The 109859-nt window shown below is 67.6% G+C and carries 119 protein-coding genes and 1 pseudogene (1 of these 120 running past the window's edge); 67 read left to right on the top strand and 53 right to left on the bottom strand.

Going from position 1 to position 109859, the window contains the following annotated elements:
• Window positions 1-664, top strand: partial view of an NmrA family NAD(P)-binding protein gene (locus AB0M59_RS05320; protein ID WP_364609015.1) — the 3' portion only. 185 nt of this gene lie to the left of the window's left edge; the window shows 664 of its 849 coding nt (coding positions 186-849); the start codon falls outside the window, past its left edge; it ends in the stop codon at window positions 662-664.
• A 46-nt stretch (window positions 665-710) separates the two neighbouring features.
• Here AB0M59_RS05320 and AB0M59_RS05315 read toward each other — a convergent pair whose 3' ends face one another.
• Complete coding sequence (locus tag AB0M59_RS05315; RefSeq protein WP_364609012.1) at window positions 711-1559, bottom strand: NADP-dependent oxidoreductase; 849 nt, start codon at window positions 1557-1559, stop codon at window positions 711-713.
• A gap of 241 nt (window positions 1560-1800) precedes the next feature.
• Here AB0M59_RS05315 and AB0M59_RS05310 point away from each other — a divergent pair, with 241 nt between their 5' ends.
• Genes AB0M59_RS05310 through AB0M59_RS05300 form a run of 3 tightly spaced genes read left to right on the top strand, consistent with a single transcriptional unit; the run spans window position 1801 to window position 4743 of the window.
• On the top strand, window positions 1801-2763 hold the full coding sequence (locus AB0M59_RS05310) for an amidohydrolase family protein (RefSeq protein WP_364609009.1): 963 nt from the start codon (window positions 1801-1803) through the stop codon (window positions 2761-2763).
• Between the two features lie 35 nt (window positions 2764-2798).
• A complete protein-coding gene (locus tag AB0M59_RS05305; protein ID WP_364609006.1) occupies window positions 2799-3254 on the top strand; it encodes a MarR family transcriptional regulator in 456 nt (151 codons plus the stop codon).
• 13 nt (window positions 3255-3267) lie between these two features.
• The gene (locus AB0M59_RS05300) at window positions 3268-4743 is read left to right on the top strand and encodes an aldehyde dehydrogenase family protein (RefSeq protein ID WP_364609003.1); all 1476 of its coding nucleotides are present in this window, start codon (window positions 3268-3270) and stop codon (window positions 4741-4743) included.
• Window positions 4744-4994: 251 nt separating this feature from the next.
• On the opposite strand, the gene AB0M59_RS05295 is transcribed toward AB0M59_RS05300, so the two are convergent.
• Both AB0M59_RS05295 and AB0M59_RS05290 read right to left on the bottom strand, forming a co-directional pair.
• Entirely contained in the window at window positions 4995-5780 is a 786-nt protein-coding gene (locus AB0M59_RS05295) for an enoyl-CoA hydratase-related protein (RefSeq protein WP_364609000.1), read from the bottom strand.
• Entirely contained in the window at window positions 5777-6838 is a 1062-nt protein-coding gene (locus AB0M59_RS05290; RefSeq protein ID WP_364608997.1) for a phosphotransferase family protein, read from the bottom strand. The genes AB0M59_RS05295 and AB0M59_RS05290 overlap by 4 nt, the downstream gene beginning before the upstream one ends.
• 156 nt (window positions 6839-6994) lie before the next feature.
• Here AB0M59_RS05290 and AB0M59_RS05285 point away from each other — a divergent pair, with 156 nt between their 5' ends.
• The 11 genes from AB0M59_RS05285 to AB0M59_RS05235 all read left to right on the top strand — a co-directional run bounded on the left by AB0M59_RS05285 (window position 6995) and on the right by AB0M59_RS05235 (window position 17577).
• Window positions 6995-7786, top strand: a complete 792-nt coding sequence (locus tag AB0M59_RS05285) for a TetR family transcriptional regulator (RefSeq protein WP_364608995.1) — start codon at window positions 6995-6997, stop codon at window positions 7784-7786.
• Window positions 7787-7906: 120 nt separating this feature from the next.
• Window positions 7907-9076 (top strand): acyl-CoA dehydrogenase family protein, encoded by a 1170-nt coding sequence (locus tag AB0M59_RS05280; protein WP_364608992.1) that lies wholly within the window; start codon window positions 7907-7909, stop codon window positions 9074-9076.
• Window positions 9077-9138: 62 nt separating this feature from the next.
• Window positions 9139-9834: a FadR/GntR family transcriptional regulator gene (locus AB0M59_RS05275; protein ID WP_364608989.1), complete on the top strand. Its 696-nt coding sequence runs from the start codon at window positions 9139-9141 to the stop codon at window positions 9832-9834.
• Between the two features lie 115 nt (window positions 9835-9949).
• A complete protein-coding gene (locus tag AB0M59_RS05270) occupies window positions 9950-10948 on the top strand; it encodes a 3-keto-5-aminohexanoate cleavage protein (RefSeq protein WP_364608986.1) in 999 nt (332 codons plus the stop codon).
• Between the two features lie 197 nt (window positions 10949-11145).
• Window positions 11146-11994, top strand: coding sequence for a hypothetical protein (locus tag AB0M59_RS05265; RefSeq protein WP_364608983.1), 849 nt, complete (start codon window positions 11146-11148; stop codon window positions 11992-11994).
• 52 nt (window positions 11995-12046) lie between these two features.
• Window positions 12047-14017 (top strand): acetoacetate--CoA ligase, encoded by a 1971-nt coding sequence (locus tag AB0M59_RS05260; RefSeq protein ID WP_364608980.1) that lies wholly within the window; start codon window positions 12047-12049, stop codon window positions 14015-14017.
• 46 nt (window positions 14018-14063) lie between these two features.
• On the top strand, window positions 14064-14462 hold the full coding sequence (locus AB0M59_RS05255) for a nuclear transport factor 2 family protein (RefSeq protein WP_364608977.1): 399 nt from the start codon (window positions 14064-14066) through the stop codon (window positions 14460-14462).
• Between the two features lie 67 nt (window positions 14463-14529).
• Complete coding sequence (locus tag AB0M59_RS05250; RefSeq protein WP_364608974.1) at window positions 14530-15129, top strand: pyridoxamine 5'-phosphate oxidase family protein; 600 nt, start codon at window positions 14530-14532, stop codon at window positions 15127-15129.
• The gene (locus AB0M59_RS05245) at window positions 15119-15559 is read left to right on the top strand and encodes a hypothetical protein (RefSeq protein ID WP_364608972.1); all 441 of its coding nucleotides are present in this window, start codon (window positions 15119-15121) and stop codon (window positions 15557-15559) included. Before AB0M59_RS05250 ends, AB0M59_RS05245 begins: the two co-directional genes overlap by 11 nt.
• 42 nt (window positions 15560-15601) lie before the next feature.
• On the top strand, window positions 15602-16489 hold the full coding sequence (locus tag AB0M59_RS05240) for an alpha/beta hydrolase (RefSeq protein ID WP_364608969.1): 888 nt from the start codon (window positions 15602-15604) through the stop codon (window positions 16487-16489).
• A 215-nt stretch (window positions 16490-16704) separates the two neighbouring features.
• The gene (locus tag AB0M59_RS05235) at window positions 16705-17577 is read left to right on the top strand and encodes an amidohydrolase family protein (RefSeq protein ID WP_364608966.1); all 873 of its coding nucleotides are present in this window, start codon (window positions 16705-16707) and stop codon (window positions 17575-17577) included.
• A 46-nt stretch (window positions 17578-17623) separates the two neighbouring features.
• On the opposite strand, the gene AB0M59_RS05230 is transcribed toward AB0M59_RS05235, so the two are convergent.
• The 8 genes from AB0M59_RS05230 to AB0M59_RS05195 form a co-directional block, all read right to left on the bottom strand.
• Window positions 17624-18517, bottom strand: a complete 894-nt coding sequence (locus tag AB0M59_RS05230; RefSeq protein WP_364608963.1) for an alpha/beta hydrolase — start codon at window positions 18515-18517, stop codon at window positions 17624-17626.
• A 119-nt stretch (window positions 18518-18636) separates the two neighbouring features.
• Window positions 18637-19371, bottom strand: coding sequence for an SDR family NAD(P)-dependent oxidoreductase (locus AB0M59_RS05225; protein ID WP_364608960.1), 735 nt, complete (start codon window positions 19369-19371; stop codon window positions 18637-18639).
• Between the two features lie 68 nt (window positions 19372-19439).
• Window positions 19440-19913, bottom strand: a complete 474-nt coding sequence (locus AB0M59_RS05220) for a nuclear transport factor 2 family protein (protein WP_364608957.1) — start codon at window positions 19911-19913, stop codon at window positions 19440-19442.
• An 18-nt stretch (window positions 19914-19931) separates the two neighbouring features.
• Window positions 19932-20396: a nuclear transport factor 2 family protein gene (locus AB0M59_RS05215; RefSeq protein ID WP_364608953.1), complete on the bottom strand. Its 465-nt coding sequence runs from the start codon at window positions 20394-20396 to the stop codon at window positions 19932-19934.
• Window positions 20397-20467: 71 nt separating this feature from the next.
• Window positions 20468-20920, bottom strand: coding sequence for a nuclear transport factor 2 family protein (locus AB0M59_RS05210; protein WP_364608950.1), 453 nt, complete (start codon window positions 20918-20920; stop codon window positions 20468-20470).
• 44 nt (window positions 20921-20964) lie between these two features.
• On the bottom strand, window positions 20965-21852 hold the full coding sequence (locus AB0M59_RS05205; protein ID WP_364608947.1) for an NAD(P)H-binding protein: 888 nt from the start codon (window positions 21850-21852) through the stop codon (window positions 20965-20967).
• Window positions 21853-21907: 55 nt separating this feature from the next.
• Window positions 21908-23107, bottom strand: coding sequence for a homogentisate 1,2-dioxygenase (locus AB0M59_RS05200; RefSeq protein ID WP_364608945.1), 1200 nt, complete (start codon window positions 23105-23107; stop codon window positions 21908-21910).
• Window positions 23108-23499: 392 nt separating this feature from the next.
• A complete protein-coding gene (locus tag AB0M59_RS05195) occupies window positions 23500-24654 on the bottom strand; it encodes an alpha/beta hydrolase (protein ID WP_364608942.1) in 1155 nt (384 codons plus the stop codon).
• A 524-nt stretch (window positions 24655-25178) separates the two neighbouring features.
• On the opposite strand from AB0M59_RS05195, the gene AB0M59_RS05190 reads away from it, so the two are divergent.
• The 3 genes from AB0M59_RS05190 to AB0M59_RS05180 all read left to right on the top strand — a co-directional run bounded on the left by AB0M59_RS05190 (window position 25179) and on the right by AB0M59_RS05180 (window position 27813).
• Window positions 25179-26378, top strand: a complete 1200-nt coding sequence (locus tag AB0M59_RS05190; protein WP_364608939.1) for an acyl-CoA dehydrogenase family protein — start codon at window positions 25179-25181, stop codon at window positions 26376-26378.
• A gap of 65 nt (window positions 26379-26443) precedes the next feature.
• Window positions 26444-26941, top strand: a complete 498-nt coding sequence (locus AB0M59_RS05185; protein ID WP_364608936.1) for a flavin reductase family protein — start codon at window positions 26444-26446, stop codon at window positions 26939-26941.
• 77 nt (window positions 26942-27018) lie between these two features.
• Complete coding sequence (locus tag AB0M59_RS05180; protein ID WP_364608933.1) at window positions 27019-27813, top strand: IclR family transcriptional regulator; 795 nt, start codon at window positions 27019-27021, stop codon at window positions 27811-27813.
• 69 nt (window positions 27814-27882) lie between these two features.
• Here AB0M59_RS05180 and AB0M59_RS05175 read toward each other — a convergent pair whose 3' ends face one another.
• The 5 genes from AB0M59_RS05175 to AB0M59_RS05155 are packed head-to-tail and all read right to left on the bottom strand — an operon-like array spanning window position 27883 to window position 32504.
• A complete protein-coding gene (locus AB0M59_RS05175) occupies window positions 27883-28668 on the bottom strand; it encodes an ABC transporter ATP-binding protein (RefSeq protein ID WP_364608929.1) in 786 nt (261 codons plus the stop codon).
• Window positions 28665-29435 carry an ABC transporter ATP-binding protein gene (locus AB0M59_RS05170; protein ID WP_364608926.1) on the bottom strand — a complete coding sequence of 257 codons (771 nt, stop codon included), beginning with the start codon at window positions 29433-29435 and terminating at the stop codon, window positions 28665-28667. The genes AB0M59_RS05175 and AB0M59_RS05170 overlap by 4 nt, the downstream gene beginning before the upstream one ends.
• Window positions 29435-30466 (bottom strand): branched-chain amino acid ABC transporter permease, encoded by a 1032-nt coding sequence (locus tag AB0M59_RS05165; RefSeq protein WP_364608923.1) that lies wholly within the window; start codon window positions 30464-30466, stop codon window positions 29435-29437. Before AB0M59_RS05165 ends, AB0M59_RS05170 begins: the two co-directional genes overlap by 1 nt.
• Window positions 30463-31341: a branched-chain amino acid ABC transporter permease gene (locus AB0M59_RS05160; protein ID WP_364608920.1), complete on the bottom strand. Its 879-nt coding sequence runs from the start codon at window positions 31339-31341 to the stop codon at window positions 30463-30465. The genes AB0M59_RS05165 and AB0M59_RS05160 overlap by 4 nt, the downstream gene beginning before the upstream one ends.
• Window positions 31342-31346: 5 nt before the next feature.
• A complete protein-coding gene (locus AB0M59_RS05155; protein WP_364608917.1) occupies window positions 31347-32504 on the bottom strand; it encodes an ABC transporter substrate-binding protein in 1158 nt (385 codons plus the stop codon).
• Between the two features lie 277 nt (window positions 32505-32781).
• Here AB0M59_RS05155 and AB0M59_RS05150 point away from each other — a divergent pair, with 277 nt between their 5' ends.
• The 7 genes from AB0M59_RS05150 to AB0M59_RS05120 are packed head-to-tail and all read left to right on the top strand — an operon-like array spanning window position 32782 to window position 38156.
• Entirely contained in the window at window positions 32782-34203 is a 1422-nt protein-coding gene (locus AB0M59_RS05150; protein WP_364608913.1) for a Rieske 2Fe-2S domain-containing protein, read from the top strand.
• On the top strand, window positions 34200-34859 hold the full coding sequence (locus tag AB0M59_RS05145) for a 3-phenylpropionate/cinnamic acid dioxygenase subunit beta (protein ID WP_364608910.1): 660 nt from the start codon (window positions 34200-34202) through the stop codon (window positions 34857-34859). The genes AB0M59_RS05150 and AB0M59_RS05145 overlap by 4 nt, the downstream gene beginning before the upstream one ends.
• 8 nt (window positions 34860-34867) lie before the next feature.
• Entirely contained in the window at window positions 34868-35179 is a 312-nt protein-coding gene (locus AB0M59_RS05140; protein ID WP_364608907.1) for a hypothetical protein, read from the top strand.
• On the top strand, window positions 35176-35961 hold the full coding sequence (gene hcaB / locus AB0M59_RS05135) for a 3-(cis-5,6-dihydroxycyclohexa-1,3-dien-1-yl)propanoate dehydrogenase (RefSeq protein WP_364608904.1): 786 nt from the start codon (window positions 35176-35178) through the stop codon (window positions 35959-35961). The genes AB0M59_RS05140 and hcaB overlap by 4 nt, the downstream gene beginning before the upstream one ends.
• Before the next feature lie 13 nt (window positions 35962-35974).
• Window positions 35975-36184, top strand: coding sequence for a ferredoxin (locus AB0M59_RS05130; protein ID WP_364608901.1), 210 nt, complete (start codon window positions 35975-35977; stop codon window positions 36182-36184).
• Complete coding sequence (locus AB0M59_RS05125) at window positions 36181-37422, top strand: FAD-dependent oxidoreductase (RefSeq protein WP_364608898.1); 1242 nt, start codon at window positions 36181-36183, stop codon at window positions 37420-37422. The genes AB0M59_RS05130 and AB0M59_RS05125 overlap by 4 nt, the downstream gene beginning before the upstream one ends.
• Window positions 37419-38156 (top strand): class II aldolase/adducin family protein, encoded by a 738-nt coding sequence (locus tag AB0M59_RS05120; protein WP_364608895.1) that lies wholly within the window; start codon window positions 37419-37421, stop codon window positions 38154-38156. The genes AB0M59_RS05125 and AB0M59_RS05120 overlap by 4 nt, the downstream gene beginning before the upstream one ends.
• Before the next feature lie 199 nt (window positions 38157-38355).
• Here AB0M59_RS05120 and AB0M59_RS05115 read toward each other — a convergent pair whose 3' ends face one another.
• Window positions 38356-38961, bottom strand: coding sequence for a nuclear transport factor 2 family protein (locus AB0M59_RS05115; RefSeq protein WP_364608892.1), 606 nt, complete (start codon window positions 38959-38961; stop codon window positions 38356-38358).
• Window positions 38958-40217, bottom strand: coding sequence for an FAD-dependent monooxygenase (locus AB0M59_RS05110; RefSeq protein WP_364608889.1), 1260 nt, complete (start codon window positions 40215-40217; stop codon window positions 38958-38960). The genes AB0M59_RS05115 and AB0M59_RS05110 overlap by 4 nt, the downstream gene beginning before the upstream one ends.
• A 129-nt stretch (window positions 40218-40346) precedes the next feature.
• Between AB0M59_RS05110 and AB0M59_RS05105 the strand changes: the two genes are divergently transcribed.
• From AB0M59_RS05105 to AB0M59_RS05080, 6 genes are all read left to right on the top strand, one after another.
• Window positions 40347-41174 (top strand): IclR family transcriptional regulator, encoded by an 828-nt coding sequence (locus tag AB0M59_RS05105; RefSeq protein WP_364608886.1) that lies wholly within the window; start codon window positions 40347-40349, stop codon window positions 41172-41174.
• Window positions 41175-41274: 100 nt separating this feature from the next.
• Window positions 41275-42258, top strand: a complete 984-nt coding sequence (locus AB0M59_RS05100; protein ID WP_364608883.1) for a TAXI family TRAP transporter solute-binding subunit — start codon at window positions 41275-41277, stop codon at window positions 42256-42258.
• A gap of 142 nt (window positions 42259-42400) precedes the next feature.
• Window positions 42401-43045, top strand: a complete 645-nt coding sequence (locus AB0M59_RS05095) for a hypothetical protein (protein WP_364608880.1) — start codon at window positions 42401-42403, stop codon at window positions 43043-43045.
• Between the two features lie 20 nt (window positions 43046-43065).
• Window positions 43066-44010, top strand: a complete 945-nt coding sequence (locus tag AB0M59_RS05090) for a Rieske 2Fe-2S domain-containing protein (RefSeq protein ID WP_364608877.1) — start codon at window positions 43066-43068, stop codon at window positions 44008-44010.
• A 116-nt stretch (window positions 44011-44126) separates the two neighbouring features.
• Window positions 44127-45374 carry an MFS transporter gene (locus tag AB0M59_RS05085; RefSeq protein WP_364608874.1) on the top strand — a complete coding sequence of 416 codons (1248 nt, stop codon included), beginning with the start codon at window positions 44127-44129 and terminating at the stop codon, window positions 45372-45374.
• Window positions 45375-45426: 52 nt separating this feature from the next.
• A complete protein-coding gene (locus AB0M59_RS05080; protein ID WP_364608871.1) occupies window positions 45427-45960 on the top strand; it encodes a YbhB/YbcL family Raf kinase inhibitor-like protein in 534 nt (177 codons plus the stop codon).
• A gap of 385 nt (window positions 45961-46345) precedes the next feature.
• Here the strand turns inward: AB0M59_RS05080 and AB0M59_RS05075 are convergent, their stop codons facing one another.
• Complete coding sequence (locus AB0M59_RS05075; protein WP_364608868.1) at window positions 46346-47251, bottom strand: intradiol ring-cleavage dioxygenase; 906 nt, start codon at window positions 47249-47251, stop codon at window positions 46346-46348.
• Between the two features lie 278 nt (window positions 47252-47529).
• Here AB0M59_RS05075 and AB0M59_RS05070 point away from each other — a divergent pair, with 278 nt between their 5' ends.
• Window positions 47530-47781, top strand: a complete 252-nt coding sequence (locus AB0M59_RS05070; protein ID WP_364608865.1) for a hypothetical protein — start codon at window positions 47530-47532, stop codon at window positions 47779-47781.
• A 130-nt stretch (window positions 47782-47911) separates the two neighbouring features.
• On the opposite strand, the gene AB0M59_RS05065 is transcribed toward AB0M59_RS05070, so the two are convergent.
• Entirely contained in the window at window positions 47912-48676 is a 765-nt protein-coding gene (locus tag AB0M59_RS05065; protein WP_364608860.1) for a GntR family transcriptional regulator, read from the bottom strand.
• A gap of 220 nt (window positions 48677-48896) precedes the next feature.
• Here AB0M59_RS05065 and AB0M59_RS05060 point away from each other — a divergent pair, with 220 nt between their 5' ends.
• Together AB0M59_RS05060 and AB0M59_RS05055 are read left to right on the top strand one after the other, a co-directional pair.
• A complete protein-coding gene (locus AB0M59_RS05060; protein ID WP_364608854.1) occupies window positions 48897-49361 on the top strand; it encodes an SRPBCC family protein in 465 nt (154 codons plus the stop codon).
• A 28-nt stretch (window positions 49362-49389) separates the two neighbouring features.
• Window positions 49390-49749: a nuclear transport factor 2 family protein gene (locus AB0M59_RS05055; RefSeq protein ID WP_364608851.1), complete on the top strand. Its 360-nt coding sequence runs from the start codon at window positions 49390-49392 to the stop codon at window positions 49747-49749.
• On the opposite strand, the gene AB0M59_RS05050 is transcribed toward AB0M59_RS05055, so the two are convergent.
• Complete coding sequence (locus AB0M59_RS05050; RefSeq protein ID WP_364608848.1) at window positions 49740-49934, bottom strand: hypothetical protein; 195 nt, start codon at window positions 49932-49934, stop codon at window positions 49740-49742. The genes AB0M59_RS05055 and AB0M59_RS05050 overlap by 10 nt on opposite strands.
• Before the next feature lie 111 nt (window positions 49935-50045).
• Between AB0M59_RS05050 and AB0M59_RS05045 the strand changes: the two genes are divergently transcribed.
• The 4 genes from AB0M59_RS05045 to AB0M59_RS05030 all read left to right on the top strand — a co-directional run bounded on the left by AB0M59_RS05045 (window position 50046) and on the right by AB0M59_RS05030 (window position 53622).
• Window positions 50046-51167 (top strand): zinc-binding dehydrogenase, encoded by a 1122-nt coding sequence (locus AB0M59_RS05045; protein ID WP_364608846.1) that lies wholly within the window; start codon window positions 50046-50048, stop codon window positions 51165-51167.
• Window positions 51167-52066: a fumarylacetoacetate hydrolase family protein gene (locus tag AB0M59_RS05040; RefSeq protein ID WP_364608843.1), complete on the top strand. Its 900-nt coding sequence runs from the start codon at window positions 51167-51169 to the stop codon at window positions 52064-52066. Before AB0M59_RS05045 ends, AB0M59_RS05040 begins: the two co-directional genes overlap by 1 nt.
• 37 nt (window positions 52067-52103) lie before the next feature.
• Window positions 52104-53018 carry a VOC family protein gene (locus tag AB0M59_RS05035; RefSeq protein WP_364608840.1) on the top strand — a complete coding sequence of 305 codons (915 nt, stop codon included), beginning with the start codon at window positions 52104-52106 and terminating at the stop codon, window positions 53016-53018.
• A gap of 145 nt (window positions 53019-53163) precedes the next feature.
• A complete protein-coding gene (locus AB0M59_RS05030; RefSeq protein ID WP_364608837.1) occupies window positions 53164-53622 on the top strand; it encodes a MarR family transcriptional regulator in 459 nt (152 codons plus the stop codon).
• Here AB0M59_RS05030 and AB0M59_RS05025 read toward each other — a convergent pair.
• Window positions 53616-54239, bottom strand: coding sequence for an NAD(P)H-binding protein (locus AB0M59_RS05025; protein ID WP_364608835.1), 624 nt, complete (start codon window positions 54237-54239; stop codon window positions 53616-53618). The two genes, AB0M59_RS05030 and AB0M59_RS05025, sit on opposite strands and share 7 nt — an antisense overlap.
• A gap of 122 nt (window positions 54240-54361) precedes the next feature.
• Between AB0M59_RS05025 and AB0M59_RS05020 the strand changes: the two genes are divergently transcribed.
• From AB0M59_RS05020 to AB0M59_RS05010, 3 genes are read left to right on the top strand one after another with little or no spacing between them, the layout of a single operon-like run.
• Window positions 54362-55375, top strand: coding sequence for an NAD(P)H-dependent oxidoreductase (locus AB0M59_RS05020; RefSeq protein ID WP_364608832.1), 1014 nt, complete (start codon window positions 54362-54364; stop codon window positions 55373-55375).
• Window positions 55376-55416: 41 nt separating this feature from the next.
• Complete coding sequence (locus tag AB0M59_RS05015) at window positions 55417-55815, top strand: MarR family transcriptional regulator (protein WP_364608829.1); 399 nt, start codon at window positions 55417-55419, stop codon at window positions 55813-55815.
• 52 nt (window positions 55816-55867) lie between these two features.
• Window positions 55868-56287, top strand: coding sequence for a pyridoxamine 5'-phosphate oxidase family protein (locus AB0M59_RS05010; protein WP_364608826.1), 420 nt, complete (start codon window positions 55868-55870; stop codon window positions 56285-56287).
• Between the two features lie 337 nt (window positions 56288-56624).
• On the opposite strand, the gene AB0M59_RS05005 is transcribed toward AB0M59_RS05010, so the two are convergent.
• The 7 genes from AB0M59_RS05005 to AB0M59_RS04975 form a co-directional block, all read right to left on the bottom strand.
• The gene (locus AB0M59_RS05005; protein ID WP_364608823.1) at window positions 56625-57473 is read right to left on the bottom strand and encodes an ester cyclase; all 849 of its coding nucleotides are present in this window, start codon (window positions 57471-57473) and stop codon (window positions 56625-56627) included.
• 10 nt (window positions 57474-57483) lie between these two features.
• Entirely contained in the window at window positions 57484-57954 is a 471-nt protein-coding gene (locus tag AB0M59_RS05000) for a hypothetical protein (RefSeq protein WP_364608820.1), read from the bottom strand.
• Window positions 57951-58514 (bottom strand): hypothetical protein, encoded by a 564-nt coding sequence (locus AB0M59_RS04995; RefSeq protein WP_364608817.1) that lies wholly within the window; start codon window positions 58512-58514, stop codon window positions 57951-57953. The genes AB0M59_RS05000 and AB0M59_RS04995 overlap by 4 nt, the downstream gene beginning before the upstream one ends.
• A 20-nt stretch (window positions 58515-58534) precedes the next feature.
• Window positions 58535-59395 carry an ABC transporter permease subunit gene (locus AB0M59_RS04990; RefSeq protein ID WP_364608814.1) on the bottom strand — a complete coding sequence of 287 codons (861 nt, stop codon included), beginning with the start codon at window positions 59393-59395 and terminating at the stop codon, window positions 58535-58537.
• Window positions 59392-60207, bottom strand: coding sequence for an ABC transporter ATP-binding protein (locus AB0M59_RS04985; protein ID WP_364608811.1), 816 nt, complete (start codon window positions 60205-60207; stop codon window positions 59392-59394). The genes AB0M59_RS04990 and AB0M59_RS04985 overlap by 4 nt, the downstream gene beginning before the upstream one ends.
• A gap of 31 nt (window positions 60208-60238) precedes the next feature.
• Window positions 60239-61294 carry an LLM class flavin-dependent oxidoreductase gene (locus AB0M59_RS04980; protein WP_364609698.1) on the bottom strand — a complete coding sequence of 352 codons (1056 nt, stop codon included), beginning with the start codon at window positions 61292-61294 and terminating at the stop codon, window positions 60239-60241.
• 95 nt (window positions 61295-61389) lie between these two features.
• Window positions 61390-62295 carry an LLM class flavin-dependent oxidoreductase gene (locus tag AB0M59_RS04975; protein ID WP_364608808.1) on the bottom strand — a complete coding sequence of 302 codons (906 nt, stop codon included), beginning with the start codon at window positions 62293-62295 and terminating at the stop codon, window positions 61390-61392.
• 143 nt (window positions 62296-62438) lie between these two features.
• Here AB0M59_RS04975 and AB0M59_RS04970 point away from each other — a divergent pair, with 143 nt between their 5' ends.
• The 5 genes and pseudogenes from AB0M59_RS04970 to AB0M59_RS04950 form a co-directional block, all read left to right on the top strand.
• Window positions 62439-63068 (top strand): TetR/AcrR family transcriptional regulator, encoded by a 630-nt coding sequence (locus tag AB0M59_RS04970; protein ID WP_364608805.1) that lies wholly within the window; start codon window positions 62439-62441, stop codon window positions 63066-63068.
• 262 nt (window positions 63069-63330) lie between these two features.
• Window positions 63331-64074 carry a hypothetical protein gene (locus AB0M59_RS04965; protein ID WP_364608802.1) on the top strand — a complete coding sequence of 248 codons (744 nt, stop codon included), beginning with the start codon at window positions 63331-63333 and terminating at the stop codon, window positions 64072-64074.
• 130 nt (window positions 64075-64204) lie between these two features.
• A complete protein-coding gene (locus AB0M59_RS04960; RefSeq protein WP_364608799.1) occupies window positions 64205-64645 on the top strand; it encodes a DUF3817 domain-containing protein in 441 nt (146 codons plus the stop codon).
• The gene (locus AB0M59_RS04955) at window positions 64645-65349 is read left to right on the top strand and encodes a hypothetical protein (RefSeq protein ID WP_364608797.1); all 705 of its coding nucleotides are present in this window, start codon (window positions 64645-64647) and stop codon (window positions 65347-65349) included. The genes AB0M59_RS04960 and AB0M59_RS04955 overlap by 1 nt, the downstream gene beginning before the upstream one ends.
• A 195-nt stretch (window positions 65350-65544) precedes the next feature.
• Window positions 65545-65705: pseudogene (locus AB0M59_RS04950) on the top strand ((S)-ureidoglycine aminohydrolase); the annotation flags it as partial.
• A gap of 27 nt (window positions 65706-65732) precedes the next feature.
• Here AB0M59_RS04950 and AB0M59_RS04945 read toward each other — a convergent pair.
• On the bottom strand, window positions 65733-67376 hold the full coding sequence (locus tag AB0M59_RS04945) for a class I adenylate-forming enzyme family protein (protein WP_364608794.1): 1644 nt from the start codon (window positions 67374-67376) through the stop codon (window positions 65733-65735).
• A gap of 285 nt (window positions 67377-67661) precedes the next feature.
• Here AB0M59_RS04945 and AB0M59_RS04940 point away from each other — a divergent pair, with 285 nt between their 5' ends.
• Window positions 67662-68495 (top strand): mycofactocin-coupled SDR family oxidoreductase, encoded by an 834-nt coding sequence (locus AB0M59_RS04940; RefSeq protein ID WP_364608791.1) that lies wholly within the window; start codon window positions 67662-67664, stop codon window positions 68493-68495.
• A gap of 3 nt (window positions 68496-68498) precedes the next feature.
• Here the strand turns inward: AB0M59_RS04940 and AB0M59_RS04935 are convergent, their stop codons facing one another.
• Window positions 68499-69140, bottom strand: coding sequence for a TetR/AcrR family transcriptional regulator (locus tag AB0M59_RS04935; RefSeq protein ID WP_364608788.1), 642 nt, complete (start codon window positions 69138-69140; stop codon window positions 68499-68501).
• Window positions 69141-69468: 328 nt separating this feature from the next.
• Here AB0M59_RS04935 and AB0M59_RS04930 point away from each other — a divergent pair, with 328 nt between their 5' ends.
• The 9 genes from AB0M59_RS04930 (at window position 69469) to ribB (ending at window position 77317) form a co-directional block, all read left to right on the top strand.
• Window positions 69469-70623, top strand: a complete 1155-nt coding sequence (locus tag AB0M59_RS04930; RefSeq protein ID WP_364608785.1) for an LLM class flavin-dependent oxidoreductase — start codon at window positions 69469-69471, stop codon at window positions 70621-70623.
• 31 nt (window positions 70624-70654) lie between these two features.
• A complete protein-coding gene (locus AB0M59_RS04925; RefSeq protein ID WP_364608782.1) occupies window positions 70655-71059 on the top strand; it encodes a nuclear transport factor 2 family protein in 405 nt (134 codons plus the stop codon).
• A 76-nt stretch (window positions 71060-71135) separates the two neighbouring features.
• Entirely contained in the window at window positions 71136-72242 is a 1107-nt protein-coding gene (locus AB0M59_RS04920) for an LLM class flavin-dependent oxidoreductase (protein ID WP_364608779.1), read from the top strand.
• A gap of 69 nt (window positions 72243-72311) precedes the next feature.
• Window positions 72312-72794, top strand: coding sequence for a nuclear transport factor 2 family protein (locus AB0M59_RS04915; RefSeq protein WP_364608776.1), 483 nt, complete (start codon window positions 72312-72314; stop codon window positions 72792-72794).
• Window positions 72791-73615, top strand: a complete 825-nt coding sequence (locus AB0M59_RS04910) for an enoyl-CoA hydratase-related protein (RefSeq protein WP_364608773.1) — start codon at window positions 72791-72793, stop codon at window positions 73613-73615. Before AB0M59_RS04915 ends, AB0M59_RS04910 begins: the two co-directional genes overlap by 4 nt.
• Window positions 73612-74394: an enoyl-CoA hydratase-related protein gene (locus AB0M59_RS04905; protein ID WP_364608770.1), complete on the top strand. Its 783-nt coding sequence runs from the start codon at window positions 73612-73614 to the stop codon at window positions 74392-74394. The genes AB0M59_RS04910 and AB0M59_RS04905 overlap by 4 nt, the downstream gene beginning before the upstream one ends.
• 4 nt (window positions 74395-74398) lie before the next feature.
• Window positions 74399-74896 carry a flavin reductase family protein gene (locus AB0M59_RS04900; protein WP_364608767.1) on the top strand — a complete coding sequence of 166 codons (498 nt, stop codon included), beginning with the start codon at window positions 74399-74401 and terminating at the stop codon, window positions 74894-74896.
• A gap of 48 nt (window positions 74897-74944) precedes the next feature.
• Window positions 74945-75685, top strand: a complete 741-nt coding sequence (locus tag AB0M59_RS04895) for an SDR family oxidoreductase (RefSeq protein WP_364608764.1) — start codon at window positions 74945-74947, stop codon at window positions 75683-75685.
• Window positions 75686-75703: 18 nt separating this feature from the next.
• A complete protein-coding gene (gene ribB / locus AB0M59_RS04890) occupies window positions 75704-77317 on the top strand; it encodes a 3,4-dihydroxy-2-butanone-4-phosphate synthase (RefSeq protein WP_364608761.1) in 1614 nt (537 codons plus the stop codon).
• Window positions 77318-78001: 684 nt separating this feature from the next.
• On the opposite strand, the gene AB0M59_RS04885 is transcribed toward ribB, so the two are convergent.
• The 3 genes from AB0M59_RS04885 to AB0M59_RS04875 all read right to left on the bottom strand — a co-directional run bounded on the left by AB0M59_RS04885 (window position 78002) and on the right by AB0M59_RS04875 (window position 80272).
• The gene (locus tag AB0M59_RS04885) at window positions 78002-78727 is read right to left on the bottom strand and encodes an SAM-dependent methyltransferase (RefSeq protein WP_364608758.1); all 726 of its coding nucleotides are present in this window, start codon (window positions 78725-78727) and stop codon (window positions 78002-78004) included.
• Window positions 78728-79206: 479 nt separating this feature from the next.
• Entirely contained in the window at window positions 79207-79668 is a 462-nt protein-coding gene (locus AB0M59_RS04880) for an ABC transporter substrate-binding protein (protein WP_364608755.1), read from the bottom strand.
• A 34-nt stretch (window positions 79669-79702) separates the two neighbouring features.
• Window positions 79703-80272, bottom strand: coding sequence for a hypothetical protein (locus AB0M59_RS04875; protein ID WP_364608752.1), 570 nt, complete (start codon window positions 80270-80272; stop codon window positions 79703-79705).
• Window positions 80273-80514: 242 nt separating this feature from the next.
• Here AB0M59_RS04875 and AB0M59_RS04870 point away from each other — a divergent pair, with 242 nt between their 5' ends.
• The 3 genes from AB0M59_RS04870 (at window position 80515) to AB0M59_RS04860 (ending at window position 83633) form a co-directional block, all read left to right on the top strand.
• Window positions 80515-81480 carry a heme o synthase gene (locus tag AB0M59_RS04870; protein WP_364608749.1) on the top strand — a complete coding sequence of 322 codons (966 nt, stop codon included), beginning with the start codon at window positions 80515-80517 and terminating at the stop codon, window positions 81478-81480.
• 48 nt (window positions 81481-81528) lie between these two features.
• Window positions 81529-82362 carry an NAD(P)H-binding protein gene (locus AB0M59_RS04865; protein WP_364608746.1) on the top strand — a complete coding sequence of 278 codons (834 nt, stop codon included), beginning with the start codon at window positions 81529-81531 and terminating at the stop codon, window positions 82360-82362.
• Window positions 82363-82454: 92 nt separating this feature from the next.
• Entirely contained in the window at window positions 82455-83633 is a 1179-nt protein-coding gene (locus AB0M59_RS04860; protein WP_364608744.1) for a glycosyltransferase, read from the top strand.
• A 68-nt stretch (window positions 83634-83701) separates the two neighbouring features.
• Here the strand turns inward: AB0M59_RS04860 and AB0M59_RS04855 are convergent, their stop codons facing one another.
• The gene (locus AB0M59_RS04855; protein ID WP_364608741.1) at window positions 83702-84553 is read right to left on the bottom strand and encodes an ester cyclase; all 852 of its coding nucleotides are present in this window, start codon (window positions 84551-84553) and stop codon (window positions 83702-83704) included.
• 16 nt (window positions 84554-84569) lie between these two features.
• Window positions 84570-85211 carry a hypothetical protein gene (locus AB0M59_RS04850; protein ID WP_364608738.1) on the bottom strand — a complete coding sequence of 214 codons (642 nt, stop codon included), beginning with the start codon at window positions 85209-85211 and terminating at the stop codon, window positions 84570-84572.
• Between the two features lie 643 nt (window positions 85212-85854).
• On the opposite strand from AB0M59_RS04850, the gene AB0M59_RS04845 reads away from it, so the two are divergent.
• From AB0M59_RS04845 to AB0M59_RS04835, 3 genes are read left to right on the top strand one after another with little or no spacing between them, the layout of a single operon-like run.
• A complete protein-coding gene (locus AB0M59_RS04845; protein ID WP_364608735.1) occupies window positions 85855-86946 on the top strand; it encodes an FAD-dependent oxidoreductase in 1092 nt (363 codons plus the stop codon).
• Entirely contained in the window at window positions 86943-87362 is a 420-nt protein-coding gene (locus tag AB0M59_RS04840; protein ID WP_364608732.1) for a pyridoxamine 5'-phosphate oxidase family protein, read from the top strand. Before AB0M59_RS04845 ends, AB0M59_RS04840 begins: the two co-directional genes overlap by 4 nt.
• Before the next feature lie 44 nt (window positions 87363-87406).
• The gene (locus AB0M59_RS04835) at window positions 87407-87655 is read left to right on the top strand and encodes a hypothetical protein (protein ID WP_364608729.1); all 249 of its coding nucleotides are present in this window, start codon (window positions 87407-87409) and stop codon (window positions 87653-87655) included.
• A gap of 48 nt (window positions 87656-87703) precedes the next feature.
• On the opposite strand, the gene AB0M59_RS04830 is transcribed toward AB0M59_RS04835, so the two are convergent.
• Window positions 87704-88357: an antibiotic biosynthesis monooxygenase gene (locus AB0M59_RS04830; protein WP_364608726.1), complete on the bottom strand. Its 654-nt coding sequence runs from the start codon at window positions 88355-88357 to the stop codon at window positions 87704-87706.
• A gap of 267 nt (window positions 88358-88624) precedes the next feature.
• On the opposite strand from AB0M59_RS04830, the gene AB0M59_RS04825 reads away from it, so the two are divergent.
• Both AB0M59_RS04825 and AB0M59_RS04820 read left to right on the top strand, forming a co-directional pair.
• On the top strand, window positions 88625-89095 hold the full coding sequence (locus AB0M59_RS04825; RefSeq protein WP_364608723.1) for an SgcJ/EcaC family oxidoreductase: 471 nt from the start codon (window positions 88625-88627) through the stop codon (window positions 89093-89095).
• Between the two features lie 300 nt (window positions 89096-89395).
• Window positions 89396-90337, top strand: a complete 942-nt coding sequence (locus tag AB0M59_RS04820; protein ID WP_364608720.1) for an amidohydrolase family protein — start codon at window positions 89396-89398, stop codon at window positions 90335-90337.
• Window positions 90338-90708: 371 nt separating this feature from the next.
• Here AB0M59_RS04820 and AB0M59_RS04815 read toward each other — a convergent pair whose 3' ends face one another.
• The 3 genes from AB0M59_RS04815 to AB0M59_RS04805 form a co-directional block, all read right to left on the bottom strand.
• Window positions 90709-91071: a MarR family transcriptional regulator gene (locus tag AB0M59_RS04815; protein WP_364608717.1), complete on the bottom strand. Its 363-nt coding sequence runs from the start codon at window positions 91069-91071 to the stop codon at window positions 90709-90711.
• A gap of 496 nt (window positions 91072-91567) precedes the next feature.
• Window positions 91568-91966 carry a transposase gene (locus AB0M59_RS04810; RefSeq protein ID WP_364608714.1) on the bottom strand — a complete coding sequence of 133 codons (399 nt, stop codon included), beginning with the start codon at window positions 91964-91966 and terminating at the stop codon, window positions 91568-91570.
• 35 nt (window positions 91967-92001) lie between these two features.
• A complete protein-coding gene (locus AB0M59_RS04805) occupies window positions 92002-92325 on the bottom strand; it encodes an AMP-binding protein (RefSeq protein ID WP_364609695.1) in 324 nt (107 codons plus the stop codon).
• Between the two features lie 44 nt (window positions 92326-92369).
• Here AB0M59_RS04805 and AB0M59_RS04800 point away from each other — a divergent pair, with 44 nt between their 5' ends.
• Window positions 92370-92525 carry a hypothetical protein gene (locus tag AB0M59_RS04800; RefSeq protein ID WP_364608711.1) on the top strand — a complete coding sequence of 52 codons (156 nt, stop codon included), beginning with the start codon at window positions 92370-92372 and terminating at the stop codon, window positions 92523-92525.
• Window positions 92526-92574: 49 nt separating this feature from the next.
• Here AB0M59_RS04800 and AB0M59_RS04795 read toward each other — a convergent pair whose 3' ends face one another.
• The 9 genes from AB0M59_RS04795 to AB0M59_RS04755 all read right to left on the bottom strand — a co-directional run bounded on the left by AB0M59_RS04795 (window position 92575) and on the right by AB0M59_RS04755 (window position 104954).
• Window positions 92575-93456 carry a 2-hydroxy-3-oxopropionate reductase gene (locus tag AB0M59_RS04795; protein WP_364608709.1) on the bottom strand — a complete coding sequence of 294 codons (882 nt, stop codon included), beginning with the start codon at window positions 93454-93456 and terminating at the stop codon, window positions 92575-92577.
• Window positions 93453-95441, bottom strand: coding sequence for an alpha-amylase family protein (locus tag AB0M59_RS04790; RefSeq protein ID WP_364608706.1), 1989 nt, complete (start codon window positions 95439-95441; stop codon window positions 93453-93455). Before AB0M59_RS04790 ends, AB0M59_RS04795 begins: the two co-directional genes overlap by 4 nt.
• 53 nt (window positions 95442-95494) lie before the next feature.
• Complete coding sequence (locus AB0M59_RS04785; protein WP_364608703.1) at window positions 95495-97636, bottom strand: beta-galactosidase; 2142 nt, start codon at window positions 97634-97636, stop codon at window positions 95495-95497.
• Between the two features lie 28 nt (window positions 97637-97664).
• Entirely contained in the window at window positions 97665-98603 is a 939-nt protein-coding gene (locus AB0M59_RS04780; RefSeq protein ID WP_364608700.1) for a D-2-hydroxyacid dehydrogenase, read from the bottom strand.
• Between the two features lie 31 nt (window positions 98604-98634).
• Window positions 98635-99747 (bottom strand): hypothetical protein, encoded by a 1113-nt coding sequence (locus tag AB0M59_RS04775; protein WP_364608697.1) that lies wholly within the window; start codon window positions 99745-99747, stop codon window positions 98635-98637.
• A 42-nt stretch (window positions 99748-99789) separates the two neighbouring features.
• Window positions 99790-100641, bottom strand: coding sequence for an ATP-binding cassette domain-containing protein (locus AB0M59_RS04770; RefSeq protein WP_364608694.1), 852 nt, complete (start codon window positions 100639-100641; stop codon window positions 99790-99792).
• A complete protein-coding gene (locus AB0M59_RS04765) occupies window positions 100638-102410 on the bottom strand; it encodes a dipeptide/oligopeptide/nickel ABC transporter permease/ATP-binding protein (RefSeq protein ID WP_364608691.1) in 1773 nt (590 codons plus the stop codon). Before AB0M59_RS04765 ends, AB0M59_RS04770 begins: the two co-directional genes overlap by 4 nt.
• Window positions 102407-103351: an ABC transporter permease gene (locus AB0M59_RS04760; RefSeq protein ID WP_364608688.1), complete on the bottom strand. Its 945-nt coding sequence runs from the start codon at window positions 103349-103351 to the stop codon at window positions 102407-102409. The genes AB0M59_RS04765 and AB0M59_RS04760 overlap by 4 nt, the downstream gene beginning before the upstream one ends.
• 76 nt (window positions 103352-103427) lie before the next feature.
• Window positions 103428-104954: an ABC transporter substrate-binding protein gene (locus AB0M59_RS04755; protein ID WP_364608685.1), complete on the bottom strand. Its 1527-nt coding sequence runs from the start codon at window positions 104952-104954 to the stop codon at window positions 103428-103430.
• 929 nt (window positions 104955-105883) lie between these two features.
• Between AB0M59_RS04755 and AB0M59_RS04750 the strand changes: the two genes are divergently transcribed.
• Window positions 105884-106954, top strand: a complete 1071-nt coding sequence (locus AB0M59_RS04750) for a LacI family DNA-binding transcriptional regulator (protein WP_364608682.1) — start codon at window positions 105884-105886, stop codon at window positions 106952-106954.
• Window positions 106955-106977: 23 nt separating this feature from the next.
• Here the strand turns inward: AB0M59_RS04750 and AB0M59_RS04745 are convergent, their stop codons facing one another.
• Together AB0M59_RS04745 and AB0M59_RS04740 are read right to left on the bottom strand one after the other, a co-directional pair.
• Window positions 106978-107163, bottom strand: coding sequence for a hypothetical protein (locus tag AB0M59_RS04745; protein ID WP_364608679.1), 186 nt, complete (start codon window positions 107161-107163; stop codon window positions 106978-106980).
• A gap of 80 nt (window positions 107164-107243) precedes the next feature.
• Entirely contained in the window at window positions 107244-107570 is a 327-nt protein-coding gene (locus AB0M59_RS04740) for an FCD domain-containing protein (RefSeq protein ID WP_364608676.1), read from the bottom strand.
• Here AB0M59_RS04740 and AB0M59_RS04735 point away from each other — a divergent pair.
• Complete coding sequence (locus AB0M59_RS04735) at window positions 107545-107907, top strand: DoxX family protein (protein WP_364608673.1); 363 nt, start codon at window positions 107545-107547, stop codon at window positions 107905-107907. The two genes, AB0M59_RS04740 and AB0M59_RS04735, sit on opposite strands and share 26 nt — an antisense overlap.
• Before the next feature lie 189 nt (window positions 107908-108096).
• Here AB0M59_RS04735 and AB0M59_RS04730 read toward each other — a convergent pair.
• Window positions 108097-109256 (bottom strand): IS3 family transposase gene (locus tag AB0M59_RS04730; protein WP_364608671.1). Its coding sequence is split into 2 segments (ribosomal slippage): window positions 108097-108975 and window positions 108978-109256, totalling 1158 coding nucleotides; the frame shifts between segments, so codons are not numbered across the junction.
• 426 nt (window positions 109257-109682) lie between these two features.
• Window positions 109683-109838, bottom strand: a complete 156-nt coding sequence (locus tag AB0M59_RS04725) for a hypothetical protein (RefSeq protein WP_364608668.1) — start codon at window positions 109836-109838, stop codon at window positions 109683-109685.
• Between the last annotated feature and the right edge of the window lie 21 nt (window positions 109839-109859).

Below are 109859 nucleotides of genomic sequence, written 5' to 3'. Positions count from 1 at the left end.
GGCGGCGGTGACCGGGTGCGACACGCTGGTGTTCATCGCGCCGCCGTTCGACGCCGACGAAGAGACTCATGCCGCCGAGGCCCTGCGCGCCGCGACGGCTTCGCGCGTCGGGCATTTCGTGTACTACTCGGTGCTGCACGCGAACCTGCCCGACATGCCGCACCACGTCCGCAAACTGCACGCCGAAAGCCTGGTCCGGCGGTCTTCGCCGGGCTGGACGATCGTCCAGCCCGCCATGTATCAGCAGTCGCTGCTGCGGTTCGTGCAGGCCGCTCGCGACGGTGTGGTCCGGCTTCCGTTCCGGCTCACGGCGTCGTTCCAGCTGGTCGATCTCCGTGACGTGGCGGAAGTCATCGGCCAGGTCTGCGCCGAACCCGGTGAGCACGTCCACGCGAGCTACGAGCTGGCCGGGCCGGAACGGATGACCGCGGAGGAGATGATCCAGCGCATCGGGCAGGCCACTGGTGAGGACCTGCGTGCCGAGCACGTTTCGCCCTTGCAATGGCCGCTCCCGCCGGAGCTGCCCTTGCCGACCGCGCTGGAGATGCTGACGATGTTCGCTCATTACGACGGCAGCGGGTATCCCGGCAATCCGACGGTCCTGAAACACCTTCTCGGCCGTGGGCCCACGCCGCTGGCTACCACCGCACGCCGTGAACTGTGAGGGCGCCCTGGGCCCGGATCCCGCGCGGGTCCGGGCCCAGGGGCGGTCAGGGCAGGAGCACGACCTTGCCGCCGGGGTGACCGCTCGCCACCAGCTCGTGCGCGGCCGCGGCCTCGGACAGCGGGAACGTCCGCCCGATCGGGAGCTCGAGCCGGCCTTGCGCCGCGAGCGGCAGCAGCGTCCGCCACGCCTCGTCCCGGATCTCGGTTCCGGGATCGCCTCCCAGCCCGCCGATCAGCCGGATCCCGGCGTCCGCGCGGCCGAACGCCACCGCCGATACGATCTGCGCAGGGGCGCTGACGAGCTCGAGCGACGCGTCGATGGCCTCGTCGGTGCCGGCGACGTCGAACACACCGTCCACCCCGGACGGCGCCGCCTCGCGCAGCCGGCCGAGCAGCCCGTCCCCGTAGGCGACCGGCACCGCGCCGTGCCGGCGCAGCAGTTCGTGACGCGCGTCGCCGGCCGTGCCGATGACCTCGACGCCCGCGGCCACGGCCAGCTGGACGGCGAGGATGCCGACTGCGCCCGACGCGCCGTGCACCACGAGCGTCTGACCCTCCTTGAGGTCCAGCAGGGTCAGCGCGTGGACGGCGGTGCGGCCCGCCGCGAGCAGGCCGGAGGCGACTTCCCACGACACTTCCACTGGTTTCGGCACCACGACGCCGGCCTTGACGGTCACCGCGGTGGCATAGCCGCCGCTCGTGCGCGCGACGACTTCGTCTCCCACGTTCAGCGGCCCCGCCGGACCGGTTGCGTCCTCGCCGACGGCGCTGACCACCCCGGCGACCTCCACGCCGAGCGAGATCGGCAAGTTCGCCGGGTCGGTGCCGAACGCGCCGCTGTACACCTTGGTGTCGAACGGGTTCACCCCGGCGGCCCGTACCTCGATCGTCACTTCCCCCGGTCCTGGCGGAGGAACCTCGCGGTCCACGAAGGACAGGTTCTCCGGTCCACCGAAGCCGGTGGCCACCACTGCTTTTGCCATGTTCGCGACAACCCCGCGGTCCGCGCCGGTATTCCGGCGGGACGCCCGCAGAACCTCACTCACTCTAAAGTGGTTACTTGCAATCAAGTACTTGATAGAAGACAGGCAGTTGAGTACGGTGAAGCTGAATATGGCCTGGTTGGAGGAGATTGTGCGCGTTATCGCTGTGGAAGAAGCGTTCTCGGTTCCTGGGGCGATCAAGCAGGAAGGTTCGATCCGGCAGGGTTTCGCGGTGCCGGGTCCGACGGCGCGGGAGTGGTTCCGGCGCCTGGCCGATCTCGCCGAGCTGCGGCTGGCGGACATGGACGCGAACGGCGTCGACATGCAGGTCCTTTCGCTGGCCTCGCCCGGTCTCGAGGTGATCGGCGATCCAGGAGAGGCCGTCGCCGCCGCGCGGCGCGTCAACGACCACCTGGCCAAGGCGGTCGCTGAGCACCCGGACCGATTCGCGGGCTTCGCGGCCCTTCCCCTGCAGGACCCCGCGGCCGCAGTGGTGGAGCTGCGCCGGGCCGTGGAGGAGCTGGGGCTCAAGGGTGTCCTGTACAACGACCACGTGCGCGGCCACTACCTGGACGAGCCGCAGTTCAGGCCGGTTTGGGCGGAACTCGAGCGCCTCGGTGTGACGCTGTACCTGCACCCGGCCGCGGTACCGGCCGACAACTGGCGTGTTTTCGAGGGATATCCCGTGCTGGCCGGGCCGTCGTGGGGGTGGACCGCGACGGTGGCCGCCCACGCGCTGCGGGTGATCTACAGCGGTGTGTTCGACGAGTTCCCGGGCGCGTCGCTGACGTTGGGGCACATGGGGGAGCTCCTGCCGTTCCAGCTGGCCCGCCTCGACAGCCGCTACGCGCACGTGGAACCCGAGGACCGGACGCGGCAGCTGCCCTCGTACTACTTGCGGAACAACGTGTACGTGACCACCAGCGGTGTCATGTCGCACGCCGCGCTGCTGGGCGCCACCCATGCCATCGGGATCGACCGGGTGCTGTTTTCGATCGACTACCCGTTCGAGTCGAGTGCCGAGGCGGTTGAGTTCCTGCGTACCGCGCCGTACTCCCCGGCCGATTTGGAGCGCATCGCCCACGGCAACGCGGAACGTGTCCTGCGGTTGTGAACGCGTGCTACCCCTCGTACTCGATCGGCGTATCGATGCCGTCGAACGGTGAGGGACCGGTCGCCGCCGGTGCGTTCGACCGGGTGACCTGGGCGCTGCGGCGGGCGGAACTGGCCATGCAGGCCGTCAAGGAACAGCGGCTGCGGTCGCTGGGACTGTCGGTGGCGCACTACTCCCTGCTGATCTCCGTCCACACCCATCCCGGTTTGACGGGCGCGGAGCTGGCCCGCCGCCTGGGGGTCACCCCGCAAGCGGTGGCCGCTTTGGCGGATCGGCTGGTGGGGCGGGGCCAGGTGGAGCGCCGGACGCATCCCCGTCATCGGCGGGTGCAGGAGCTGTACCTCACCGCGGCCGGACGCGCGGTGCTGCGCCTGGCCGACGACAGGGTGGCGGAGGTCGAACAGAAGATCACCGAGCAGCTGGGGCGCGTGGACACCGCGACGCTCAGAGCGCTGCTCGAACGGGTCGCCGTCGCGGCCCTCGAATTGTGAAAGAGGCGTCACGATGTCCGACGTGAGTGTGGTCCGTACGAAGTGGTCGTCCGAAGAGGACGCTGACCGCTTCACCGTCGAGAACCCCGCGACCGGAGCGCCATTGGCCGTGGTCCAGGGCGCCGGCGAGAAGGAGGTCGACTCCGCCGTGCGGGCCGCCTACGATGCGCACCTCTCCTGGAAGGCGCGGCCGCCCCGCGAGCGAGGCCGGTGGCTGCGGGCGGTCGCTCAGGCGGTGCGCGAGAACGCCGACGAGATCGCGGCCCTGGAGACGAGCGACAACGGCAAACCCTTAGCCCAGGCGCGGCAGTTCGACCTCATGGCCGCGATCGGGATCTTCGAGTTGTTCGCGAGCCTGTGCGAGGCAATGCCCGGGCAGTTCCGCGACGAAGGGAACGTCCTGGATCTCACGGTGCTCGAACCGTACGGCGTCGTCGGCGCGATCGTGCCGTTCAACTGGCCACCGATCCACACCGCGAGCAAGCTGGCTCCCGCGCTGGCTGCCGGCAACGCGGTGGTGATCAAGCCGCCTGAGCAGGCTCCGCTGTCGGCTCTGCGGCTCGTGGAGATCGTCCAGTCCATCCTGCCTGATGACGTCGTGCACATCATTCCCGGCACCAGCCGGATCGGCGCGGTGCTGGCCGGGCATCCGCTCGTCGGCAAGATTTCACTCACCGGTTCGCCGGCGACCGGCTCGGCGGTCCTCAAGACCGTGGCCGACAATCTGACGCCCACGCTGATGGAACTCGGTGGCAAGAACCCGTTCATCATCTTCGGCGACGCGGACCTCGACTCGGCGTTGCCGTGGGCGATCGAGGGTGGCTTCTTCAACCAGGGCGAGGCGTGCACGGCGGCATCCCGCGTTTTGGTCCAGGCCGACATCCTTGACGACGTCGTTCGCCGCTACGCCGAAGCAGTGCCGCGGCTGCGCGTGGGCGACGGCGCCGACCCCGGGACCCATATCGGGCCGATGGTCAGCGCCGCTCAGCGCAAGCGGGTCCTGGACTACATCGACATCGGCGTCGAGGAGGGCGCGACGATCGCGGCTCAGGCGCCGTTGCCCGACGACCCACGGCTGGCTGACGGATTCTACGTTCCCCCGACACTGTTCACCGGCGTCCACCGGGACATGCGCATCGCGCAGGAGGAGATCTTCGGCCCGGTCGTGACCGTGATCCCCTTCCAGGACGAGGCCGAGGCGGTCAGCATCGCCAACGGCACCGACTTCGGGTTGCTCGCCGCGGTGTTCACTCGCGACTCGGAACGCGCGCTGCGCGTGAGCCGGGCGCTGCAGGCCGGGTTCGTCATGGTGAACAACTACAACCGCGCCTTCACGGGAACCCCGTTCGGCGGCGTCGGCGCCAGCGGGTACGGGCGCGAACTCGCGCTGGAGACCCTGCACGAGTACGGCTACAGCAAGAGCATCCGGCTGCCCTCCGGCACGGCTGAAATTCGCCGGTGGGCGCCCTCGCTCGAGGTCAGCGGGTGAGCGGGAGTCCCGGAAGAGCACGCGAAATCTCCTCGCACGACCAAGACCGCCATGGTTACCCACCAGGAAGTGAACGTGGGCGCGATGCCTGAGTCGAACAGTGGCCGCTTCGGGCGGGATGATACCGCTTGAAGGACGCTGGACCACCGCGGAGCGCACGACATCCCGCGTGCGCGCGATCCGGCCGGCCATCTCCCGCAGGCTGGGCTGGCACCCCTCGGCGGGTGAGCCGTTAGCGCGATCTGTTCTTTTCACCGACCGTTCTCGGCCGACGGAAACCTCGGTGGGCGCTTTTCCAGGAAGGCCGCGACGCCCTCGCGGCCGTCCGGAGCCGCCGCCCGGCTCCGGACTGACAGCGCCTCTCGCCGTAGGACGACTTCGGCCGCAGGGGTGGCCGTCTCCCGGAGCAGCCGTTTGGTGGCGACCTGGGCGGAGCGCGATCCGGACCTGAGTTGCCGGACCACCTCCGCCGCCCCGGCCTGCAGTTCGTCGTCGGGATACACCTGCGCGACCAGGCCCAGATCGTGTGCTTCCGCGGCCGTCAAGACCGGATTGAGCAGCGCGAGCCGCAGAGTTCGGTGCAGACCGAGGGAGGCGGTGAGCAGCGAGCTTCCCCCGTCGGGGGAGTAGCCGAGCTTGGTGTAGGCCAGGGTGAAGCGGGCCGAAGCACCGGCGAGGACCACGTCGGCCGCCGCGGCGAGGGCGAGCCCGGCGCCGGCTGCCACGCCGTGGACGACGGAGACGACGACAGCGTCCATGCGGTGCAGGTCGCTGACGATGGGGTGCAGGCTTTCGGCGAGATCGTCGACCACCTGCTCGACGTCCTCGGCCGCGGCGAACGCGGAGACGTCACCACCGACACTGAACGAAGGCCCGTCGGCGTCGAGGACGACGACGTGCGCGTCGTCGGCCCGAGCCTGGCGCAGAGCTGCCGCCAACGCGTCCACAGTGGACTGGTTAAGTGCGTTGCCGTGGGCGCCGTCGGCCAACCGGATCCGGGCGACGCGGCGTTGACACGCATAGCCGACCGGGTTCACCGGAGTTCCCCGGATCGGCCCGGCAGGAGGCCGGCTCCGTCGGCCAGCGCGGCGTGCCCGCGTTCGACGAGGGCGGGGACCACGGTGCCGAGGCGGTCGAACCCTTCGCCGACCGTGAGTCCTCGCTGGGCGCGGTAGTGGATCCCTTCGAAGATCGCGGCGATCTTGTAGAACGCGAAGCCGAGATACCACGGCAGCGCGGACAGATCCCGTCCGCTGAGCCGCGCGTAGGACTCCACCAGCACCTCGCTGGACGGAAAGCCGGGCACGTTGCCGGGCACCGCGGCGACCGGGCTGTCCAAGCCGCTCATGCCCTCCCACCAGACGACCGTCGACGCGAGATCGGTGAGCGGGTCGCCGAGGGTGGCCATCTCCCAGTCGAGGACGGCGGCCACCTGCCTGCCGTCCGGCTCGATGACGAGGTTGTCCAGGCGGTAGTCGCCGTGCACGATCGCGGACGCGCCCGGGTCCGGGACGCGCCGGCTCAGCCGCTCGCCCAGGGCGGTGAGGCCGGGCAGGTCCCGGCTGCGCGACGAGTCCAGTTGCCGACCCCAGCGCCGCAGCTGATGTTCGAGATACCCGTCCGGGTGTCCCAACGCGCTCAGCCCTACCGCGGCCGGGTCGGTGTGGTGCAACCGGGCGAGGACGTCGACGAGGGCGTCGGCGAGTTGAGCGGCTGCCTCGCTGTCGAACGCCTCGAGTTGCTCGCGCTCACGCAAGATTTGCCCGTCGCTGAATGTCATGACGTAGAACGGTGCGCCGAGGACCTCCTTCCCGGCTCGCACGACCGGCTCGGGAACGGGCACTTCGCTCGGGTGCAAGGCCCGGAGAACCCGGAACTCACGGTCCATGTCGTGGGCGGTCGCCAGGACGTGGCCCAGCGGTGGCCGGCGCAGGACCCAGCGCCCGATCCCGTCGGTCAGCAGGTACGTCAGGTTGGAGCGGCCTCCCGGCAGCAGCTCGACCCGCAGGGGGCCGGCCAGCAGTTCGGGAAGGGCGTCGCGGAGGAACGCCTCCAGTACGGGCACGGAGACGCCAGGCGGACTCGGCTCCGTCATCAGTGACCTAACCCTTCATACCGATCGGTTGCACGGTAGATCTGAACAAGTTGTCGCGTAGACTTCACCGAGCGGCCGGAACTGTCAAGCGCGGAGAGGACGAAGCCGGTGGGGGCACGTGGGATTCAGCCGGAGGTCCAGGGCGCCCGGAAGGCGGTGGGCCTCCGGCTGCGCGATGCCCGGCGCGCCGCCGGGTTGACGGTGCGCGAGGTGGCCCGGGCGCTTCAGGTCAGCGCCGGTACCTGGAGCGCCGTTGAGAATGGCCGTACGAAGATCGATGAAGTCCGCCTCGAGAAGGCCGCCGGCATCCTGGGCACGGATCCGTCGACGCTGTGCGGTGCGACGGTTCCGGCGAGGGTGAGCTGGCGTGAGTTCCCGCCGCTGCGGCTCGACCCGGCGCTCACCGGCGCGCTCGGCGCTTTCGTGGAACTCGGCTTCCACGGCGCGACCATCCGGGACATCGCGAACCGTGCCGGTCTTTCGGTGCCCGGCGTCTACCACCATTGGCCCAGCAAGCAGGACCTGCTGGTGGCGTTGCTGGATTTCACGATGGAGGACCTGCTCACCCGGGCCCGTGCGGCGCGGGCCGAGGCCGACAGACCGCCGGAGCGGTTCGCCCGCCTCGTGGAATGCCTGGCTCTGTGCCACACCCATCGCCGCGAGCTGGGATTCATCGGAGCGAGCGAAATGCGCAGCCTGGAGGAACCCGGTCGGATCCGCATCGTGACACTCCGCCAGGAGATGCAGCACATGGTCGACGACGAGGTGGTCGAGGGGTGCCGCCGTGGCCTCATGACCACGCCGGTGCCGAGGGAGGCGGCGCGCGCCGTCGTGACGATGTGCACCGCGTTGCCGCAGTGGTGGTCGGCGAGCGGGCCGTCCTCGCCGGAGGCGGTGGCCGGTCAGTACGTCGAGTTCGCGCTGGAGGTCGTGCGGCTGGTGCGTTGACACCCCCGCGGCGCAACCGTACGGTCGAGCCGACCAACCGATCGGTGTTGTTCAGGAGAACTCGTGTCGGACTATGGCTTGCCCGTCCCGTCCACTCGCGCTCTTGAGCTCCGGGACCGGATGACGGTGTTCATGCGGGAACTGGTGCTCCCGGCGGAAGCGGAGTACCTGGCGTATCGCCGGGCCGCGGGAACTGGTGACCATGTCGTGCCGCCGGTCGTCGAAGAGTTGAAATCCGCGGCCAAGGGCGGGGGTCTGTGGAACCTGTTCCTGCCAGCGGAGTCGGGTCTCACCCACCTGGAATACGCGCCGATCGCGGAGCTGTCCGGTTGGAGTCTTGATCTGGCGCCCGAAGCGATCAACGGCCAGGCGCCTGACAGTGGCAACATGGAGCTGCTCCACTTGTTCGGCAGTGCGGCGCAGAAGCGAAAATGGCTGGCTCCGCTGTTGGCCGGGGACATTCGCTCGGCCTTCGCGATGACCGAGCCCGAGGTCGCGAGCAGTGACGCTGCGAACATCGCCACCAGGATCGAGCGGGACGGTGGCTCTTACGTCATCACGGGCGGCAAGTGGTGGGTGAGCGGGGCGATGGATCCGCGCTGTGCGTTCTTCGTCGTCATGGGCAAGACGGATCCCGCGGCGCCGGTGCACCGGCAGCAGACCATGGTGCTCGTGCCGCGGGACGCTCCCGGCATCACGGTCGTGCGCGACCTGCCCGTGTTCGGCCACCACGACCAGCACGGCCATGCCGAAGTGCGGTTCGCCGGTGTCCGGGTGCCGGTCGAGAACGTCATCGGTGAGGAGGGTGGTGGTTTCGCCGCCGCGCAGGCCCGTCTCGGGCCGGGGCGCATCCACCACTGCCTGCGCGCGGTCGGCGCGGCTGAACGTGCCCTGGCGCTGCTGGTCGAGCGGGCGCAGAACCGGGTCGCATTCGGCGGCCCACTGGCTGACCAAGGCGTCGTCCGGCAGCAGATCGCCGAATCGCGGCTGGAGCTGGAACAGGCCCGGCTGCTGTGCTTGCACGCGAGCCGCGCCATGGATGAAGCAGGCAACAAAGCGGCCCGTGATCTCGTGGCGATGGCCAAGGTAGCCGTTCCCCGTGCGGCGACCCGGGTGATCGACCGCGCGATCCAGGTGCACGGAGGCGCAGGCGTCACCGATGTGACTCCGCTGGCCGCCATGTACGGCTGGCACCGAGCGATGCGGCTGTTCGACGGGCCCGACGAGGTGCACCTGCGCTCGATCGCGAAGGCTGAACTCAGGCGAACCCCGACTTTGCCCTCGAACTGAGGCTCGAAGCGGTCTGGACCGCTAAATATCGAAAGGTAACAGGTTTACGTTACCCTGGCGCCATGCATCCAGTGCAACCCGCGGAAAAGCCCCATGAGGGCGTGGCCCGCCAGCTGAGAGACACGATCTTGAGCGGACGGTACCGCCCCGGAGATCGGCTGCCGATCGAGCGTGAGCTGTGCGAGCGGTTCCAGGTGAGCCGTTCCGTTGTCCGCCAAGCCCTGCTCATTCTCGATCAGCAAGGCCTCGTCCGGGTTCGCAGTGGCGTGGGAGGGGGCCCGTTCGTCACCCAGGAGACGCTTCCGGCGGCGATCGCCGCCTTCGAGAACTTGCTCGCCGTGGATCCGTCGGCCGTCGCGGAGTTCGCCCGGGCGAAGGTCGTGCTCGAGCCCGCGGTGACGGCGATGGCAGCCAAGTCCATCACCGAGGACCAGATCGCCGCGCTCGAGGCCAACATCGCCGAAGCGCGAGCGGGGCTGGAGCGCGGCGAAGACGTGGCCGCTCTCATGATCGACTTCCATTCGATCTTGGTGAACTTCACGGCGAACCGGTTCCTCGCCCTGATCGTGGAGTTGATGGGTCGTACGCTCGATCGTTTGCCCGGCATGCCGGACTGGGAGCAGACGGATCCGGGTCAGGTCCTCGCTGAGCACGAGCGCATCGTCGACGCCTTGCGCCGGCATGACGTCGAGGAGGTCCGGAGGTTGACAGCCGAGCATGTGGCAGCCATCTGGCGTCGGGAGATCGATTCGAACTGAGCCGAGCGGAGTCGGCGAAGCAGGGGCTCCGCCCTAAACCTTGAAACATTGAATGTTTCGTGATTTCCTTGTGTGGTCGCGACCGGTCTCGTCGTGGCGGTACAAGGAGGTATCGATGTTCGATCTTTCGCGGAACTGGTCGGAGCTGCCCTCTCTCCGGGAGTCGGTCGAGGCACGGGTGCAAACCGACATGGACGCACTGCCACCGATCGACGTGCAGCCCCCATGGGAAGTACCCGACACAGTCGTGATCACCGCGGCGGTGTCCGGTCGTATCGTGCGGCAGGAATCCGAAGAGCGGTCCGCCGGATTCGGCCTCGATCACGACTCGTTCGTCCGCGCTGCGGTGGAGTCGATCGAGGCGGGCGCGTGCGGGATTCACCTGGACATCCTCGGCATCCCGAAGATCTGGGAGCTCGGCCTCACGCTGCCGCAGGCCTACAGCAGTCTCTACAAGGCGATCACCGCGGGCACGAGCAAGGACTGGATTTGTGACGCGAACGTCCTGACGGGCGACACGTTCGAGCAGAACATGTTCGCGATCACCGCCGGACTCGCGGAAACGGTGCCGATGGCGCCGAACTTCCCGGTGCCGTGGATGGAATCCGCCGCGCACGTCGCCACCGAGCACGGCGTCCGGTTGGTGTTCTCGATCCACTCCGCGGCCGAAGTCGATCTGGCAAATCGGCTGGTGCTGTCGAAGGGGATCCTGAAGCAGAAGCCGATGTGGGGCATCCTCATCGGTTATCCTTATGACGACTCGGCAACGCGACTGGCGACCTACGTCCCGCACCCCAAGGCGATGTTCAGCGAGCTGATCAACATCGTCGACCGGATCCGCGAAATCGATGCCGATGCGGACATCCTGGTGGCTTCGGCGGGCCGGGCGAGTCAGTTCATGGTCACCGCGGCGATGCTGCTGGGCTTGGACGTCCGGGTCGGCACCGAGGACACGGCGTTCAAGTTCCCGCACCGCAACGATCTGCTCGCCAGCAGCAAGGAGTCCGTCGAACGGGCTGTGGCCACCGCCGCCGTGCTCGGCCGCAAGGTCGCGACCGCCGCCGAAGCACGCGATCTGCTCGGACTCCCCGGCAAGCGGAAAAAGGTGGCGTGACCATGACCGAATCCGCGCCTGTCAACGGAGCGCCCCTGACGGATCTGTACACGCGGAACGGCTTTGCCGGTCCTGCGACGGTCATGGTCCGCCGGCAGTACACGCCTGCCTACACCCGGGTCGAAGGTGAGTACTGTCCGTATCGCCTCGAGGCGTGGCAGTCCCAACCGGACAGTTCGGAGCCTCGCGCACTTCCGGTGACACTGCTTCGCAGCCCGACCGTCCGGCTGGACGTGTGGCAGCGCACGGAGGACACCCCGTTCGCCGTCCGCGACGTCCACCACGACCAGGTCTTCTATGTCTTGGACGGACACGCCCGGTTGGAAACCGACTTCGGCGTACTCGATCTCGAACCGATGGACATGGTGCGAATCCCGCGCTCGGTCGCGTTGCGGCTGGTCGATGTGCGAGACCTGCACCTGATCATCCTGGCCACTGCGAACGCCCTCCACGTGAACCCGGAGAACGACGCGGTGCTGAGCCCGGCGCACGTCGACGCGCCCCGCGCGTACGGGAGCCCTGACGGGCGGCCTGGCGAGCACGAGCTGGTGATCCGGCACGGTGAGCACACCACGAGCTACTTCTACGACTATGACCCGCTGCCGATCATCGCGACAGCGGGTGCTCCGGTGGTGCAACGCTTCAACCTGGCCAACGTCAACGCGCTGTCCGTCAAGGGCGCCGCGTCGCCGCCCGCACGGCTGATCGACGACCCCGCGGCCGAGGCAATGATCTTCTACCTCGGCGCGCGGGACAGCGGGAGGCCGCCGGTGCACCACAACGCCGACTACGACGAGATCGGCGTGTACGCCAAGGGACCCGGCGTGTTCGGCGCGCTCGCCGTTCCCGGCACGGCGGTGTGGGTTCCCAAGGGCGTGATCCACCAGGGGCCGGAGGAGAACGTGCCGGACGGATACGTCGCGTGGCTGATCGAGACCCGGGCGAACCTCGAACTCACCGAAGCCGGTCGGCGGATCGCGCAACTGGCGGAGACGAACCAGTTCGAGGTGCATCCGACCGTGGCGCACTTGGTCAGCGTGCGCTGATCCGCCACACATCACTGGGCAACCGACAACGACGTCTGGAGCGAACACACCCATGCAGGACACCCCGAAGATCATCGCGTTCGCGCGCTGGTGTGCCGAGCGGGGCGCGCCGGTTGCGGCTGAAGGTGCGGACTACGAGGACCTGTGGCGCTGGTCGGTCGCCGAGCCGGCGGACTTCTGGGCCTCGGTGCGGGACTTCTTCGAGGTGGCCATGGACGGCACGCCCGCGGCCGTTTTGTCCGGGGAGATGCCGCGCGCTCGATGGTTCGCCGGAACTCGTCTCAACTACGTCGACCAGCTCCTGCGGCACCCGCTTGGTGCCGAGCCGGCGGTGATCGACCTGGCGGAGGCACCCGATGGCGAGCTCGCATTCCAGGAACGGGTGCTCTCGTGGAGCGAACTGACCCGGCAGGTGGCCGCGTTCGCGGCCACTCTCCGCGAGCTCGGGGTGGTGCGGGGCGACCGGGTCGTCGGCTACCTGCCGGATGTCGCCGAGGCGATCGTCGCCTTTCTTGCCAGCGCCAGCATCGGCGCGATCTGGTCGAGCTGCGGGCAGGACTACTCGCCAGCCGCGGCGTCGAACCGGTTCAGCCAGCTGGAGCCGGTCGTGCTCGTTGCCGCCGACGGCTACCGGTTCGGTGGACGTGAGCGTGATCGGCGCGAGGCTGTCAAGGCATTGCTGGCCGAGCTGCCGACGGTGCGTGCCGCTTTCTTGGTGCCACGGCTGGCCAACGGCTCGGTGCCGGGATGCCGGCCGTGGAGCGAGGCGCTGGCGATCCAGGGCGCCGAGCTGGTACCCGAGCCGCTGCCGTTCGACCATCCGCTGTGGGTGCTGTTCTCTTCCGGTACCACCGGAAGGCCCAAGGGAATCGTGCACGGGCACGGCGGGGTGTTGCTGGAACACCTGAAGTCGATCGGCTTGCACCTCGACCTGCGGGCGGGAGACCGGTTCGCCTGGTACACGACGCCCAGCTGGATGGTCTGGAACTACCGGGTGTCCGGGCTCCTGCTCGGCGCTGCCGTCGTGTGCTACGACGGCAGCGCCACGTCGCCGTCACCCGACGTGCTGTGGTCGCTCGCGGCCCGGTACCGCGTCACCTTCCTGGGCGCGAGCCCAGGGTACGTCGCCGCGTGCGAGGCGGCCGGAATCCGGCCAGGCGAACACCACGATCTGCGGGCGCTGCGGGCATTCGGGTCCTCCGGATCGCACCTGCCGGCTTCGGCGTACGAGTGGATCACCAGCCAGGTCGGCAACCGCGTCGAGGTGCAATCGTCGAGCGGCGGAACGGACGTGGTCACGTCTTTCGCGGGTGGCGCACCGACCCTCCCGGTCTCACCGGGGGAGCTGTCCGGCCCGTGCCTCGGCGTGGCGCTCGAGGCATGGGATTCGGCGGGAAAGCCGGTGCGTGGAGAAACCGGGGAGTTGGTGATCACGCGCCCGATGCCGTCCATGCCGCTCCGATTCTGGGACGACCCGGATGGCAGCCGGTACCGGGAGGCGTACTTCTCCACCTACCCGGGAGCATGGCGACACGGCGATTGGGTCACCGTCACCGAACGTGGCACGGTCATCGTCAGCGGCCGATCGGACTCCACGCTGAACCGCCACGGAGTCCGCATCGGAAGCGCAGAGATCTACCAGGTCGTAGAAGCGCTCCCGGAGGTCGCCGAGGCGCTCGTCATCGGTGCCGAGCAGGCCGACGGCGGCTACTGGATGCCACTGTTCCTCCGGCTCGCCGACGGCGGCAGGCTCACCGCGGAGCTGGTCGAGCGAATCAGAGCCGCGATCCGGAGCGGGGCCTCGCCCCGGCACGTGCCCGACGACGTCGTCGCGGTCGACGTGATCCCTCACACGATCACGGGCAAGAAGCTCGAGGTCCCGGTCAAGCGGATCCTGCAGGGCGCCGACATCGCGCACGCCGTCGACGTGGGAGCGATCGACGCCCCGGCAGCGCTCGAGCGGTTCGCGGAGTACCGCGCCGAGCGCGTCCGCGAACTCCGGCGGGGCGACTTCCCACGCTGACCGGATCCACCAGGAGCCGGCCCGAAACCGAGGCAAGGAGAAGCACATGTCGATCGAGGAAGCTCAGAGGGAAACCAGTGCGGTCGACGCGATGCTGGAGGCGATCGAAGCGGGTGACATGGAGCGGCTGCGCCGTTGTTTCGCGCCGAACGCGCGCTTTTGGCACAGCCACGATCGCCTCGAGCAGAACATCGACGAGGTGCTCCAGCTGCTCGGGGCCTTCTGTGCCGCCTCCACGGTGCGAAGCTACGAGGATCGGCGTTCCACGTCGGTCGGCGCCGAGGCGTTCCTCCGGCACACGCTCACCGCGACGCTCCATTCAGGACGAAGGGTCGAGATTCCGACCATGATGTGTGTCCAGCTCGGGTCCGACGGGCTGGTACAGCGCATCGACGAGTACTTCGATTCACGCGCACTCGACCCGGTCTTCGCGGAGATCGGCTGAGATCCAGCGCACGTCCGCGACGAAGGTACGCGGACTTTCGAGGATCAGGATCAGTCAGGAGAGCCAAGTGCACCACGACAACGAAGTCGGTGCAGAAAGCCGGCGCCACAGTTCACCCGGCACGGACATCGGGAGTTCGCCGCCGCCGGCAGACCCGTCGGGTCCGGCATCGATGGTGGACGTCATCGGCAACTACAGAACATGCGAACTCACCACGATCTCGCGCTCCGGCGCTCCGCAGACCGTCCCCGTGTCGCCGTTGTTGCTGGACGACGGCCGGTTGTTCCTGGCCACCAGTATCGGCCTGCCGCAGAAGGCCTTCAACATCAGGCGGCATCCCCGGGTCGGCATGCTGTTCTCGGACCCGACCGGAAGCGGGATCACCCGACCAGGCGCGGTGCTCGTCCAAGGTGATGCGGCCGCCGATGATCGGATCGTCGCCGATGTCACCTCGGTGCCCGAGCTGAAGAAGGCCGTCGAGGTGCTGTCCGCACGTCAGCCGGCTGGTGCCTTTATGTCTTCATTCTTCGGGCGCCGGCTCTTTCCCTCTTGGTACCAGCGAGTTCTGATCTACGTCACCCCGCGACGAGTGCTGTTCTGGCCGACGCGGGAGTTCACGACCGCCCCGGATGTGTTCGACGGTGAGGTGCTGCGGCATGTGGAATGAAGCAGCCGGATGGCTGGCCAAGTATCCGGAGGTGGTGGTGTCGGCGCTGGACGTGGACGGCTACCCCTTCAGCACTCGTCAGAGCAGCGAACGATACGACGCCGCGACGGGCGTCTTGCCGGTTGCGCTGCCTGAGGTGATCCGTCCCAGCGGAGGCGCGGCGAACCTGCTGTGCCACAGTCATGACGAGTCCTTGTGGAACCTGAGCGCGGTCCACGTCAGAGGGACACTCAAGCGCACAGGTGATACCTGGGTATTCGTGAGTTCCGCCTTCGCTCCACCGCAGCGGCTCGCGTTATGGCATCTGTCCACGCGTATGCGGAGCGCATCCCGGCGGTACCGGGCCAAGCGTCCACAGCAGGCGGCAGACGTGAACTGGACCGCGATAGCACGGATCTGGAAGGAAATACGCGCGCGTCAGTCGAAGTGACACCTCGGATTCACCAACGAATAAGAAAGGTGGGCGCCCCGCATGGCTGTATCGAACTTCGGCCGCTTCGGCCGCGACACAGTACTCGACGGCCGATGGAGCACGTCAGCGCGAAGCGGCTCGCCGCTCTTGGTCTGCCTCCACGGTGGCGGTTACGACAGCGGCTATTTCGACGTGCCCGGCCACTCCCTGCTGAGCCTGGCGGCGGAGGCGGGCTTTCCCGCGGTCGCCCTCACCCGGCCGGGCCACCCGGCCAGCGAGAGTTCCGCTCGGCGGCAACCGTCGTTCTCCGAGGCCGCCACCATCATCATCGAAGCGATCGAGGACGTTTGGCAGCGGTTCGGAGAGGGCCGGCCGGGCGTGGTGCTCCTCGGCCATTCGATCGGTGCGGCCGTCGCGGTGCACGTCGCGGCGCAGAAACGTTCTTGGCCGCTGCTCGGGCTGACCGTTTCGGGTGTTGGAGACGTCGTCACCTCGCGCGCCAAGGAGCAGTTCGCGCAGTTCCCGCCGGACATCGCCATCCGATTCCCGCTGGAGGCCACCCGGCAGATGCTGTATGGCCCGGACTGGACTCTGCACGAGACGGTTCTGGCGGACATCGCCGAGCTGCCCGTCAGCACGCCGTCGGCGGACATGGTCGAGATGGGTCTGAGATGGGCGGCCGACCTGCCAGGACTCGCGCTCTCCGTCGACGTGCCGGTGCACTACGTCCTAGCCGAGTTCGACGGTTTCTGGGACGTGTCCCAGGAGCGGGTCGACTCGTTCGCCGGCCTGTTCCCGGCCGCGCCGTTCGTAGACGCTTCGCTCTGGCGTGGCACCGGACACTGCATCGAACACCACCGGCTCGGCGAGGCCTATGGGCGAACCGTGCTCGCGTTCGCCGAGCGCTGTGCGATGGAACCGCGTCGACCTGACCATCAAGGCGGGTAGCACTCCTTCATCCGTGGTAACTGTCAAATAACTCCAGAGTCAAGTAAGGCAACTCGCCCATGAAATTGATCTGCATCGAAGAGCACGCTATCGATGACGCTCTGACCCGGTCGGCGCAGCCCAGCGTGGATCGGGAAGCGCCCTACCTCGCTCACCTCGGCGCCCCCACGGCGCCAACCAAGACGTCCTCGACCGGCGGGCCGAGGATCCTGAGCATGCGAGACGCGGTGAACCTCGGCCGAGAACTCGGTCCTGACCGCATCTCCGCGATGGATCAGAGCGGAGTCGACGTCCAGGTAGTCTCGTACAGCACACCGTCACAGCTCGGCCCAGCGGAAACCGCGGCGGCGCTGACCAGCGCGGCCAACGACCGGCTGGCCGCCGCCGTCGAGGCCAGCGCCGGGCGACTGGCCGCGTTCGCCGCCCTGCCCTGGCAGACGCCGGCGGAGGCTGCGGACGAACTCACGCGCTGCGTCGAAAGCCTGGGCATGACGGGCGCGCTGCTCATGGGACGTCCGGGAGCGACATTCCTCGACGATCCCCGCTATGAGCCGGTCCTGGAACGCTTCAGCGCGCTCGGCGTCCCGCTCTACCTGCATCCGTACTACCCGGTGCTGGATGTGCAGCGAGCCTACTACGACGGGTTCTCACCGTCGGTGAGCGCCACGTTCTCCCTCGGCGGGTGGGGTTGGCACCATGAAGCCGGCATCCACGTGCTGCGTATGATTCTCTCGGGAGTTTTCGAGCGCCATCGCGGGCTCCAGGTCATTTCCGGCCACTGGGGCGAAATGGTGCCCTTCTACCTGTCTCGCCTCGACACCGCCATGCCCCAGTCGATGACCGGCTTGTCGGCACCGATCAGCGACATCTACCGGCAGCACGTTTGGGTCACGCCGAGTGGATTGCTCGACCAGGCGCAGTTCGAGTTCATCTTCCGGACCGTCGGACCGGACCGGATCATCTGGTCCGCCGACTACCCGTACCTGACCATGGATGGAAACCGAAGTTTCCTCGACGACCTGCGGATCCCCGAAGAAGACAAACGCAAGATCACCCACGAAAACGCCGAGTCCCTGCTTCGTCTGTGATGTCGCCCGTCGAGCTTGGCAAGGACGTTCAGGACCGTGACCGGCCTCAGTCATCCTCGGTGGACCAGGTGCAGAGCCGATCCCAGAGTGTCCTTCGGGTCGTCGCGAAGTTGTGGCAGTGCGCGGCGTTCTCGAGCACGAGCGTTCGAATGTCGTTGCTGCTGGTATAGAAGGCGACTTCGTCGCGGGGATGCTCGTGGACGTCGTGGTCGCCGAAGCACAGGAGGACCGGGCACTTCACTTGCGCCGCGAATTTCCCGCTGTAGCCGGGAACGAGGCTGTCGACATAGGACTGGCGTGGCCAAGCAGCGGCGGTCTCGTCATCCGCTGCAATGACGTCAGCCGGCGTATCCGGTCGGTAGAACAGGTGGTGGAACGGTTGCCTCGGGCCGGTCGCGTAACCGGCATCCCAGTCCTGGAAGATCGCCTGGGCTTGTTCCACTGCCTTCTTCCGCGGATCAGACTGGTGGTTGTCCTCGCCGGGCACGAACCCCTTTGCGCCGTGGGTCATGCCCAGCGAGGCGACCCGGTCGTAGCTCTCGTGCAGTGCCTGCGTGGCTACCGTCAGGGCCCCGCCGAGCGAGTGCCCGATGCCGACCAGGCGGTGGCCGGGAAACCGTTTCCGAAGTTGCCGCACGAACTCGTCGGCGGCGGCCGATATCGTCACGAAGTCGACACCGTCGACGTGACTTGGTTTCGAGCTGCCGCCGACCCCGAGTGGATCCGCGGCGACAACGGCGAGGCCACGTCCGGTCGCATGTCCCGCGAAGTCGTAGCCGGGTACGGTGTCGAAGCACCAGTAGCGGCGGTCGTAGGATCCGCCTGGCCAGCAGACGAGCACGGCCTCCGGCTCGCCGTCGGGCAAGAACACCGTCGACGAGATGAAGGTCTTCTCCCGGCCGAATTCAAGTACCCTCGAGACGTCAGCGTTGAATTCCATTTTCGTTGCGATCCTCATTCCAGAAGACGTTTGCGGCACTCGTGGTATTGCAGCTCTCGGCGGGCGGGGCCGCCACCCGGCAGTCCTGGTGTGGAACGAGGGCGGCCCCTGCCTCGTGCTCAGCGAAAACCGGCAGTGACGCCGCCGTCGATCGAGAAGTTCTGGCCCGTAACCCACTCGGCCTCGTGCGAAGCGAGGTAGACAGCGAAGCGCGCGATTTCTTCAGGTCGGCCAGGACGTTGGATGAGGTGTTTCGAGAGCTGCCATTCGCGGGCTTCGTCGTCCATCGCCGCCGCAGTGGCCGGGGTGTCGACGAACCCCGGGGAGATCGCGTTGACGCGGATTCCCGCCGACGCTCCTTCGGCCGCGAGTGCGGTGGTCAGGGCAACGACTCCGCCCTTGGCCGCCGAGTGTGCGGCGACGCCGAACCGTGCCACTCCCCGCATGGCGCCGTAGGAAGCCGTGTTGATGATCGAGCCTCCGCCCGCACCGAGCATCACCTTCCAGGCGGGGTTGGTCGTGTTGAAGAGGAGTTCCAACTCGTCCCGCAGTACGTTCCTGAAGAGTTCGATGGTCATCTCGGAAAAAGGGGCGAAGCCGAACCCCGCGGCGTTGTTGTAGAGAACGTCGATCCCGCCGAGGGACTCGGCGCCCCGTTCGATCCAGTTGCGGGCAGCGCCTGGATCGGTGAGATCGACCGTGTACCCCTGGACATCGTAGCCGTCGTCCCGCAACAACGCGGCGGTTTTCTCGGCCCCACCTTCGTGGAGGCCACAGCCGACCACTCGGGCGCCTTCTTCGGCGAAGACGCGCTGCGCCGCCTCTCCTTGCCCCCTGGAGGTGCCGGTGATCATCACACGCTTTCCGTCAAGCCTACCCATTGCATGCCTCTCGGTTTGCTGGTGTTTCCGCGGCAGAACACTCAGGCCTGCGCTTGGCCGAAACTGACCTTCACCACGGCCTCGGGGTGTTCGGCCCAGTGGTTGAGCGTTACTTTTCGGTGGCTGATCTTCCAGGTCCCACTGCGCCGCTCATACTTGTCGTGAAAGACTGCCGCTGCAGTGATGTAGAGGTCGTCGGCGGACACCATCATGGCGGCGGCATGACCGACGCCGGATCCCTGGTCACCGCTGATTTCGACGACGTGATTCATGGTGAAATGGTTGAGGACCTTGATTTCCTGCCACGACGCTTCTGCGAACTCGGTGATCTGGTTGTGGCCATCGCAGGTCGCCGGCGGGTGGTCCACGTCCCATATCGCGTCTTCGTGCCAGGCGCTCAGGAAGCGGTTCAGGTCGCGAGTGTCGAGTCCGAGTGCGTAGCTGTCCATAGCGGCCTTGATCTGAAGTCGCGCGAGAAGTTCCTCCTGTGACGCTATGAGCGCATCTTCGCGCATATCCGTGTCCTCTCGATCTCAGGTGGCGTTCAGGGCGCTGATGCCGGCGCCGAGGATGCCCATGTTTCCCTCGCACCAGCTGACCGTGAATTCGAGGTGGGAGATACGCCACCCGTTTTCGGTTCGGACGTAGTCGTCCACGTATTCGCCGAGCTCGGACAGGCTTGGTTCACCGACGGCGTCCCGCAGGTAGGCACCTCCGATCAACCGGTGCCGGCCGCTCGCCCGATCGCCTTCGACGTCGATCTCGTGGTTTCCCAGGAAGTGCTGGGTGTGGTCGAGGTTCTCCATGATCGAACGAGAAGCGTGGAGGATGGCCTCGATGCCCTTGAAAGGGCTCCCCAAGCCGAAGTCGGCGTAGGCGTCTTCGGTGAAGACGTTCCGCAGCAGGTCCCAGTCCTTGTCGTCGATCGCCCTCGCGTAGCGTGAGGACAGCTCGAGGATCTCGGCTCGGTCGCTGAGAGTCTGGAGGTCGAATGTCATGTCGCGTCGCTCTCTGGTTCGGGGGTGTGCATGGGTGCGGTGGATATGCCGAGTGCTTCGCTCGCTCAGGCCTACTGCGTGTGCGACTGGCTGAGGATGCCTGTGTTTCCCTCGCCCCAGGCGATCGTCAGCTCGCGGCGCGAGATCCGCCAGCCTTCGTCGGTGCGGACGTACTCGTCGACGTAGTTCCCGCGCAGACAGGCAGACGGTGCCCCGGTGTCGGTGCGGAGGTAGGCGCCTCCGATCAGCTTGAGACGGCCACGCGCCCGATCGCCGTCGAGTTCGATCTCGTGGTTTCCCATGAAGTGCTGGGTGTGATCGAGGCTGTCCATCTGCGATCGGCAGCCGCGGATGATTTCCTCGATGCCTTTGAACGGCTTCCCGAGCGCGAAGTCGGCCTGGGCGTCTTCGGCGAAGACCGTGCGCATCAGGTCCCAGTCCTTTCCGTCGAGGGCTCTCCCGTAGCGGGAGCGCAGCTCGAGGATCTCGGCACGGTCGCTGAGAGCTTGGAGATCGAACACCATGAGTGGTGCTCCTTCCGGTGGGAGGTCGATTGTTCGAGTGCCGGTCAGGTGGCGTCGTGGGCTAGATAGTCGGTGAAGTTCCGGGCCGGGCGGTGGAGCAGCTGCTCGATGTCGTCGGTGACCGGCGCATGTCTGCGGGTGACGTAGGGATCGAAGATCCGGCCGGCTTGTCGCGGCATTCCGGCGACAGTTTCGAGCCACTCTTCGTAGTCGTGGAGCGGGGGAGATGCCGCGACGACTGTGGCGTCCTTGACGGTGCTGAAGCCTGCTGCGATTTCTTCCGAGCTGAGCTCCTTGGGCCCGGTGAGGTGCAGGGGTGACGGTGGCAGGTGTTCGGAAACCAGGCACTCCACCGCGGATTCCGCGACGTCGTCCGGGTGTACGAGAGCGAGGCCGGCGAGGCCGGCTGGCCAAACGAACTGGTTCTTGGTGAATCCGGCCGCGATCAGGGGGTTCGCGTCGATGCTCATGAACCAGGTCGGTCGCAGCATGACGCTGTCTATGCCGGTGTCGAGGATGCGGTCTTCCGCGGGCCCGTGCAGCGCGGCCACCATATCGGGGGGAGTGGCCTTTTCCTGGTCGCTGAGTCCGTCCCAATGGTAGTAGAGGATCTCGCTGGAAAGCTTGACCACGCGCCGGACACCTGCCCGCTGGGCTGCCTCGATCGCATGTATTTCCTGCCGCGGTTCCCGGATCGCGCGGGAAACCTGCATCACGTGATCGACCCCGTGGAACGCGGCCTTGAGCGTGCGGGGGTCACCCAGATCGCCCCAGACGATGTCGTCGACGCCCGACGCGGCGATCTTCATCGCGCCGGTCGGAGAATGGGAGAGACCTCGAATTGGGACGTCTCGCTGTATCAGCCCGCGGCAGACGCGGCGGCCGATTTGGCCGCTGGCGCCGATGACCAGGACCTTGGGTTTACCCGTCATGAAGATGAACCACCCGGTGAAGTTGCTTTTCGTCGATGAGGCCGGCTTTCACAGGTCATTCCGGCAATCGCCCGGCCGCATACCGGCTGGCCTCGTCGGGGACGACGCCGATGTGTGTGCCGGCAAGGCTGGTGTAGAGGCCGATCTGCGGGTCGGGCATGAGAGCCTTGCGTGCGGCGTCGGTCCACGTCAGCCCGGCGCGACAGTCGAAGTTGATCTTCATTTCCCTGATGCGCTCGACTGGTCCTTCGGGGTAGAACGGCGGTCGTTTGATCCCCGGGTGCGGAATGGACGGCGGCAACCGCCAGAGGTGACCGTCGGTGTGCGGGGCCGCGTCGGCGACGTGGTTGAACCAGACCTCTTCGTAGTCGTTCATGTGCGCCGGTGCGCCGATGCTCCCGTCGGGCGCCGGAACGTTGGGGAACGGCTTCGGGCTCATCACGTTGAAGAAGAAGGACTTGTCACGTCCCATGAGGACAGCCCCGGAAGGCGGTGGAAGGAACCCGTGCGAAGAGCCGAGCCCGGGAATGTCCCAGACGTTGAGGCTGAAGACGACGGGGTCGCCGACCCAGCCGATGACATCGGAGCACGGATCGAAGTCGTAGGTGAGCGTGTGGATCTCGCCCCGGAACTTGAGTCGCACTTCGGTCTCGACGTTCCGGATCTCGCCGACCGGCTCCGGGAGCTTCATCGCGGAGTAGTCGGTGAAGAAGCTCGCGAACCCGGCGTTGTCCCAGAGTTCTTCCGCCGGTTCCGCAGGCTCTGCGGTCTCGAAGATGAGGACCGCGTTGCCGTCGGCCTGCCGCGGTGTCTCCCGGTAGACGAGTCCTTTCGGGATGACGGCGAAGTCACCGGGCTCGACTTCGAACCTGCCCAGCTCGGTCTCGATCAGGAACTCGCCGCGGTGGTAGAAGCGGATCTGGTGGTAGTCCGCGTTGAGCTCGGCGAACGGCATCGGCTGCGACCGACGTGACAGTGAGACCACGATCCCGTCCCCGCGGAGCAGCTCCATCGGTGAGCCTGCAGCGTCAGTCTGGTCGGCAGGCGCCAGTGTGGTGGTGTCGGTTCCCTTGTACATCACGTCGTCGCTCGACCAGGTTTTCGGAAAGCCGACATTGCGTGACCGGAACAGGTGAACCCATTGGCCGAAGAAGCCGTGCTGGGTGTAGATCTCGTCGAGGTGCTCGGAGATCCCCGTTGTTGCGCGCGGGATGACGCCCCGCCGGATATTAGACGACACTTCGTTGACTCCCATTCGTCCTGTATTGCTGCCGGCCGGTTCCAAGCAGGATCCGTTGCGGCTGAAGGAACTGGCTACTGCGGCCGGCGAGTCGCCGTCTTGGGCCGGTCCCGAGACCGGCGAGCCCGGACTTGGCCGGACGGCAGCGCCGTGATTGCGGCGTTGCCCGCGGGCGGGGACGGCAGAGGGGTGCGCGTTGGGCGGTGGCCGGCTCTGCGTGCAAGATCGAACATCGATACCTCCTTGTATCGACGGGTCACGGGGCAACAGCCGACTAGAGAAAACCACGAAACATTCGATATTTCAAGCCTGGGTGCTGCAGGGCGCTCTGGACCTGCGCAAACGGCGACGACGGGCCTGGCGAAGCTGTGGTTCGCCGGCTGGGAAGCCTGTGCGCTGCGGGTCGGCTAACGGACGCCGCGGATCCCTCGAGCTCGCAGCCAGGAGACGACTTCGGCCTGGTAGGCCGTCGTGCCGAGGCCGAGGATCACCGAGTGGCCGTCGTCCGGGGCGATGTACTTGGTGAACAGCCCGGCTTTGTAGTGGCTCGCTTCGCCGGCAGTCTCCGGGTCCGTGAAGCAGTTGTCCGTGGTGCCGCACCAGATTTGGTCGTACTCGCCGAGAGTCCAGAGGATCGGTGCATCGATTCGCTGGGTGAGCTCGGTGTAGGACTTCGCGACGATGTCGGCGAGCTCGGTCGCCGTCACAACGTCTTTGTCCTTCTCCTCGTACTCGAGCTGCGCCGGGTCGTAGGTGCCGGGCGGACCGTAGAAGACCACTCGCCGGCCCGGCAGGGTGGTCAGATAGGTCGGATCGAGTGCCCACGGCCGGCTGCTGAACTTCGGATCGAGGAGCGCCGGGTACGCGACCGTCGCGAGCCTCACGAGTGACCGGGGTGCGCCGAAGTAGTGGCCGACCGCATGCGTCGTCAGCGCGTCGACGTCGTGGAACGTCGCGGCTTCCACCTGGGCGATGAGGCCGCCCATCGAGAACCCGTTCGTGACGATGGTCGGGAACGGCCGGCCGAGGCTACCGCGTCGGAGGTGCTGGATGAGCTGGTGCACGGTGAACGCCGCCACGTCGAAGGTGAGACTCGCGCCGAGCGGGTGGTCGCTGTGACCGTAGCCGAGCCGGTCGAAGTTCAGGACAGTGAACCCTTGCCGCGTCATGGAGCGCACGTAATTGTAGCGGTCCGGCTGGTACGGCCAGTCGAAGTAGGTGTGGTCGTAGGCGCCACCGTGGATCAGGACCTGAACCGGTTGCTCACCGAGCCGGGCGGGGTCGTCCGTGCAGAGCTGTCCCCAGATCTTGGCGGCGGCGCCACCGGCCTGACCGGTGGTCACGGGGAAGGAGTATTCGCGGCATTGAGCATCGCTGGCCGACGCTGCGACGGCCACGCTGACCGGGTTGGGTACGCCAGGCATGCCCGGAACCAGCCGCGGGCTGAACGGCCACGCGGCCATCGCCGTGGCGCCTGCCGGTTTCGGGATCGCGCTGCTCGAGGTGAAGAGCAGCACGACGGTGACGAAGAAGATCCCGGGTATGGACAGCTTGGAACGCATACAAACTCCCGTTGTTCAATCCGGACGGTGCCCGGCCCGAGGTGCGATGGCGAGGTGGTGCGGCTCGTTCGGCCTTGTTGCGCAACGGGCCTGCGTCGGGCGAGCCGTGGCCGAGGTCGCCGGGAGAGGGAGGGAATCGCCGCAGGTTAACAGGGAGGGGGCTGCGAAGCCAGATCGAGAACCGGTGCGCGGCCCGGTGGGGAACTGCTTCTGTCGCTGGAAAGTACGCGCGGAGCGACGGGTCCGAAGTGGACGATGCACAGGATGGACAGGCGACGGACAGTGGCTCGGGTCCTGGTGGACAAGCCGTCGCGAGGATGCGGCAGTTTCACCGGTTCAGGTGAACATGGCGAAAAGGGGTCCCTTGACGGACCTGGTCTGGGCTCGGTCGTACAAGGCCCGTGTGCTTGCCCGAAGGCTGCTCACTCTTGAAACATCGAATGGTTCGTGGTTTCCTTCCCTTGCTGTCGCGGACGGTGCCTGGGCGAGGTCAGCGCTCGTCAACCGCTCGAAGAGGAGAAGCAATGACCTATGCAGCCGACGTCGCGCACCCGGCCGCGCCACCGGCGGAAAGCTTGCAGGACAGAGTCCGGCGGCTCGTGCCGCAACTGCGGGCCAACGCGCGAACCGTCGACGACCACGGTCGGCTCACCGACGACAATGTGTCCGCGCTGGCTTCGGCCGGCATCTACGACATGATGAAGCCCCGCCGGTTCGGCGGCTCGGAGACCCCGTTGCCCGAGCAGATCGCGGCGTTGGCCGAACTGGGACGTGGTTGCGGCTCGACAGCGTGGGTCGCGCAGGTGGGTGTGTTCTCCGCGTGGCTCGCGGCCCAGTTCAGTGATGAGGCCCAGGCTGAGGTCTTCGAGACCGCCGACGTCCGCCTGTGTGGCACCTTCGCCCCCACGGCCACGGGGAAGCGCGTCGACGGCGGCTTCGTCGTCACGGGATCCTGGCCCTTCAACACCGGATGCTGCCACGCCCAGTGGGATGTCCTCCCCGCACGGGTAACCAAAGAGGACGGGACCGTCGAGGTCATCGCGTCGCTCATCCCGATGTCCGACCTCGACATCGAGCTGAGCTGGGACGTTGACGGACTCTCCGGAACCGGGAGCAACACCACGGTGGGCCACGAGGTGTTCGTTCCCGACCACCGGACCATGCCGTTCAGCTATGTGTGGCGTAACACCATGAAGTCCGCGGCGAACGCTGGTTCGCCGCTCTTCCGGGCCGCCGCGGTGCCCATCGTGATGGCGGTGAGTGCGGCAGTCCCGGTCGGCATGGCGCGCGGAGCAATGGAACTGTTCCTGGACCGCTTGCCCGGCCGCGCCATCACGTACACCGCACACGCCAACCAGGCCGAGACGCAATTGACCCACCTGCAGTTGGCTGAAGCGCAGACAAAAATCGAGCTGGCGTGGCACCTCGTAGTGCGCATGGCCGAGTCGGCATGGGAACACTCCGAGGCGGGACGGGACATGAGCCTGCCGGAGCGAGCCCGCATCCGGTCGGATGCCGGTTACGCGACCCGGCTTGCGCGGGAAGCCGTCGAAATCCTCAACTCGGCCAGCGGTGCTTCCTCGATTCGCCGGGACGTGCCGTTCCGGCAGTTCTTCCGCGACATCGAAGCGGTGTCACTGCACGCGGCCCTCAACCCGAATGCCGGGTTGGAGGTCTACGGCCGGGTCCTTCTCGGGCTCGACCCCGCGACAACGCTCGTGTAGGCGCCGTGTGGCAGATGTGGTTCGTGTCAGGCAGTTCGAAGCAGAGCAGAAAGTCGGGATCGGTCATGTCCACGACCTCCGTGCCGGTCGATCGGGAGCGCTTTCGCAATGTGCTGGGCCACGTCCCGACGGGAGTGGTCGTGATCACCGCGACAGGCGAGGGCCGGCGTCCGATGGGCATGGCCGTCGGATCATTCACCTCGGTGTCGCTCGACCCGCCGCTCGTGGCGTTCCTGCCGGCGATGTCCTCGACGACCTTTCCGGCCATCTGGCGTTCGGGGTCCTTCTGTGCCAACGTGCTCGGTGCCGACCAGGAGCAGCTCAGCCGGCGGTTCGCGGTGAGCGGGGGAGACAAGTTCCAGGGTGTGGGCTGGCGTTCCGCTGCGAGCGGGTCTCCCGTCATAGACGACGTGATCGCCTGGATCGACTGCGACATCGAGCAGGTCACCGAGGCGGGCGACCACTATCTGGTGCTGGGCCGGGTAACCGGTCTCGAGGAAGAGCGGTGGTCGTCTCCCCTGCTGTTCTTCCGAAGCGGCTACCACCGCATTGCCTCAAGCTGATCAGGGCTGCCTCTGTTGAGCAGAGGGAACCTCTGTAACTGGTCCCGACTTCAGCCAGGAGCAGGTACTCTTCTGCTATGAAGAAAACCGCGTCCGCCCCCCGGTCAGGCACTGCCGCTCCGCCGCAATACCCGATCGAGTCGGTCGACAACGCGCTGCGGATCCTGCTTCTGCTGGGCGAGCGCAGTGAGCTGCGGCTGACCGAAGTTTCGGAGTACCTCGGCGTGGCGTCCTCCACCGCGCACCGCCTGCTGGCGATGCTCCAGTATCGCGGGTTCGTCCGGCAGGAGGCGCGGTCCAAGGCCTATCGCCCCGGTACGGCCCTGACCGGGGTGGCGTACGCCATCCTGCAGCGTTTCGACGTGCGAGAGACGCTCCGGCCCTTCCTGGAGCGATTGCACGCCGAGCTGGGGGAGACGGTGCACCTGGGAATTCTCGACGGCTCCACGGTTCGGTTCATCGACGCGATGGAAAGCCCCAAGGCGGTGCGGGTGGGTTCTCGGCTGGGCCAGTCCATGGCGGCGAACTGCACGTCGACCGGCAAGGCCATGCTGGCCGAACTGTCCACGGAGGACGTCCGGCGGATGTATCCGGTCGAGGAGCTCGAGGGGCTGACGAGCAATTCCATCCGTTCCCGGACCGAGCTCGAACTGGAGCTGGAGGCGATCCGGCGCCGGGGTTACGCGACCAGCAACGAGGAAAGCGAGGAGTCGGTGTCCTCGGTCGCGGTGGCGTTCCCGGTGGGCACGTCCCCGGTGAGCTTGGCGATCAATGTGTCGGTTCCCGTCATCCGCATGAACCGGACCGATGTGCGCCGGATGGGCGAGTTGCTGCGCCGGACCGTCGAAGAGGCCGCGGTTTTCGTGCACTGACTCCTGGATCGAACCAGCTGCTTTGTTCGCGCGCCAGGGCCGGCGCCTCGGTCGCCGAGGGCTCGTCCGTCAGCGGAAGAGCCTGTCCAACCCGGCCGGCAGCCGCCGCTCCGGACGATCCGGCAGTGCCTCGTCCTCGGCACTCGCGTTGCCGAGGTAGTGGCGTGAGACGTCCTCGTCGGCGAGCAGCGCGGCCGCGGTGTCCAGCCGGGTCAGCCGTCCGTTTTCGAGCACGGCTCCCTGATCGGCCACCTGAAGGGCGGCGGCGGCGTTCTGCTCGGCGAGCAGGATCGCCACGCCGTCGGCCGCCAGGCCGGAGACCGTCCGCAGGATCTGTGTGACCAGCATCGGCGCCAGGCCCAGGGACGGTTCGTCGAGCAGGAGCACCTCGGGCTCGCGCACGAGTGCACGCCCGATGGCGAGCATCTGCTGCTGACCGCCGGACAGCAGGCCCGCCTTGCGATCGGTGAACTCCCGCAGGATCGGGAACAGCTCGTACACCCGGTCGGTCCGAGCGGCCTCGGCGGTCCCCGTCAAGTCGAGCCCGTGCAGGCCGACCCGGAGGTTGTCCGCCACGCTGAGGTCGGCGAACAGTTGCCGCCCGGCCGGCACCAGGCACAGCCTCCGATGGGCCACCACGTGGGCCGGCAAGCCCGTGATTTCGCCGTCGTGCAGCTTGATCCGGCCGCGGTCGGGCCGGTGCAGACCGGCGATGCAGTGCAGGAGCGTCGTCTTGCCGGCTCCGTTGGCACCGACCAGGGCGAGGACCTGACCGGCCTCCACGTCGAGGGAGACGTCGCGCAGGGCGCGGGTCGCGCCGTGGCTTGCGTGCAGTCCGGTGACGGTCAGGGTCATGCCTTCGCTCCCAGGTAGGCCTCGATGACGGCGGGGTTCTCGCGCACCGCCGCGGGTGTGCCGTCCGCGATCGCCTTGCCGGCGTCGAGGACCAGCACGGCGTGGCTGAGGCGCATGATCAGGTCGATGTTGTGCTCGATCACGACCAGCGAGATGCCGCCCGCGCACACCGCTCGCAGGACGTCGCACAGCTCGTTGGTTTCGGTGTCGTCGAGGCCTGCCGCAGGCTCGTCGAGCAGCAGCAGGCGTGGCCCACCGGACAAGCCTCGGGCGACTTCGACCAGGCGCTGCACCCCGGCCGGCAGGTCGGCGGCGTCCTGGTCGGCGAACCGTTCGAGCTCGAGGAACCGGAGGAGGTCGTCGGCTCGGGCGACCAGGGACCGCTCCTCCCGCCGGGTGCGCGGCAGGCGCAACCCCTCGGAGAGCAGGCGGGCGCGAGTGAAGCGGTAGCCGCCGAGCATGACGTTCTCCCGTACGGTGAGACCGGGCACCAGCCGTGCGGACTGGAAGGTGCGCATCAGGCCGAGGGACGGCAGCTTGTGCGGAGCCAGGCCACTGATGGGACGTCCGGCGAACTCCACGGTCCCGGAATCAGGCTTGGTGAACCCGGTGATCAGGTCGAGCAGGGTCGTCTTGCCCGCGCCGTTGGGCCCGATGATCGACCGGACCGAGTTCGGGGAGACGGTGAAACTGACCTCGTCCACGGCTCGCAGCCCGCCGAAACTCCGGCCGAGCCCGTGGACGGACAGGAGGGGCGTTTCGTTCATCAGTGGGAATCCCTTCGTCGCGCCGCGTTGCGGAGGTATGCGGTGAACGTTCCCCAGATGCCTCGCGGCAGGTAGGTCATCACGACGATCAGGAGGAGGCCGGCGACGAGGGGCTCCCATAGTGCGAAGCTCTGTCCGGCGATGGGCAGTCCCTGGATGATCAGCGCGCCGAGAAGAGGCCCGACGAGAGTGCGTGCCCCGCCGAGGGCGAGCATGATGACGATGCTGAAGGCCACGGTCACGCTGAGCACCTCGGGTGACATGAAGCGCAGGTAGAAGGCGTACATGCTGCCGCCGAGCGAAGCCAGGACGGCGGAGACCACGAAGGCCATCGTCTTGTAGCGCGCGGTGTTGATGCCCAGCATGGACGCGGCACCCGGATCGTGGCCGATCGCGGTGAGCACACGTCCGGTCTGCGAGCGTTTGACGTTGGCCATGAAGGCCGCCGCCAGGATCCCGGCCACGAGCAGGACGAAGTAGTTGGCCCGGTCGCTGAAGACGGTGTAGCCGGCGAGCTGCAGGCTCGGAATCGCCACCATGCCCGAGGGGCCGCCCGTGAGGCCGGTCCATCCGGAGGCCAGCGACTGGGTCGCCACCGCGAGGCCCAGGGTGGCCAGCGCGAAGTAGTACCCGCGCAGCCGCAGGAACAGCCTTCCCAAGACGAAGGCGACGGCACCCGACAGTGCGGCGGCCGCGATCGCGGAGACCGTGGTCGGCCAGTGCCAGGACAGTGTGAGCGCGCCGGCGCCGTAGCCGCCGATCGCCATGAACAACGTCTGGCCCAAGGAGACCTGTCCCGCGTGTCCCATGAGGAGGGTCAGGCCGAGCGATACGAGGAAGAAGATGGCGGCGACCACGAGCAGCCCGGTGATGCCGGGTACCAGGAAGGGGAGCACGACCGCCACGGCGAGGGCGATCGTAGCCGTGACGGTCCGTCGGCCGTCGCCCGTCGGGTTACGTTCACGGCGCGGGAGGAACCGCCCGGTGCCGGTGGCCGGGCTGACCGATTCGTCGGCGGGGGAGAGTGTCATCGGCGCACCTCGCTCGTCCGGCCGAGCAGGCCGGTGGGGCGGAATATCAACAACACGATCAGGGCGGTCATCGCGGCGACCTGGGCGAGGTCACCGCTGGTGTAACGGCTGAAGACGCCCTGGAGGAGACCGAGGACGAGGCCGGCGAGCACCGCGCCCGCGGTGCTGCCCAGCCCTCCGGCCACAGCCGCGATGAACCCGGTGACCGCGTACGACGTCACCGTGGTGAACTGCAGGAACGTCACCGGGATGACCGCGGTGCCGGCGAGCGCCGCCATCGCTCCGCAGAGCGTGAAGGCGACCAGGCGGGTGCGGCCGACGTGGATTCCCTGCAGGGCCGCGGCCGACGGGTTGGCGGCGGTCGCGCGCATGGTCAGCCCGAAGCGCGTGCGGTGCAACAGGTACCACAGGCCCGCGACGGCGAGGAGCAAGGCACCGATGATCCAGAAGTACTGCGGGACGATGCGGACTCCGCCGATCGTCACGGCCGCGCCGGAGGTGAAGGGCTGCATCGTGTAGGGCAGGTTTCCCCAGACGAGCAGGACGAATCCGCCGATCGCCTGCAGCAGGCCGACGGTGATCAGGAGCATCCGGTCGTTGGTCGCCCGGTGGGCGGCGGGAACCATGACGATCCGGTCGACCGCGGCGAGGACCGCGGCGAACAGCACCACGACGATGGGCACGATTGCCAGCGGTGGTAGGCCGAGGAACTGTTGCAGGGACACCGCGGTGAGTGCTGACAGGACGACGAAGCCGCCCTGTGCGAGGTTGATGATCCGGCTGATCGAGTACACGACAGACATGCCCAGTGCGATGAGGGCGTAGACGCATCCGTCCACGAGACCGCCGAGGACCACCTGGATGAATCCGGTCACGATGGTTACCTCCCGACGTAGGTGAAGGAGTCGCGTGACGCCCGCACGATGGCGATGTCGTCCTTGGTGAGCCCGCGATGATCCTGGGGACTGAAGGAGTAGGTGCCGACCACCCCGATGACACCTCGCAGGTTCTGCAGGACCTGCTTGGCCCGGTGCGGATCGCCCTGTGCCTCGCCGAGTGCTTGGGCGGTGAGGGTGACCGCGTCGAAGGCGACCCCGGGTCCGAAGTCCGGCTGGGTACCGTAGCGGGCCTGGAACTGGTCGTGATAGTCCTGTTCCAGTTGCCGGGCCTCGGGGCCGCGTGGGGAATGTTCCCACCAGAAGTCCTGGGTAGCCGGGATGAGCAGCGTCTCCGGGAGGTAGTCCTTGACTCGCCGGAGGAAGTTGTAGGTGAGGTTGCCGTCGGTGGTGGCGGTGGGCAGGTGCAGCCCCATCTCCCGGGCACCCTTGAACGCGACGGCGGCCGCGGCCCCCGTGCTCCACACGACAAGCGCCTGCGGCTGCGCGGAGGAGACGGCCTGCAGCTGGGAGGTGACGGACACGGCGTCGGCGCCGTACGAAGCCGCCGAAACCACCTGGACCCCGACCACACCCGCCGCGTGCTTCGTGGACAGTGCACCGTCCACGCCGCTGGCGTCGGTCGTGCTGATCAGGCCGATCCGCGTGATTCCCCGGCTCTTCCAGTACTCCAGAAGCCTCTCGGCGAGGTCCTCCGTGGACGCGCTGGCGGACCACTGCCAGCCGTCCGCCGCCGGTTTCACACCGGGGGACAGGCAGTAGTCGACGAGCTGGGCGCTCGCGGCGAGGGGGATGACTGCCCGGCAGGGGCCGGACAGTGACGGGCCGACGATCGCGTCGACCTTGCCGATCATGCGGCGCGCCGCCAGCACCGCCTGGGCCGGATTGCTCTGATCGTCCGCCGTGACCAGGCGCACCGGATGCCCGTTGATCCCGGCCCGGGAGTTCAGCCGGTCCACGGCGAGCTGTGCTCCTTGCAGTTCGCCCACGCCCAGCTGACTACCCGAGCCGGTCTGGCTCACGATGACGCCGATGGTGTAGGAGCCGTCGTCCTTGGCCGCGTCCGCGGCCGAACAAGCGGTGGACAGCAACGCCACCGCGGCGAGGCCGCTCACTCCCGCGGCCCAGCGGTGAAACCTCACAGTGCACCCCGCTTCCTCATCGAAGACCTGCTGCCGCTACCGCTGTGGGAGCCGGGCGCGCGCCGTGACTGTGTTGGAACGATCCGCACTGATCGTCTCCTCCGGACGTCCTGTAACTCTTCTGTCTGGCAGAGAAGGTATCTGCTTGCCGGGATAGTAAGTGGCCTATCTGACGTTGTCCAGAAGCGCAGTCGCTTGACACGGCGCTCCGACATGAGTCAGCCTTATCTGCATACGAGATGTACATTCTGCATAGCAGAGAAAGCGCGGGTCGCTGATGACCGATCAAGACCTCTTGCTGGCGGACGTGCGACGGGGGATGGTCCCCGCGCACATCTACAACGACGAGGAGATCTTCCGGCTCGAGCAGGAGCGCCTGTTCAGCCGTGCCTGGGTGTTCGTCGGTCACGAGTCCGAGATCCCTCAGGCGGGGGACTACGTCGTGCGCCGGGTCCTCGACGACTCCTTCATCATCTCCCGCGGTGAAGACGGCCAGGTCCGGGCCATGTTCAACATGTGCCTGCACCGCGGCATGCAGGTCTGCCGGGCCGAGATGGGCAACGCGTCGCACTTCCGCTGCCCCTACCACGGCTGGTCCTACCGCAACGACGGGCGCATCGTGGGTCTTCCGTTCCACAAGGACGCCTACGGCGGGGAGGCCGGCTTCCGGCGCAAGGGGCAGACGCTGCTACCGGCTCCCGCGCTCGATACCTACAACGGCCTGATCTTCGTCAGCCTCGATCCCGACGTCGTCCCGTTGCGCGAGTACCTCGGCGATTTCGCGTTCTTCCTGGACTACTACACCAAGCAGTCGGCCGGAGGGATCGAGCTGCGCGGTCCCCAGCGCTGGCGGATCAAGGCCAACTGGAAGATCGGCGCGGAGAACTTCGCCGGCGACATGTACCACACACCCCAGACCCACTCTTCCGTTGTCGAGATCGGGCTCTTCCGCGAGCCCAAGGCGGAGAAGCGCAAGGACGGCTGCACCTACTGGGCCGGCAACGGCGGCGGAACCACTTACAAGCTGCCGCCCGGCACGCTCGAGGAGAAGCTGCGCTATGTCGGCTATCCCGACGTGATGATCGAGAAGATGAAGACGGTCTGGTCGCCCGAGCAACTCGACGTGATCGGCCGGGACGGCTTCATGATCTCCGCTGCGTCGGTTTTCCCGAACATGAGCTTCGTGCACAACTGGCCGCGGGTCGGGGACTCCGACGACGTGCTGCCCTTCATCTCGATCCGGACCTGGCAGCCGGTCGGCGCCGACGAAACCGAGGTCCTGTCCTGGTTCGCGGTCGACGCGGAGGCGCCGGAGGAATTCAAGGCGTTGTCCTACAAGGCCTATCTCATGTGCTTCGGCTCGACCGGCATGTTCGAGCAGGACGACGTGGAGAACTGGGTGTCGCTGACGAACACCGCGGCCGGCGCCATGGCGCGCAGGCTGCTGCTCAACAGCCGGATGGGCATCCTCGAGGACGGCACCGAGGTGGTGCCCGCGCTGACCCCCGACCAGTTCGCCGGGCCGGGTGAGGCTCACGTCGGGTACGGCGAGTACAACCAGCGGCACCTGCTCAACCGGTGGGCCGACTATCTGGAGCGCCCGGCGGCCAAGGCCGCGCAGGTCGAGGTGAGCGGGCTTCCCCGCGCCGCCGGGGCCGGTTCCGTGAACGGTTCGGACGGCAAGGCGGTGCACTCGTGACCGTGGACAGCAGCGACCGGCCCACCCAAGCCAAGGCCGAGCAGGAGAAGGCGGGCGTCCGCGCGACTGGCAATGGCGGCCCGTACTCGGCCGAATCCCGGCTCGGCGGCCACGCTCCCACCACCCAGCGGGTGGCGCGGAGCCTGCCGTTCTCCGACGAGCGGCATCTGCAGGCGCACCACTGGCTCGTCGAGGAGGCCTATCTGCTCGACGCCCAGCACTACGAGGATTGGCTCGGCCTGCTCACCGAAGACATCCACTACATCATGCCGGTGCGGGTGACGACGGCGATGAGTGCGGGCTACGACTCCGCCCCGAAGATGGCTCACTTCGACGAGAACAAGTACTCCCTGAGCCGCCGGGTCGCGCGCTTCCTGACTGAGCACGCGTGGACCGAGGACCCGCCGTCGCGGTTGCGGCACTACGTCGCCAACGTCCGCACGTTCGCGAGCGAGAAGCCGGACGAGATCGTTGTGGATTCCGCGGTGCTGCTCTATCGCAGCCGCGGCGACGTCCGGGAAGCCACCGTTTTGTCCGCCGGGCGTGAGGATCTGCTTCGCCGGACGCCGGACGGGACGGGCTGGCAGCTCGCGCGCCGGACGATCCTCGTCGACGACTCCGTTCTCCGCACCCAGAATCTGGCGATTTTCCTATGACAGAGCGGATGAACCTGAGCTGGGAGGGCGAAGAAGAGGATGCCCGTGCTGCCAGGCGCGCTGCCGAGGAACTGGACGAGCTACGCGCACGCCGGCAGGGCGAGGCGATCGCCCTCGGCAACGAGTTCGCCGAGATCCGGGTCGCCAGGGTCGAGACGCGCAACGGCTCACGGTTGCTGATCGAATCCCCGAAGTCGGGGCAGTGGGTCGCACTCTGCCCACTGGAACTCGAGGCGCTGACCTGGCAGAACACGGCGACGTTCTCGGCGATGATCGGCAATCCGTTCGGGCCGCTCGTGACCGTGGAGGAGGAAGGATGAGCGACTGGCTGGCGGGACGCCGGGCTCTGGTGATCGGCGCCGGGTCCGGCATCGGGCGCGCGGTCGTGGACGCCTTCCTCGCGGAGGGGGCCCAGGTCGCCGTGCTCGAACGGGACGAGCGCAAGTGCGCGAAGCTGTCCGAGGAACGGCCCGGCCTGCCCGTGGTTGTCGGCGATGCCACCACCCGGGAGGCCAACGAGGCGGCCGTGGCCGCCACGGTCGAGGCCTTCGGCGGCCTGGACGTGCTGGTGAACTGCGTGGGGGTCTTCGACTTCTACCAGGGCATCGGCGAGCTGCCGGCGGACCGCCTCGACGACGCGTTCGACGAGATCTTCCGGGTGAACGTCAAGAGCCACCTGCATTCGGTCAAGGCGGCGTTGCCGGAGCTGCGCCGGAACAAGGGGTCGGTCATCCTCACCGAGTCGACCTCGGCGTACTACCCGGGCCGGGGCGGAGTGCTGTACGTGGCAACCAAGTTCGCGGTGCGGGGGCTGGTCACCGCGATGGCCCACGAGCTCGCACCCGACGTGCGGGTCAACGGCGTCGCGCCCGGCGGAACTCTCAACACCGACCTGCGCGGTCTCGACAGCCTGGGCTTGAACACGAAGCGGCTGGACGACACGCCCGGACGGGAAGCCGAGCTGGCCGGCCGGGTGCCGCTCAAGGTCGCACTGTCCGGCGAGGACCACGCCTGGAGCTACGTGTTCCTCGCCGCCGAGCGGGCTCGCGGCATCACCGGAGGAGTGGTGCACCCCGACGGCGGGATCGGCGTAAAGGCATGAAGGGACGAATGACATGGCTGTCGTGAAAGCCGACCTGGCCGCGTGCCAGGGCTACGCGAACTGCGTGGTGGCCGCCGACGACACGTTCGACATCGACGACGACGGCATCGTGGTGCTGCTCAAGGGTCGGATTCCGGAGTCGGACCGGGCGCGGGTGGAAGAGGCCGCGCGCAGCTGTCCGGTCTCGGCGCTGGTGGTCGTCGACGACGGTGAAGCCGAATGAGCCGCCACCCGACCACCGTCATCGTTGGCGCCTCGATCGGTGCCGTGCGCACCGCCCAGGCGTTGCGCGCGGAAGGCTACGCCGGTGAGATCGTGCTCGTCGGCGGAGAGGCCGCGCTGCCATACGACAAACCGCCGTTGTCCAAGGCGTTTCTCGCCGGAACCGTGACGCACGCCGACATCACGCTGCTCGATGACACGACGGCGGCTGTCGCAGGGATCCAGCTAAGGCTCGGCCGGGCGGCGACCGGACTGGACCTCGCGGGCCGCTCGGTCGAACTGGCGGACGGTGCCCGGCTCGGCTTCGACGAGCTGGTGATCGCGACCGGCGCCCGTGCCCGGCCCTCTCCGTGGGGTGAGCGGCCCGGAGTGCACACGGTGCGGACAGCCGCCGACGCCGTGGCCCTGCGCGAGGACCTGGCGCGCGGCGGTCCGCTGGTCATCGTCGGTGCGGGCTTCATCGGTGCCGAGATCGCCGCGACCGCCACCGCGATGGGGACCGGCGAGGTGACGCTCGTCGACCCGGTGGCGGTGCCGCTCAGCCGGGTCCTCAATCCCGCCGTCGCCGAACGGTTCGGCCGGCTGCACACCGACCGTGGCGTCCGGACCAGGTTCGGGGTCGGGGTGACCGGCATCGAGGGCCGAGGCAGCGGGCTCCGCGTCGTCCTCGCCGACGGGACCGAGCTGCCCGCCGCCACGGTCGTCGTCGGCATCGGTTCGGTGCCCAACGACGAGTGGCTTCGCGGATCCGGTCTGACCATCGAGGACGGGGTGGTGTGCGACCGGTTCAGCCAGGCGGCCGAGCACGTCCACGCCGTCGGCGACGTCGCGCGCTGGTTCCACCCGCGGCATCGGCGGCTGGTCCGGGCCGAACACTGGACCAACGCCGTCGAGCAGGCGAACCAGGTCGCGCACCACATCGTCCACCCGGGCGACCCGCGTACGCACGAGCCGGTCGAGTATGTGTGGAGCGACCAGTACGACTGGAAGATCCAGTTGGCCGGCCGCACCGGGGGAGACCTCGGCCACGTCGTGGTTCCAGGTGCCGATCCCGAACGGACCTTCGCGGTCCTTTACGCCGACCCCGGGGGTGACTTCGCGGGCGCGGTCACCGTGAACTGGCCTCGGGCACTCATCACGTCGCGCAAGGCACTGACTGCCCGGGCCACCTTCGAGTCCGTCCGCGAAACCCTCACGGCGCAGGCCATGAGCGTGCCGATGAAGGGAGGAACGCGATGAGCGAGCTGGACGAGTTGCGGACGTTGGTGGCCGGAGCTTGCCGGGTGCTGGCTGCCCGGGGGCTCGCGGACGGGATCCTCGGTCACGTCAGCCTCCGGGTCGACGCGACCCGGCTCCTCATCCGCTGCCGGGGGCCGCGGGAACGCGGTCTCGGATACACCACGGACGAGGACATCCGCCTGGTCGATCTCGACGGCGCGCCGGGTGCACCCGGCGCGCTCGACGGCGGATACCGCCCACCCAACGAGCTGCCCCTGCACACCGAGGTGTTGCGTACCCGCGGGGATGTCCGGGCGGTCGTGCATGCGCATCCACCGGAGGTGGTCGCGGCGGATTTGGCCGGCGTCGCGATCCGGCCGGTCGTCGGAGCCTTCGACATCCCGGGTACCCGCTTGGCTGCCGGCGGGGTGCCGGTCTATCGGCGTGGGGTGCTGGTCAGCAATCGGGCGTTGGCCGCGGAGATGGTCGGCGCGATGGGCGACCGCCCGGTGGTCCTGCTTCGCGGCCATGGTCTCACGAGCGCAGCGGCTACCGTCGAACAGTCGGTGCTGCAGGCGATCAGTGTCGATCAGATCGCTCGGCTGTCCCTGCGGATCGTCTCCGCCGGCGGAACGCTCGACGATCTTCCCGCCGAGGACATGGCCGAACTACCCGACCTCGGCGCAGGCTTCACCACCGAAACCGCCTGGCGTCACGAGCTCGCCCGGATCCACGGAGTGGTGGCACCGCCATGAGGTCCGATTCCAGCGTGGCGGCAACTCTGCGAGTCGATGCGCCCCATCGCCGGATTGGCCTCATGCGCGCAGGGGAGTCACCTCGACCGGCGTGTGCATGACACGGTCGTGGCCGGCTTCGCGTGCCGCGCCGCGAAGGAGGTCGGTTCGGCCGGTATCTTCGACAGCTCGGACATCCGATCCCGCGGTTCGAGCCGGGTCACGCCGGCACCCCGGGACGCTCGGAGCCCGCCAGCCAGGCGGCGCCCTCCCCGTAGAGCCGGTCTACTGCCGGCCCGACGAGGCCCGGCAGGCCGAGTTTCACCGTGAACCCGGCCTTCGTCTGCACGTAGCCGAGATGGCGGTACCCGTCCGGGAACCGGGCGAGCAACTCAGGGTCGAGTTTGAGCGAGGCGGCGGGATCGACGATGTCGAGGCGATCCTTCTCGTAGATCGGCTGCCTGCGAACGATCGTCCACTCGCCGGAGTCGCGGGAGAGGAAGTCGTAGAAGCGGCCCGTGCACACCACGTCCACCAGTACGTCGTCGACTTCCGCGCGCTGACTGATCGTCATCTTGGTCTGGGCGATCGCCCGGTCGCCCGCCACGTCCGAGGTGTGCCCGCCCAGGAAATGCAGGATCCTGACGCCGTTCTCGAAGCCCCGTTCGCTGGCGGCGATGAAGTCGGCGGCAGGGCCCTGGAACCACGTGGCGCTCATCCATCCGTCCGGGTGCCAGGTGGTGGCGAACCGGTTCCAGTCGCCGGCGTCCCGCCACAGCGCCCAGTTCTCCACGACCTGCCTGATCTTGGACTGATCGGCGTTCATCTGTACCTCCTCGTTGTCATCGCCGGCCGCATGTTCGAACCGACGCTGGGGGAGACCGGAGTTGCGGTCTCGTTCGCTTCGGCGTCGTGGGCGTAGATCCAGCCGTTGGCGATCAGTGGGTCCTCGTCGGCCAAGGACGCGTCGCGGGCTTGTTGTTCTGGCCCGTCGGGCAGGTGGTTGAGGTGAGCTCGGGCGTGGCTGATCTTCTGTAGCCGGGTGGTGCGGTCGATCCGGAGTGATTCGTAGCGGCGCAGGGCGCGTTCGGGTACTCGCACGTCGTGGGCGAGGCAGCGGGCGAGGACCGCGGCGTCCTCGATGGACTGGGCGGCGCCCTGGGCGAAGAAGGGGAACATGGGGTGGGCGGCGTCGCCGAGGAGGGTGATGGGGCCGTGGCTCCAGTGTTGGAGTGGTTCGCGGTCGAGCAGTGCCCAACGGCCGGGGGTGCCGGCGCCGTGGATCAGTTCTCGTAGCCGGGGGTCCCAGCCGGTGAACTCGGCGAGGAACTCTTCCACGGTGGCGGTGGCGCTCCAGGACTCGGTCGTGTAGTCGCGGGCCGGGGCGAACGCAACGAGGTTGATCGCGGTTTCGCCGGCGACGGGGTAGTGCACGAGGTGGTGGTCGGGGCCGATCCACAGCGTCTGGGCGCGGCGGCGGGCGAACGCGGGTGCTCGGGCAGCCGGCACGAGGGCACGGAACGCGCAGATTCCCGAGTAGGTCGCCGGAGTCGGTTCGACGATCGCGCCGCGGACCGTCGAGTGCACGCCGTCGGCGCCGATCGCCACGTCGGCCTCGGTAGAGGTCCCGTCGGCGAAGGCCAGCACGGCGGTGTCGCCGCGCATCGTGACGGAGGTGCAGCGTTTACCCAGGTGGAGCGCGTCCGGGGGGACGGTGGAGGCGATCGCGGTGAGGAGGTGGGCACGGTGGACGGCGTAGGTGCGTTCGCCGTAGAGCCGCTCGCAGGAGCCGGCCAGGTTCTCCGCGGACAGGACGCGCCCGTCTTCCCAACGGCGGAACTCCCACCCGATGTCGAGCGGGACTGCGTGCTCGTCGAGCCGCTCCATCGCGCCCAACCGACGCAGCAGCCGCACCGCGTTGGGTGCGAGGACGAGCCCGGCGCCGACTTCCGTGAGACGCGGGGCTTGTTCGTGGATGGTGCTGGGTAGTCCGGCGCGCTGGAGGAAGGCGGCCGCGGCGAGGCCGCCGATGCCGCCGCCGATGATGGCGATGCGGGGAGTGCCGGCAGACGATGCGACCATGGCGGCGATTGTTCGAGGGCCGGTTCGGTGACGGAAGCGTGGCGTTCATTGAATGAACGATCGCGGGTGCGGGTGTTCATTGAACGGCTATAACATGTGTCGTGCGGTACAGCGGACAGGACCGGAGCCATGCCACCGACCAGTGAGCCGGGGCGCAGCGTCAGCTCCCGGCTCCTGCAGGTCCTGTTCACGTTCCAGCCGGGGCATACCCGGTTCACGCTGGCGGGGCTGGCCCGGCGGACGGGGTTGCCCCAGGCCACGGTCCGCCGGCTGGCCTTCGAGCTCGTGGCCGCCGGCGCACTCGACCGGGCTCCCGACGGGACCTTCACCGTGGGAACCCGGCTGTGGCAGCTGGGGACGCTGGCGCCGCTGACGGAGCCGCTGCGGACGGTGGCTCTGCCGTTCATGGAGGACCTCTACACCGCCCTGCAACAGCACGTGCAGCTCGCTGTCCTCGAGGGACACGAAGGGGTCATCGTGGAACGGCTCTCCACGCCGAGCGCGGTCGGCCTGACGTCCGGGGTGGGCGGCGGACTGCCCCTGCACTGCACGGCAGTCGGCAAGGTGCTGCTCGCCCACGGCGATGCCGCTCTGTTCGATGCACTGGTCGAGCGCGGGTTCGCGCGGTTCACGCCGCGGACGGTCACCGACCCCGCTCAGCTGCGCCACGAACTCGCCGATTGCCGCCGAACGGGGACCGCGATCGTGCGTGAGGAGCTGACGCCGGGCGCGGACTCGGTCGCGACCCGGATCATGGACGGCGAGGGCCGGGTCGTCGCCGCGCTGTCGGTCGTCGTGCGAGCCGGGTCGGTGCAGCCCACCGCGGTCACTCCGTCGGTCGTCACCAGCGGCCTCGGGATCTCCCGCCGGTTGGGATGGACCCCGAACGTCGGCGCCCGCGTCGGCGGCGGTAGTCGTCCATTCAATGGCGACCGGGGTTCCGTCACGACGAGGTGAGACCGACCCTTCCCTCACGTCCCGACTCCACGTGAGGTCACCGATGTCGTTCGCCTCCGCCAGACCAGCGCCCCACCGAACCAGTCCTGAGCAGGCCGCCATGGCCGAGCCCTTCATCGACCGGAAGATCACGCTGCACTTCCAGGGCGACTGGGGCCTGGCGAACTTCCACCGCGTCTGCGGATGGCTGTGCCAGGAGATCCGGGCCCGTTCCGCGCCTGGCTCTCGATTCGCCATCTGGTCCGGAAGCGGCGGCGCGGATGCCGTCCACGCGGTCCTCGCGCACGACGTCGACGTCGCCGTCATGACCCCGACCGCCGCGCTCGGCGGACTCGGCGCCGGCGTGGGACCACTTGCTGACGTCCCGGGTGTCGACCAGCTCCGTGCTCTCGGCACGGTGCCCCAGCGCGACCGGCTGGTCACCTGCGTGGATGCGGCGCTCGGTGTGTCGCGGATGAGTGATCTCGCCGAGCTGATGCCGTCGCTGCGCATCGCGACCAGCCCCGACAACGGCATCAACCTGATCGGCCGGGCCGCCCACCGCCAGTTGAGCGTTCTGGGCGTGACCCCGGAGCGGCTGCGGGAGGCGGGTGGCACCTTCCTCTACGCAGAGCGGCCGCATCCGTCGATCGACGCCCTCCGGGACGGCGCGGCCAACGTCCTGATCCACGAGGCGATCATGGTGCCGAACTGGCAGCGCATCACCGAGCGGCGAGAGGTCACCTACCTCGATGTCGATCCCGCGGTGGCCGAGGCGTTCGCGGACTGGCACTGGCCCACGGCCACCGTGCCGAACGGCTACCTGCCCACGCTCGACCACGACCTCACCGCGCTCGAGTTCGCCGACTTCCCGCTCGTGTGCCGGGCCGACCTGCCCGACGACGTCGCGTCCATGATCGCCTGGTGCATGGTGGCCACCCGCTCGGTGATCGAGGGCCAGTACCGCCACCTTCCCCCCGAACGCAGCCAGATCACCTATCCCCTCGAGCCGAAGGCGATCGCCACGACACCCATTCCGCTGCATCCCGCGGCGGAAGCCACCTACGTCGCACTCGACGAAGACAGTCGCGCCGTCGTCCCCTGAACCGGACAGCGCACTTTTACTAATCCGACCAAAAGTAGGCCGACCCCCGAGTGGCACGTAACCGTAGCTACGAAGTCATTCGGCCGTGACTGTGGTCGGATTAGTAACGATCGGCACAGTATCGCACAGAAAGGTCGGCCGTATGATCCCCCAGTTCAACACGAACGAGAAACTCGAACGCATCATCGATGACTGGGACTTCTTCGAGGACAAGGTCATCCGTCGCTTCTCGACATTTCGCGAGCACGGGGACAACGTCTACGGTGTGCGCTCGCGAAGCATCTCTCCGGAAGGCGTCATCGTCGATCCCAAGAAGGGGCGGGTCAACAATTTCTACCAGCTCGGTCCGAGCGGTCCGGAGGAGGTCCTCCGCAGGCCGTTGACGCCGTTCGTGGTCCCGTCCGGTAACCCACACCACATCCCGCACGACTTCGGCTACTGGCACGTGAACGACATGGACGAGCTGTACGTGCACATCCCGAATTCCGGCGAAGGACAGAACGGTTACAGCCTCGTCTGCATGGGAAACCCGGGAAGTGGCGAGCGCGACGGTTTCGCCTGGTACTGCGAGAACTGCTGGAGCCTGTTGTTCATGCGCGACTACACCACGGGCGACGATGGCTTCACGTCGACGTTCTGGAAGGTGGAACGCGCGGCTGTCGAGGAGTACAACAGCGATCCGCGGAACCAGTACTGCGGCGACTGCGGTCACGTCAATCAACTCGGCTACACGTGGAACCCGGCGAAAGACGCTCCGGAAGCGGCGGCGGCGCGCAAAGTCTGGTAGTAGGGAAGGAAGCGGCAGCCATGACCGAAAATTTGGCAGCGCCTGCGAAGCGCATACCCACAGGCTGGATCCAGGCGCCCATGGCGCACGAGGGTGATGACGGTGTCATCATTTCGCGTCTTGGCGGGTATTGGGTATGGAGCTTTCCGGGCGGACTCGAAAACGTACCCAATGCGCGAGAGATTCTCGATGACGGACGTGCGCCGGACGTACCGACACGCACGTCATGTCACGTGATACCGGCCGGGCGGGAATTCAAGGTCGATATCATGTCCAATCTGTGGATCTCCGGTACGGCCGACCATATCCTGATACAGGTCATCGGCGACGGCGAGCTCGCGAGGTGCTCTCTCATCTCCGGGGGCAAGCAGCGCAGGAACTCGGTCCATTCTGTGCGTGGTCGCTGCGAATGCGGAGAGCCGATCGGCGCGGCCTACGACCTCGACACCGGCGAAGATCCGGCCGCCTTCGTCCGCGAACTGGACCAGGTCGTCGCGCGTCACAACGAACGACACGGCGGGTCGACCTGTGCGGCGTGTGGCACACCGGTCGCCAAAGCGTGGTCTGCTCTCCGCGCGGACGCAGGTGCGTACACGGTCGTCGAAGACGGCCGGCAACGACTCAGGCGAACAATCCCGCGGCAGGACACGCCGCCCGTTCACGTAGCTGCCTCGGAGTTGCGCGATGACGCGGCCGCGTTGGTCCCCGTGGAAAAGTCCGAGGTCGGCGTCGCAATGGTCGACGGGGAGCCGTACGCCTTCCGGCCCGCGTGCCCGCACCGCGGCGGGCCGCTTGGCGACGCCACCGTCAAGAACGGCGCCGTCGTCTGTCCGTGGCACAGATTCACCTTCGACCTGAAGACCGGCGTGTGCAGAGAAAACCCGCGATACAAGCTGTGGCGCTATGCGGCGGAACTGCGCGACGGACAGATCGTCGTGGACGCGAGCAAGTACTTGACCGACTGATCCCGGACCGGGAACCGCGCTGGAACGGCTTTCCCGGGTCGCACGCTGGTTCGCGGCCGTTTCGAGAGGTGGCGAGCTCCTTCCTCTTGTTGATTCCATCTCTCACTGGAGAGCAGATGAGTTCGACGACATTGCCCACGACATCGAAGCGGCCGGCCGGCATGCTTGTCATCGCCTGCCTGATTCTCTTCGTGGACGGCTACGACCTCTACATTCTGGGCACGGTGGGGCCGAGCCTGGTGAACTACGAGCCGTGGGGCGCGACCGCCGCGACCATCGGTGTCCTCGGCAGTGCGACCGCCCTTGGTATGCCGTTCGGTTCGGTCTTCGCGGGCTGGGCCGCCGACCGGTGGGGACGTCGGATGCCCCTGGCCGTCGCGTTGAGCTGGATCTCGGTGTCGATGTTGGCGGCCGCGCTCGCGCCGAATCTGGTGTTCTTCGCCGTCGTCAGGGTTTGCACCGGTCTTGCGCTGGGGGCACTGATTCCGCTGGTGGCCGTGTTCGTGGCCGACCAGGCGCCGGCACGGCACCGGACATTGCACATCGCCGTGGCGATGAGCGCCATCGGCGTCGGCGGTGTCCTCGCGGCGCTCGCCGGCCGGGCGCTGTTGCCCGAGGTGCATTTCCAGCTGCTGTTCCTTCCGGGTGTGCTGCCCATCCTGGTCGTTCCGCTCATCTGGCGGTTCGTGCCCGCTGGTTCCCCGTCAGAGGGTCCTGCGGGGCCCATGATCCAACGAAACCGTGTCCTCCAGCTCCTCGCGCCGAACCTCCGGCGGACCACGATCTTGTTCTGGGTCGCGTCGTTCCTGAGCTTCGCCCTGCTTTTCAGCTCCACCGTGTGGTTGCCCACCGTCATGGTGAGAGCGGGATACGATCTCGGTTCGGCACTGGAGTTCACGATTGCCTTCACCGTGGGCGCGGTCATCGGCAATGTCGCGCTTGCGCCCATTGCGGACCGGGGTCACCTGAAGGCGGTCACGTTGGGTATGTTCGTGATCGCGGCAATTGCGTTGCTCGCACTCAGCACACCGCAGCCGCGCCCGATCCTGCTTGTGGTATCGGCGCTGGCGGGTGTCGGCGCGCAGGCGGTTCAGAGTATGATCATCTCGTGCATGGGCGCGTTTTATCCACCCCGCCTGCGTGGTACCGGGTTGGGCGTCGGCACCGGCGTCGGCCGTCTCGGCGCCATTGCCGGCCCGATCTATTTGTCCGTTGTCACCAGCTTCAGCGACGCAGCCAGGGCTCCGTTCTTCGCATTCATCGTCATCGCGATTCTGGGGGCGATCGTCATCTCGCTGTTGCCTCGTAAGCTCGAGTCCTCCGATGAGCCTGCCCAAGCAGCCGCTGCGGAAAAGGTCGCATGACTTTTGCGTATTCGGCCCTGAACTTCGACCGGCATCCATGCAAGGAGTAATGATGAGTCGTAACCCCTACGACGAACTCCCCGCCGTCCCGGCCTTCACCGTGACGAGCGCCGACGTCATCGATGGGCAGGAACTCGCCACCCCACAGCGAAGCGGGATCTTCGGCGCGGGCGGCGAGGACGTGTCGCCGCAGCTCGGGTGGAGCGGATTCCCGGAGGGCACGAAGTCGTTCGCGGTCACCGTGTACGACCCGGACGCCCCCACCGCGTCGGGCTTCTGGCACTGGGCCGTCGCCGACATCCCGGCATCGGTCACGTCGCTGCCCACCGGAGCGGGCGACGAGAAGGGCTCCGGGTTGCCGGAGGGCGCCGTGCAGCTCGCGAACGACGGCGGCTTGACGGGTTATCTCGGCGCCGCCCCGCCTCCCGGGCACGGCCCGCACCACTACTACATCGCGGTGCACGCGGTGGACGCCGAGAACCTGGGCCTGTCGGCGGAGACGCGCCCAGCGTTCCTCGGGTACACCCTGTCCAGTCACACTCTGGCGCGCGCTGTGATCGTGACGACCTACGAGAACATGAGCTGACGGGCGCCGAGGCGCCGACGGCCGCACAGCCGTCGGCGCCGGCTTCGGTGGTCACCGTTCGGGCGTGGCAGGCGGTCTCGACCGGGAGTGCATGCGGGCCTCCGGCAGCACGCCTGTGAGGCACGGTCGCCAAGCGCGGCGGCGAGCAGCTCGCCGGTGGGCTTCTGCTCGGGGAGCAGAGCACGAGCACGCGGGTGGGGCCCCAGCGCGGCGACTTCGTCGAAGAGCCGGCGCACTGCGTGGGCGCCGAACACGACCCGCGTTGGCAGCGCCGGGCAGGTGAAAGGGCGGGTCATGTCTGAGGGGCCTCCTCAGTGGCGGATGGTGCCCGGCCGGCGCGAGGCGCAGAGGCAGCCCGCGCCGGCCGAGGTCCACAGGGCCGCGGTCAGGGGCCATCGTGCCGATTCCGCTGTGTCGGCTGTTTCTGATCGGCGCGCAGCAGGGCGATGTCGAAGTGGACGGTGCGGAACGGGTTGGGCAGCCCCGCCTCGGCCGCGCGTGCGGGGTCGTCGATGAGGGGGAACCGGCGAATCAGGCTTTCCTTGACCCCGAACACGGCGTCGGAGTTCAGATAGGGGCTGTCGTCGACGAACAGGTGCGTGGTGACCGGCCGGTAGCCCGACGCGGTGGCGATGAAGTGCACGTGGGCGGGCCGGTTCGGGTGTCGGCTGGTCGCGGCCAGGAGCTCGCCGACCGGGCCGTCATCGGGGATCGGGTAGTAGCGGGGCACGATCGTGCGGAACCAGAATCGGCCGTCCTCATCGGCGGTGAACAGGCCGCGCAGGTTGCGTTCGGGCTGCACGTCTGGCTGCTGCACGTCGTAGAAGCCGTTCTCGTTGGCCTGCCACACGTCGACCAGTGCCCCCGCCAGTGGTTCGCCGTCAGTACCTGTCACCCGACCGGTGACCAGGCAGAGCTCGCCCTTGCCGTCGAGTGCGATGTTGTCGCCGAGTTCCCGCGGTGGGGATTCGACCATGTGGAACGGACCGAGGACGGTCGACTCGGTCGAGGTGCCGCCGGTGCGGTGGTTGATCGTCTCCACCAGCATCGAGATACCCAACACGTCGGAGAGCAGTACGAACTCCTGCCGCACGTCGTCGCATTTCTGCCCGGTGCGGGTCAGGAAGTCGATTGCCGCGCCCCATTCCTGTTCCGTCAGCTCCACCTCCTTGGCGAAGGCGTGCAGGTGCCGCACCAGCGCGGCGAGCAGCTGCCGTAACCGAGGGTCGAGGGTGTTGGCGAAGCTTGCGGCGACCACCTGTGCCGACCGGTCCTCGCTGAACAGCTCCATGTGGTTCTCCTCAGCAGACCGGAGTCGCGGCCTGTTTCGCTTGGGTCTGCCCAGGGTCTGGTTGACACCTCACGTGTGAGGCTTCGGCCTCGTGGGCGTGGGTCCAGCCGGTGGTGATCAGTGGGTCCGGGTCGGCCAGGGGCTGTGCTCGCGGACTTTGCTGTTCGCGCCCGTCCGATTGTTCGAGGGCGTGTGCGGTGACGGAACCGTGGCGGTCATTGAATGAGCGACTGCGTCCGCGTGCTCGATGGACGGCTGTACCAGGCATGTTCTTGAACGTGAGCCAGAATCAGCTCGTCGATCTCCCGACGCGGGAGCGCCGATCCCTTTTGCATGACGGGGGAGGGCGCTCAGCTGGCGAGGCTGAGTGGAGCCACGGTATCGGCACCACCTCCAAGCTCGACCGTGATGACGAGCTCAGGACCCGGGGCTACGACCACATCCTGCACGCGACCGACCCGGGGTTGCCGGGTCACGTCAAGGACTTGACCCGTGGTCTCGGCACGGACGCCGTTCCGGCGGGCACCTGAGCATCACCGAGCCGCGACGTGAAGCGCTCTACGCCGGGCGTACCGAGACGTTGCACCGGTCGCGGATCAGCATGCGGGTCGGGCCGACGATCAGCGGGGCTCGTCTCGGCTGGTTCGATGTCTGACGAGATCAGCCCTGACCGCTGATCTGCAGTGCGGTGCGAGTGGTGGACGGTTCGCACTCGGGCGCGATGTCGGCCATGACGGTGAGCGCGGTTCTGGCGAGGTGACGGGCGATGACCCGCTTGGCGCCGTCGTGATCCCGAGCACGGAAGGCGTCCAGCAAAGCTTGGTGGTCCTTCTCGCCCCTGACCCAGGAGGCGTCGGTGCCCAGCTGGGCGAGCCGGATGTAGCGCTCGCTGTGCTCGCCGAGTGACGTGATGAGTCGTTGCAGATGGGCGCCCGCGGCATGGGTGGCGACGCGGTGGAACTCCCGGTGGGCCAGATGCCAGCGATCGATGTGGCCGGTGTCCTCGTCGGTCCCGGAGTGCTCGTGCATCAGCTCGAGCGCCTGCTGCAGCTGGTCGATGTCCTCGTCGGTCGCCACGCGAATGGTGAGGCTGACCGCCAGGGTTTCCAGCAGGACCCTGGCGCCGTAGACGGCGTCCAGATCCTCGGGATCGACCGCGCGGACCTTGGCGCGCTGATCCGGCTGGGCTTCGATCAGACCTTCCTCCTGGAGGAGGCGGAAAGCCTCGCGCATCGGGGTCCTGCTGACCCCGAGCCGGCGCGCCATCTCGGTCTGGAGGATGAAGGAACCCGGCGGCAGCTCGCCGGTCAGGATCATCGTCCGCAGCCGGTCGTGGACGTCCAGCGCCAGCCGGCGCCCCGTGCCTGGGGAGCGCTCCACCGTCTCGCCGACATATCCGACGTCTGTTCGCTTCCCGGTCGTCACGCCGCGAAGTGTATGCACACTGTCCCGCACTTGGCGAGAACTTGATCCTACGTGGATGCACTTCCGGCGACCTCGCGTCGACTGTCCAGCTGGTTACTAGCTATTTCGTCTCGACTGTTTACAGAGGCCCGCTAAGTGTGCACACTTAGTGGTGACACGGGCATCGAGGTCCGGCGCGAGCGCCGGTGGTCATCCCATCTCAACGACGAGGAGCGGAGCCATGATCGAGGTGAGCCGATCACTTCCGGTCAACGACGGCGCCCAGCCGGAGTTGTCCGTCGACGACGTCTGGGCTGGGCTGGTGGAGAAGGCTGAGAACCCGCTGCCCTACGTCGCCAGCATCACCGAATGCACGGTGGCGGAGCGGTTCGAGGGCGGACTGGTGCGCGACATCATCCATGCCGGCGAGCCGGTGCGCGAGGTCGTCACCTTCTATCCGAAGCAGCGCGTGCACTTCGTGCGCACTCACGGTGCCGCCAAGGGGACGATCGACAACGAGATCGCGCTCGGCAGCGGCGGGCAGCCGGTTCTGGCGTTCACGTTCCGCATCGCGGTCGATGGCGTCGAGCCGGGCAGCGCCGCGGAGCAGGAGTTCGCGGTCCGTATGGAGGACGACTACCTCGACGCCGTCCGCACCACGCTCAGGGCCTGCCGCGAGCGGGTCGCGTCCGGCGCGTCGGCCTGATCCCCTTTCAAGCGACCGGAGGTGCTCAATGGCGAGTGAACTCGTCTCCCGGGTTTTCGGCGTGGTCGACGCCGGTGATGCGACCACGTTCAGCCGGTTCTTCACCGAGCGGGGCCGGATGGTCTTCGCCAACGGCGAGCCGATGTTCGGCGCTGAACAGATCGAAGCGGGTGTCCGCGGGTTCTTCGGCACCATCAAGGCGCTGCGCCACACCGTGAAGAACGAATGGCTGGTCGGCGCGGAGACCATCGTCGAGCTCACGGTCGAGTACGACCGGCTGGACGGCAAGACCGTCACCATCCCGGTGGTGAGCATCTGGCGCGTCGACGATCGCGGCCTGATCGACGACTACCGGGTCTTCTTCGACCTCGCCCCGGTCTACGCCTGACATCGAGAGGAGGCTTCCATGCCTCGTTCGGGTACTGGTCGGGTCGCCGGCGTCACGGTGGCGCGTCCGGGATCGGGCAGGCGTTCGCGGCGCAGCTGTTCGACGTACTCGCCCAGCAGCGCGTCGCGGAAGCGGGCCACCTGGTCGGCGCACTGTCCTTCCTGGCGTCCGATCACAGTGACCACAGAGGACCTATCCGGCCGGGTGGCGCCGGTGCCCGGCGCCACCCGCGGCATCGGCGGGGCCGGTGCTCAGGCGTTCGCTGCGCGGTGGATCGAGGACGACGGAGGGCGACGATGTCCGAAGAACTGACCGGCACCGACGCGTGGCCCGCCGTGCCCGGGACGGTGCCGGCGACCATGCGCGCCGTTGTGTTCAGCGAGTTCGGCGACCCCGGTGTCCTGCACGTCGACGAGGTTCCCGTCCCGATGCCGGGCAAGGACGAGGTGCTCGTCCGGGTCGGCGCGGTGAGCGTGGGCCGGCTGCTCGATCTGACGGCGCGGGCGGGAACACATCCTTACGCGCGGTTCGTGCTGCCGCACATTCTCGGCGCGGAGCACGCCGGGACCGTCGCCGCGGTGGGACCGGGCGTCGACGCCGCCGCCGTGGGCGATCCCGTCGCGGTGTTCCCGGTGATCTCGTGCGGCGAGTGCGCGGCCTGCGTGGAAGGCTGTTCGGAAGCTTGCCCGGGTCTGCAGATAATGGGTGTGCACCAGCCCGGCGCGTACGCCGAGTACACACGGGTGCCGGTCACGAACGTGCATGCGGTGCCCGAGGGGCTGAGTCCGGCCACCGCGGCCGGTCTGGCCTTGGCCGGTCCCGTGGCGCAGAACCAGCTGACCCAGGCCGGAGTAGAGGCCGGAGACTGGGTGCTGGTCCAGGGCGCCGCGTCGGCCCTCGGTTCTCTCACCGCGGGCCTGGCCGAACACCTGGGCGCGAAGGTCATCGCGACGTCGCGTTCGGCGTGGAAGCGCGAACGACTGGTCGAACTGGGTGCCACCGCCGCGTTCGACCCGGCGAGCGACACCTTCGTCGAGGATGTGCTCGCTCTCACCGGCGGTGCGGGGGTGCGGGTGGCCATCGACGACCTCGGCGAGCAGCGCATCTGGGCCCGCACCATGGCGGTACTGGCCGACCGCGGCACCGTGGTGTCCTCCGGTGCCTTCCTCGGCGGAAGGGTGGAGCTGGACCTGATGCGCCTGTATTCCCGGTGCCAGCGGGTGCTCGGCGTGCGGACCGGCAACCCCGACAGTGCCCGGCGGTTGTGGGAAGAGGTCGAAGCCGGCTTCCGTCCGGTCGTTGACCGGACGTTCCCGGTCGCGGAGGCGGCGCGAGCCCACCGCTATCTCGAGGCAGACAGCAATATGGGGCGGGTCGCGCTCACCGCCACCACCGACGACGACTGGAGGAAGCTCTGATGACCGCAGGCACCTGGGCACTGGTGCAGTACACCGAACCGGGTTCCGGCGGTGTCCGCCTGGGCGTCGAGGAGTCGGGGGTGGTCCGGCTTCCGCCGCCGTCCCTGACCGGCGCGACGGTAATGGACGTGCTCGCCGACTGGGCGCGCTGGGAATCCGTGTTGAAGGGCATCGAGGTCGAGTCCCTGCCGGAGGTGGTCGGTGCGGAGCCGGTGGCGCCGCTGACCTATCCCCGGAAGGTGCTGTGTGCCGGGGTGAACTATTTCGACCACGCCGAGGAAATGGGTACCGAGCCGCCGGATCCCGACGCCGAGCCCTTCTTCTTCCTCAAGACCCCCACGACCACGATCGTGGGGCCCCGGGCCACCGTCGCCATCCCGGCCGATCCACGGGCCGGAGTGGACTGGGAAGCCGAACTCGGCGTCGTCATCGCCGACACCTGCCGAGACGTCGATCCAGCTGAAGCACGGGCGCACATCGCGGGTTACGTGGTGGCGAACGACCTCTCGGCACGAGGCCAGTTCCCCCGGCCGGGTGCGGTCTTCCCCGCTTTCGCCTGGGACTGGTTCTCCCACAAGAGCCAGGACGGGTTCTGCCCGATCGGCCCGGGCCTGGTTCCGTCCTGGCTGGTGCCCGATCCCCAGGCGCTGAAGATCCGCCTGACCGTCAACGGTGAAGTCAAGCAGGACTCGTCGACATCGGCCATGGTGGCCGGGGTGGACAAGCTGGTTGCGGCGGCGAGCCGGATCACCACCCTGGAACCCGGTGATCTCGTGCTGACCGGGACTCCCGCGGGCGTCGGAATGCCGCGCAAGGACTTTCTCAAGCCTGGCGACATCGTCAGCGTCGAGATCGAAGGTCTGGGCCGCATCGTCAACGAGATCGTCGCCCGCCGCTGACACGCGGATCCGTGGACGGAGAAGAAGGAGCGAAACCATGAGCAGCGCGACCAACGGCACCGACCCCGCGGTCCGGGTCTCCAGGCTCGGCTACGTACAGTTCACGACGCCGGACGTGGAGCGTCTCGTGCACTACTACACGAAGGCACTGGACTTCGAGTTGGTGGATCAGGGTCCCGAGGGGGCGTTCCTCACCACCGGCTTCGATCACCACAGCGTGGTCCTCACCCAGGGCGATGCCCGTGCCCGTTCCGCCGTGGGGTACGAGGTGTGGGGCGCCCTGTCCGATGCCGAACGCCGGCTCCGGGACGCCGGGTACGACGTCGAGCGTCGCAGTGACATCAGCCCGGGTACGCCGGATGTGCTGATCCTCACGGAACCGGCGACGGGAGTGCCACTGCACCTGTACGAGTCCCAGGATCCCAGCGGGGTCGCGGGGTACACGCCGCTGCGCCCGACCAAGCTCGGGCACGTCGCGGCGTTCACCTCCGAACTGGCGTCGCTGCAGAAGTTCTACGAGGAACTTCTGGGCTTCCAGTGGTCGGACACGATCGGTGACTTCTTCGTGTTCCTGCGGTGCAACGCCGACCATCACGCCGCGAACTTCATGGCGAGCCACAAGTACGACGGAATGCACCACATCGCTTACGAGATGCGGGATCCGGCCCACTTGATCACGATGATCGATCACCTGGCCAAGGAGGGCTACCGCCTGCACTGGGGGCCGGGCCGGCATGGCCCCGGCCACAACCTGTTCACCTACCACAAGGACCCCGACGGCAACACGATCGAGTTGTTCACCCAGCTCGATGTCATGCACGACGAGAACAAGGGCTACTGGGAACCGCGGCCGTGGCACGAGTCCTACCCGCTCTACCCGAAGACGTGGGAGGTCGACCTGGCCACCGTGAACATCTGGGGTCCGATCAACCAGGAGATGATGGACCACTGAACCTTCTGCCGGGGCGCCAGGTCGGGTGCCCCGGCAGGCAGCGTGCACACACCTTGCCCTGTTCTGATAAATGACGTGGCATGCTGATGGACAGCCTACTGTCCACTACCATCGTGGCTGCTGACGTCGTGGAGGGTGGGCAAGGATGGCCGGTTTGGTGAAGGCTTCGCGGCGATCTCCGTCGGGTCTGGGCAGCCTGGGATACCGGCTGTCCCTGGTGTCCCGGCTCGCGCGTGCCGAGTTCGAGCGACGCCTGACCGACGCCGGGGCCAGTTTCGCGACCTGGACGATCCTGGAAACGCTCGGCGTGCGCGGGCCGATGATCCAGCGGGACTTGGCCGAATCGCTCAACCTCAGCGGGCAGACGCTCACGCGGCATGTCGACCGCCTGGTCACGTCCGGCTGGTTGCGGCGCGTCGGCATGGCCGAGGACCGGCGTGCCGCGCTGCTGGAGGTCACGGCCGAAGGGAACGACCTCTACGAACGGCTGGCCGTGGCCGCTCGTGCCGCCAATGCCCGGCTCGCCCGCGGCCTGTCGAAACAGGAACGGGCCACTCTGGACGATCTCTTGAGCCGCGTCGCGGCCAATGTCGGCGGTCAGTAGGCGAGTGTGGGCGTCGACTTCAGCCAGCGGCTCGAGCCGACCTGATCCAGCAGGAACGCCGCCAGGTCGGAACGGCTGATCTTCCAACCACCGCGGGGGTTTCGGCCGTTTTCGACGCGGAACTCGCGGCGAGCGGGCTTGTCCACGAGATAGGACGCCCGCACGATCGTCCACTCCAGCGCGCTGTCCCGCACGATGTCCTCCATCCGGCGCATGTCGTCGTAGAGGTCGCGCATGAACAGGGGTATGGCAAGGCGGTACCAAAGAGGCAGGCCGGGGTCCCGCGAAGCCACACCCCCGGACGACACGCACACGAAGCGCCGGACACCCTCGTCTTCGAGGGCTTGCACGATGGCCCGCCCACCTTCTGAATAGATCCCGCCCGGAGTTCGTGCACGACCGCCGATCACGGAGATGGCCGCGTCGTGCCCTGCTGTCACTGTTCGCAACGCCTGCTGGTCCCGGACGTCGACCGGGTGCAGTGGCAGTCCGGGGTGTCGTGCGCGCAGGGTGTCGAGATTGCGCGCCGCGCCGGTCACCTCGAGACCTCGGTCCAGCGCCAGATTCACGAGCAGCCGACCGGTGCCCCCGCTGGCTCCCAGGATCAGTACACGCATCGTCACTCCGTCCGTCCCGTAGCGACAGCAAGCCTACAGATAGTCAGCATGCTGTCCAACCGCTTGCGAACTAGTTTCGCACGCGTATTATTGGGCCGTATCCCAAGGGAAGGCAGTAGTTCATGCGAGTCCTTGTCATCACCGGCAGCACCAGGCCTGTCCGCGTGGGCGACCAGCTCACCGAGCAGGTGGTGCGGATCGCGAAGGAAGCCGGACTCGACGACGTCGACGTCGCCGACTTGCGTGACGTCGCGCTGCCGCTGCTCGACGAGCCGCAAATGGCGGCGACGCGGGTGTACCTCAACGAGCACACCCGCGCCTGGAGCGCCCGGGTTAACTCGGCGGACGCAGTGGTCTTGATCAGTCCGCAATACAACTTCGGCTACCCGGCCGGCTTGAAGAACGCGATCGACTACCTGTTCGCGGAATGGCGTGGCAAGCCGGGGTTGCTGGTGAGCTACGGCGCGCGTGGCGGCATTCAGTCTTACGACCAGCTCGCGCAGGTCCTCCGCTTCGTCGGGCTCGTGCTCGACCCGCTTGGGGTGCAGCTGGTGCTCCCGCGCGACGCCTACTCCGAGCACGGCACCCTCATCGATCCGGCCGTCGTCGTGGAACCCTACGCCGACGAGTTGCGCGCGGCGTTCGTCCGGCTCGCCGACGCTGTCGGGGCGGATGCGACGCCCGACTCGCCGGTGGCGGTACCCGCCGGTGCGATCGAGGCCGGTGACCGGGTCGTCACGGCCTTCAACGCCCACGACCCCGTTGCCTTCGCCGACGCATTCGCCGGTGACGGCTGGTTCACGGATGTGCTGAGACATCGCGCGGCGACCAATGCGGAAATCGAGGAATTGCACCGGTTCGCCTTCGCCGGGCCGCTCGCTCAGGCGAGTCTTGAAGTGACCGGCCGTCGGTCCAGGCTGTTGTCGTCGACAGCTGCGGTGCTGGAGCTGGACTGGACCTCGACGGGGCACGCCGGTGCCGATGGCGACGTCGCACAGCGTCGTGGTGTGCTGGCCCTCGTCGTGTCCAAGAATGTGCCGTCCGGCCGGTGGGAGGTCGTGTCGGGGATCAACAACGACTACACCCACGCCTACTCGGCCGACCCGCTCGGGCGCGCGCCCGAGCGGCCGGTGTGACCCACTGCGGTCCGAATAGCGGCGAACCAAGGCCGGGTCTCGTGGCCGCGCTGGTCCAGGGACGAGACCTCGTTCAGCAGGTGCTCGTGACAGTCGCCGCTGAGCAGGGTTTGACTCCGCAGCAGGCGAAGGTGCTGTGCATCGTGGACCACGCGCCGGTGAGCATGAGGCAGCTGTCCGGTTTGCTGAGGATCAGGAAGTCGTCGGTGACCGGGCTGGTGGACCGTGCCCACTCCGCCGGGCTGATCGTCCGAACGCCCGATCCGTGCGACGGACGCTCCTGGCTCGTCGATTTCACCCCGGAAGGCCGCGCGGCCGTACGACGGTTCAAGCGCGCGGTGACCGAGCGGCTCGAGCACATGATTTCGCGGTTCGCGCCGCAGGAATGTGCCGACCTCGATGCGCTGCTGTCGAAGCTCGTGCTCGACAACGAGTCCTGAACACCTGGCCGGAAGACTGACCGAGTCCGGTCACCCAACACGAAGGAGGCCCATGAGCCTGTTCAGCAACGATGAGGCGACCTTTCTCCAGGAGCATCAACTGGGTCGGCTGGCTACGGCCGGCCGGAACGGCGCACCGCACGTCGTGCCCACCGGTTACCAGTTCGACCCCGACCGCGGCGTGCTGAAGATCGGCGCGCACTCACTGGAGATCCGCGGTCAGAGGCGGTTGTACGTGCGGCACATCGAAGCCGGCCCGAGGGTGGCGTTCGTCGTCGACGACGTGGTGACCGAGCCGGTCTGGCGCCCGCGCGGACTCACCGTCAAGGGGAACGCGCGGCTGCGCACCGAGGGGGGCGAGGTACTCGGGCCGGGCTTCGGGCCGAACTGGATCGAGATCGTGCCGGACTGGGTGTCGGCGTGGGGTATCGACACGGACTCCTTCCAGGCGGCGGTTCCACGCAAGGTGTGAAGTGTCTCTGTGTAACAGAGGCTGCCTCTGTTGACAGCGCCCCGTGCCGGCGGAGTGCCGGTCTATCGGCGTGGGGTGCTGGTCAGCAATCGGGCGTTGGCCGCGGAGATGGTCGCCGCGATGGGCGACCGCCCGGTGGTCCTGCTTCGCGGTCATGGCCTCACCAGCGCGGCGGCCACCCGACCAGCGGAACGGGACGTAGGCGGTCTCCCACCTCCGTGACCACCGCGAATATTCCGTTCTCACCGGGGTTCGGCCGACGCGGCGCGGCGTGCTGTCGAGCATCGCCACACCACTTTCCGGACGGATCCCGATGGCCGTCGAGCACGCTGGGAACTCAGCTCACCACGAGCCCGAGTTGCGCCGCGAGCTGGAGTTCGTCGGCGAGGAACCAGCCGCGGGCGATGCGGCCCTGACGGTCGAAGCGCAGGAAGGCGACTTCGGTCCAGCTGACCTGGTTGCCGCTGGGCGGCCGGCCGAGGAAGGGGCCGGCGTGAATGGCACTGATCCGCCATTTGGCCCAGACGAGGTCACCGGTGCCGTGGATCTCCTCGATCTCGCGTGACTGGTCGGCCAGCGCGGATTTCATCACCGCCAGCCCCGCGCGGAAGCCCTCGTACACGTCCCCGATCCTGCCACCTTCCGAGCCGCCGGACAGCGCCATGAGGTCGGCGAGCCCCGCCCGTTCGGTGACAAAGGTCGGCGCGAAGATCTTTTCGAGGCCGTCGAGGTCACCGCCGACGATGACGTCGTACTGCAGCTTCCGGAAGGTGTCGATGTTCCGTGCGACGATGTCCGTCTCGGACACTGTCGCGACCGGTCCGGACGCCTCGAGTTCCTCCTGCAGGATGCGTGCGCCGTGGACCACGGCGGTCATTCCGGTTGCGTTGGCGGTGATCTCGAGTGCCTGCAGGACCTCGACCGCTTGAAGCCCGTCGCGCAGGCCGCGGCGCACGTGCAGGCGCAGTTCCGGCCAGTCGCCGGTGCCGGCCAGGAGCGCGATGACGAGCAGTTTGCGCACGCGCGGTGGAAACGCCGCGTTGCCGCGGCCGTAGAGGACTTTCGCGAAGGCTTGGTAGGCGGCGAGGTACTCCGGATCAGCCTGTGCCAGGTAGGCGTGCCCTTGGTCGACGTCGTCACCCATCTCGCGGTCGAAGTACTCCTGAGCGCCGTCGATGCTGGTCATGGTGTTGTGCTCACTTTCCCGCGAGCGCCGGTGCGGCGACGGATTTCAGCTCGGCAAGGCTCGGAATCTTGCTCAGCTGTCCGACGGCGTTGGCCATCGTCCAGAATGCGTTGATCCCGGCCTCGTCCGGCGTGGAGAGGTTGCCGTAACGCAGCTCGCTCGTCGTTGCCCACCAGTTCAGATAGTCCACGTCGGCCTGGTTTCCGCCCGCGACCGCGGCGATCACCTCGGGCTTGTGCTCGCGGGCGTAGTCGGTGCTGGCCTTCAGCGCAGTGGCCAGCGTCGTGAGCTCGTCCTTGCGGTCGCGCTCGATTTCCGGGTACGTCGTGAGCACCGTGGTGACCGGGTAGGCGCCGAGGATCTCGTGGACGGTTTTGCTCACGTGCAGTATCGGTGCGAATCCCGGAGTGTGCTCCAGCAGGTAGCGCGGTTTGTTGAGGTTGGTGGTCGCGTCCACACCACCGCCGGAGAGCAGGCTCACCAAGCCTCCGGTGCGGTGGTCTGGAACGCGAGGTCACCTCCCTGCAGCTTCGTGTCCAGTCCGTACTTCTTCGACAGCACGAACTGTGTCTGAATGGTCGAGCTTCCGGTCGGGGAGCTGATCGCCAGCTTCTTGCCCCGCAGTTGGCCGGGGTCGCGGACACCCGAAGACTGGGCGGCGTCGATGACGGTGGCGTCGAGGTCGGTGAGACCTGCGCTGAGGATCGAGGTGGCCAGGCCCTTCTGCGCGGCGAGTGCAACGCCGACCGGTGACGCTTCGACGACGTTGAACTGGCGGGACTGGTAGGCCTGCAGTGCACTCTGATTGGGCAGGTAGGTGATCTTGATGTCGAGTCCGCCGGTGTCGACCTTGCCATTCTCCAGGGCCCAGAAGGCGAGGTGCTTGGCCGGATCGTCCGAGATGCCGATGGTGATGGCCGATCCCGGGACGGACGAGGATCCGCTCGGCGCGCAGCCGCTGAGAGGCGCGGCGAGGAACATCACAGCCGCTGCGATTCGACGCAGGCGGGCCGGCCCGGCGGGGTGGTGGGGACGCGGCATTGCGTCCTCCCTTCAGAGGTCTAGCGGTGGGATGACGCGGCTTTGCGGTAGCGCAGCAGCTTGGTTTCGACAGGCCGGAAAATGCCTTTGTCCACCACATACACGATGAGGATCAACGTGAGAATGCAGGCGTAGAGCGTGGTCGAATCGAACTGCTCGCGTGCGGTGTTGAGGAGGTAACCCAGACCTTCCGACGCGCCGAAGATTTCGGCGATGATCGCGACTTTCCATGCGCCTGCGTAGGAGATGCGGAGCGCGGAGAACAGATACGGTGCCAGGAACGGCGCGACGACCTTGACGATGATGCGCCCGGTGTCCCGAGTGAAGCTCTGCGCCATTTCCATCAGCTCGGCGTCCAGCGCCTTGAGGCCTTCCCAAATGGTGATAAGAGTGAAGGGGAGAATGATCGCGACCTCGACGAAGATCACTGCGGGCGTCGAGACCCCGAACCAGTACATGCCGGCGATGGCCCAGCCGATGCTGGGAAACGCGTTGACGAACACCATCAGCCGGTCGACCAGGAGTCCTTCGAGCACCGTGACGTATTTGGCCGTGAGCGCGATCGCAGTTCCCAGGGCGACCGCGATCAGGACCGAGATGCCGACCCGGGCGAACGAGATGTAGGTGTTGGCGAAGAGGGCCCTGTCACCGGCCAGCAGGTCCCAGGTGCGGTGCAGCACGGCCAGCGGGTCGGGCACGATGTAGGCGGGTTGATAACGTGAAGCAACCCACCACCCGATGATCAGCAGCACTGGTGCGCCGTTCATCAGCGTGAGTCGGCTCGCTCGCCAGGCCCTGCCGTGCTTCGGCGGGGGAGTCGACCGGCGCGAACGCGAACCGGTGCGCCGATCGGGCGCGCCGGGCAGGAGATCGATGGTCATTGCCTTGGCCCCTCTGCATCGGCCGACGCGTCCGGCACGCCGAAGAGCTCCCGAAGTTCGGTGTGCATTGCCAGGAAGACCGGATCGCTGTCCACTTCCCGTGGCCGCGGATGCGAGACGGCGAACTCGCGCAGGATGCGCGTCGGCTTGCCGGAGAAGACGATGATCCGGTCGGCGAGGAACAGTGCCTCGGAGATGTCATGCGTCACGAACACGACGGTTTTGCCGGTGTATGCCCAGACGTTCTGGATCTCGGCGCGCAGTCGCTGTTTCGTGGACACGTCCAGTGCCGACAGTGGCTCGTCCATCAGGATGACCTGCGGGTCGAGTGCCAGCGCCCGGGCGATGGCGACCCGTTGCCGCTCACCGCCGGACAGCGCGCCGGGATACTTGCCGGCTGCCTCGGCCAGACCGACCAGCTCCAGTTGGGCGGCGGCCCGCGCCTGTCGGCGCGTCCGGTCCCCGCCGGTACCGCGCAGTTCCATACCGAGCATGACGTTGGCGAGAACGGTGCGCCAGGGGAGCAACCGGGGTTGCTGGAACACATAGGTGAGTTCGGTCCATGCGGCCTCGGGTGGCTGCCCGGCCACTTCGATGTGGCCGGAGGTCGGTGGTAGCAGACCGCCGATGAGGCGCAGCGAGGTGGACTTGCCGCAACCACTGGGGCCCAGGAGACAGAGGAACTCGCCGGGACGGACGTCGAAGGAGACCTCGTCGAGGACCTTCTCCTGGCCGAATGCGGTTGTGACGTCGGAGAGTTCGATGATGGGGGCGGTTCCGCTCTCGGTGGGGACCGTCGTCGGTTGTCGCATGTGATTCCCGCCTTCCGATCGGGCCGCCGGCTCAGGCGGCGGCTTCGTCCGCGAAATGCGGCATGACCTCGTCGACGAACAGCCGGAACGACCGCCGGACGGCTTCGGCGTCGGCGTGCCCCCAGGTGAAGTGCATGGCCATCCCTGGAACACCCTGGGCCTGGTATTCCTTGATCCGGGACACCACCGTCTCCGGGCTGCCGATGATCGTGGCGCCTTCGACGAAACCGGCGCGATCGCCCGGCCTGATCCCGGTCTTCTGCGCGAGTGCGCTGCTGACGTCGGTTCCCTTCGGCCCGGACTGATGCGCCCTGGTGCCGAGGCTGGTCTGCACCCGCAGTGGTTCGTCGGCCAGGCGTTGCGCCTCCGCGTCGGTTTCGGCCACCCAGATGGTCTTCTGCACCGACGACCACCGCAGGCAGTGGTCGATGGTCGCCTGGGCATGCCCGGCGTCGGCCAGGGTCTCCCGGTAGAGACGGAACTTCGCCCCCATCGCCTCCGGCCCGACCCGACCGGTGAACAGAGGCCAGCCGCGCCGCGCCGTGTCGATCGTGCTCTTGTCGCTCAGCGCGCCACGCCCGAAGTGCGGGTGTGGACGGCGGTACGACGCGGGCATGATCCGGCCGAGGAGTTCTCCACCGCCGAAGGCGGTCTTCCACTGGTACGGCGGATCGTCGCGGTCGTGCTCGAGGACCTCCTGGACGATGCGCAGCACCTGTTCGGTGTCCGTCGCGCTTTGCGACAGGTCCCGGCCGAACCCGGCGAACTCGAAGGGTGAACTACCAGGGCCGATTCCGACGATCAGCCTGCCTTTGGTCAGCTGGTCGAGCAGGTTGATCCGTTCGGCGAGCTTGAGCGGGTTGTGCAACGGCGCGACCGCGACGGTCAGGATGACCCAGGCATTGGCCAGCTGCGGGGCGAGGTAGGAGCCGAACAGGAACGGGTCGCCGTAGGTGTTGTAGTCGCTGAAGTGGTGTTCGGTGAGGCAGATACCGGCGAATCCGGCCCGGTCGGCCTCGACGGCCTGCTCGGTCACCGCATCGATGATGGCGGTGTCATGGTCGGGCCCGGGCGTCTGGGGGTTCACGTAGCAGTGGAAGCGCACGGAGATCCTCTCAGTGATTAAATTTCTATCTTTGTTAACCAACGGGCGTGCGCGAGTTCAGCCGGGTCGGACTGTTGTCAGAGGACGGCGGTGAACTCGGCGGTCACCCTGGGGATGACCTCCGTCGCGAACAGTTCCTGCTGGCGGGAGGAGTCCAGATGGCATACCGGGAAGGTAAAACCTGCCCGGATGATCTCGACGAACTGGGCGACGACCGAGTCGGCGTCGCCTTGGACCACGTTCGGTTCGGGGGGCAGGTCGCGGCCGATGCGGACCGCGACGTTGCAGGAACAGGTGATGGAGTCGGGGTCGCGGCCGCAAGACTGCGCCGCGGCCCGCACCTTTGCGCGCATCGCAGCGGCGCGAGAGAGTCCGAGCCGGGGCAATGATGGGATCCAGCCGTCGGCCAACTGGCCAGTCAGCGCCAGTGCCTGGTCCCCGTACGATCCCAGCCACAGGGGAATTCGGTGTTCGGGTCTCGGCTCGATCCGTCCACCGTGGAGGGTGAATTGCTTGCCGGAAAAGGTGAACGCCGGCGCTGACCACAGGCCACGCAGGATGTCCACCGCTTCACGTAAGGCAGTCACCTTGCCGCCCGGGGTGAGCGTGGGCAGGCCGAAGGCGGCGAACTCCTCGTCGAACCCACCCGCGCCGAGGCCTAGGACGAGCCGCCCGCCGGAAAGTCGGTCGAGGGTTTCGCTCATCTTCGCCAGCACGGCGGGGTGGCGGTAGGGAAGACCCAGTACGACGGGAGCGATCTCGATCCGCCGTGTTCGTGCGGCGACGAACGACAGTGCTGTCCACGCCTCCAAGCTTGGCCGGGAGCCGGAGGCGTGATCGCTGACGGTCACCAGGCTGAAGCCGAGATCCTCGGCGAGCCGGGCAGTCCGGACAAGGTCTGGCAATACGTCGGGAGCCGGATCGGCAGCGGCCGTCACGAGCCCGACGCCGAACCCGATCCGTTGTCCGGTGATGCCGCTCATCGCACCCACTCCTCGGCTGCCGGCGTCTTCGTCGGCGCTGGCCTATCGACGTTAGATAATCTATCGATGATAAGCTCGCTTGGCAAGGGCGTCTGCCGGTCGGCGGACTCGGGTACGGTTGCGGTGCGGAAAGGAAGGCGCTGGTGGGGCTCAAGGAACGCCGTGAGCGTGAGCGGGGGCAGATGCGCGACCGCATCTTGGCCACGGTGTGCGATGTCGCCCGGGCCGACGGCTGGGCGGCGGTGACGATCCGGCGTATTGCCGATGAGATCGAGTACTCGTCGCCGATCCTCTATCAGTACTTCGACAGCAAGGACGCGATCATCGCGCAGGTCCGCCAGGACGGCTTCGCAGACCTGTTCCAGCGGATGGGGGCGGTGCCCGACTCGCTGCCGCCAGGACGTCGGCTCGCCGCAATGGCCAGGGAGAACGTGAACCTCGGGCTGGTCCGGCCCGAGGTTTACCAGGCGATGTTCGGGCTCGGTGGCGCCCAGATCGACAACGCCAAGTATCCCCTGCGTCCCACTGGCACCCTGGATCTGGTCGCCGATGCCATGCGCGCCGTGGTAGCCGAGGGTGGCGACGAGCGGGTCGACATCGACAACGAGACCACGATCATGGGGGCGGCCTTGCATGGCCTGGTCTCGTTGTATCTCAACGGTTTGAGTGGTCTCGATCCAGATCGCCTCCTGGGATTGGCCGAGCACGTGGCAGAGGACTTCGCCCGGAGGCATGGGGTTTGGTCGGACACGGACGCGCCGGTCGGTAGTTGATGATGTGTTGTTTCGCGGAGATCGTGAGCGGTCTCAATCCGCCGTTGCCGGCGCGATGTGAGGTACCCGAGCCGCGCTCGGCTCGCGGTGTCCGCGAAGCCGGCTGATCGTTCAGCCGAGTCCGGGTCCGCCGGGATCGCTGGTGCCCGGGCGGCTTGCGGTCCGCGCATCTTTCAGGTATCCAGTACGCAGATAGCCAGCATGCTGTCTATCCGTCGGGCTGACGAGTGTCCGCTCGTGTCCACTCCGTTCAGGAGGAGCCGTGCAACTGGTCCACGACGACCCATCCATTCCGAGAGTCGACCTCATGGCTGCCAGTGCGGAGGGCTATCGTCTACTGGCGGCCGAGGTCGATCGTCGGCCACCGATGCTGCCCAGCAGTGTTCGCAAGCGGGCGCTATTACGCCGCTTGCGCATGCTTGCCCGGCAGCTCGAAGGTGAACCTCAGGTGATCGAAGCCGCGGTGTTCGATGCCAAGTTCTTCGTGCCTGGACAGGGTGCACCGTTCTCCCGCACCCCGGAAGACGCTCGTGGGCCGTCCCAACGGCGCTTCGACGTCGTTGTGCTTGTCCGCACCACCGCACCCGACCACGCCGCCGAACTCGACGCCGGTGCGGCATGGACCGAACTGAGTGCCCTGGTGCGCTCTGTCTCGCGGCACACAATTGACGTTGTCGCGAGGAACGTCCGCCGGATCGGCGATGTCCCGCACACCGGTGGCGGCGTCTTCTTGTTCAACTTCTTCGACAACACACCCGAGGTGTTGCCTGTCTGGGAACATTCGGCGCGCTGGTTCGTGGCGAAGACGAAGCTTGACAACTCCACTGTGTTGCAGCCTGTCGACGACACTGCCGACGAGTACGCAGTCATCAATCACGCACGTTGGCCGAGTTGGCATGCGTTCCTGCCGCACCTCTTGCTACGCCCCAGCTTCCGCCGGTACGTCGGCGACAACTCGATGGCCAACGGCGTGACCGCACAGCCGATTCTGTACCGCCAGCGCTGAAGGGGCCCGCGGGCAGATCCAGGTGCGGGGCCCGCCCCCCATCGTCTCCGAGCGACTTTCTCTCTTCGGTATTCCCGCGCCATTTCCCCTGACTCCGAGAGATTTGGACCACCGTCGATCCGATTCTGGCTTGATCAACGTCCTCACCGCCCGTCATTCAGCGCAGAGAGAGGTAACCCTGCCCATGCCCGGTCCGGACCGTTCCACCATCGGGCGAACCTTCGCCATGGTCGCTCTGATCGAAGCTTTCACCTGGGCCGGCCTGCTGGTCGGAATGTTTCTCAAGTACGTCACCGAGACCACTGATGCGGGCGTCTGGCTCTTCGGGCGCCTGCACGGCGCCGCGTTCATCGCTTACGTCCTGGTGACCATCGTGGCAAGCCGCCGCCTCTGGTGGCCCGGAAAGACCGCCGTCATCGCACTTCTGGCCGGCGTGCCGCCGCTCGCCACTCTGATCTTCGAACGCTGGGCAAGCCGCGCCGGCCGGCTACAGGCACCGGCGCGCGACACTGCCACGCAGGCCGTGCCGACCACGTCGAAGCGCGGTACGGCCGGATCGGACTTCTCCTGATGACCGAGCGTCCCACTTCCCAAGGTCGAAAAGAGAATCGGCTGCCTCCCGCGCAGCACGGAGCCGGCACGATCTCGCTCGCCCCCGGAGGCCAGCTCCTGTACCTCGATGTCGTACACGAACCAGCTCCACGACTCCGGCCGACAGCCGTCGCACGTCTCGGCCGCCGGCTCGATCGCCTGTTGAGCGAGGAGGAGGTATCCGCTGGAGTCATCTTCGAGGGAACCAAGGCCCGCAACACAGCCGTACTCGCCGCGCTCACGAACTCTGCGGCTCTCTCGAACGACGTCGAGCGCACATACCGGACAGAGATCGTCGACCACATCGACGACCGCGACACGTCAACCGTCGACGACGCGGAAGGTTTGTTCCACTTCATCAACGTGTTTTCCGTCGCGCCCGGCCGGAGCGAGCACATGATCGAGTACTTCACCCACACCATCCCGGCGGTGCGGGTGCAACCCGGCTATGTCTCCACGAACCTCATCGTCAACACAAGCGGTACACGTGCGGTGAACATCGGGCAGTACCGCACCCGCAAGGAGTTCATCGCCATCTTCCGGCAGAAGTCGGTACTCCGCGCTTTCAGCGCAGGCCCCAGCTACAAGGTGATGCGCCGAGCCCTGGGAGTTCTTCCGGCGATTCCCCGCCTGCGCCTCTACGGCGAGCCGGTCGTGACACGGGGAACCTCGGATGCCCCATGAAAGTCTTGCCGACCGTCGTCGAGAATGGATCCAGCGCGAGATGATCGACTCTGTTGTCGACGTCGCACACGCGCTCGTCTGTGCCGGCCAAAGGAGTGGCGATCTGCCAGCTGCTCGACGCGCCGGTGTCCGTGGATCGCAAGCGGATCCGCTGAGTGAGCTGCTCTATCGCGACCTGCCCCGGGTCGGAGAACGATCGTGACGTTTGAACCGGGCGCGGCGATCCCCTTCACCGAGGCGCATGTGATGGAGCACGGGCCGTACGTGCTGCAGGCAAGGCCGGTGGTCGGGGGCGATTCCGGTACCTGCTCTACAAGGACGTCAACCGGCACATGATCTTCTACCGGCACAGCTGAGCGTTGCGCCGGCCCTGGGCTTGCCGGCTACCGGCTTTCGCCGACGCGCGCGTTCAGCCTCTTGCGCAGGGCGGTCTTGTCGACCTTGGTCGCGGACATGGGCCAGTCCGCGTTCGTCATGAAGTAGATGGCGCGAGGCACCTTGAAACTCGCGATCTTCCCGCGGCAGAAGGTGATGAGGTCGTCGGGATCGAGGGCGTGGCCTTCCTTGAGCTCCACGAAGGCGACCGGCACCTCGTCGAGGCGGGGGTCGGGAGCGCCGACGACCTCGGCGAGTTTCACGGCGGGGTGACGGCAGAGGAAAGACTCCACTTCGATCGCGGCGACGTTTTCGCCGCCGACCTTGAGCATGTCCTTGGCCCGGCCGTGGAAGGTGAGGTGGCCGCTCGGTCGGCGGGAGTAGAGGTCGCTGGTGTGGAACCAGCCTTCGCTGTCGATCGCCGCGGCGGTCTTCTCGGGGTCCCGGTAGTAGCCCTCCAGGACGGAGTAGCCGCGGACCAGGATTTCGCCGACGCTGCCGTCGGGGAGGTCCAGGCCGGTGTCGGGGTCGACGATGCGGACTTCGAGGCCGGCCACCACGGTGCCGCCGGTCGCGGCGCGTTCCTCGGCGGTGTCGGCCGCCGTGCTGATGGCATACGCGCCGGCGGTTTCGGTCATGCCGCAGGCGTTGATGTGGTTGGCCTGCGGGAAGGCCTTCTGCACCTGGTCGAGCAGCGCGGGGGAGCCGATCAGCATGATCGACCGGAGGGAGTCGAGGGCCGGTCCGTCGCAGGCGGGGTCGGCGAGCAGGGCCTGCATGACCGCCGGGAACCACGGCCACGCCGACGTCACGCCTTCGCGTTTCATCATGTCCAGGGCACGGCCGGCGTCGAAGTGCGTGTCGGCGAGGTAGGTTCCGCCGAGCCCGATGGAGGCGATCAGCAGCTGGAGCGACGCGATGTGGAAGAGGGGGCCGGCGGACCAATACACAGGGGTTTCGCCGGAGGGCACCCGTTCGCGTGCGCGGGAGACCGGGCCGCGGCTGATGGCCTCGTGGGAAAGCATGCAGCCCTTGGGATTCGACGTCGTGCCCGAGGTGTAGAGGATCATGGCGAGGTCCCGGACGCGCACGTGCGCGCGGCGCGCGGCGACCGTGCCGGGGTCGGCGTCCGCCGCGAGTTCGTCGAACTCGTGCCGGCCGAGGAAGCCCCGCTTGTCCTCCCCGCCCAGCATCACCGCGCTGCGGAGCCGGGGCGCGATGGCGAGCCGGAGTGCCCGTGGATCGCCGGCGCTGTCGAGCCCGGGGAGGCTTTCGTGCAGGACGGCGGTGAAGTCGACGTGGTCTTCGACGAGATCCGTGGTGAGGATGGTGACGAGGTCGGCGTGCTCGACGACGTACCCGAACTCGGCGAGCTTGTAGCGGGCGTTGAGCGGAACGACGACCGCACCGAGGAGTGCTGCTCCGAAGACGGCCTCCACGTACTCGACGCAGCTGGGCATCAACAGCCCGACGTGTTCTCCGGGGCGGACGCCGAGGCTGTGCAACCCCCTAGCCACGTGCTCGGCGCCGCGAAGGAGGTCGGCGTAGGTGCAGCGCCGATCCGGGAAGGCGAGGGCCACCTGCTCGGGCGACCGATGAGCGGCGCGGACGAGCAGGTCGCCGAGGGGTGATACCTCGATCCAGTCAACCATCGTTGGCCTCCGGAGCGGTTGCACGAAAGGGGAGGACCGCCATGTCTTGACCGGCGGCGGCGCTCCCGTCGTCGGCAGGAGCGTAGCCGCGGGACTTCGAGTCAGTCAACGGCGGAGTAGACGACTCTGGTGTCGCGGTGGGTAGTCGTGTGGGTCACCTGCATCGCGACAGTAGCCGAGGGCAGTTGACGTGAACGTTGATAGTTGACGTGAGCGTTGATAACGTGCGCCGTCGAACCGGTACCGGTCAGGTGCCGGGTGGCCTCAGCGGAGAGGAGCGGTTCGATGGGTGGAGTTCTGCAAGGGAAAGTCGCACTGGTGACCGGGGCGGCGCGCGGTCAGGGCCGCAGTCACGCGGTCCGGCTGGCCGAAGAGGGGGCGGACGTGATCGCCGTCGACATCTGCGACCAGATCCCGTCGGTGGAGATCCCGATGGCGACCAAGGACGATCTCGACGAGACGGTCCGTCAGGTCGAGGCACTGGGCCGGCGGATCGTCGCGACGGTCGCCGATGTTCGCGACGGCGTCGGGCTCCACGATGTCGTACGGCACGGGGCTGCGGAGCTCGGCGGGCTGGACGTCGTCTGCGCGAACGCGGGCGTCTACGCGCTGACGCTCGACGAGCCGGCGGACGCTGCCGGCCGCCGCACGTTCTGGCAGGACACGATCGACGTGAACCTCACGGGAGTCTGGAACACCGTGGAGGCCGCCGCGCCGATCATGATCGAGGCGGGACGTGGCGGCGCGATCGTGCTGACGGCGTCCACGGCCGCCTCGAAGTCGGCGGCCAACCAGAGCTTGGCGATGAACGCCTACACCGCCGCCAAGCATGGCGTGGTGGGGCTGATGCGCAACTACGCGGTGGACCTCGCGCCGCACATGATCAGGGTCAACAGCGTCCACCCGACGGGCGTGCACACACCGATGGTGGAAAACGCGGTCGTCGAGCGCTACATGGCCCAGAACGCAGGCTTCGCGAAGCTGGTCCAGAACTCGCTGCCGGTCGGCGCCGTCGATCCGGTGGACATCAGCAACGCGATCGTCTACCTCGCCTCGGACGCGGGGCGGTACGTCACGGGCGTGCAGTTGCCCGTCGACGCGGGATTCCTGGTGAAGTAGCGGCTACATCCCCTCGAAGAACACCTTCGAGACCGCGTCGGCGACCTGGGCGGCGCTGAGCTTCGCGCCGGGTTTGAACCATCGGTGCATCCAGTTGCACATGCCGAAGACGATGTTGGCGGCGAGGACGACGGGGATGTCGTTGCGCAGCACCCCTTCGTCCATGCCTTCCTGGAGAAGGTCGATCCAGACCTTTTCGTAGCGCCGGGTCTCCCGCACCATCTGCGTGGCCCACGCAGTCGGCTCGTGGTTGACGTGCTGCATGTTCTCCTGCACGTAGACCGACATGTGCGGGTAGTGCTCCTCGTAGGAGGAGATCAGCTGGGAAATGAGCTTGTCCAGCTTCTCGCGCACCGGCAGGTCCAGGTCCTGGACGCGTTCGGCGTCGGCGAGGTTGCGGGCGAGGATGTCCCGGACCGCCTCCTGGAACAGCTCCTCCTTGCCCGAGACGTAGTAGTAGAGGGAGGCGCGGACGGAGCCGAACCGTTCCGCGATCTCGGCCAGCGTCGCGGCCTCGTAGCCCTTCTCCTTGAACACGTCAGCGGCGACGTTGACGAGCTGGCGGAGCTTGGTCTGGTACTCCTCGCCGCCTTCGGCGCGAGCCGCGAGTCGTCTCCGCTCGATGTTGCTCTGCGGACCGGACATTCGGCTCTCCTATCGCTTGTCGGGCAACCAGGTGTCGCGTCCACGATATCGCCCGATCGGCGCGCCGTGTTCGCCCAGGGGTGCGTGATTCAACGTCAGTGTTGACGCAAGTCCGGCTCGGCGCGTGGGGTATCTGGCCAGGTCGCCGGCTCGAAGGTGCTCAACAGGCGACGTCAGTGCAGACAGTTGACACTGGCGTTGACTGGTGAGACGCTCTCGGTGGCTCCCCAGGCACTACGAACCACTCGATCCGGCCGATCGAATCAACGTCAACGTCAACGTCAACTCGCCCAGCGTCCTCCCGGACGCCAGGCCCGTGGAGGACGAAGTGAAGTTCCACCTCATGCAGACCGGTGTGATCGGCCGCCGCCACGAGCTCGAGCAGGGAATGGCGGGCCAGCGGCCGGACCTCTACCAGCGCTACCTGGAAGAGGTGAAGGGGTACGTCCGCCTCGCCGACGAGCTCGGTTACGCCAGCTACTGCTCGCCCGAGCACCACCTGCAGATCGAGGGGTTCGAGATCACCAACCACCCCGGGATGTGGGGGCTGTTCGTCGGCGCGCACGCCAAGCGGATGAGCGCCGGGATCCTCGGCTACGTGCTGCCCACGCACAACCCGGTCCGGGTCGCCGAGGAGATCGCCACTCTCGACCACATGCTGCGGGGCAGGCTCATCGTCGGGTTCACCCGCGGATATCACGCCCGCTGGGTCGACTCCTACGCCGCGGTCCGCGGGACCGGCGCGACGAACGTGCTGCACGCCAAGGCCAAGAACGAACAGGACGCGGTCAACCGCGAGATCTTCGAAGAGTCCGTCCACGTCGTGAAGAAGGCGTGGGAGAACTCGGTGTTCAGCCACAAGGGCAAGTACTGGGAGTTCCCTCCCGAAGGTGGCTCGGCCGGGCACCCCGGGTACGCCGAGTTCGGCAAGGGCATGGACGAAAACGGCGTCGTCCGCGAGATCGGGATCGCACCGCGGCCGTTCCAGAACCCGCATCCGAAGCTCTACGGCGCCTTCGCCTACAGCATGCGCACCGTCGACATGTGGGCGCGGGAAGGGGGCAAGCAGGTCGTGTTCGCCACCGACCTCGACTTCTGCGAAGCCCTGTGGAACCGCTACTCGGAGACCGCGAAGAAGGCCGGGCGTGACGTTCCCCGGGAGGACATCGGCGCCTGGGGCGGCTTCCTGATCCTCACCGACGACCGGGAGCAGGCCGCCCGGCTGGAAGCGGAGCACCGCTGGTTCTGGGACAAGTGGTTCATCCCGCACGGCCAGCAGTTCCCCAACGTCCTCATCGGCACCGCCGACGACATCTCACGCCAGATCGAGCAGGCCCACGACCGGCTGGGCTTCGACGAATGCTTCCTGATGTTCGGCCAGGGCCACCTCGAGCCCGGCCGCAACGAGGACGAGCTCGCGCGGTTCGCCGAAGAGGTCGCGCCGCGGTTCGCGACCAAGGACGCCGAAGGCACGCTCAGCTGACCAACGCCCCGACCGGAAAGGACGTCACCGAATGTCGACCGAGGACGTGAGCAAGAACGCCGTCACCCATTTCCTCGAGGTGTTCTCCTCGGGAAACGTCGAGAAGATCCTGGCCGGCCTGACCGACGACGCGACCTGGTGGGTTTCGGGCCGGCTGAAGGGCATGTCCGGCACCTACGACAAGGCGGCCTTCGGGCAGCTCATCAGCAGCGTGGCCGACGTCTACGTCAGCCCGCTGCGGATCACCCCGATCTCGATGGTCGCCGAAGGCCGCAAGGTCGCCGTCGAAGCCGATTCCCGCGCCGAGCTCAAGGACGGCCGGGTGTACGACCCGCGCTGCCACTTCCTGTTCGAAGTCGCTCTGGACGGCCGGATCTCCGTCGTCCACGAGTACCTCGACACCCAACACGCCTACGAAACCTTCTTCGGTTCGTAGCGGCCCCCGGTCGCGACCGGCCGGGACGCCCTGTTCTGCACAACGAAGTCCAGCCAGGTGAGGAGCACAGAAACCGATGGATTCCGGACTCATCCACATCCCGTACATGCGCCCGGAGCGCACCAGTCGCCAAACTTTCGAGTGGGCGCTGGAAAACGCCCGTCAGGCCGACGAAGCCGGCTTCACCGAATTCATGGTGGCTGAGCACGCGACCCAGAAGTGGGAATGCATCCCCGTCCCGGAGTTGGTCATCGCGGCGGCCGCGACGCAGACCGAGCGGATCAAGTTCGCCCCGATGGCACACCTGCTCCCGCACCACCACCCCGCGGACCTCGCGATCCAGGTGGGCTGGCTGTCGCAGATCCTGGAGGGTCGCTACTTTCTCGGCGTCGGAGCCGGCGCGTACCCCCAGGCGTCCTACCTGCACGGCATCACCGACCTCGCGACCAACCCGGCGAGGGTGCGCGAGTCGTTGGAGATCATGGAGAAGATCTGGAAGCGCGAACCCTTCTTCCAGCAGGGCCAGTTCTGGGACGCGGGGTATCCCGAGGAGGTCGACGACGGCCAGGGGCACGACGACCACAAGCTGGCCGACTACAGCCCGTGGGGCGGCAAGCTGGACATCGCCGTCACCGGGTTGAGCGTCAACTCGCCGTCCATCCGGTTCGCCGGTGAGCGCGGCTTCATGCCGGTTTCCATCTACTCCGGGTCTTCGATCCTCAAGACCCACTGGGAGACCTACGAAAAGGCCGCGCTCGAGCACGGGCACACCCCGGATCGCTCCAAGTACCACGTCTCGCAGACCGTGTTCGTCGCCGACACCGACAAGGAAGCGAAGAAGCTGGCGATGGAGGGCGGCGTCGGCTACGCGTTCGAGCGCTACCTGTGGCCGATCTGGCAGCGGTTCGGCATGCTCGACGGCTACATCAAGGACGCGGGCGCCGATCCCTCGGACGTCGACCTCGAGTGGATCTGCGACAACGTGTGGGTCGTCGGATCCCCGGAGACCGTGATCGAAAAGCTGAACAAGCTCTACGAGTTCACCGGCGGCTGGGGCACCCTGCAGGTCGAGTCGCACGACTACCTGGACGACCCGTCGCCGTGGTTCCAGTCGTTGCGGCTGATCGCCCAGGAGGTCGCCCCGAAGATCCAGCTGCCCTTCAGCGTCGCCACCGGCCGCTGATCTCGTCCCCGGGACGGGCGGGCGCCCCGTGGGGCCCCGCCCGGGCCGGCCGTACACCGGGAGAACATCGTGACGACCACCCAGAAACCGACCGAGACGCTCGTCGCCGAACTGGTGGAGATCGAGCGGATCCACCGGCTGTTGTCCGACTACGCCTTCCACCTCGACATGAACCACCCGGACGAGATCGCGGCGCTGTTCACCGAGGACTGCTACGTGGCCTACGGCCCGGACTTCGGTGCCGAAGGCCGGGAGGCGTACCGGGAGACGCTGGGCGGGATCGGCAGCTTCTTCGCCGCGACGAGCCACCACGTGTCGAACATCGTCGTCGACTTCGGGCTGGACCTGGCCACGGCGACCGTGCGGTCGGTGCTCCACGCCTGGCACCGGTACACGAAGGACCGCCCGGACGGGCACTTCTTCGGCCAGTACCACGACGAACTGGTTCGCATCGACGGCGACTGGCGTTTCGAGCGGCGTGAACTGCGTGCGGCCGGTGTGGTGGACTTCCACGTGAAAAAGCAGATCCCGATCGGGCGCGCCGGGTCGTGACCGACTACCAGGATATCCGGGTGGAGCACCGCGGGCCGATCAGCTGGATCGTGCTGGACCGGCCGGACAAGGCCAACGCGCTGTCGAACGCGATGCTCGACGAGTTCTCCGACGCGCTGGCCCGGCTCGCGCACACCGGCGGCCCGGTGATCGGCATCCGGGGCGAGGGCAAGGGGTTCTGCACCGGGTACGACATCGGCCAGGTCGGCACGCCCAAGGCCGTGGACCCGGTCGCCGACCGGGACCGGCTGGCCCGCAACGTCGAGCGCTACCTGGCGATCTGGGACCACCCCAAGCCGGTGATCGCCGCCGTGCACGGCTACTGCGTGGCCGGGGCGACCCAGCTGTGCGTGTTCACCGACCTGACGATCGTCGCCGAGGACGCCCGGATCGGCGAGCCCGCGCTGCCGCTGGGCGGCGGCTACATCGCGCCGCTGTGGGCACCGCTCGTCGGCCCGAAACGGGCCAAGGAACTGGCCTTCCTCCCGCGGAACGCGATCGACGGGACCACCGCCGTCGAATGGGGCTGGGCCAACCGCGCCGTGCCCGCCGCCACCTTGGTCGAGACGGTCGAGGACCTGGCCGCTCGGATCGCCCGCATCCCGTCCGACGTGCTTCGGATCAAGAAGCTGTCGATCAACCGGGCGATGGACGCGATGGGCGTCCGCACGGCCGCCGCGGGCGTGGCGGAGATGGACGCGCTGCTGCACCTGTCGCCATCGGTGGGGCAGTTGCGGGCCCGGATCGCCGAAGTCGGACTGAAAGAGATGATCGCCGAGTTCCGGCGCGCCCCCGAACCCGAACGAAAGGAAGGCACGTGAGCTCCGGAGTCGAGTTCGTCAAGGACGGCCACATCGCACACGTGACCCTGGACAACCCCAAGGCCCTCAACGCGATCACCCCGCGGATGGACGACGCGTTGTTCGCCGCGTGGACCGAGGTCGACGACGACCCGGAGATCCGGGCCGTGATCCTCTCGGCGACGGGGGAGAAGGCCTTCTGCGCCGGCGCCGACGTATCCGGATCCGGCGGAGGCGACGGCCCCGAGCGGCGGATGGCGCTCGGCGGTGGCCTCACCGGTGTCGGCGGGCCGATGCTCACCCTGCGCAAACCCCTGATCGCCGCCGTTCAGGGATACGTCATCGGCGGCGGCTGCGAACTGGCCATGTGCGCCGACATCATCGTCGCCGCCGACACCGCCCAGTTCGGGATTCCCGAGACCAAGGTCGGCATCATCGGCGAGGCCGGGATCATGCACCGGGCCATCCGCCAGCTGCCGCACCACGTCGCGCTGGCGATGATCCTCACCGGAGAACGGTTGCCCGCGGCCAAGGCCGAACAGTACGGCCTGGTCAACGAAGTCGTCACCTACCAGGACCTCGCGGCCGCCGCGCGGCGGTGGGCGGAGAAGATCATCGTCGGCTCCCCGCTGGCGGTGCAGGCGGCGAAGGACGCAGCGTTGTCCCGCCTCGGCTGGCCGCTGGACGTCGCACTCGCTACCCGCTACGAGCCCATCGAGGCGTACGCGTCGAGCAAGGACCGGCTCGAAGGGCGTGCCGCGTTCGCCGAGAAACGCAAGCCACAGTGGCAAGGACGGTGACGAAATGCTGAAAGTCGATGCCCTGCCCGACGATCCGGCCGAGCTGCGGCGTGCCTACAGCTGCTTCCCGAGCGGGATCACCGCGGTGTGCGCGATCGACGGCGGCGAACCGGTCGGCATGGCCGCCAGCTCGTTCACCTCGGTCTCGATCGATCCGCCGCTGGTCTCGGTGTGCGTGCAGAACACCTCGGCCACCTGGCCCCGCCTGCGTGAACGGCGGCGACTGGGACTGAGCGTGCTGGCCCACGGCCAGGACGGCGCCTGCCGCTCGCTGTCGGACAAGCACGGGGACCGGTTCGCCGGGGTGAGCTGGGAACCGAGCGCCGACGACGCGGTATTCGTCCACGGGGCGACGGCCTGGCTGGAGTGCTCCGTCCACGGCGAACTGCCCGCGGGCGACCACGCGATCGTGCTGCTGCGGATCCACGGCCTGCGCGCCGACCCCGAAAGCGAGCCGCTCGTCTTCCACGGCAGCAGGTTCCGGCAGCTCGTCGCCTGCTGAGCGACCCGCCCGGGAATGCTGCCGGAAACCGCGGAGGAAAGGAATCTCATGGGACGACTCGAAGGAAAGGTCGCGATCGTCAGCGGCGGCGCGCGCGGAATGGGTGCCGCACACAGCCGCGCGATCGTCGCCGAAGGCGGGCAGGTCGTCATCGGCGACATTCTCGAGGCCGAGGGCCGGGCACTGGCCGACTCACTGGGCGAGGCCGCCGCCTTCACCACGCTGGACGTCACCGATGCCGATGACTGGGCGCGGGCGGCCGACCTCGCGCTCAGCCGGTACGGACGGCTGAACGTGCTGGTCAACAACGCGGGGATCTGCACCATGGGCAGCCTCCTCGAGTACACCGCCGACGACTGGAACCGGATCATCGGCGTCAACCTCACCGGGCAGTTCCTCGGCATCAAAGCCTCGGTCGCGGCGCTCGTCGCCGCGGCGCCCGCGTCGATCATCAACATCGCGTCGACCCAGGGCATGGAGGGGATCGCGCAGCTGCACGGATACACCGCGTCGAAGTTCGGCGTGCGGGGGCTGACGAAGTCCGTCGCGCTCGAGCTCGCGGCGCAAGGAGTGCGGGCCAACACCATCTGCCCCGGCACGATCGCGACACCCATGAACGAGGGCCTCGACGTCAGCGGGTTCAACCCGATGAACCGCAAGGCCGACCCGCGGGAGGTCGCCTCGCTGGTCGTCTACCTGGCGAGCGACGAATCGAGCTTCATCACCGGCACCGAGATCGTGGTCGACGGCGGCGAACTCGCCGGGCACGGTCCGCTCGTCGGCACCTGACCATCCCGGGAGTCTTCCATGACACTGACCGCCGCGGCCGCCACCACCACCGGTTCCGATCCCGGTATCCGCCGCGCCCTCGATGCGCTCTCGGCCGGCCGCCCGGTGATCGTCGTCGACGACGAGGACCGCGAGAACGAGGGTGATCTCATCTTCGCGGCCGAGCTCGCCACGCCGGCTCTGATGGCGTTCCTGGTCCGGCACTCCTCGGGTTTCGTGTGCGTCGCCCTGCCCGGACCGGACTGCGACCGGCTCGGCCTGCCACCGATGCACCAGACCAGCACCGACCACTACGGCACCGCCTATTGCGTCACGGCCGACGCGGTCGGCGGCGGCACGACCACCGGGGTGTCCGCGACCGACCGGGCACGGACCGCGAGGGCCCTGGCCGATCCGGCGTCGGGACCGCGGGACTTCAGTCGCCCAGGTCACGTCGTGCCCCTGCGGGCCCGCCCTGGCGGCGTGCTCGAACGAGCCGGGCACACCGAGGCCGCGGTGGATCTGATGACGCTCGCCGGCCTGCGACCGGCGGGCGTGCTGTGCGAGATCGTCAGCACCCGGCATCCCACCCGGATGGCCAGGCGCGCGGAACTCCGTGCGTTCGCCGCCGCGCACGACCTGGAAATGGTGTCGATCGCGCAACTCGCCGGCCACCGCCGCCGCACCGAACGCCAGGTCGTGCGCGAGGTGCCGGCCACCGTGGCGACCACCGGGCAGTTCCGCACCATCGGCTACCGCGGGACCGTGGACGGCGCCGAACACCTCGCGTTCATCTGCGGTGAGGTCGAAGGACGTATCGACGTTCCCGTCCACGTGCACCACGAGTGCGTCCCAGGCGAGGTCCTCGGCGCCGAGAACTGCGACTGCCACACCACGCTGGCCCAGGCGCTGACGACCATCGAACGCAGCCGATGCGGCATCGTCGTGTACCTCCGCCCCCCGTCCGAACCGCCGCCGGGCCGGGCCACCCAGGCGCAGGTCGTAGCCGACATCCTCGCCGACCTCGGCGCCGCTGCTGTCCGGCTGCTGCCAGTGGCCCGGCACACCCCTGACCCGGGTACGGCGCCATCGCGTTGGATCGGGCTTTCGGGTACGGCCTGCGTGAGCGCGACGGGACCCGGCGTGTCTGAGCGGACTGGGCAGATCGTCGACGCGGCACGCGTGCTGATCGACGAAGGCGGCTCCGCGGCTCTGACCATGCGAGCACTCGGCGACCGGCTGGGCATCCGCGCTCCGTCGCTCTACAAGCACTTCCCGGACAAGGGCGCGGTCGAAGCACAGGTGATCACGCTCGCCATGCGGGAGCTGGCGAGCGCGCTGGCACGAACCGACTCCTTGGTCGCGCTCGCGGCGACCTACCGTGCCTATGCGCTCGCGCATCCCCATCTCTACCGGCTGATGAACTCCGGACCGCTCCCTCGCCACCTGCTGCCGCCCGGAGTTGAGGAAGCGACCACGCTGCCGCTTGTGCGCGCTGTCGGCGGCGAGATGAACCGGGCGCGCGCTGTCTGGGCGTTCGCGCACGGCATGGTCATCCTCGAGCTCGACGGCCGCTTCCCGCCCGACGCGGACCTCGACAGCGCTTGGCGCACGGGGCTGGCAGCGTTTGCCGATCCTGCTCGACACTGTTGAGGCTGTCCTGACAGCGGCGGCCAACCCTCGAGCTAGGTCTCCGGTTCCCACGGCAATCCCGTGGGCGGGGACCGAAGTCCAGCCGGTCAAGCCCTGGATCATGCTGCCCGTCCGCCATATCCAGTACGACGGAATGCCGTGAGCCACGTGTCGAAGTCTCAGCGCACGCTGGGCGGCAGGTCGGCGCACCGGGCCCGGTTCTGCTGCGTCACGTGTTCGAACGCTTGCCCCTTGCCACCGGACGCTACGGGGTTGCCAGCTACCTTGATCCAGTGCCCTTCGCTGATTTCGAGCGGTACCCGAATCGGCCGGGTGCGCGTGTGGAATTCGCGCCGCATCGGCGAGCCACGGTTGTTCAGGTCGCGGCGGCTCGGGCTTGCTGCGGAGTGGTCCCGGACCACTGGTGGAAGGCCCGGTAGAACGAACTGGGATCGTCGTAGCCGAGCAGTAGCGCGATTCGGTGACGGAGACTTCGGGTCGTTCCAGGTAATGCCGGGCCAGGGCGTGCCGGGTCTCTTCCAGCACCGCTTGGAAGCCAGGGTCGAGCAGGTCGAATCCAGCGAAGAGGCGCCTGACGTCCGTTTCGGCACGGCAGCGAATGGCGTGGTGGCAGCAGGATTCCCACCTTCGCTCGATGGCAGCGGTCAGTGAGCTCTCCCCGGTGGGGTCGTCCAGCGGTGACCATCAGTTGAGGGCGAGCACCGATCCGGGTGCTAGCAGAGTGCGGTATGCCGTCAGCGCTGAGGTGAGGCGGTCGTCGTCCGGTTCGTGCTGCACGCCGGTGGTCAGCAGCACCGCAACCGGGCGGGTGAGGTCGAGCGCCGAGCTGACCGTTTCGTGGCTGAGCAGGCCCCCCGGGTCGAGGTGGTCGGCTTGGACCACCTCGGTGCGGTCGTTCTCGTCGAGCAGCGCGCGTTCGTAGCTGAGGACGAGGTTGTCGGTTTCGACGTAGATGACTTTCACATCGGGATTGTGTCGCTGGGCGGTTTGGTGGGTGTTGTCGCTGGTGGTGGGCAGTCCGGCGGCCAGGTCGAGGAACTGGTCGATGCCGCGGGCGGCGAGATGGCGGACGACGCGGACGTGCCATGCCCGGACTGCGCGGAGCAGGTCGGCGAAGCCGTCGCCGGGCACGTCCAGCGGCTCGTAGGCGTCGGCGAGCAGCTCGGCGGAGAACTCGTCGAGGTTGTTCTGGTCGCCGTGCCCGGGGTGGCGTTCGGCGGTGGCTGAGCGGGCGGTGAATCGGTTGAGCAGGGTCGGGCCGTCGGCGGTGAGCTGCACCTGGACGACGTGTGCACCGGTGTCTCTCATCAGCCGCCGGAAGTCGTCGCTGGAGTGGGTCCGGCGGAAGTTCGACTCGGTCACGCAGGAGGCGCCGGCGTCGAGGATGTCGGTGAGCTGGGTGAACAGCACGGCGGCGGCTGCGGCTGCGAACCCCTTGGACTGGAGGCAGTCGCCGTAGCCCAGCGTGTCGAATAGGGCTTCCTTGATCGCGTCGCGCGAGAGCAGCGGCAGCGTCAGCCGTGTGGCAAGCTCGCGGCGAGGGTGCTCTTGCCGACGGCGGGCGGACCGGACACGACGATGACGGTGGGAGTGCTGGGCACAGACTGGTCTTTCTGTCGGGTGCAACGACTATCAGAATCATGAACGTGAGGCTCCGAGCACCGCGGACGGTGCCCGTGGGCACGGTTCGTCAGGCCCGGCGCGACTTCGTGGCCGCAGACGGCGCCCGGCCAGCTGGCGCGACCCGGCAAAAGATGTGACCGAACTGGCTCGGCGCATGTGGTCAGTCGACGGGGAGTGCAGCACCTTGCCCGATAGGAATGGTCGTCCTTCCCGGTAAGCTCCTCGGGCAATCACACGGAGCGCGCCCACGCTGGCCGCCGCCTGAGTCAGAAACGGCTCGGGCAGGTGGCCGCGTCGACCTCGCCGGCCTTGAGTGCCTGAGCCATGTTCGGGAATGGGAGCTGCTGCCACTGCACCTTCGAGAAGTCGACGCCGTTATCGGCCATGACCGACTTGGTGAGGACGCCGGATGCCTGCGTGATCGAGCTGACCGCGATCCTCTTGCCGGCGAGATCGTGGACGTTCTTGATTCCCGAGTTCGGCACGGTCACGATCTCGTTGCTCTTGGGGCTGGCCCACGTACCATCGGCGACGAGCCGCAGTTCTGCGACGTCCCGTGCCAGTGCGAGAAATATCGCGGGATAGGTCGACAGGCCCACGTCCACTTCACCGCTCTGGACCTTGGTCAGAGACACCTCCGTCTTGGCGGCCGGCACCTCCCGCACGTCCAGGCCCTCGGCCTTGAAATAGCCGTTGTCGAGTGCGATCCAGAACGGCGCCAGGTCCACGGTGGCGACCGTTGCGACCGCGATGGTGCTTTTTTCAATGCCGCCGGCCCCCGGGGCCTGACTCGGTCGAGTTGCCGCCGCCTTTGAGGGGCTGATTGACCGACTCGATCCGCTGGCGGACGCCGCCGAGGTTGCCGTTGCGGTAGGTCTCGTCCCTGCGGTCGGGTCGCAGCAGCTCGAGGCCCATCGCGGTGGTCAGCTGCTTGAACTCCATACCGGCGAAACCTTTATCCGCCAGCAAGATCTGTCCGTGTCGGAAGAGGTGGTGGTTGTCCTCGAGCAGGGCGGCCAGCACCTCGCGTTCACCGAGTTTCGGGTTGGCCAAGCACCACATGACCGGCATTCCGTCTCCGGCGCAGACGAGGTAGAGCTTCAGGCCCCAGTACCAGCGTGAGTGTGACGCGCAGTAGCCATAGCCGGCGTGCCCGGCCAGATCGGAGCGCTTCACGGTTTCTCGTGACATTCCGCAGGGAACCGGGGTGGCGCCGGTGATCCATAGGTCGTCGAACCAGGACGGGCTGCACGCGGCCAGTGTGAGGATCGCCTTGCACAACAACGACTGCGCTGACTTGAGCCGTTTGTGGTAGCCGGACTGGGTGAGCATGGCGGGGAACATCACGCGCCATCCGGCGTCGGCGTGGATGCGCCGGATCCAGCGTCGTTCACTGTTGTAGGGGTCGACGGCGCGCTCTGGGGCGAACGAACGCGGAAGGCGCTCGCCGCGGGTGGTTCGCGCTACAGAGTGAGTACACCATCCGCGGAATCAAGGTCTGGACGCACGCCCCGCGGGCCGCTGGTCGGATGATGGTAGGGTCCTGATAGACAGCATGCTGACTAGTTGGTGAGGTGCGTCGTGCGTCCTGCCGTTCATCTCGTCTGGAAGCTCAGCCGGTGAGCGCCGTGGTACGGAGCGGGCTCGGCAGCGCCATCCGGAGTTCGTGGCCCCGGGGCCGGGCCTACCTCGTGATGACCAAACCGCGGATCGTGACGCAGTTGCTCATCATCACGTTGCCGGCGATGCTGCTGGCGGAGCGAGGCCTTCCACCGGCGAAGGTCGTGTTCGCCACGCTGGCCGGGGGCGCGATGGCGGCGGCCAGTGCCGGCGTCTTCAACTGCGTGCTTGACGCGGACATCGACGCGGTCATGAACCGGACGCGTCATCGCCCACTGGTCCAGCAGGTCGTTCCGATGGGCCGTGCCGTGGTCTTCGGCGCTTTGCTGGGCTGCGGATCCGCGACATTGCTACTCCTTACGACCAATCTGCTCACCACCGTACTCACTGTCTTCGCCATCTTCTTCTACGTTGTCGTCTATACAGCTGTACTGAAGCGGCGAACCACCCAGAACGTGGTGTGGGGCGGAGTGTGCGGCTGCATGCCGGTTCTGATCGGTTGGTCGGCGGTCACCGGAACGGTGGAATGGCCGGCATTCGCTCTGTTCGCGGTCGTCTTCTTCTGGACACCGCCACACTCGTGGGCGCTGGCGATGAAGTACCGGGAGGACTACGTCCGCGCCGGCGTTCCGATGTTGCCGGTGAAAGGAACCGGCGAGCAGGTCGTGACTCGCATATCCGTCTACTCGTGGGCGGCGGTCACGAGCACTTTCCTGCTGATTCCGGTTACTGGATGGGTCTTCGCCGCCGCCGCTCTCGCCTGTGGGGCATGGTTCCTGGTCGCGGTCCACCGGCTGCGCTCAGCCGTTCGGAGCGGTGCCGAGGCCGATGCGATGACGGTCTTCCATCGCTCCAACCTGTTCCTGTGCTCGATTTTCGCGGCGCTGGCTGTGGACTCGTTGACGGTGCCGCGTTGGTGAAACGGTTCCGCGCTGTTCGGAAGTAATATTGACAGAAGGAGGTTCGCGATGTTTTTCGTGACCGGGGCGACCGGCAATGTCGGCCGCAACGTGGTTACGCAGCTGCTGGCCGAGGGGGTGAAGGTGCGTGCCGCCAGCCGGAACCCCGAGCACGCGAGTCTGCCGGGCGAGGTCGAGGTCGTGCGGGCCGACCTAGCCGACGTCTCTTCGCCGCAGGCTGTCTTCCAAGGGGTCGACGGCCTGTTCCTGTTCCCGGCGCGCGGCCCGCTGGCCGGGTTCGTGTCCGCCGCCGCGCAGGCCGGGGTCAAGCGCATCGTGCTGCTGTCCTCGTCGGCGGTGGCCGACGAGCGGTTGAAGGCGACACCCATCGGCGCGACTCACATTGCCGCGGAACAGGCCGTCGAAGCCGCGGGGGTGCAATGGACATTCGTCCGGCCCGGACCGTTCATGGTCAATGACCTGGCCTGGGCCGCGGGGATCAAGTCCGCGGGGATCGTGCGTGCCCCGTACGGCGAGGCGGTCGCGGCACACATCGACGAGCGCGACATCGCGGGAGTAGTGGTGCGGGCTTTGCTCGAGGACGGGCATGCGGGCAACGCATATGAGGTGACCGGTCCCCAAGCACTGAGCCAGGTCGAGCGGGTGCGCGTTCTCGCGGAGGTGCTCGGTCGCCCGATCCGCTTCGAAGAACAGCCGGTAGCCGAGATGCGCGAGCAACTGCTCCGGCAGGTTCCCGAAGAGCTGGCCGATGTCATGCTCGAGCTGCTCCGCCTAGGTGTCGAGGAGTCGGTGAAAGTGTCGCCCACCGGGGCGGAGGTGCTCGGTCGCCCGCTGCACACTTACGAGGAATGGGCAGTTCGTCACGCGGGAGATTTCCAGTAGGGAGACGGAGTCAACGGTGCTGAACACCGTGCTGCTCCGGGCAGTGCCATCGATACCCGGTAAGTTGACCATCTTGTTCGGGGGTAATCGCTTTGCGAATCCTTTTTACTGCTCTGCCTACCTTCTCTCATCTCGTTCCGCTGGTTCTGCCGGTCGCGAGGCTGGCTCGAAAAGCCGGGCACGAGGTCGCGATCGCGACCGGCGCGGGGCTGGCTGACCGGGTCGAGCGGGAAGGCGTCACGGTGTTCGGAATGGATGACCTGCTTACGCCGGAGCGTATCGTGCGCGACCCGGATCTTGCGGCGCAGTTCGGGTTCGACATCGACTTCGCTCCGGGCACGACCACCCGGGAGCTGGTGGCCGAGTCGTACGCGAAGATGTTCATCGGCTTGTGCGCGCCCAGCTTCGTCGCCGAGTCGCGGTCGGTCGCGGAATCGTGGAAACCGGATCTGGTGCTGCGTGAGACCACGGAGTACGGCGGTTACTTTCTCGCCGAGCAGCTCGGAATCGCTCATGGCGTGCTCGACATCGGACCGATGGCACCGGTGGGAGATCCGGCTGTGCTCGCCGCGGTGAACGAGCAGCGCGCTCGGCTGAACCTCGACCCAGCGAACGACCCGAGGAGCCTCAACGGGCTTTTCCGCGCTGGGTTCGTTCCGGAATCCTTCTATGGAGACGATGCGCTGGAAGTGCGTTGCTATCGGATGGAGGACGAGCGGGAGACTCTCGAGCCGGCTGTCGCCGGCTTGTCCGGCGACCGGCCGATCGTCCTTGCCAGCATGGGTTCCAACTTGCCGAGGACGCTCGGTCCGGGGCCGTCGATTTTGGATATCTTGATCGAGGGACTCGCGGCGCTTCCTGTCACTGGGATCGTGGCGATCGGCCGTGATCCCAAGACTTGGCAAGGGGCATCCGCGAGTAACGTGCATCTGGCCTCGTTCGTGCAGCAACGGACGTTGCTGCAGGCCTGCGACGCGTTCGTCACCCACGCCGGCTTCAACAGCACGAGGGAGGCACTGGGAGCGGGCGTGCCGATGGTGGCGCTTCCGGCTTTCGCCGAGCAGCCGGCCAACGCGGCACGCGCCGCCGCACTCGGTGCGGCCATCCATCTGCCGATCGACCAAGCCAGCCCTGACTCGGTGGCTGAAGCCGTCGACCGGGTGCTCGTCGAGCGTTCGTTCCGCGCGCGAGCCAAGGGTTTGCAGCGCGCTACACTCGCGCTTCCGCCCGCGCGTCAGCTGATCGACGATCTGCAAGCCGCACTCGGCTAGGTGAACGGGGTGGGGTCGGCATTGTGACGTTCCCACCCCGCTCGTTTGCTCACCGGGTGGCGAGTCGGCTACCTGAGCGTCAGGCCCAGCTGCTTGGCCAGGTTCAGCTCGTCGGCGAGGAACCACCCTTCCGCGATGCAGTTGTCATCATCGAATCGCAGCACGGCGACCGCCGTCCAACCGACGCGCTTGCCGGTTGCCGGCTGGCCGAGGAATGTACCGGCGTGTGTGGCGTCGATGTGCCATTTCGCCCAGACGGCGTCACCGGCACCGTCGATCGCTTCGATGGTGCGCTCCTGATCGGACAACACTGCATTCATCGCCGCGAGGCCGCTGCGGAAGCTCTCGTATACAGCCCCACCCGGGGCGCCTTCGCGCCCGCCGGTCGCGGCCATGAGATCGGCGAGTCCGACCCGTAAGGTGACGAACGTCGGCGCGAAGATCTGCTCCACCAGATCCAGTCGCCCGCCCACGATCACGTCATGTTGGAGCCGCCGGAACATCTCGATGTTGCGTGCGACCTGGTCGCCGGCGTCCCCGTTGCCGGCGAGGTTCACGGAACCCAGCTCCTCCTGGAGAATACGTGCGCCGTGCACGACCGCGCTCATGCCGGTGGCATTGGCGGCGATTTCGAGTCCCTGGAGGATCTGGGGCACCTGCAGTCCGTCGCGAAGGCAGCGCCGTAGGTGAACACGGAATTCCGGCCAGTCGCCCGTGGCCGCCGGTAACACGATGACGAGCAGTTTGCGCGTCGCGGCCGGGAACGCTGCGTCGTCGCGGCCGTAGAGCACGTTCGCGAACTGCTGGTATGCGGACAGGAAGGCCGGGTCGGCCTGGGCGAGGTAGACGTGCCCGGGATCGACCTCGTCACCCATTTCGCGTTCGAAGAACGCGCGGGCTCCATCGGGACCTGTGGTCATGGTGTCGCCGGCCCTTTCACTGGGTGGGTGCCGCGGCGGAACGCAGAGTGTCGAAGGTCGGAACGTCGGCGAGTTGGCCGACGGCGTTCGCCATGGTCCAGAACGCCTTGATTCCCGCTACATCTTGCTGTGTCAGGCTGCCGTATTTCGGGTCGGTCGTGCTCCACCACCAGTTGAGGTAGTCGACGTCACCCGGGTTCGCGCCATCTACCTTGCCGGCGAGCTCCTGCTTGTCGGATCGGGCGTAGTCCACGCTCGTTCGCAATGCGGTGGTGAGTTTCGTCAGGTCGGCGCTCCGATCGCGCTCGACCTCGGGGTAGGTGGCCAGCACGGTCGTCACGGGGTATGCGCCCAGCGCCTTGTGTACGTCCTGGCTGACGTGCACAAGGGGTCCGTATCCCTGAGTGTGCTCGAGGAGGTACCGCGGCTTGTTCAGGTTGGTGGCCGCGTCGACGCCTCCGTTGTTCAGCACACTCACGAGTGCCTCCGGTGCGGTCGGCTGGAATGTGATGTCGCCGCCCTGCAGGCGGGTGTCCATTCCGTACAGTTTGGACAGCACGTACTGGGTCTGGATGGTCGAGCTTCCGGTCGGCGAGCTGATCGCGACCTTGCGGCCGCGGAGCTGCGCAGGTTCCGTGATGCCCGACGCGGCGGTCACGTCGACGACGGTCGCGTCGGTGTCATTGAGACCGGCTATGAGAATCGGCGTGGAGAGACCCTTCTGCCGAGGACGAAGTCACGATCATGGGTGCGACACTGCACGGCCTTGTGTCGCTCTACCTCAATGGGTTGACCGACGCGGACAGTGACCGCCTGGTGGCGCTCGCCGCCCGCGCCGCCCGGGATCTCGTGCGTCGTCGGGGGTGTGGGTGTCCAGGAAAGCTGACAGGTTGGCGAGGTGGTGCCGTGCTGCGGTCTGTCCGTCCTGGCAGGTGTCTGGCGGCGGTCAAGCCGGCTCTGGCGTCACGGTTGCCGACCGAGGTTGACACCTCCCTCCGAGTGCGAACAGCGTCTGCGGCAGCTTCCGCTGAAAGTCGGAGGGACTTGTTCGAGGCGTTCGGCAAGTGCTTCCGTAACCGAACGCTGGGACGCGTAGGCGAGCTCGCGGCGCAGCTCGGTCGGCACGATCGCGACGGCCCGCTGGTCTCCTGCGTCCGGCACGCGGTGTGGTAACCCACGGTGCTCTTCTCGGTCTACCAGGCCGGTTTGATCAGCGGGAGTGCCATGTTTCCTGGCAGCAGTCGGCACCATGTACTACATTAGTACGCAAGCTGATAGTTTTGTACTCAAATGGAGGCGATGTGGCACCGGCTGTTGTGGTCGTTGGTGGCGGTTATGGTGGAGTGACGGTCGCGAAGGCGCTGGACGGCGTCGCGAGCGTCGTGCTGGTCGAAGCGAAGAACGCATTCGTCCACTCGGTGGGCGCGCTGCGGGCGGCGGTTCGCCCAGACTTCACGCCGAAGATCTTTTTTACCTATGACAAGCTGCTGACGCGAGGGCGCGTGGTTCACGACCGGGCGGCCGAGGTCACACCGGGCAGCGTAGTGCTGGCCTCGGGAGAACGCCTTGCGGCCGACTACATCGTGCTCGCGACGGGTTCGCGCTACCCGTTCCCGGCGAAGAGCCCGTGGGATGACAGCGCCCAAGCGGCTGAGGCCTACCGCGACACCGCGAAGTATCTCGACTCTGCTAACCGCGTACTCCTGCTCGGTGCAGGCCCCGTGGGCCTGGAGTTCGCGGGCGAGATCCGTGCACAATGGCCTGACAAGTGGGTGACGCTCGTCGATCCCGCGCCCGTCCTGCTGGCGGGCTACGCGTCCGAGCTTCAGGCCGAGATCCGCCGCCAGCTGGACGAACTGAAGATCGAGCTGCTGCTCGGCACCTCGCTGGCCGAGAACCCGGAGACCGCGAGTGGTACGGCCGGCGCGTTCGCCGTGACCACGGATACTGGGCACGAGCTCGCGGCCGACATCTGGTTCCGGTGCTATGGCGTCCTGCCCAGCAGTGACTACCTCGCAGGCGAGCTGGCTACGGCCCGGCTGGGCAGCGGTCAGGTCGAGGTCGACGAGACGCTCAGGGTGCGCGGGCAGGAGGCGGTCTTCGCGCTGGGCGACATCACGGCGGTCGCGGAGCCAAAGCGCGCAGGCGCGGCTATGCGGCACGCGGACGTCATCGCCGAGAACATCAAGGCAGTGGTGACGGGAGAGGGAGAGCAGCGTACCTACCAGCCTGGGCCGGCTGCGCTCCTGCTTCCGCTGGGGCCTGAATGGGGCGCGTCGTACCTACCCGGTGCGGGCCTGATGGGCCCCGAGCAAACGGCACAGCACAAGGGCGCGGACCTGATGATCGGTCGTTTCCAGCAGATCTTCGGCCTGAACGGGGGCGACCGGTGAACCTCATCAACGCCGACGAAATAGAGTTCCTGGCAACCCATCGCATCGGACACCTGGCGACCGTCGGAAAGTCCGGTAAGCCGCACGTCGTCCCGGCCGGCTACCACTTCGACGCAGAGCGGGGCGTCATTAAGATCGGTGCGCATGTGCTGCCGGAACGCGGCCAGGAGCGGCTGTATGTCAGGCACCTGAAGAACAATCCGCTGGTGGCCTTCGTGGTCGACGACCTCACGACGGAACCGGCCTGGAGGCCGCGCGGAGTGACAGTGAAGGGAACTGTGAAGCTGCACTCGGAGGGCGGCGAGGTGCTTGGGCCCGGTTTCGGGCCCAACTGGGTCGAGATCGTGCCGGACTGGTTGTCTTCCTGGGGAATCAACGCAGATCCGCTTCACCCCGCAGTGCCGCGAAGGGTCTAGCTGGGCGCGTCCTTCGGGTGTCTTTCCAACTGTCGCGCGGATTCTTGCCGCAGGAGCCTCGTCTGGGGACCCGGGCACGGACCGGGGAGCAACTGTTCACCTACCACAAGGACCCCGACGGCAACACGATCGAGCTGTTCACCCAGCTCGACCTGATGCACGACGAGAACAAGGGTTACGGGGAGCCGCGCCCGTGGCAAGAGTCCTACCCGCTGTACCCGAAGACGTGGGAGGTTGACCTGGCCACGGTCAACATCTGGGGTCCCATCAACCAGAAGATGATGGACCGATGACCCACCGGGCGGGGCCTTCGTTGCCCGTCGCCCTGTGGCTCACAACCGTCAGGCCTCGGCCAATGACGGATGGGGCAGGTCGGTGACGTGGATGAGGTCGTGAAGCCGCAGGCGCGGTGACCGCGGGAGTACTCCGAGCAGGGGGCAGACGATGCGCCGCGCTTTGCCGAAGGCGGCCAGCACGTCGGGTTGCCGGAAGATCGCGAGGAAGTCCTGCCTGCTCTCGTACTGGCCCACGTTCACCGCGTGCCGTCCGTCGGTGCTCATCAGCACGTTGTTCGACACGTACCCCGGTTGCTTGCGCACGTAGGGGATCGTGTGCGCGAAGTACTCGACCGCCTCTTTCTGCTTGCCGTCCGCCACCAGGAACACGTTGACGAAATGGAACTCCGGCGAGCCTCCTTCGATGACGGATTGGACTGACTTGTCGAGCTGATCGACGATCTCCACCTGATAGAGATCGGGCGCCGCCACCGGTTCTCCCGCCCAGGCGGAGATCGTCGCGACATCCCGCTTGCTGTGTCCGCGCAGAACGACCCCGCTCTTGATCAGTCCCTCGGTCAGGTCCCGATCTGTGGCGGCAATGGAGCGGCGTACGAGTGGCGGCTGATCGTGGGGCTGCGGGACCTGGACGACATCCAGGCGCAGCAGCCCGGCGTCCTTGCCGATGGTCAGCCGGGCAGGGTGTCCGAGATCGGGCACGACAGGCTCCTCAATGTGCCGTCGGTGACCAAGGTGAACGTCAGTCACGACGATCAGCTGTCGGTTGGGCGAGTCGCTCTACGTTCGGCTAGGTACGTAGATAAGAGTGTATGCTGATAAACAGCATGCTTATCAGTTTACCGTCTTGTCGACCTGGTTGGAGAGCGAGGACATCCGGGCAGGCACACAGGGGTTGTTCAGTGCCATGCTGATAGTCGGCATGCTGAGTGGATTGCAGCAGGCCCGCAGTCGAAGGAGGGAGCAGGTATGGCTGACAGCTTTGATACGGCCACGCCGAAGGAGCTGGTTTCGCTCGTGTTCGAGGTATGGAACAGCGGGGACCCCGACGCACTCGGTGCCCTCTTTCCCGTGGACGGCGAGTGGACCACCCCGTACGGTTATCCGATGGTTGGTCCGTGGGAGATCGCCGAAGGGCATCGCGGCGTGATGCAGGGGATCTTCGCGAGCGCCGTCCTCGAATGCACCAACGTCCGGACGAAAACCCTGGCGGACACGCTGGTCTCGATCGACGCGCGGTGGCTGATGGCCGGCCAGGTGGCGCCTGACGGCAAGGCGATCCCGGAACGCGAGGGTTCGATGCACATCATCGCGGAAAAGGGGCCGCATGGGTGGCGGCCGATCATCCTGCGGAACCAGGAGTATGCCGGTCCCTACCGGGAGCTGGCGAAGCGACAAGACGTGGCGGGAGGGAACCCGCACGGCGTTCCTGAAGCCTGACTCGATCTCGGTGCCATGTCCGCCGGACAGCGATCCGCCGTTTACGGGCGCTGGAAGCGGCGACGGCTGCGCGAGGAGGTTCCATGCCGCACCCGCTCGGCGACATCGTGGGGGCACGGCGCGTCCTGGCCGGAGTCCATCCCGCTTGTGCTCCCCGCGACAAGTACCAGGCTGGGCCGGCCGGCATTGCGTATGCCGCGGTGTTCCTGGCGTCGGACGGCCCCAGTTGATGACGGACGCGGACCTCGTGATCGACAGCGGCTGGACCGCGACCAAAGTGGAGAGGAGGGACACGGTCCGATGCTCATCGACGTCCATGCCCACGTGTATCCCAGTGACTATCTCGACCTGCTCGAGCGCAGCGGTGTCAAGACGACCGGCAGCCACCGCGGTCTCGGTGCGGACGACACCGATACCGACCTTTCGGCGCGGTTCGCCCTGATGGACGAGGCCGGCGTTGATCTGCAAGTGCTGAGCGCGGCGCCGATGTTCGGGCACTTGGACGACTGCGCGCAGGCCGCCATCGCGACCCGGACGATCAACGACCGGTACGCCGAGCTGACAGCGCGCCATCCCGGGCGGTTTCGCGCGTTCGCCACCGTGCCGTTGCCTCATCTGGACGACGCGCTGGTCGAGCTGGCCAGGGCCCTGGACGAGCTCGGCATGGTGGGTGTGACGCTGGGCACCACGATCGCGGGCAGGGCACTAACCGATCCCGTGTTCACGCCGTTTTGGGCGGAGCTCGACCGGCGGGCCTCGGTGGTGTTCCTGCACCCGGCGGGAGACAGTGCCGGCTCAGCGCAGATCGAAGGTGCGCTGCGCTGGCTCGTCGGTGCACCGATGGAGGACACGATCGCGGCGGCCAAGCTCATCACCGAGGGCCATCTTGTGCGGTTCCCCCGGGTCCGGGTCATCAACTCGCACTTCGGTGGGGCGCTGCCCCTGTTGCTGGAGCGATGGGACAGCCTGTCCCGCCTCGGCGGCGCCGAGCCGGAGGTCATGCCCAGCGTAGCGGCGCGAAAGATGTGGTACGACACGGTGAGCCACGGCTCCGCGACAGCGCTGCTTGCGGGAGTGGGCGCGGTCGGCGCCGACCGCCTCCTGCTGGGCAGCGATTTCCCGTACCAGACCGGCTCGGTCTTCACGCACGGCGCGGTTGGGTTCATCCGCGAGACGCTCGATGACGACGAAGCGATGGGCATCCTTGACACCAACGCGACGGCGTTGTTCGGCCTGACGTAGCACTCCGTCGGGTCCCGCAGCGGCGCCAGTCGGGGACTTCGCGGGTGCTGTCCTCCGGGTCATGAGCGATGGCAGCGGCGGTAAGAGCGGCAATCCAGCCGGGCAGCAGGTCGTGGCCGAATCGGACGGAAGGCAAGGCTGTCGACACGGCCAGAGGCCGCTCGGCGGGCCAGGAGAGGGCGCCCCCGATCGCGGTCAGCCCGTTTTCGGTGAGCTGGTCGTTGATGGCGAAACGCCGCGTGCGGACACGTGTCAGCTTTCGTCGCACGTGGCCGAGGTCGATGTCCGGCTCGTCGGTGTAGCGACGTGGGACCTCTTCGGGGGCAGTGTCGCCAGCAGGGCGCGACCGCCGGAGGCAGTCCGCGGCGCGCTTACTGTGTGAGATTCGCGGCCAGCCGGCTGATCAGCTCGTCCAGCACCGCTCGCTCCGACTTGGAGAATCCTTTGATCAGGCGCGAGTTGGCGAGCCGGGCTGCCGCGGCCAAGCGCGTGTGAAGGGCGTCTCCCTCGGGTGTGATCTCCAGCAGCACGGCGCGCCGGTCGGTCGCGACCTCGGTGCGCTGCAGCCAACCTGAGCTGACGAGCCGGTCGACCTGCCGTGTGAGCGTCTGACCGCTGACATCCAGCGAATCGGCGAGATCTCGCTGAATCATCGGGCCGTTCACCTGGAGCGTTTCCAGCACCGTCCACGTCGTGAAACTTGCGCCCGCGTCGGCCAGTTCCTTCTCGAACACCGCCCGCGCCTGGCGCGCGACAAGGGACAAGCGGTAGCCGAGACTGCCAAGTCCCGAGGGCGCGCGCCGTCTCGTGCCTGCCGCTGTACTTGTCATTCCCGGCGTCCTCCGCTCAGTATCACCCGAAATATACACAGCGCACTGACTTCAGGGCACGAGAGTGCTGGGGACCATCACGATCAGCTCGGCGAGGGGCCACTTGGGCGGCGAGGACTCTGATATTCTGAAAATAGACAGCAAGCTGTCTATTTTCGATGGCGGGCGGATTCCGGAGGTGGTTTGGACGACCACGGAGGGCGTGATGAGAGTTCGGCCATCAGTAACGCCCGGCTCGGATGGCCGGGTTCGCCGCCTCGCCTCACGAGGTTCGCGCCGAGGATCGCGGCACCACCCGGCGATGCCACACGCTCGTGATGCTCGGGAGGGCGCTGAGTCTGCTGAGGAGAGTGTGCGATGAAGGTTTCCTATCCGGCTGAGACGCTTCCGCAGGTGGACTTCATGGAGCCCAGCACCGACGGATGGGACTGCCCCCTGTGGGGCGGGTGACGTTCGTAGCGTGCTGATGCGCCCGCGCGATCGTGGAATCCACCGACACCGACCAATCCACCAACCCGGCCGCGTCCGCGGCGGCGAGCAGGCGCTGCAGCACGGTGTCCCAGGTGCCGTCGCCGGCCATCCGGCGATGCCAGGTCCAGATCGTCTGCCACGGACCGAACACCGGCGGCACGTCCCGCCACGCGATCCCGCACCGATACCGGTAGATGATCCCCTCCACCATCGCCCGCGCATCGGAAAACGGACGGCCACGCTTACCCGTCCGGACCGGAAGCAGGTCCTCGATCAACGCCCACTGAGCATCCGAGAGCAACTGAAACCGCGACACGACCAGCAGCATCCCAGCCACCAGCCTCAACCTTTGTCAGACACGCACTAAGGATGTCTCGTAACCCCAGCGTTGGGGCGTGTGGACCGCATGTCCTTGGCTCGGCCGTGGAAGGTGAGGTGGCCGCTTGGTCGGCGGGAGTAGAGGTCGCTGGTGTGGAACCAGCCTTCGCTGTCGATCGCCGCGGCGGTCTTCTCGGGGTCGCGGTAGTAGCCCTCCAGGACGGAGTAGCCGCGGACCAGGATTTCGCCGACGCTGCCGTCGGGGAGGTCCAGGCCGGTGTCGGGGTCGACGATGCGGACTTCGAGGCCGGCCACCACGGTGCCGCCGGTCGCGGCGCGTTCTTCGGCGGTGTCGGCCGCCGTGCTGATGGCGTACGCGCCGGCGGTTTCCGCAGACCTACGCCAGGCGGATCGTGCCGCTGCTCTTCGCGGAAGAACCGGAGGGACGCACCGGAATCCTGTTCAACAACAAGGCTCGGCCGATCCGGCCGTCCCGTGGATTCGACAAGGCGTACGCCGATCGTTTCATGACGGCCTCGGCATCCCTCCTGCGGCGGGCGCTCGCCTAAATCTACAATGGACGGAACCGGCCGGGCCGCCGGAAGCGCCCGGACGGGCCTACCCAGCCCGTCCGGACAGCTCTTCGGTCAGTTTCACCAGGGCTGAGTGGTCGAGGTCGCCGTCGCCACGGGCGACGAGCGCGGCGATCAGTTGCGCGACCGCGGCACCGAGCGGGATGACGGCTCCCGCGTCGCGCGCGGTGGCCGTGACGATGCCCATATCCTTGTGGTGCAGCGATAACCGGAATCCGGGAGTGAAGTCCCGGTTCAGCATGCCGGCCGCCTTGCGGTCAAGGACGGTACTGCCGGCAAGTCCGCCACCGAGCACCTTGACCGCCAGCTCGGGGTCGACACCCTGCGCCTCGGCCAGTGTGATGGCCTCGCCCAGAAGCTGGATGTTGCCGGCGACGACGAGCTGGTTGGCGGCCTTCACGGTTTGCCCGGCGCCGTGGGCGCCGACATGCACGATGGTGGTGCCCAAGGCTTCGAGAACGGGCTTGGCCTCCGCGAAGGCCGTGGCGTCTCCGCCGACCATGATGGACAGGACGCCTTCGACCGCGCCGGCTTCTCCGCCGCTCACCGGGGCATCCAGTACTCGGACACCGACTTTCGCGCCTTCACCGGCGATCGTGCGGGAGGTGGCCGGCCGGACGGTGCTCATGTCGATCAGCAGCTGTCCGGGGTGGGAATGGGCCATAACGCCGTGCTCGCCGAGAACCACCGACTCCACATCGGGTGAGTCCGGCAGCATGGTGATCACCATGCTTGCTTCCCGGGTCGCCTCACCCACGCTGGTGGCGCCTTGCCCACCCGCGGCGACCAGCTGGGAGATCCTGCCCGGGCTCCGGTTGTAGCCGTGGACGTCGAATCCGGCTTGGACGAGGTTCTTGGCCATCGGCAGGCCCATGATGCCGAGTCCGACGAAACCGATGGTGGTCATGAGTTTCCTTTCGCGACTACGGCTGTGCCGGCCGGCCTTTGCTCCTCGTCGACGACGAGGACTTCGAACCGCTCGATGACGGGCAGGTCGACCACCAGGTCGTCGCCCTTGTCCTGCGTTCGAAGGTCGGTCCCGGCCACGAGCGCTCTCGCCCGTTGGCCCGCCGCCCCGGGCAGCCGTAGCTGCCGGCCTGCCAGGTGGACGGGCTCGGCGTAGCTGTGCGCGGTCGCGTGGACATGGTTGATGACGTGGACGACCTGCCGGCCAGGTGCCCGGCCGAGGACCAGCTCGACCTGCGGCGGAAGATCGGTCTCCAGCGAGGTTCCCGGAGCGAGCCGGTCGACGACGCCGATCAGGGCGTCCCGGATCAGGCGGGTACCGATTTCCTCGTAGCTCGTCCCGATGCTCCAGCTGATCACCGCGGACCGGCCTGCGCCGTAGCGGCCGAGCACGAGCCCGGCGTCGCCGGACCGCTCGTGCCCGTAGCAGTATTCGGGTGGTCCGAACGGCGCGGGAGGCAGGATGGGCCATTGTGCTTCGGCGCCGTCCCGCAGGACCGGCGTGACCAGTGTGCCGTGCAAGGGCAGGATCGTCTGCTCATCGACCTCGGCGTAGGCCGACAGCAGGTCCCGGCCGGAGCCGGCCGGCTTGACGGCTCGCACACCCAGGCTCGCCAGCTGGGCCTCGCCGCCGTCCGTTCCCGAGTCGAGCGTGCCGAGCAGCGCGCCACCCGTGGCGACATAGCGATCGACGACCGCGACAGCGTCCGGGCTCAGCGCTCCGGAGGCGGGCAGGATCACCAGCCGGTACCGCGCGAGCGCCTCGTCGCCGAGCTCACCCAGGTGCTGGTGCAGCACGACGTCGAACGGATGGTGCGTCTCCAGCAGCGCCCGGTAGAGGCCGCGGAACTCGGCGACCCGCGGCGGAAGCGGCGGCGGTCCGAGGTGTTCGCCCGGGCTGACGAGCAAGATCGGGGAGTCCTGCCGGAGCCGGTCGTAGGCGGCCTGGTTGTCCCGGTGGAACCGGGTGATCTCCCCGGCGAGCGCGGTCGACGGGTACGGGATCCGCCCCGGGTACCCCATGATGTAGGTCGAGATGTTCGCGCCCCGCGCGATGGCCTGGATGAGGTACTGGGCGAACCGTTCGGGTTCCTCGGCGCCCATCCGGTAGGGGAAGTCGAGGAAGCTGACGCAGTTGACCAGCACCGGCGCGTCCGGCAGGTAGGTCAGCGCCGCGCTGACGCTCTCGGACGTCTGGTGGTGCCAAGGGGCGCGGCCCACGGCATTGTTGGCCTCCACGTAACGAAGGTCCGCGGTGTCGTGGAGTATCAGTGGCGTTCCGGGCTTGCGGGCGTGGATGTGCGCCCGCAGGCGCCGGCCGAGGTCGAGGATCATCGACCGGCTCCACTCCTGCCAGCGGGGGTACGCGGCGTCGTCCCGGTACGTTGGCAGGGTGAGCCCGGTATCGGCTTCGAACCGGCGGTGGCACGCCTCGCAGTGGCACGGGCCGTAGTAGCGGTAGGCGTAGTCGTATTCGCTGTACATGAACCAGTTGAAGAAGAAGCCGTCGACGTCGTAGGTGCCGAGAACCTGGTCGAGGATCCGGAAGATCTCGTCCTGGAAGTAGCCGGCACTCGGGCACGTCGTGGACAGGCCGTTGAACACCTGCCGCTCGCCGCCGGGGCCGGAGTACAGCCAGTCGGGGTGTGCGGCCGCGTGTTCGGGCAGGACCTTGGAGAAGTCCATGCGTGCCAGGTAACGAAGGCCGCGAGCATGCGCGGCTGTCACGGCGTCGGAGACCAGATCGCCGCCTGGTCGCGTGGTCAGTTCGGGGTTGACGGTCTGGCTCGCGAGGCGGCTGGTGTGGCTCGCGTAGATGCCGCCCGTGTTCACCAGCCACGCGTCGGCGCCGTGCCGGGCCACGAAGTCGGCGACCTGGTCGGCGTCCATGTCCGCGTCGATCAACCGCAGGTTCGTCTGAACCATGCGAAAAGGGTGCTGCCACCAATGATCCGACGTCCTCGCCCGGCTCGATCCGGTCACGACCGCTCCTTCCGGGTCCGCAGGCTCAGCACCACTCCATCCCGTGCCGGTACCCGCACGTGCACCTTGTCGTCGCTCGCCGAGACCAGTGAGCTGTGCTCTCCCCAGCGAACGGCCCAGTCGCCGAATCCGCGCCGGGGCCGGTCGGTGCTCACGACGGTCTCGATATCGTTCCGGGTGGGGTTGAGTAGCCAGAGGTGCCGGCCGCCCTCGCCGTCGTGCTCACGCGCGATGATCGCCGGGTGGTCGACGCCGAGTCGTGGGGTTCGCCCGGCCCAGCCGAGCAGTGAGGCGAACCAGGCCCGCGAGCCCTCGTCCTCGTGGACGCTGTACCCGGCGCCGGGATGAGTGCCGATCAGCAGGGTCCGGCCCCGCCCGAAGACGTTTTCGGCCACAGCCACGGAGCCGTCGTCGTATCGGCCGGCCGAGGTTCCGGTGGTGGTCTCGTAAGCCTGCCGGAATCCGCCCCCGCGCAGCCGATGCCCATCGCTGTCGACGAAGTGGTCGTCGGCGAGGTCGGGGACGAACTCGACGAAGTTCTCGCGCACGCCGAACACCTCGGCGAGGCCGTGCTGCGGCTGAGCCGGCCCGGCCCAGCCATTGTCCGAGAAGTACGCCGGACATCCCTCGGATATCAGCGTGCCCCCCGCGCGGACCCACTCCGTCAGTGCGTCGACCGTGCGCCGCTTGAGCAAGGCCGGGAACGGCAGGTAGAGCAGGTCCCGGTCCGCGATGTCGTCGAGGTGCACGAAGTCCGCGTGGATCCCGGAGTCGAAGAACGCTCGCCACGCGCCGGTGACGGACTGGTAGTAGGTTCCCGACGCCGCGGTCCAGGAGTCGGGGGAACTCGCTTTCGTGTGCGCGCTGAGCCGTGCCGCGTAGGCGTAATCCTGCGATTCCGGGACGTACACGATGCCGATGTCCGCCGGGCCGGGCCGGGAACGCCAGAGGTCCGCCTGGTCGTCGTGGGTCGCCCAGCGAGCGAGTTCCGACACGGCAGCTGAGCGGTCAGTGCGGGATCCGTCCATGCCGTAGGCGCCGAACGCGCCGAACAGCGGGCCGTTGAGCAGGGGACGCCAGCGCAGGGAGAAGTGCCCGGCCGCGCCGTGGGCGAACCCGGTCAGGTGCCAGTAGCGGATGTCGTCCGGGGTGGCGATCCGGCCGTCGTCCCGGGCCCGGCCGACAACCTGGGGTTGCATCCAAAGTGGACCGGCTTGGGCTTCCGCGTACCAGAACGGCTTGCCGCGGGCAGCCGAGCGGACGAGGTCGAAGGCCAGCGGCTGCCGCCAGGAGTCGTCGCCATGCCGGGCCGGCACGAAGGTCAGACCGTAGACGTCGACCTCGGCGGCGGCCCGCCAGTCATCGGCTCCCCGCGACGCCGCGTGGCCGAACGTGGCCGCGACGCCGTGTGCGGTGATCGGGCTGTGCGGGTCGACACTCTTGATCACGTCGATGCGCCAGCGCATCAGCGCGTAGGCGTTGTCCCGCCGGAACTCCAGCCAGTCGAGCACGTCGCCGTAGGCATCCCCACCGCGCGGCGGGACGACGTCGTCCCATTCCGTCACGTACCGGCCCCAGGCCCGCCCCAGCGCGGACGGGTCGCCGTACTTGCTTCGCAGCCATTCCCGGAAGCGGCGGGCCGTGGCCGGGCAGTAGCAGACGTCTTCGTCGTAGTTGCACTCGTTCCAGACGTCGTAGCCGCCCATCGCCGGATGCTCGGCGTACCGGCCGGCGAGCGCGCGCAGGAAGTCGCCCGCCAGTGCGCGGGCGTCGTCGTTGTCGAGGCACACCCCGGGGTTTCCGCCGACGGCGCTGCTGTCGAACATGCCGGATTCGACCGGGCTGCCGTCACGGCGCTGGTAGCGCACGTGGGGGAGACGGCGGAACACCCATTCCGGGGCGGTCTTGGTGAGCTCGGCGACGATGGTCCGGAGACCGTGCCGCTCGGCGAGTTCGAACTGCCGGTCGTAGTCGGCCCAGTCGTATCGTCCCGGTGCCGGCTCGATCGCCGACCACAGGAACCAGTGCCGGAACGTGTTCATCCCGTCGGCCGCCGCGGTCGCGTAGTCGCGCTCCCAGTCCCGCGCCGGAGGGTTGGACTTGCGGAAGTAGACGGCCCCGTAGGGCAGGGTTGGCATGCTCACTCGTCTCCCGTCGTCGATTCCATCAGTAACCGGCCGCGCGGTCGATCACGTTGACCAGTTCTCGCCCGGCGAGGTAGCGGCGAAGATTGCCGAGGAAGATCTCGAACCCACGATGCGGAGTGCGCCAGGTGGTGGCGCCGTGATGCGGAGTCACGATCACGCCCGGCAGCGACCAGAAGGGACTGTCCGCGGGCAGTGGCTCCACGTCGTGGGCGTCGAGGGCGGCACCGGCGATCCACCGCTCTTCCAGGGCGCGCAGCAATGCCGGCTGGTCGGCGACCGCACCTCGTGACACGCACACGTAGTAGGCCGAGGACTTCATGGCCTTGAACTGCGCTTCGCCCATCAGCCCGCGGGTTTTCCCCGTCAGCGGAGCTGTCACCACCACGAAGTCGCACTCGGGCAGCATCAGCGCCAGCCCGTCCGGCCCGAAGATCCGGTCCACCCCGTCGACCGGGATCTCCGGACGGTTGCGTACACCGAGCACTCGCATGGTGAACGCCGATGCTCGGCGCGCGAGCTCACGGCCGGCGTTGCCGAGCCCGATGATCCCGAGCGTCGAGCCCGCGAGCTCACCGTGGCGGAACCGATCCCACTCCGCGCTCTGTTGCGCTCGCAGGGCCCGTGGTGCGTCCCGGTCGAGCATCAGCATCAGCATCATCGCGTGCTCGGCGAGCGGGACCGCGCCGTTGCCGGCCGAGGAGGTGACGCGCACGGAGGACCGGGTCAGCGACGCAGGCAGCGTGTCGGCGCCTGCCGTCCACAGATGGTTCCACCGCAGCGCCGTGGCCACCGGCACCTGGTCGTCGTCCAGGGCGCCGGCGATGACCTCGGCCGCGGCGAGCACCGCCCGGTCCTCGTCCACGCCGAGGTCGAGGCGTGGACGGATGTCGATGCACGCGCCCATCGCGACGTCCCGCAGCGCGTTCTCCTCCTCGTCCGAAAGGGTCTGTCCGGTCATCAAGATCCGCATTCCGGTCATCGCCGAGGCCTCAGAACGCCGCCCCTGGGGGAAGTGACCGTCCATGGTTCTCCGCGCGGCTCCACGGGGTCTCCCATTCCTCGGACTCCGGTGTCTTCTCCCATGCCTCCAAATCGAAGAGACCGATGCCGCGGCCGTACCCGGCCTCGTCGGACTGCAGACCGACCATGAACGCCATGGTCCTGCCGTCCGGACTGATGTTCGAATTCACCGCCCGCCAGGAGTGGTCGTCGGGCATGCGCGTCATCCGCACCCGCCGCATCGTGCCGTCCAGCTTGAGCTTCCACAGGTCCTTCGGCGGGTAGGGCTTGTCCGCGTCGCACGAGGACTCCAAGCAGATGTGCAGGCCGTCCGGGAAGATGCCCTCCGGCTCGTTGTGGCGGTTGGTCTCGTCGACGTAGGTGCGGACGCGGCCGGTCTCGACGTTGATGCCGCGGGTCACCGAGTTGTACTCGGCGCGATCACCGCGCTCCGGACCCTGGTACTCCGCGAAGATGATCTCGGTGTCGTCGAAGCGGAAGTCTTGCGGCTCGCACCACCGGTACTTGCCTCCGGAGTAGATGATCCGGTCCGGACCGAGGTGCGGGATTCCGTCCTCGCCGTACTCGATTTCGCGGACGTGGATCTGGTAGGTGAACTCGGGCAGCTCGGGCTTCTGGTGGTAGCCCTGCATGTAGGAGATCCGCGGCCGGTGGACGGAGACGGCGAGGCCCTCCTGGATGACCGTGTCGTCGAGCGGGGTCGGCGGCCTGCTGCGGTCCGCCGGCATCCACCAGGTCTCGGATTCCTTCACCCGGCTGGTGATGCGGTCCTTGAACTCCTTCGGGCCGACGAGGAGGTAGTCCCCGTTGTGCATGATCAACACGCGCAGGAAGCTGTGGTGGTCACCGTGCTCGGTGATGTTCACGATCTCGCCGGTGTCCAGATCGTATTCGTAGGCATCGCCGTAGTTGCGGCCGATGAAGGCGATCCGCCGGCCACCGGGGTGCCAGTACGGGCGCTCGCCCCAGTCCGTGACCTTGGTGTGGAACGGCGGCGGGTCGTCCAGTACGTGCGGGATGGTGAGCTTTTCGGGTTCGCGCAGGAAATCACGGCGTGCTTGGGCCATGTCGGTGAGGTCCATGTTGTTCCTTGACTCGTCGGTTCCGGATCTGTGGTCAGGGCTTCAGCTCGCGGCCACGGCGGACGATTCGCCGGCGAGGAAGCGGGCGCGCTCCTCGCGGCGGACGGCCTGCACCGCCGGATCCGGTACGGGCGCCGCCATCAGCAGCCGGCGGGTGTACGGGTGGCTGGGGTCCGCGGTGACCTGCTCGGCGTCGCCGCGCTCGACGATCTCGCCCCGGAACATCACGGCGACGCGGTGGCTGACGTAGCGAACGACTTCCAGATCGTGCGAGATGAAAAGGTAGGCCACGTTCGTCGACTGCTGGATATCGACCAGCAGGTCGAGAATCCGGATCTGGGTCGACATGTCGAGCGCGGACACGGGTTCGTCGCACACGATCAGCGCCGGCTCGAGTGCCAGTGCCCGCGCGATCGCGATGCGTTGCCGCTGGCCGCCCGAAAACTCTCGTGGCAGCCGGCGACCCGCGCCTGCGGGCAGATCGACGCGCTCCATCAGTGCGTTGACCCGCTTGCGCGCGTCTCGGCCGGGTACGCCGGCGGCCCGCAACGGCTCGCTGAGGATGTCCTCGACGAGCATGGACGGATTCAGCGAGCTGTAGGGGTCCTGGAAGATCACCTGCAGTTGCGCGGCGAGCGCGCGGCGCCGTCGCCGATCGACCTGCGTGATGTCCTGTCCGAGGTACCGGATGGAACCACCGGTCACGGGCACGAGCCCGAGTACCGCACGGCCGAGTGTGGTCTTGCCCGAGCCGGACTCGCCGACGAGGCCCATGGTCTCACCGGCGCCGATGCCGAGTGAGACGCCCTTCAGCGCCGGAGCCGGTTCGGCGCCGAATCCTCGCTTGCCATAGGTGACTTCGAGATCGGTGATCTCGAGGAGCTCCTCGTTCATTGGACGGCCTCCTGCAGGGAGCGCTCACGCCTGGAGGGACGCCCAGTGAGCATCGCCGACATGAGCGCCCGGGTGTACGGATGCCGGGGCTCGGCGAAGATGCGGCCCACAACGCCCTCCTCGACGATCTGGCCGGTCTGCATGACGACCACCCGGTCGCACAGGTCGGCCACGACGCCGAAGTTGTGCGTCACGAGCAGGACGGCGAGGTTGCGCTCGGTCCGCAGCCTGCGCAGGATGTCGAGGATCTCCGCCTGGACGGTCACGTCGAGCGCGGTGGTGGGCTCGTCGGCGATGATGATGTCCGGATCGCACGACACCGCGCCGGCGATCAGCACCCGCTGGGCCATCCCACCGCTGATCTCGTGCGGGTAGGAGTCGAACACCCGCTGTGGATTCGTGATGTTGACCTGCTCGAGAAGCTCCAGCGCCCGTTCCTTCGCCTCCCTCCGCGGCAGACCGAGCTTGACACGGATCGGCTCGGTCAGCTGGCTGCCGATCTTCGCCGTCGGATCGAGGTTGCTCATCGGCTCCTGCGGGACGTAGGCGATGCGCCGGCCGCGGACGGACGTCATCTCCCGCTGGCTGCGGTGCGCGAGATCCTCGCCGTCGAGGACGATCCGGCCGCCCGCGACGTGGCCGCCCGTCGGCAGCAGGCGCAATATCGCCAGCGCGGTCTGCGTTTTGCCCGATCCCGACTCGCCGACCAGACCCAGCACCTCGCCGGCCCGCACCTCGAAGGACACGCCGTCGACCACCCGGTTCAGGCCGCCGTCCGCGTTGCGGTAGCTGATCACCAGGTCTTCCACGCACAGGAGGGCATCGCTGGCGGTCGGCGCGGTCGAGCGGACGGGCGCCACCCAGTTCGCCTTGCGCGCGGCGCGGGGGGCGCGTTCGACGTCCTCGAGCGCGTCGCGCAGCGCGTTCCCCAGCAGGAGCAACGACGCGACGGTCAACGCGATCGCCAGACCCGGCCAGATGTACGCCGTCGAGGACAGGTAGAGCGACCGGAAGGCGTCCTGGAGCATGCTGCCCCAGGTCGGGACATTCGGGTCGCCGAGCCCGATGAAGTCCAGCCCGGACTGGATGATGATCGCGACACTGGTGATCAGCACGAAGTGGATCACGAGGGGCCCACGGATCACCGTGAAGATGTGCCGGCCGACGATCCGCAGGTCCGAGATGGCCGAAACCTTGGCGGCGTCGACGTAGAGGTTCCGCTTGACCTGGATGACCAGGCTCCGCGTCAGCCGGAAGAAGCTGGGGGCCAGCATGATCCCGAGCACGAACATCGCCAGCACCGCGTTGGGTCCGGTCACGGTGAACATCGCGACCAGCACGATGATGCTGGGTAGGACCATCACCAGATCGGACACCCAGCCGGACACGAGGTCGAACCACTTGCCCCGGTAGCCGGCGGCGAGACCGAACCCCACGCCGACCACGGCGGCCACCCCCGCCGCCACGAGACCGCCGAGCAGGGTGAGCCGGGCTCCGACGAGCAGCCGGGACAAGATGTCGCGACCGGCGCTGTCACCGCCGAGCAGGAAGCCGCCGCCCGGGGAAGCGTTGACCTTGTCCAGCTGCGAGACGCCGGGGTCGTTCCAGACGATGAGCGGGGCGAAGATCGCGATGAGCGCGATGAGGGCGAGCAGGAGGGTCGAAGCGATCCCCAGCGGATCCCGGAGCAGCCTGCGGATCACGCCGCGCCGGGCAACTCCTGCCAGGGATGTCTGCGAGGCGTTCTCGAGGACTGTCGATTCGGTCATGAGGCAACCGTCGCCTTCGGGTTGATGAATCCGTTCACGATGTCGATGGCCAGGTTGATGAGCACCACCACGACGGTCATGACCACCATGACGCCAACCACGACGGGAATGTCGTTCTTGAGCGTCGAATCCACCGCCAGCGAGCCCATTCCGTTGATGGCGAAGATGCGTTCGATGATCACAGCGCCGCCCACCATCGAGATGAACTGCAGGGAGAGCACGGTGAGGCCCGGCGGGGCGGCGTTGCGCAGGACATGGCCCCACAGCACGCGCGTGCCGGACAGGCCGCGAGCGCGCAGCGTGCGCACGTAGTCCTGTTCGAGCACACCGATGACGGCTGAGCGCACCTGCTGCGCGGTCGCACTGGCCGCCGCCAGGCCCAGCGCGACGACCGGCAAGACGATCGAGGCGAACCAGCGGGCCGGGGACTCCTGGAATGGGACGAATCCGGTGGCCGGAACCCAGCGCAGCGAGATGGCGAAGACGATGACGAGGACGAGCCCGACCCAGAAACTGGGCAGAGCCAGGCCGATTACGGACGCGGTTTGCAGGACGCGATCGATCCAGCCGCGGCGCAGGGCCGCGACGATACCGATCGTGACGCTCGCCAGTGTCACGACGAGGAGCGCGACCACCACGATCGACAGCGTGACGGACAAGCGCTGGAGGATCGTGGGCAAGACCGGCTGCGAGGAGTACCACGAAACGCCGAGGTCCCCGGTGATCGCGTGGGTCAGCCAATGCCAGTACTGCGCCATCAGCGGCTGGTCCAGTCCCAGCTGCCGGGCTTTCGCGGCGACGGCCTCCGGGCCGGCGTCGCCACCGAGGAGCTGTCCGGCGATGTCCCCGCCACCGCTGTAGACGAGGGCGAACGTCGCCGTGGATACGCCGAACAGCAGAGCGAAGCCCGCCAACACACGTTTGATGATGAAGAGGATCATGTCGGCCCCTTGCGCGCTGGGGTGATACCGGGTGGACCGGCGGGGCGCGGACGTGGCTCCCGCCGGCCGGACCCGCTCACTGTGTCGGGTGGTAGGTGCGGATTTCCGGTGACGTCGCCCAGGCACTGAAGGTGAAGTCAACCGAACCGTCGGTGGCGTAGAAGGAGTCGATCCGGTACCACGGTGCGAAGAACGCGTTCTCGACGACGTAGGTGCTGATGTCGCCCATCGCCTTGGCGTAGGCGCCGTCATCGCCGTAGGCGCGCCTTGCGGTCTCCATCAAGCGGGTCACTTCGGGGTCGTCGACCCGGAACCCGTTCCAGGCCGAAGGCGCGGGCAGGGTTTTCTGCGCGTTGCGCCAGGGATCACCGGACGTGAGCTGCATCCAGAACGCGGAATACTTACCGGCCTTCATCACCGAGTTGTACTGGTCGGGGACCACGGACTCGATCCGGACCCGGATCCCGACCGCGGCAAGCTGCTGGACCATGACCGGCTGGACACCGCTGCGGTAGTCGAAGGCCGGCATCACGAGGTCGAACCCTCCCGCGTACCCGGCCTCGGCCAGGAGCTGCCGGGCCTTGGCAGGGTCATAGGGGTAACGCGAGTCGAGCGCGTCGACGTAGCCGGGCGATCCGGGCAGGAAGATCTGCGTGGTCGGTTTTCCATGACCCCGCTCGATGTTGGCCAGGTAGGAGTTCTTGTCCAGCGCGTAGTTGATCGCCTGCCGGACCCGGACGTCCTTCAGTGCGGGAGTGCGGGTGCCGTTGCGGTCGGCGAGCATCAACCCGCGCCAGTCGACCGACTGCGACTTGACCTGCAGGCCGCTGGCCTTGGCCTCGTCGATGCCCGCGGTCTCGATGATCGCGCCCTGCACCTGCCCCGATTTGAGCGCGTTGAGCCGGGCGGACAGCTCGACGATCGGCGTGATCACGACTTTGTCGTAGGGAAACGCGATGCGGTTCCAATAGTGCGGATTGCGGGTGAAAGTGTAGCTGGTCCCCGGAATCGTCGCGGCGGTGTCGAGCACATAGGGACCGGACCCCGATGGCGTGGTGGCGATCTGCGGTGTCCCGATCGCTTTCGGGTTGGCGACCGCACCGGCTGTTGTCGTGAGGTAGCCGAGGAAAGCCGGATCCGGCGCGGAGAACTTGTACACCACGGTCGTCGGGTCCGGAGCTGTCGCATCGGCCAGGCTCGCCGCCATGTAACCGTTGGGCCCTTTGCCATCTCGCAGGGCGATGGCGTTCTTCGCGACGACGTCCGCGGTCAGCGGTGTCCCGTCGCTGAACTTCACGTCGTCCCTGAGGGTCATGGTGAGGACGGTCTTGTCGTCGTTGTAGGACCATTTCGTGGCCACGTTCGGTTCCGGCTGCATGGTCTGGTAGTTCAGCTTGAGCAGCGTGTCGTACACGGCCTGCCAGTAGTTGTCCTTCTGTCCGCCGCTCAACTGCGCCGGGTCGAAGGTGTCGTTGTCGACCGCTGCGGCCAGCGCCAGCGTCGACGTGTCGGCGCCGGCGCCGGCGCCGCCCGCGGAACACCCCGATATCGCCAGCACCGCAGACGCGAGTAAAGCCGTCAAGAACAAGGGAAACTTCGGCAACTCATGACCTCCTCGTCAAGAAAGCCGCGCCCCCGGGTACGCGGTGCCGTCCGATCTCGCGCCGTGATCGTCGCGATTTGCGGAGTGCCGACAGAGTAGGCACAGATCGGATCCGATGTGAATACCTCTGCGGAAATTTCTTCCGCAACGTGGTCTTTCGGTTCCGCATCGCGGAAGTGCTCGGCGAGTTCCGGGGTGTGTCCGATGTGGACGGAAGGGTGCAGGGTTTGGGTGAAGGTGGTGCAGAACTACCGCGATGCCCAGGGTTCCGCCGTCGCGATCCGACGTGTCGAGGTGAAGCTGAACCGACCGATGTGGACGGCCACGATGGTGGGGCGTGCCGCGGGTGCGGGCCAGGTGTCCCGCTGTTCCGCGCAGGGAGAGGCGCTGAACCCTGCCATTGGCGAAAAAGGCACAGGGTGGCCCGCGCAAATGGTTGGCAGTCGCCCTCGGGCTCCATTGTCGAGGCAATTGCTTCGGAGAATCCGTGCTGGTTCGCCGCAATTCTGGAAGCCGTCGTCGAGCGACCGGGAGTGCGGGTCTGCTTCGGCGCCGAAGTGTGGCGCCGGAGGGGGAGCACGGATCCGCCGGCGCCGGCAGCGGCGGCTGCCGTAAGCACGCCGGGATCGCGGCGACACATGAGGTTCGTCAGGTCCACCGGGCACCGTGGGGTGTGCGCTGCCCAGCGAGGGCACACCTGCTCGGGGCAGCCTTGCCTGATGGCCCATGTGAGTCCTTCCAGGGCGTGACGCTGCGTAGCTTACGCGCGTAAGTTGAACCTCGGCTTGGGAACGTCCATGGGATCCACTTCTTCGTGACGGCCGGGTGACCTAACTGACTTGACACGGGTAAGCTAACCCCGTGCGCACGCCAACGCAACACCTCCCGCCCCTGGGACGCGCCCGGATGAGAGAGGCCGGGCAGACCGAGTGACTTCAGACGGACCCGGGCGGGCCCAGAGCGGAGAGTCTGCCCGCGCGAAGCGCGCGACGAGCACGGACGTCGCTCGCCTGGCGGGCGTCTCACGGGCGACGGTCAGCTACGTGCTGAACAACGCGCCGCACCAGAAGATCAGCGACGCCACCCGGCGGCGAGTACTGGAGGCGGCGGACGCACTCGACTACTGGCCGTCCGCTCAGGCGCTCGCGCTGGCTTCCGGCCGCACCAGCCTCGTGTTGTGCCTCTGGCCCGCCGCTCTCGCCGGGCGGCACCTCGGCATCCGCATGTCGACCATGACCCGCCACCTCGCCAAGTACCACCTCACCCTGGTCACGCATTGGCTCGGCAAGGATTCCGAGTCCGCGCTCGACGTCTGTAAGATCCTCAATCCGGTGGCCGTCGTGTCGTACGTGCCGCTGTCGGAGGAGGAGACGACGGCGATGCGGACCGCGGGGGCGGACGTCATCGAAGTCGTGGTCGGCGGTTCGCGCGAGGACAACAGCGGAGTGTGGTTGGGCGAAGAGAGTACCGGCGAGGCTCAAGCTCGGTATCTCGCCGAAGCCGGGCATCGGCGACTGGGCTACGCCTACCCGGCCGCTGCTCGGCTCGAGCAGTTCGCGCGACCTCGCCTCGCCGGGGTGCGCCAGGCCTGCCGTGAACTCGGGTTGCCCGGGCCGCAGGTGCTCACCGTGCCACCGACGCCCGAGGAGGCGGCTGCCGCGATCCACACCTGGACGTCGGGGGCGCGCCCGGTTACGGCGGTGTGCGCCTACGACGACGAAATGGCGCTGGTGATGTTGGCTGGGCTTCGGGAGAACGAGATGCGAGCCCCGGACGACCTGTCGCTGATCGGTGTGGACGACATCCCGGCGTGTGTGCTGACCGATCCTCCGCTGACCACGGTACGGATAGACGTGCCGGCGCACGCGACCGAGATCGCCCGCAAGATCGTTCACGCACTTTCCGGCGACCAGCCGTGGTCGCCGCTGACGGACACTTGCCTGGCAGTGGTCGAGCGCGGCACGGTCCGGCGGCAGGGTGACCGCCGCACGGCCCGGTGACCGACCCGGCATCCGAGGAACGGTCATCGTCTGAACGCGACGCCACGCGGCTTTGCCGGAAGCGGCGGGCCGGTTCGGGTGCCGAGGCGCCCTCGGCCGGATTCCGGGAAGCGTTCGAGCATGATGCCGATGTTGCCGGCATCGGTGACGGCGCCGAACAGTTCGCTGCCGGGTTGGGGCCGCACGCCCGGCGAGCGGGCCGGCGACACGATCGCGACCCGCAGTGGCTGTCAGTCGGTCTTCCTCGGTTGATGGAGATCTTCCACGCCATGCGCGCGCGCGTACTCGATCAGCTGTCGCGGCGCCCGTCGATGTGCTCGATCAGCACGTCGACGGCGGAATCGGCGTCGCGGGCGAGTGCGAGTTCCTTAAGTTGCCGATGTTCGGCCGCGATGTCGCGATGATGGTCGTCCGTCAGCGCCCAGTACCACCGCCGGTAGAGCTCCGCGCCGTCTCGCAGGGACTGGGCGATCCCCTCCAGCCGGGTATTGCCGCATCCGGAGAGCAGGGCGCGGTGGAAGTCGCGATGGCGAACCGCCCACTCCTCGTTCAGCACGGCGTCGTCCGTGGCAACGGGCGTGCGCTCGAGGATGTGGTGCGCCGCTGTCGCGCTCATTGTGCCGCCTCTGGTGGACATCGCGACGCTGCTGGTCCCGCTGGCGGCGTCAGGTGTCGTCCTCCTGATGATCGGCGCCGCGGCGACCCATCTCCGCCGTCGCGAGTACCCCAACGTCGGTGTCCCGCGCGCTTACGGCGGGCGACACCCCACCCGCCGAGCCTCCCGGCGGTGGAACGGATCCTTCGTGGACGCTTCCCTTTCGAGGCCGCCGCCGCTGCGGATGGGTCGTCACGCTGAACAGGTGATGAAGCCCCGCGTGCGGTCGAGCCCAAAGGTCAGTGCGCCGTCCACATCTGGTCACCGAATGTCCGGCCTGAGTTGTGTGTGGCTTTGACGGCACAAATGTCGCGGGATACCCCTCACTCAACGGCGGCAAACCAGTCTTAGCGGAAAGAAAAACTTCGATCTCCACCCAATCCGGTGGTGATCTGCGCCTCGAAACCTCACTCACGGTGAAGTCCATGCCCGAAGGGGGGTGAAAGGGTCTGCCCAGACTTCGGTTGACACCGGAGCTGACTGTTTCTCAGGCCGCTGACGCGGTCGTGTAGATGGTCTCAAACTCGACCGGGGTGAGCTTGCCCAGCCCTCGTTGTCGGCGTTTGCGGTGGTACTTCGTCTCGATCCAGGTGACGATGGCCAGGCGGAGTTCTTCCCGGGTCGGCCACCGTCGAGTGTCCAGGACGTTCTTCTGCAGCAAGGAAAAGAACGATTCCATGGCGGCGTTGTCGCCGCAGGCACCCACCCGGCCCATCGACCCGGTCAGCCCGTGAGCATGCAGCAGGCGCCGGTAGGCAGCTGATCGGAACTGGGCGCCGCGATCGGAGTGGACGACGGTACCGCGCGGGTCGCGGAGCGTAATTGCGTTGCGTAACGCGCTGACGGCGAGTGAGGCCCGCATGTGGGAAGCGATGGAGTAGCCGACGATCTTGTTGGAGTAGCAGTCCTTGACGGCGCACAGATAAAGCTTGCCCTCGCTGGTGGGATGCTCGGTGATGTCGGTCAACCACGTCACGTTCGGTGAGTCGGCGGTGAAGTTCCGGCGGACCAGGTCGTCATGCACCGGTGGCCCCGCCTTCTTGTAGCGTCCTTTCTTCGTGGCGTGCAACGAAAAGATCTGTTGCATCGAGCAGATCCGCCACACCCGATTCTTTGAGGCGGTGAACCCGCGGCGGGCGAGTTCGTCGGCGATGAACCGGTACCCATCGGCCGGATCGTCGGCGTGGATGTCGAGCGCGGCGTTGATCAGGTGCGCGTCGTCCCAGTTGCGCTGGCAGACTGGGGCTGCGCACCACTGGTAGTAGGCCTGCCGGGAGATGCCCAGCACCCTGCACGTCACCGCGACCGGCACCCTGATCGGGGCGCCGGCCGCGGCCAGTTCACGGACGAGCGGGAAGGCTATTTTCCCGGCAGGTTGCCCTGCGCGAGGTAGGCGGCGGCCTTGCGCAGGACCTCGTTCTCCTGCTCCAGCAGCCGGTTGCGTTTGCGCAACTCGCGCAGCTCGGCGGACTCGTCGCGGGTCACGCCGGGCCGGGTGCCGTCCTCGACGTCGGCGGCGCGTAACCAGTTGGCCAGACACGACTCGGAGATCCCGAAATCCTTGGCGACCTGCTTCAACGGGGTATCGCCACGGCGGGCCACAGCGATCACGTCGTCACGGAACTCGCGGGGGTAGGGCTTGGGCACGGTGACATCCTTCCAGGTGAGGCCGGAGCCTCACAGGTGAGGTGTCAACCAGACCCTGGGCAGACCCCGTGTCGCGGTCGTCGAGCACGAGCTCCAACAACGGTCCCCGGGCCTCAGGCATCTCAGCAAAGCTGGCCAGGCCCCGCCCTGCGTCCGCCCTGTCGCGATAGTCAGGGCTTCCCGCAAGCTCGATTAGGGCCACCACCACAGCGCGTCTTGCCTCGTTGCTCATGGACGCAGTCTTCCGCGACCAACGCGAAAGGCCCAGCCAGTTTCCGCCAGAGCCACGACACGCCCGACCCACACGCCTCGCCAAGATTTCATATGTGACCGTGGGTGACGGCGCATCATTGAGCGGCCCCCCGATTCACGCAAGATCATTTCGGTTAAGCCTGCATCCGCTGCCCCAGCCTGCGCCTGAACCCTTCAGCCCGGCCACGGCTGGTCGAGATCATCGCCAACCTCCGAGACCGAATCCAGGAAGCCCAGCTCAACGGCTGGCTCGGCGAGGTCGCTGGCCTGCAGGCCAGCCTCAACGAAGCTGCCCGGAAGCTGACCAGCCTCGACCGCGCACGCGGTCAAGCCGGCACCGTCGATCTGGGG

It is taken from the genome of Amycolatopsis sp. NPDC051371 (assembly GCF_040682155.1).
Lineage (GTDB): Bacteria > Actinomycetota > Actinomycetes > Mycobacteriales > Pseudonocardiaceae > Amycolatopsis.
The sequence above is the reverse complement of the archived record's forward strand: the minus strand, read 5'-3'. Positions and strand labels throughout refer to the sequence as shown.

Excerpts from the sequence above, each read along its gene's own strand:
- AB0M59_RS05025 (WP_364608835.1), bottom strand. The coding sequence starts at position 54,239 with ATGCGTGTACTGATCCTGGGAGCCAGCGGGGGCACCGGTCGGCTGCTC.
- AB0M59_RS04925 (WP_364608782.1), top strand. The coding sequence starts at position 70,655 with ATGTCGACCGAGGACGTGAGCAAGAACGCCGTCACCCATTTCCTCGAG.
- AB0M59_RS05110 (WP_364608889.1), bottom strand. The coding sequence starts at position 40,217 with ATGGTCGCATCGTCTGCCGGCACTCCCCGCATCGCCATCATCGGCGGC.
- AB0M59_RS05255 (WP_364608977.1), top strand. The coding sequence starts at position 14,064 with ATGTCGATCGAGGAAGCTCAGAGGGAAACCAGTGCGGTCGACGCGATG.
- AB0M59_RS04975 (WP_364608808.1), bottom strand. The coding sequence starts at position 62,295 with ATGAGCGGCATCACCGGACAACGGATCGGGTTCGGCGTCGGGCTCGTG.
- AB0M59_RS05180 (WP_364608933.1), top strand. The coding sequence starts at position 27,019 with ATGAAGAAAACCGCGTCCGCCCCCCGGTCAGGCACTGCCGCTCCGCCG.
- AB0M59_RS05200 (WP_364608945.1), bottom strand. The coding sequence starts at position 23,107 with ATGGGAGTCAACGAAGTGTCGTCTAATATCCGGCGGGGCGTCATCCCG.
- AB0M59_RS04985 (WP_364608811.1), bottom strand. The coding sequence starts at position 60,207 with ATGCGACAACCGACGACGGTCCCCACCGAGAGCGGAACCGCCCCCATC.
- AB0M59_RS04765 (WP_364608691.1), bottom strand. The coding sequence starts at position 102,410 with ATGACCGAATCGACAGTCCTCGAGAACGCCTCGCAGACATCCCTGGCA.
- AB0M59_RS05080 (WP_364608871.1), top strand. The coding sequence starts at position 45,427 with ATGAGTCGTAACCCCTACGACGAACTCCCCGCCGTCCCGGCCTTCACC.
- hcaB (WP_364608904.1), top strand. The coding sequence starts at position 35,176 with ATGAGCGACTGGCTGGCGGGACGCCGGGCTCTGGTGATCGGCGCCGGG.
- AB0M59_RS05040 (WP_364608843.1), top strand. The coding sequence starts at position 51,167 with ATGACCGCAGGCACCTGGGCACTGGTGCAGTACACCGAACCGGGTTCC.
- AB0M59_RS05205 (WP_364608947.1), bottom strand. The coding sequence starts at position 21,852 with ATGACGGGTAAACCCAAGGTCCTGGTCATCGGCGCCAGCGGCCAAATC.
- AB0M59_RS04820 (WP_364608720.1), top strand. The coding sequence starts at position 89,396 with ATGCTCATCGACGTCCATGCCCACGTGTATCCCAGTGACTATCTCGAC.
- AB0M59_RS04770 (WP_364608694.1), bottom strand. The coding sequence starts at position 100,641 with ATGAACGAGGAGCTCCTCGAGATCACCGATCTCGAAGTCACCTATGGC.
- AB0M59_RS04790 (WP_364608706.1), bottom strand. The coding sequence starts at position 95,441 with ATGGTTCAGACGAACCTGCGGTTGATCGACGCGGACATGGACGCCGAC.
- AB0M59_RS05060 (WP_364608854.1), top strand. The coding sequence starts at position 48,897 with ATGATCGAGGTGAGCCGATCACTTCCGGTCAACGACGGCGCCCAGCCG.
- AB0M59_RS05090 (WP_364608877.1), top strand. The coding sequence starts at position 43,066 with ATGACCGAAAATTTGGCAGCGCCTGCGAAGCGCATACCCACAGGCTGG.
- AB0M59_RS05085 (WP_364608874.1), top strand. The coding sequence starts at position 44,127 with ATGAGTTCGACGACATTGCCCACGACATCGAAGCGGCCGGCCGGCATG.
- AB0M59_RS04895 (WP_364608764.1), top strand. The coding sequence starts at position 74,945 with ATGGGACGACTCGAAGGAAAGGTCGCGATCGTCAGCGGCGGCGCGCGC.
- AB0M59_RS05210 (WP_364608950.1), bottom strand. The coding sequence starts at position 20,920 with ATGGTGTTCGATCTCCAAGCTCTCAGCGACCGTGCCGAGATCCTCGAG.
- AB0M59_RS05010 (WP_364608826.1), top strand. The coding sequence starts at position 55,868 with ATGAGCCTGTTCAGCAACGATGAGGCGACCTTTCTCCAGGAGCATCAA.
- AB0M59_RS05270 (WP_364608986.1), top strand. The coding sequence starts at position 9,950 with ATGTTCGATCTTTCGCGGAACTGGTCGGAGCTGCCCTCTCTCCGGGAG.
- AB0M59_RS05300 (WP_364609003.1), top strand. The coding sequence starts at position 3,268 with ATGTCCGACGTGAGTGTGGTCCGTACGAAGTGGTCGTCCGAAGAGGAC.
- AB0M59_RS05215 (WP_364608953.1), bottom strand. The coding sequence starts at position 20,396 with ATGACATTCGACCTCCAGACTCTCAGCGACCGAGCCGAGATCCTCGAG.
- AB0M59_RS04810 (WP_364608714.1), bottom strand. The coding sequence starts at position 91,966 with ATGCTGCTGGTCGTGTCGCGGTTTCAGTTGCTCTCGGATGCTCAGTGG.
- AB0M59_RS05055 (WP_364608851.1), top strand. The coding sequence starts at position 49,390 with ATGGCGAGTGAACTCGTCTCCCGGGTTTTCGGCGTGGTCGACGCCGGT.
- AB0M59_RS05230 (WP_364608963.1), bottom strand. The coding sequence starts at position 18,517 with ATGGAATTCAACGCTGACGTCTCGAGGGTACTTGAATTCGGCCGGGAG.
- AB0M59_RS04995 (WP_364608817.1), bottom strand. The coding sequence starts at position 58,514 with ATGCCGCGTCCCCACCACCCCGCCGGGCCGGCCCGCCTGCGTCGAATC.
- AB0M59_RS04945 (WP_364608794.1), bottom strand. The coding sequence starts at position 67,376 with ATGGTTGACTGGATCGAGGTATCACCCCTCGGCGACCTGCTCGTCCGC.
- AB0M59_RS05115 (WP_364608892.1), bottom strand. The coding sequence starts at position 38,961 with ATGAACGCCGATCAGTCCAAGATCAGGCAGGTCGTGGAGAACTGGGCG.
- AB0M59_RS05305 (WP_364609006.1), top strand. The coding sequence starts at position 2,799 with ATGCCGTCGAACGGTGAGGGACCGGTCGCCGCCGGTGCGTTCGACCGG.
- AB0M59_RS05035 (WP_364608840.1), top strand. The coding sequence starts at position 52,104 with ATGAGCAGCGCGACCAACGGCACCGACCCCGCGGTCCGGGTCTCCAGG.
- AB0M59_RS05195 (WP_364608942.1), bottom strand. The coding sequence starts at position 24,654 with ATGCGTTCCAAGCTGTCCATACCCGGGATCTTCTTCGTCACCGTCGTG.
- AB0M59_RS05170 (WP_364608926.1), bottom strand. The coding sequence starts at position 29,435 with ATGAACGAAACGCCCCTCCTGTCCGTCCACGGGCTCGGCCGGAGTTTC.
- AB0M59_RS04855 (WP_364608741.1), bottom strand. The coding sequence starts at position 84,553 with ATGACCACAGGTCCCGATGGAGCCCGCGCGTTCTTCGAACGCGAAATG.
- AB0M59_RS05075 (WP_364608868.1), bottom strand. The coding sequence starts at position 47,251 with ATGGAGCTGTTCAGCGAGGACCGGTCGGCACAGGTGGTCGCCGCAAGC.
- AB0M59_RS05235 (WP_364608966.1), top strand. The coding sequence starts at position 16,705 with ATGCGAGACGCGGTGAACCTCGGCCGAGAACTCGGTCCTGACCGCATC.
- AB0M59_RS04760 (WP_364608688.1), bottom strand. The coding sequence starts at position 103,351 with ATGATCCTCTTCATCATCAAACGTGTGTTGGCGGGCTTCGCTCTGCTG.
- AB0M59_RS05290 (WP_364608997.1), bottom strand. The coding sequence starts at position 6,838 with ATGACGGAGCCGAGTCCGCCTGGCGTCTCCGTGCCCGTACTGGAGGCG.
- AB0M59_RS04955 (WP_364608797.1), top strand. The coding sequence starts at position 64,645 with ATGACCGAGCGTCCCACTTCCCAAGGTCGAAAAGAGAATCGGCTGCCT.
- AB0M59_RS05105 (WP_364608886.1), top strand. The coding sequence starts at position 40,347 with ATGCCACCGACCAGTGAGCCGGGGCGCAGCGTCAGCTCCCGGCTCCTG.
- AB0M59_RS05020 (WP_364608832.1), top strand. The coding sequence starts at position 54,362 with ATGCGAGTCCTTGTCATCACCGGCAGCACCAGGCCTGTCCGCGTGGGC.
- AB0M59_RS05045 (WP_364608846.1), top strand. The coding sequence starts at position 50,046 with ATGTCCGAAGAACTGACCGGCACCGACGCGTGGCCCGCCGTGCCCGGG.
- AB0M59_RS04920 (WP_364608779.1), top strand. The coding sequence starts at position 71,136 with ATGGATTCCGGACTCATCCACATCCCGTACATGCGCCCGGAGCGCACC.
- AB0M59_RS04795 (WP_364608709.1), bottom strand. The coding sequence starts at position 93,456 with ATGACCACCATCGGTTTCGTCGGACTCGGCATCATGGGCCTGCCGATG.
- AB0M59_RS05240 (WP_364608969.1), top strand. The coding sequence starts at position 15,602 with ATGGCTGTATCGAACTTCGGCCGCTTCGGCCGCGACACAGTACTCGAC.
- AB0M59_RS05185 (WP_364608936.1), top strand. The coding sequence starts at position 26,444 with ATGTCCACGACCTCCGTGCCGGTCGATCGGGAGCGCTTTCGCAATGTG.
- AB0M59_RS05005 (WP_364608823.1), bottom strand. The coding sequence starts at position 57,473 with ATGACCAGCATCGACGGCGCTCAGGAGTACTTCGACCGCGAGATGGGT.
- AB0M59_RS04775 (WP_364608697.1), bottom strand. The coding sequence starts at position 99,747 with ATGGACCTCACCGACATGGCCCAAGCACGCCGTGATTTCCTGCGCGAA.
- AB0M59_RS05095 (WP_364608880.1), top strand. The coding sequence starts at position 42,401 with ATGATCCCCCAGTTCAACACGAACGAGAAACTCGAACGCATCATCGAT.
- AB0M59_RS04990 (WP_364608814.1), bottom strand. The coding sequence starts at position 59,395 with ATGACCATCGATCTCCTGCCCGGCGCGCCCGATCGGCGCACCGGTTCG.
- AB0M59_RS05220 (WP_364608957.1), bottom strand. The coding sequence starts at position 19,913 with ATGCGCGAAGATGCGCTCATAGCGTCACAGGAGGAACTTCTCGCGCGA.
- AB0M59_RS05130 (WP_364608901.1), top strand. The coding sequence starts at position 35,975 with ATGGCTGTCGTGAAAGCCGACCTGGCCGCGTGCCAGGGCTACGCGAAC.
- AB0M59_RS05280 (WP_364608992.1), top strand. The coding sequence starts at position 7,907 with ATGACGGTGTTCATGCGGGAACTGGTGCTCCCGGCGGAAGCGGAGTAC.
- AB0M59_RS04780 (WP_364608700.1), bottom strand. The coding sequence starts at position 98,603 with ATGACCGGACAGACCCTTTCGGACGAGGAGGAGAACGCGCTGCGGGAC.
- AB0M59_RS05150 (WP_364608913.1), top strand. The coding sequence starts at position 32,782 with ATGACCGATCAAGACCTCTTGCTGGCGGACGTGCGACGGGGGATGGTC.
- AB0M59_RS05190 (WP_364608939.1), top strand. The coding sequence starts at position 25,179 with ATGACCTATGCAGCCGACGTCGCGCACCCGGCCGCGCCACCGGCGGAA.
- AB0M59_RS04735 (WP_364608673.1), top strand. The coding sequence starts at position 107,545 with ATGTGGTGCGCCGCTGTCGCGCTCATTGTGCCGCCTCTGGTGGACATC.
- AB0M59_RS05275 (WP_364608989.1), top strand. The coding sequence starts at position 9,139 with ATGCATCCAGTGCAACCCGCGGAAAAGCCCCATGAGGGCGTGGCCCGC.
- AB0M59_RS05175 (WP_364608929.1), bottom strand. The coding sequence starts at position 28,668 with ATGACCCTGACCGTCACCGGACTGCACGCAAGCCACGGCGCGACCCGC.
- AB0M59_RS04825 (WP_364608723.1), top strand. The coding sequence starts at position 88,625 with ATGGCTGACAGCTTTGATACGGCCACGCCGAAGGAGCTGGTTTCGCTC.
- ribB (WP_364608761.1), top strand. The coding sequence starts at position 75,704 with ATGACACTGACCGCCGCGGCCGCCACCACCACCGGTTCCGATCCCGGT.
- AB0M59_RS05245 (WP_364608972.1), top strand. The coding sequence starts at position 15,119 with ATGTGGAATGAAGCAGCCGGATGGCTGGCCAAGTATCCGGAGGTGGTG.
- AB0M59_RS05100 (WP_364608883.1), top strand. The coding sequence starts at position 41,275 with ATGGCCGAGCCCTTCATCGACCGGAAGATCACGCTGCACTTCCAGGGC.
- AB0M59_RS04785 (WP_364608703.1), bottom strand. The coding sequence starts at position 97,636 with ATGCCAACCCTGCCCTACGGGGCCGTCTACTTCCGCAAGTCCAACCCT.
- AB0M59_RS04900 (WP_364608767.1), top strand. The coding sequence starts at position 74,399 with ATGCTGAAAGTCGATGCCCTGCCCGACGATCCGGCCGAGCTGCGGCGT.
- AB0M59_RS05165 (WP_364608923.1), bottom strand. The coding sequence starts at position 30,466 with ATGACACTCTCCCCCGCCGACGAATCGGTCAGCCCGGCCACCGGCACC.
- AB0M59_RS05120 (WP_364608895.1), top strand. The coding sequence starts at position 37,419 with ATGAGCGAGCTGGACGAGTTGCGGACGTTGGTGGCCGGAGCTTGCCGG.
- AB0M59_RS05125 (WP_364608898.1), top strand. The coding sequence starts at position 36,181 with ATGAGCCGCCACCCGACCACCGTCATCGTTGGCGCCTCGATCGGTGCC.
- AB0M59_RS04875 (WP_364608752.1), bottom strand. The coding sequence starts at position 80,272 with ATGCTCACCCAGTCCGGCTACCACAAACGGCTCAAGTCAGCGCAGTCG.
- AB0M59_RS05140 (WP_364608907.1), top strand. The coding sequence starts at position 34,868 with ATGAACCTGAGCTGGGAGGGCGAAGAAGAGGATGCCCGTGCTGCCAGG.
- AB0M59_RS04935 (WP_364608788.1), bottom strand. The coding sequence starts at position 69,140 with ATGTCCGGTCCGCAGAGCAACATCGAGCGGAGACGACTCGCGGCTCGC.
- AB0M59_RS04940 (WP_364608791.1), top strand. The coding sequence starts at position 67,662 with ATGGGTGGAGTTCTGCAAGGGAAAGTCGCACTGGTGACCGGGGCGGCG.
- AB0M59_RS05030 (WP_364608837.1), top strand. The coding sequence starts at position 53,164 with ATGGCCGGTTTGGTGAAGGCTTCGCGGCGATCTCCGTCGGGTCTGGGC.
- AB0M59_RS05225 (WP_364608960.1), bottom strand. The coding sequence starts at position 19,371 with ATGATCACCGGCACCTCCAGGGGGCAAGGAGAGGCGGCGCAGCGCGTC.
- AB0M59_RS04740 (WP_364608676.1), bottom strand. The coding sequence starts at position 107,570 with ATGAGCGCGACAGCGGCGCACCACATCCTCGAGCGCACGCCCGTTGCC.
- AB0M59_RS04865 (WP_364608746.1), top strand. The coding sequence starts at position 81,529 with ATGTTTTTCGTGACCGGGGCGACCGGCAATGTCGGCCGCAACGTGGTT.
- AB0M59_RS05260 (WP_364608980.1), top strand. The coding sequence starts at position 12,047 with ATGCAGGACACCCCGAAGATCATCGCGTTCGCGCGCTGGTGTGCCGAG.